The sequence below is a fragment of the Kitasatospora sp. NPDC088391 genome, from assembly GCF_044753345.1.
Taxonomy (GTDB): Bacteria; Actinomycetota; Actinomycetes; order Streptomycetales; family Streptomycetaceae; genus Kitasatospora.
The window spans coordinates 56,768-169,780 of the sequence record NZ_JBIVNB010000009.1 but is presented as its reverse complement, the minus strand read 5'-3'; the positions used below and the strand labels follow the sequence as shown (position 1 = coordinate 169,780).

Sequence of the window (113,013 nt, the reverse complement as noted above, 5' to 3'; positions counted from 1 at the left end):
CGCGGCCCTGCTGGAGTTCTTCGACCGGGTCGGCGGCCACGCCGGCCTCTACCGGGAACTGCTCGCCCCGGGCGGCGGCGGTCCGCTCGGGCCGGTGCTCCACCGCGAGCTGCGCGAACGCAGCCGCCGCGAACGCGAGTTGGCCGGTGCCCCGGACGCCGCGCTGATCGCCTCGGCGGTCGCCGGCACCTTCACCGGCGTCCTCGCCGACTGGCTGCACGGCCTGCTCGACGAACCCCCGGCCTCGGTCGCCGCCCGGGTCTGGCGCCTGCTGATCGGCCTGCACCGCACCCCGCTGGTCTGAGCCCGCGCCGAACGGCGGAGAGCGGACGGGCCCGGCTCCCTGTGTCGTGGGCCGGGCCGTGCGCCTCCGGCCGCGCGGCGACGGGCGGCCGGGTGGGGCCCGAGGTCAGAAGCCGCCCGTGATCCGACCGAGGTCGAGCCAGCCGCCGGTGCCGTCACCGCCGTTGTTGGCGTAGGCCCGGACCGGCCCGGTGCCGGTGAAGGCGCCGTACAGGTAGTCGGCGATGCCGTCGCCGGTGAAGTCGGTGAACTGGACGGCGTTCTGGTCGGTGGTCTGCCCGCTGGTGATCCGCCCCCGGTAGGCCCAGCCGCCGTGGCCGTCGCCGCCGCGGTTCAGGTAACTGCTCACGGAGCCGTCGGGGGCGACGGTGCTGTAGTCCGCGAGTCCGTCGCCGTCGATGTCCGCGAAGCGGACCCGGGAGCGGTCGGTGGTGGTGCCGGTGGCGATCCGGCCCTGAACGGCCCAGCCGCCGTGGCCGTCGCCGCCGCGGTTCAGGTAGCTGCTCACGGAGCCGTCGTCGGCCACGGCGAGGTAGTCGGTCCTGCCGTCGCCGTCGAAGTCGGCGAAGCGGACCTGGTCGGCGCTGCTCGCCGCGCCGGCCGCGACCTGGCCGAGGTCGGTCCAGCCGCCGTGGCCGTCGCCGCCGTCGTTCCGGAACACGCTGACCGCCCCGTTGGGTTGGAGCAGCAGGTAGTCGGCCTTGCCGTCGCCGTCGAAGTCGGCGAAGCGGACCCGGGAGCGGTCGGTGGTGAGGCCGGTCGCGACCTGGCCGAGGTCGGTCCAGCCGCCGTGGCCGTCGCCGCCGCGGTTGAGCTGGACCCGGACCGCCCCCGAGTCCTCCACGGTGAGGCAGTCGGCCCGGCCGTCGCCGTCCCAGTCCGCGAACCGCACCCGGCCGGTGCCCCCGGCCTCGGTGCCGGCGCGCCGCGCCGCGGGCCGGAGGACCGTGCCGTCCGCGACCGCCTGGTCGAGACCGGTGGCGAAGACCTGGCCCAGCTTGGCGTAGCCGGGGTCGGCGGGGTGCAGCGGGTCGAACCAGTCGGCTCCGGTGAGCGCGGGCGGGGTGAGGTAGCGGACCCGGCGGCCGGCGTCGCGGCGGGTCTGCACCGCGGCCTGGACCGCGGTGTTGAAGGTCCGGACCGCGTCCTCCAGTCCGCTGGTGGTGGGAACGAGTCCCTGGACCAGGACGGTGGCCGTCGGCCGGTCGGCGAGGATCCGGTCGACCAGGCCGGCCAGTCGGTCGGGCGCGCCCGCCGGGATGCCGTTGTTCAGGTCGTTGATGCCGAGGTGCAGCAGCACCACGTCGGGCTGGGCGCCGACCAGCCAGCCGTCGATGCCCTGGGTGATCCGGTCGATCGTGTAGGTGGAGTGGCCCTCGTTGTCCGGGTCGGCGAAGGTGCCCCCCGACAGGGAGCCGACCAGGTCGGCCCGGTACCGGGACTGGGCGCCGAGCAGGGTGTTCAGCGGTTTGCGGTAGCCGTTCCAGTCGGTGCTGCCGTATCCGGCGGTTATCGAGTCGCCGAGCGGCATGACGCGCAGGGGCGCGGCGGCGGGGGCGACGGTGGTGGGCTCGGCCGCGGCGGACGGGGCGGTGGCGGAGAGCAGGCCGGCAGCGGCGATGGCTGCGGCGGCGAGAGCGGCGGTGCGCTTCACGGCAGGCGTCTTTCGTTCGGGCGGAAGTGACGGACGGTCGGCACCGATGCGGTCGTTCGCGTACCGGGCCGATCGCCGATGAGATCACCGAACGGGCCCTCGGCGACAGGGGTCGCCGGTCGGACCGTGGAGCGGGAGGGCGGGCCGGCGCCGGGGCAGGAGGGGGAGCGGCCCGCGCGGGACGCAGCCGGGTGGAGGAGGCACACCGGTGAGCGGCTGCGGCGGCCCCGGACGCGGCCGGGGCGGGAATTGCAGGTAATCCGGGGAAACCGGAAAAAGGACGAAAGGGCAGGGGGCCCGCCGGTGGCGGGCCCCCTTGGAACTGCTACTCGTACGGACCCGAGGGGCCGTGAGCGATCAGTGAGAAGGTGTTTCTCAGACGGGGGTGACGTTCTCCGCCTGCGGGCCCTTCGGGCCCTGAGTGACGTCGAAGCTGACCGCCTGGTTCTCCTCCAGCGAGCGGAAGCCGCTCGCGTTGATGGCGGAGTAGTGGACGAAGACGTCGGGGCCGCCGCCCTCCTGGGCGATGAAGCCGAAGCCCTTCTCGGCGTTGAACCACTTGACGGTTCCGGTCGCCATACCGTTCTCCTTGCGAGGGACGTAGTGGACACCACACCTTGTGGCGCCCGGGTCCGCTGCGCTGATCGCCCCGCCTCCGGACGAGTCCGGAGTTTTTCGCACAGTGCTCAATCAAAGCTCAATTGATGCCTGATACTGCTGAAAAATTACAAAAAGCCTGCGGTTACATGCTCCGCAGGCTCCAAGTACTGCAAGGGGAATCAAACTGCAACTGAGGGAGACGGTAGCACGCGGTGGCTGCCCCGACCAGGGGTGAACCGGGGTGTCGGACGGTGTGTCGGAGGCCGGGTGCGAGGGGTTCCGAGCGGCGGGCATACCCTGCCGGGAGAGCACCAACGGCAAGGGAGCACACGGTGAGCAGTCGGGACTCCGAACGGCCCGTGACAGGACCGGCCGCACGGCCGGCGGCGGCGGTCAGGCCGCGGGTCGGGCACATTCAGTTCCTCAACTGCCTGCCCCTCTACTGGGGGCTGGCGCGGACCGGGAACCTGCTCGACCTCGACCTCAGCAAGGACACCCCGGAGAAGCTCAGCGACCGCCTGGTCGCCGGCGAACTGGACGTCGGCCCGATCACCTGCGTGGAGTACCTGCGCAACGCGGCCGACCTGGTGGTGCTGCCGGACATCGCGGTCGGCAGCGACGGGCCGGTGATGTCCTGCGTGATCGTCAGCAAGGTGCCGCTGGCCGAGCTGGACGGCCGCCGGGTCGCGCTCGGGTCGACCAGCCGGACCTCGGTGCGGCTGGCCCGGCTGCTGCTGGAGGAGCGCGAGGGCGTCCGGCCCGAGTACTTCTCCTGCCCGCCGGACCTGGACGCGATGCTGGCCGAGGCGGACGCCGCCGTGCTGATCGGCGACCCGGCGCTGCGGGCCTCGCTGGAGCAGGCCCCCCGGCAGGGGCTGGCCGTGCACGACCTCGGGGCGATGTGGAAGGAGTGGACCGGGCTGCCGTTCGTCTTCGCGGTCTGGGCCGCCCGCCGCGACTACGCCGAGCGGCACCCCGACCTGACGGCCGCCGTGCACCGGGCCTTCCTGGAGTCCCGCGACCTCTCGCTGGCCGAGGCCGCGCAGGTCGCCGAGCAGGCCGCCCGCTGGGAGGCGTTCGACGCCCCGCTGCTGGCGAAGTACTTCGGCGAGGCGCTGGACTTCTCGCTCGGGGAGCGGCAGTTGGCGGGCATCGCCGAGTTCGCCCGCCGGACCGCGCACGACAGCGGCTTCGCCCCCGACGTACCGGTCCGGCTGCTCGCGCCCGGGCCCGCGGCGGCCCGGTCGGACATGGCCCCGGTGGCCTGAGCGGACGATGCCCCGATCCGGTGCTGACCGGGCGGTCGGTTTGGGATGATCGGACCGCAGCGGACGGGCAGTGGAGGGGGACGGGCATGGAGCGGCTGACGGCCGAGGACCCGGCGTCGATCGGCGACTACCGGCTGCTGCGGCGGCTCGGCGCCGGCGGCATGGGCCGGGTCTACCTCGGGCGCACCGCCGGCGGGCGCACCGTCGCCGTCAAGGTGGTGCGCGGCGAACTGGCGGACGACCCCGAGTTCCGGGCCAGGTTCCGGCAGGAGGTGTCCGCGGCCCGCCGGGTCGGCGGCCGGTGGACCGCGCCCGTGCTGGACGCCGACACCGAGGGCCCCCGCCCCTGGGTCGCCACCGGCTTCGTCGCCGGGCCCTCGCTCGGCGAGGCCGTCCGCACCGCCGGGCCGCTGCCCGTCGCCTCGGTGCACGCCCTCGGCGCCCGGCTGGCCGAGGCGCTGGAGCAGGTGCACGCGCTCGGCCTGGTGCACCGGGACGTCAAGCCGTCCAACGTGCTGCTCACCCTGGACGGGCCCCGGCTGATCGACTTCGGGGTGGCCCGCGCGCTGGACGCCGCCGCGGCCCTCACCCACAGCGGCTACGTGGTCGGCTCGCCCGGCTTCATGTCGCCCGAGCAGGCCGCCGGTTCACCGGTCGGCCCGGCCGGCGACGTGTTCTCGCTCGGCACCCTGCTGGCCTTCGCCGCCACCGGCACCGCCCCGTTCGGCGAGGGCGTCAGCGCCGCCGTCCTGCTCTACCGGGTGCTGCACGAGGAGGCCGACCTCGGCGGCCTGGACGGCGAGTTGCGGGCCGTCGTGACCGCCTGCCTGGACAAGGACCCGGCCCGCCGCCCCACCCCCGCCGAACTCCGCGACCGGCTCGCCCCCGGCGCCGCCACCGGCCCCGACGGCTGGCTGCCCGCGCCGCTGGCCGCCGCCGTCGGCCGCACCGCCGTCGAACTGCTCGACCTGGAGGGCGACGGGGGCCCTCCGGTGTTCGCCGACCGGGTCCGCACCGCACTGGACAGCCCGCGCGGCGGCAGCGGCTCCGCGCCCGGGGCGGTGACGGGCCGCCGGGCCCCGCGCGGGCGGCGGGCCCTCACGGTGGCCGCCGCCGTCGCCGTGCTGCTCGGCGGCCTGTACGGCGGGCTCGCCGCGACCGGCCACCTGCCGTGGAGCACCGGGACCCCCGGGGCGGGCCGCACCCCCGGGCAGGACGGCCTCGTCCCCTCGCCGTCCGCCACCGACACCGACACCGGCACCGACGGCTCCGACCAGGGGGGCTCCGGGGGCACCGGGAGCACCGACAGCCCCGGGCCGGAGGACAGCCCCGATCCGACCCCCGCCGCCGCAGGCACGCTCAAGGAGCTGCCGTCGGCGTTCGCCGGCACCTTCAAGGGCACCATCACCACCAGGATCGTCCCGCTGCCGTCCACCTTCACCGTCACCCTCAAGGCGGGCAAGGTCGGCGAGGACGTCGGCCGCACCACCAACGCCTCCCAGCTCAGCAGCACCGTCTGCCACGGCATCCTCACCCTGCTGTCCGCCGGGGAGGACCGGGTCCAGCTCCAGGAGCGCCCCGACGGGCCGCAGGCCGGCTGCACCGGCGCCGCCGAGAAGCAGACCTACACGCTGGCCGACGGCGGCCTGCACCTCGCCGTCACCGAGGCGCCGCTCGGTTCCGACCCGGAGGGCGACCTGCACCGGCAGTGAGCGGCCGTCCGGGGCCGGGGAGTGGAAATACGCTGGCGTAGGCTGGGCCGGTCCGCCCTCTCGAAGACGAAAGCAGGACCGCCAGGTGTCCGAGAAGAACCTTTCCGCCGCCCAGCTGCAGGCCGTCCTGGACCGTGCGGCCGAGGGGGGCCGGATCACCGCCGACGAGGCGCTGGAGCTCTACCGCTCCGCCCCGCTGCACGCCCTCGGCGCGGCCGCCGACACCGTGCGCCGGCGGCGGTACGCGGGCGTCGAGCACATCGCCACGTACATCATCGAGCGGAACATCAACTACACCAACGTCTGCGTGACGGCGTGCAAGTTCTGCGCGTTCTACGTCCCGCCGAAGAGCGACAAGGGCTGGTCGCGCGACCTCGACGAGATCCTGCGGCGCTGCGCCGAGACGGTCGAACTCGGCGGCACCCAGATCATGTTCCAGGGCGGGCACCACCCCGACTACGGCGTCGAGTACTACGAGCGGAACTTCGCCGCGATCAAGGCCGAGTTCCCGCAGCTGGTGATCCACTCGCTGGGCGCCTCCGAGGTCGAGCACATGGCGAAGATCTCCGGCGTGTCGATCGAGGAGGCGATCACCCGGATCCACGCCGCGGGCCTCGACTCCTTCGCCGGTGCCGGCGCCGAACTGCTGCCCGAGCGGCCGCGGAAGGCGATCGCGCCGCTCAAGGAGTCCGGCGAGCGCTGGCTGGAGATCATGGAGACCGCGCACGGGCTCGGCGTCGAGTCCACCTCCACCATGCTGATGGGCACCGGCGAGACCAACGCCGAACGCATCGAGCACCTGCGGATGATCCGCGACGTGCAGGACCGCACCGGCGGCTTCCGCGCCTTCATCCCCTACACCTACCAGCCGCAGAACAACCACCTGAAGGGCTCGACCCAGGCCACGGTCTTCGAGTACCTCCGGATGATCGCGATCGCCCGGCTGTTCCTCGACAACGTCGCCCACATCCAGGGCTCCTGGCTCACCACCGGCAAGGAGGCCGGCCAGCTGTCGCTGCACTACGGCGCGGACGACCTCGGCTCGGTCATGCTGGAGGAGAACGTGGTCTCCGCCGCCGGCGCCAAGCACCGCTCCAACCTGCACGAGCTGATCCACCTGATCCGCACCGCCGGGCGGGTGCCCGCGCAGCGCTCCACCACCTACCAGCACCTGCGGGTCCTGGACGACCCGGCCAACGACCCGGTCGACCCGCGGGTCGCCTCGCACATCGCCTCCACCGCGATCGAGGGCGGCACCGCGCACCCCGAGCTGACCATCCTCGCCACCAGCTGACCCGTGCGCACCCTGCACCGGGCCGCGCTGCTGGTCGCCGACCCCGCCGAGGACGCGCCGCCCCTGACCGACGGGGCGGTGCTCGTCGACGGGGCCGTGATCGCGGCGGTCGGCCGCTACGCCGAACTCGCGGGCACCGCACGGGTCCGGGAGTGGCCCGGGCTGCTCCGGCCCGGCCTGGTGGAGCCGGAGGCCGGCCGGCTGCTCGACCGCGCCTACCACCCGGACCCGCGCGAGGAACGCGGCGAACTGCCGCTGGAGCCGCCGCCCGGCCTCACCGACGAGCAGTGGGGCGGCAGCGCGCGGCGCGGCCTGCAGCGGATGCTCGCCCGCGGCGCCACCGCCGTCGTCGGGCCGTTCACCCGGCCCGCCGTCCGCACCGCGGTCGCCCGCACCGGCCTGCGGGTGGTGCCCGCCCCCGCGGCGGGGGAGGCCCGCCGGGCGCTCACCGTCGGCGGGCCCGCCGACTTCGCGGTCTTCGCGGACGGCGCCTGCCTGGTGACCGTCCTGGACGGGCGGATCGTCTTCCGGCGGCGGACCGGGAGTTGAGCCCGCGGGGGCCGGAACCCGGCGGGAGCACTGCCTGCGGGTTCTGACTGGCCGTGACCTGAGGACCCGCCAGCGGTTACCATCCCGGTTCAGACCTTCGTCGAGCCCAGGAACAGGACGCAATGCGAGCCGCAAGCCCCGATCGTGCGCGGAGGAGACCCGCCCGGGGCTGGTACGTGGGGGCCGTGCTGAGCGCGGTCGTCGCGGTGGGGATGTGCCTGCTGGGGTGGCGGCAGGCCGACCAGGCGGACCGGATCGACGCGCACCCGGTGCGGGTCGAGGGCACGGTGACCCAACTGCCGGGCGGCAGCGGGTCGTACAGCCAGGTCGCGTACCTCGCGGACGGGCGCCGGCTGACCGCCGCCGACCTGTGGCTGCCGGAGGGCGCGCAGCTCGGCGACCCGGTGTGCCTGGAGCGGGCGGCGGACGACCCGGGGGCGGTCCGGGTGTGCGGGAAGACGTACCCGCAGCCGGTCGGCGTCGGACTGGCGCAGACCAGCGTGCCGACGGCGGCGCTGCTCTGCCTGCTCTGCCTGTACCGCATCCGCCGGTTCCGGCGGGCGCACCCGGCCGCGGAGGCGGAGGGCCGCTTCACGGTGGCGTTCGCCGCGGAGGGGATGCCCGCGCTGACCAACGGGAAGCGCTCGCGCCGCCGCCGCAAGGGGGGCCGCCGCGCCCTGCGGTGAGCCCTGGTGACGGCCGACCGGGTCGCAAGGTGAACAATGGGCACGTGACCCGAGCCCATCTGGACAAGCAGCCGCAGGACGTCGCCGCCATGTTCGACGATGTCGCGGCCAAGTACGACCGCACCAACGACGTGCTCTCGCTGGGCCAGGCCCGGCTGTGGCGCCGCGCGGTGGCCGACGCGGTGGGGGCGGTGGCGGGGCAGCGCATCCTGGACCTCGGCGCCGGGACCGGCACCTCCTCGCTGCCCTTCCTGGAGGCCGGCGCGGACGTCGTGCCGTGCGACTTCTCCCTCGGCATGCTGACCGAGGGCAAGAGCCGGCACCCCGAACTCGCCCTGACCGCCGGGGACGCGACCCGGCTGCCGTTCGCCGACGACTCCTTCGACGCGGTGACGATCTCCTTCGCGCTGCGCAACGTGCAGGAGCACGAGCAGGCGATGCGCGAGCTGCTCCGGGTGACCAAGCCCGGCGGCAAGCTGGTGATCTGCGAGTTCTCCACCCCGACCTGGACGCCGTTCCGGACGGTGTACACCGAGTACCTGATGCGGGCGCTGCCGCCGGTGGCGACCCGGGTCTCCTCCAACCCGGAGGCGTACGTGTACCTGGCCGAGTCGATCCGGGAGTGGCCGGACCAGCCCGAACTGGCCGCGCAGCTGCAGCGCGCGGGCTGGTCGAAGGTGGCCTGGCGCAACCTGACCGGCGGCATCGTGGCCCTCCACCGGGGCTTCAAGGCCCCGTAGACTGCGAGGGTTCGGCACCCCGTCCGCCGGAAAGGCGTCATGACGGGGCGTCGGCCCCGACTCCGTGACCCCGACGCGCTCAGGAGAGAGCCCCGTATGACCGAGATCGCCGTCGAGTCCACCGCCGACGTCATCGTGGTCGGTGCCGGTCCGGCCGGCTCCACCACCGCGTACTGGCTGGCCCAGGCGGGCCTGGACGTCCTGCTGCTGGAGAAGAGCGAGTTCCCGCGCGAGAAGGTGTGCGGCGACGGCCTGACCCCGCGCGCCGTCAAGCAGTTGGTGGACATGGGCATCGACGTGTCCGCCGAGAACGGCTGGCTGCCCAACAAGGGCCTGCGGATCATCGGCGGCGGCGTCCGGCTGGAGCTGGACTGGCCGGACCTCGCCGCGTACCCGGACTACGGGCTGGTGCGCAAGCGCGCCGACTTCGACGAACTGCTGGCCCGGCAGGCGCAGAAGGCGGGCGCCCGGCTGTACGAGGGCTGCAACGTGAGCGGGCCGGTGCAGGACCGGACCGGCCGGATCACCGGCGTGACGGCGAAGCTCGGCCCGGAGAAGCGCGAGGTCGAGTTCCACGCGCCGCTGGTGGTCGCCGCGGACGGCAACTCGACCCGGCTGTCGCTCGCCATGGGCCTGCACCGGATCGAGTCCCGGCCGATGGGCGTCGCCTACCGGACGTACTTCACCTCGCCCCGGCACGACGACGACTACCTGGAGTCCTGGCTGGAGCTGTGGGACACCCGGGGCGGGCAGAAGAAGCTGCTGCCCGGCTACGGCTGGATCTTCGGCATGGGCGACGGCACTTCCAACGTCGGCCTCGGCATCCTGAACTCCTCGCCCGCCTTCGGCGACCTCAACTGGCGCGAGGTGCTGAAGAGCTGGTGCGCCAGCATGCCCGAGGAGTGGGGCTACACGCCGGAGAACATGACCGAGCCGATCCGCGGCGCCGCGCTGCCGATGGCCTTCAACCGGCAGCCGCACTACACCAGGGGCCTGCTGCTGGTCGGCGACGCCGGCGGCATGGTCAACCCGTTCAACGGCGAGGGCATCGCCTATGCGATGGAATCCGGCCAACTCGCGGCGGGCGTCATCGTCCAGGCGATGGCCCGGATCACCCCCGAGGGCCGGGAGCGCGCGCTGGCCCGCTACCCGCAGATCCTCAAGGACACCTACGGCGGCTACTACACGCTCGGCCGGGCCTTCGTGAAGCTGATCGGCAACGACAAGGTGATGCGGATCGCCGCCGAACGCGGCCTGACCCACCCGGTCCTGATGAAGTTCGTCCTCAAGCTCCTCGCCAACCTGACCGACCCCACCGGCGGCGACGTCGCCGACCGCATCATCAACGGCCTCACCAAGGTGGCGCCCCGCGCCTGACGGGCGGCCGTGCCGGGGAGGCGGCGGGTGGGTGCGGAATGCGCTTGCCCGCCGCCTTTGCGGTGCGAGAGGGTGGCGGCTCCAGTCCGTTCGGTGATGCACGGGCCCGTGTCGTTCTTTCCGGGGGCCGTGTCGTGGCTGTCGTTTCCGTCGGTGTCCGTCCGCGGGTGGTGCGGGACCTGCCGTTGTTGGCGGTCGCGGTGGTGTGGGGGTCCAGCTTCCTGGTGGTGAAGGAGGTCGCGGAGCCGGGGACCGTGGTGGCGGTGCTGGTGCTGCGGTTCGCGCTGGTGCTGCCGGTGCTGGGGGCGGTGGCGTGGCGGCGGCTTCGGGGGCTGACGGCGGGGCAGTGGGGCGGCGGGGCGCTGCTGGGGCTGGTGCTGGGCGGGATCTTCCTGCTGGAGACGTACGGGGCGGTGCACACCTCGGCGACCAACGCGGGGCTGGTGATCAGCCTGACCATGGTGTTCACGCCGCTCGCGGAGGCGGCGCTGCGCCGGGTCGCGCCCTCGGCGGGGTTCCTGGCGGCGGCGGCCCTGTCGGTGCTGGGGGTGGCGCTGCTGACCGGGGACGGCGGCCTGCGGGCCCCGTCGGGGGGCGACCTGCTGGTGCTGGGCGCGGCGGTCGCCCGGACGGTGAACGTGCTGGCGACGGCCCGGCTGCGGTCGGTCCGGGGGGTGGACGCGCTGGCCCTGACCTGGGTCCAACTGGCTTTCGCCACCCTGGTGTTCGTGGTGGCGTCGCCGTTCGCCGGGCCGTCGCCGCTGAGCGTGGCGGGGTCCTTCGACGCGGCGGGCTGGGGCCTGCTGCTGTACCTGTCGCTGCTGTGCACGCTGTTCGCGTTCTTCGTGCAGCTGTGGGCGGTGCGGGCGAGTTCGCCGTCCCGGGTGAGCCTGCTGCTGGGGACGGAGCCGCTCTGGGCGGCGGTGTTCGGGATCGCGCTGGCCGGCGACCGGCCGGGCCCGCTCGCGCTGCTGGGCGCGCTGGCGGTGCTGGCGGGCACCGAGTGGGGACGCCGGACGACGCTGTAGCGCCGGGTCCTTGAGAGCTTGTGAACGAAGGGTCAAGCGCCCGGGGCCGTGGGTCCACCGGCCGGGTGAGATCCACTATCACGTAAACATGATCACCCGAAATTTGCCTTGAACGGCTGGAATTGCTAGAGGCCGTGGTCGAACGGCGGGCCTTTCGCGGTGAATTGCGACCTTGTGTGATCAAGCGCCTGCTGAGTGTGGATTGCTGGCGATCGGTACCGTTCCGACCGGCTTCGTCGGGTGGCGAAGATCACAAAGATCATCGGGAACTGCGTGTCGCAGATCACAAGCCGACAGGCATAGGATGCGCTCCAACCCGGCTTTGTGAACTGCCTCACATGGTGCCGGATCTCACGAAGTGGATCATCGGCTCACCCCTGGTGACCTGGTGGTTCCGATCTGCAGTCAAGGACGACTGGACGGAGGGAGCGGGGCTATGAATGCCTACGCGCCGATCCTCGTACTCGGTGCCATCGCGGCGGCGTTCGCGGTCGGCTCCGTCGTGATGGCCTCGCTCACCGGCCCGAAGCGCTACAACCGGGCCAAGTTGGAGGCGTACGAGTGCGGCATCGAACCGACCCCGCAGCCGGTGGGCGGCGGCCGGTTCCCGATCAAGTACTACCTGACGGCGATGCTGTTCATCGTCTTCGACATCGAGATCGTCTTCCTCTACCCGTGGGCGGTCACCTTCGACGCCCTGGGGATCTTCGGGCTGGTCGAGATGCTCCTGTTCATCGCCACCGTGTTCGTCGCCTACGCCTACGTCTGGCGTCGCGGCGGCCTGGAGTGGGACTGACAACACCCGGCCGCCGTTCGTCGGCGGGACGTTTGTGAACGGGCGGACGAGCCACCGGACTCGACGGCATTGAGAGGGAACTGATGGGTATCGAGGAGAAGCTGCCGAGCGGCTTTCTGCTCACCAGCGTGGAGGCCGCCGCGGGGTGGGTGCGGAAGGCTTCGGTCTTCCCGGCGACCTTCGGTCTGGCCTGCTGCGCGATCGAGATGATGACCACCGGCGCGGGCCGCTACGACCTGGCCCGGTTCGGCATGGAGGTCTTCCGCGGCTCGCCGCGGCAGGCCGACCTGATGATCGTGGCCGGCCGGGTCAGCCAGAAGATGGCGCCGGTGCTGCGGCAGGTCTACGACCAGATGCCGAACCCGAAGTGGGTCATCTCGATGGGGGTCTGCGCCTCCTCCGGCGGCATGTTCAACAACTACGCGATCGTCCAGGGCGTCGACCACATCGTGCCGGTGGACATCTACCTGCCGGGCTGCCCGCCCCGCCCGGAGATGCTGCTGGACGCGATCGTCAAGCTGCACGAGAAGATCCAGCACGAGAAGCTCGGCGTGAACAAGCGCCGGGCCGAGGAGGAGGCCGAGCGCCTCGCGCTGCAGGCCGTCCCGACCAGCGAGATGCGGGGGCTGCTGCGATGAGCGACTCCGAGAAGGCGGAGCGGCCCGAGGCCCCGGCCACCCGCAAGGAGATCCCGGTCGAGGTGGTCGGCGCCCGGCAGGGCATGTTCGGCGCCCGCGGCACCGGCGACACCTCCGGCTTCGGCGGCCTGACCAGCGCGATCGTGCTGCCCGGCCCGAGCGAGCGGCCCTACGGCGGGTACTTCGACGAGGTGGCCGACGAGTTCGAGGGCGCGCTGGAGGAGCAGGGCCTCGACCCGGCGGACGTGATCGAGAAGACCGTCGTCGACCGCGGCGAGCTGACCTTCCACGTCGACCGCGCGCACCTGCTCAAGGCGGTGCGCGTCCTGCGCGACGACCCGGCGCTCCGCTTCGAACTCTGCCTGGGCGTCAGCGGCGTGCACTACCCCGGCGACAAGGGCCGGGAACTGCACGCGGTCTACCACCTGCGCTCGATCACCCACACCCGGCTGATCCGGCTGGAGGTCACCGCGCCCGACGCCGACCCGCGCGTCCCGTCGGTGGTGAGCGTCTACCCGACCAACGACTGGCACGAGCGGGAGACCTACGACTTCTTCGGCCTGGTCTTCGAGGGCCACCCGGCGCTCACCCGGATCATGATGCCGGACGACTGGCTGGGCCACCCGCAGCGCAAGGACTACCCGCTCGGCGGCATCCCCGTCGAGTACAAGGGCGCCCAGATCCCGGCTCCCGACCAGCGGAGGGCGTACAGCTGATGAGCAGCACCCACTACGAAGCAGGCGCCCGGGAGACCACCGAGGGACGGGTGTTCACCGTCACCGGCGGCGACTGGGGCGAGGTCGCCGAGGCGGTGGCCGGCGCCGACGACGAGCGGATCATCGTCAACATGGGCCCGCAGCACCCGTCCACCCACGGCGTGCTGCGGCTGATCCTGGAGATCGACGGCGAGACGGTCACCGAGGCCCGCTGCGGCATCGGCTACCTGCACACCGGCATCGAGAAGAACATGGAGTTCCGCTCCTGGGTGCAGGGCACCACGTTCGTGACGCGGATGGACTACCTCACCCCGCTGTACAACGAGACCGCCTACTGCCTGGCCGTGGAGAAGCTCCTCGGGATCACCGCCGACGTGCCCGAACGGGCCACCGTGATCCGGGTGCTGATGATGGAGCTGAACCGGATCTCCTCGCACCTGGTGGCGCTCGCCACCGGCGGCATGGAGATCGGCTCCACCACCCTGATGATCTACGGCTTCCGGGACCGCGAGGTCGTCCTGGACATCTTCGAGCTGGTCACCGGCCTGCGGATGAACCACGCCTACGTCCGCCCCGGCGGCCTGGCCCAGGACCTGCCGCCCGGCGCGGTCGACAAGATCCGCGAGGGCGTCAAGCTGCTCCGCGGCCGGATGCACGAGTACGACAAGCTGGCCACCGACAACCCGGTGTTCAAGGCCCGGCTGGTCGACGTCGGCTTCCTCGACCTGCCCGGCTGCCTGGCGCTCGGCGCCACCGGCCCGATCCTGCGGGCCACCGGACTGCCGCACGACCTGCGCAAGTCCGACCCGTACTGCGGGTACGAGAACTACGAGTTCGACGTCGCGGTGGCCGACACCGCGGACTCCTACGGGCGGTTCCTGATCCGCCTGGAGGAGATGAGGCAGTCGCTGCGGATCGTCGAGCAGTGCCTGGACCGGCTGAAGCCCGGACCGGTGATGGTGGCCGACAAGAAGATCGCCTGGCCGTCCCAGCTCGCCGTCGGCCCCGACGGCATGGGCAACTCGCTGGACCACATCCGGAAGATCATGGGCACCTCGATGGAGGCCCTGATCCACCACTTCAAGCTGGTCACCGAGGGCTTCCACGTCCCGGTCGGGCAGGCCTACGCCGCGGTGGAGTCGCCCAAGGGCGAACTCGGCGTGCACGTGGTCAGCGACGGCGGCACCCGGCCCTACCGGGTGCACTTCCGCGACCCGTCGTTCACCAACCTGCAGACCATGGCCGCGATGTGCGAGGGCGCCCCGCTGGCCGACGTGATCGTGTCGGTGGCCGGGATCGACCCGGTGATGGGAGGCGTGGACCGGTGAGCAGCACAGAACTCGGCCTGCCGGCGCTGCCGGCCAAGCCCTACCCGCCGGAGGTGGAGTCCCGACTCGCCGCCGACGCACGGGAGTTGATCTCCCGTTACCCGCAGTCCCGGTCCGCGCTGCTGCCGCTGCTGCACCTGGTGCAGTCCGAGGAGGGCTGCGTCACCCCGACCGGGATCCGGTTCTGCGCCGAGCAGTTGGACCTCACCACCGCCGAGGTCACCGCGGTCGCCACCTTCTACACCATGTACCGGCGCCGCCCGGCCGGCGAGTACCACGTCGGCGTCTGCACCAACACGCTGTGCGCGGTGCTCGGCGGCGACCAGATCTTCGACGAGCTCTCCGAGCACCTCCAGATCGCCAACAACCGCACCACCGAGGACGGTTCGGTCTCGATCGAGCGGATCGAGTGCAACGCGGCCTGCGACTACGCCCCCGTGGTGATGGTCAACTGGGAGTTCTTCGACAACCAGACCCCGGAGAGCGCCAAGCAGCTGGTCGACAGCCTGCGCGCGGGCGAGGAAGTGCGCCCCACCCGCGGCGCCAAGCTCTGCTCGTTCAAGGACGCCTCCCGCATCCTGGCCGGGTTCCCCGACCCGCGACCCGGCGCCAACGACGAGTCCGGGGCCGGCGGCGTGCCCTCGCTGGCGGGCCTGCGGCTGGCCAAGGGCGAGGCGCTGCCCGGCGCCCCGGGCACCAAGGTGGTCTCCCCGCGGCACGAAGGGACGGAAGCGTGATGACCTCCGCCGAACCGGCCGAGAAGCTCCTCTCCCCGGTCCTGTCCGCCTCCTGGGACGACCACCGCCCCTGGAGCCTGGAAACCTACCGCCGACACGGCGGCTACGACGGCCTGACCGCCGCCCTCGCGATGGCCCCCGACGAGGTCATCGCGCTGGTCAAGGACTCCGGCCTGCGCGGCCGCGGCGGCGCCGGCTTCCCGACCGGCATGAAGTGGCAGTTCATCCCGCAGAACGACGGCAAGCCGCACTACCTGGTGGTCAACGCCGACGAGTCCGAGCCGGGCACCTGCAAGGACATCCCGCTGCTGTTCGCCAACCCGCACTCGCTGATCGAGGGCATGGTGATCGCCTCGTACGCGATCCGCTGCGAGCACGCCTTCGTCTACCTGCGCGGCGAGGTCGTCCCGGTGCTGCGCCGCCTGCAGGCGGCCGTCGCCGAGGCGTACGAGGCCGGGTACCTCGGCAAGGACATCCAGGGCTCCGGCATCAACCTGGACATCACCGTGCACGCCGGCGCCGGCGCGTACATCTGCGGCGAGGAGACGGCGCTGCTCGACTCGCTGGAGGGGCGCCGCGGCCAGCCCCGGCTGCGCCCGCCGTTCCCGGCGATCGCCGGCCTGTACGCCTGCCCGACCGTGGTGAACAACGTCGAGTCGATCGCCTCGGTGCCGCCGATCCTGGCCCGCGGCAAGGACTGGTTCAAGTCGCTGGGCACCGAGAAGTCGCCCGGCTTCACGCTGTACTCGCTGTCCGGGCACGTCACCAACCCCGGCCAGTACGAGGCCCCGCTCGGCATCACGCTCCGCCAGCTGCTGGAGATCACCGGCGGCGTCCGGGCCGGGCACCGGCTCAAGTTCTGGACCCCGGGCGGCTCGTCCACCCCGATGTTCACCGACGAGCACCTCGACGTCCCGCTGGACTACGAGGGCGTCGGCGCCGCCGGTTCGATGCTCGGCACCAAGGCGCTGCAGGTCTTCGACGAGACCACCTGCGTGGTGCGGGCCGTCACCCGGTGGACCGAGTTCTACGCCCACGAGTCCTGCGGCAAGTGCACCCCGTGCCGCGAGGGCACCTACTGGCTGGTCCAGCTGCTCAAGCGGATCGAGGCCGGCCAGGGCGTCCCCGGCGACCTGGAGAAGCTGCTCGACATCGCCGACAACATCAACGGCAAGTCGTTCTGCGCGCTCGGCGACGGCGCGGCCAGCCCGATCGTCTCCTCGCTCCAGCACTTCCGCGCCGAGTACGAGCAGCACCTCAACGAGCACCGCTGCCCGTTCGACCCGGCGGCCTCCACCGTCTGGGCCGGCCGGTCCCCCGTCCACGAGTCCGCCACCGAGAGGGAGGTGCACGCGTGACGGTCACGGAGCCTTCCACCCAGACCGAGCTGGTCACGCTCACCATCGACGGCGTAGAGGTCAGCGTCCCCAAGGGCACGCTGGTGATCCGCGCCGCCGAGCAGATCGGCACCCAGATCCCGCGCTTCTGCGACCACCCGCTGCTCGCCCCCGCCGGGGCCTGCCGCCAGTGCATCGTGGAGGTCGAGGGGCAGCGCAAGCCGGTCGCCTCCTGCACCGTCCCGGTCGCCGAGGGCATGGTGGTCCGCACCCAGGTCTCCTCGCCGGTCGCCGAGAAGGCGCAGCGCGGCGTGATGGAACTGCTGCTGATCAACCACCCGCTGGACTGCCCGGTCTGCGACAAGGGCGGCGAGTGCCCGCTGCAGAACCAGGCGATGTCCACCGGCGACACCGACTCCCGGTTCGAGGGCGTCAAGCGGACGTACGAGAAGCCGCTGCCGCTCTCCACCCAGGTGCTGCTGGACCGCGAGCGCTGCGTGCTGTGCGCGCGCTGCACCCGGTTCTCGCAGGAGATCGCCGGCGACCCGTTCATCGACCTGGTCGAGCGCGGCGCGCTCCAGCAGATCGGCACCGGCGTCGACCAGCCGCTGGACTCGTACTTCTCCGGCAACACCATCCAGATCTGCCCGGTCGGCGCGCTCACCTCCGCCGCCTACCGGTTCCGCTCCCGCCCGTTCGACCTGGTGTCCTCCCCGTCCGTGTGCGAGCACTGCTCGGCCGGCTGCGGGCAGCGCACCGACCACCGGCGCGGCAAGGTGCTGCGGCGGCTGGCCGGCAACGAGCCGGAGGTCAACGAGGAGTGGAACTGCGACAAGGGCCGGTTCGCGTTCCGCTACGCGCAGCAGCGCGACCGGTTCACCACCCCGCTGGTCCGCGGCGCGGACGGCGAACTCGCGCCCGCCTCCTGGCCGGAGGCGCTGGCGCGGGCCGCCGAGGGGCTGCGCGGCGCCCGGGCCGGCGTGCTCGCGGGCGGCCGGGCCACCGTCGAGGACGCCTACGCGTACGGCAAGTTCGCCCGGGTCGTGCTCGGCACCAACGACGTGGACTTCCGGTCCCGGCCGCACAGCGGCGAGGAGGCGGACTTCCTGGCCGCGGCCGTCGCCGGACACGGCACCGACCTGGACGGCGCCGGGGTGACGTACCGTCAGCTCGAAGCCGCCCCGGCGGTGCTGCTGGTCGGCCTGGAGGCCGAGGAGGAGGCGCCGATCGTCTTCCTGCGGCTGCGCAAGGCCAACCGGGCCAGTGGGCTGCGGGTCTTCTCGGTCGCCACGCACGCCTCCCGGGGCCTGGCCAAGCTGCGCGGCGCGCTGCTGCCCGCCGCCCCCGGCACCGAGGCCGAGTGGCTGGTCGCGCTGGCCGGCGAGGAGGTGCTCGCCGACGACGCCGGGCGCTGCGCGGACGCGCTGCGCTCGCCGGGCGCGGTGATCCTGGTCGGCGAGCGGCTGGCGCAGACCGCCGGCGGCCCGACCGCGGCGCTCCGGCTGGCGCACGCCACCGGCGCGAAGCTCGCCTGGGTGCCCCGCCGGGCCGGTGAGCGCGGCGCCGTCGAGGCGGGCGCGCTGCCCGGGCTGCTGCCCGGCGGCCGGGCCGTCGCGGTGCCCGCCGCCCGCGCCGAGGCCGCCGCGCACTGGGGCGTCGCCGAGCTCCCGGCCCGCCCGGGCCGCGACACCGGCCAGATCCTGGCCGGGGTGGTGCAGGGCGAACTGGACGCGCTGGTGGTCGGCGCCGTCGGCGTGGACGACCTGCCGGACCCGGCGCTCGCCGAGGAGGCGCTGGCCCGGGTCGGGTTCGTGCTCTCGCTGGAGCTGCGCCCGTCCGCCGTCACCGCGCACGCCGACGTGGTGCTGCCGGTGGCCGCGGTCGCCGAGAAGGCCGGCACCTTCCTGGACTGGGAGGGCCGGGTCCGGATGTTCGAACCCGCGCTCAAGGCCGACCAGATGATGGGGCGTCAGCTGCACTCCGACGTCCGGGTGCTGAGCATGGTCGCGGACGCGCTGGACCGGCCGATCGGCCTGCCCGACGTCCGGGCGGCCCGGCTGGAGCTGGACCGTTTCACCCCGTGGGCGGGCGACCGGCCGGCCGGGCCCGTCGCGCACCCCGACGCGCTGCCCCGGCCGGCCACCGGCCAGGCCGTGCTGGCCGGGCACCGGATGCTGCTGGACAACGGATCGCTGCAGGACGGCGACACCCACCTGGCGGGCACCCGGCACGCCGCGGTCGCCCGGCTGTCGGCCGGTACCGCCGCCGAGATCGGCGCCGGGAAGGCGCTGCGGATCACCGGCCCGGCCGGGTCGCTGACCCTGCCGCTGGAGATCACCGACGCGATGCCGGACCGCACGGTCTGGCTGCCGCTCAACTCGACGCCGGACGGCGGCGCGCACCGCACGCTCGGCACCACGGTCGGCCACCTGGTCACCATCGCCCCGGCGGAGGAATCATGAGTGTCGCCTCTTCGCTGGCCGCCGCCGACACCCTCGGGTTCTTCGGCCGCGACCCGTGGTGGCTGGTCCTGCTCAAGGCGGTGTTCTGCTTCGCCTTCCTGGTCCTGACGGTGCTGATCGCGATCGTCTGGGAGCGCAAGGTCGTCGCCTGGATGCAGCTGCGGATCGGCCCGAACCGGCACGGCCCGTGGGGCCTGCTGCAGTCGCTGGCCGACGGCGTCAAGCTGGCGCTGAAGGAGGACCTGGTCGTCAAGAACGCCGACAAGGCGGTCTACGTCCTGGCCCCGATCGTCGCGGCGATCCCCGCCTTCATGGCGTTCGCGGTGATCCCGTTCGGCCCGCCCGGCAACGAGGTGTCGATCTTCGGCACCCGGACGCCGCTGCAGCTCACCGACCTGCCGATCGCGCTGCTGTACATCCTGGCCACCGCCTCGGTGGGCATCTACGGCATCGTGCTGGCCGGCTGGTCCTCCGGCTCGACGTACCCGCTGCTCGGCGGCATCCGCTCCTCCGCCCAGATGATCAGCTACGAGATCGCGATGGGCCTGTCCTTCGCGGCGGTGTTCATCTACTCGGGCTCGATGTCGACCTCGGAGATCGTCGCCTCGCAGCAGCCGACCTGGTTCGCGGTGCTGCTGCCGGTGTCCTTCATCGTGTACGTCATCGCGATGGTCGGCGAGACCAACCGGGCCCCGTTCGACCTCCCGGAGGCCGAGGGCGAGCTGGTCGGCGGCTTCAACACCGAGTACTCCTCGCTGAAGTTCGCGATGTTCATGCTGGCCGAGTACGTCAACATGGTCACCGTCTCCGCGGTCGCCTCCACGCTGTTCCTCGGCGGCTGGCGCGCCCCGTGGCCGATCTCCACCTTCTGGGAGGGCGCCAACCACGGCTGGTGGCCGATGCTGTGGATCGTCCTGAAGATCCAGCTGCTGCTGTTCTTCTTCATCTGGCTCCGCGGCACCCTGCCCCGGCTCCGCTACGACCAGTTCATGAAGCTCGGCTGGAAGATCCTGATCCCGGTCTCGCTGGTCTGGCTGGTGATGGTCGCCACCGTGCGGGCGCTGCGCAACGAGGGCTACGACTTCGCCAACGTGGTGCTGTACGTCGGCGCCCCGCTGGCGGCGGTGCTGCTGGTCGCGCTGGTCGCCGACCTGGTCCGGAAGAAGCCCGCCGAGCAGCCGAAGGCCGAACCGGCCTTCGACCCGATGGCGGGCGGCTACCCGGTGCCGCCGCTGCCCGGCCAGGAACTGCCGCCCGTCCCGCGCCGCCGTCGCCGGACCCCGCAACTCCAGGACGCCCTCCACGGGGCCGACCATTCCGAAGGGAGCTGATCCGAGATGCCTGACGAGTCGTCAGAGAAGTCGATCCTCGGGCCGGCCGCCGGCTTCGGCGTGACCTTCAAGGCCATGTTCAAGAAGCGGCTCACCGAGCAGTACCCGGAGTACAAGAAGCCCACCGCTCCGCGCTTCCACGGCCGCCACCAGCTGAACCGGCACCCGGACGGCCTGGAGAAGTGCGTCGGCTGCGAGCTGTGCGCCTGGGCCTGCCCGGCCGACGCGATCTACGTCGAGGGCGCCGACAACCAGGACGAGGAGCGCTACTCGCCCGGCGAGCGCTACGGCGCGGTCTACCAGATCAACTACGCCCGCTGCATCCTGTGCGGCCTGTGCGTGGAGGCCTGTCCGACCCGGGCGCTCACCATGACCAACGAGTACGAGCTCGCGGACTCCTCCCGGCAGGACCTGATCTTCACCAAGGAGCAGCTGCTGGTCGGGCTGACCGAGGGCATGGTCGACTCCCCGCACGCGATCTTCCCGGGCACCGACGAGGGCGCCTACTACCGGGGCGAGATCACCGCGGCGGCGCCCGGCACCGTCCAGCAGGAGAAGCACGACCGCGAGAAGGAGGAGCAGTCATGACCTCCACCGGCGAGGCCGTGCAGTTCTGGGTGCTGGCCGTGCTCGCGGTCGGCGGCGCGCTCGGCATGCTGCTGATGAAGAAGGCGGTGCACTCGGCGCTCTGCCTGGCCGCCACCATGATCGCCCTGGCGATCTGCTACCTGGCGCAGGGCGCGGTCTTCCTCGGCGTGGTGCAGATCGTCGTCTACACCGGCGCGATCATGATGCTGTTCCTGTTCGTGGTGATGCTGGTCGGCGTCACCTCGGCGGACTCGCTGCAGGAGCAGCTGAAGGGCCAGCGGATCGCCGCCGTGCTCTGCGGCCTCGGCTTCGGCGTGCTGCTGATCGCCGGCCTGGCCAACGCGCACCTGCGGGACTTCACCGGCCTGGCCGCGGCCAACGCCGAGGGCAACGTGCAGGGCCTGGCCCGGCTGATCTTCACCAAGTACGTGTGGGCCTTCGAGGTGACCGGCGCGCTGCTGATCACCGCCGCGGTCGGCGCCACGGTGCTGACCCACCGCGAGAAGGTCCGCGCCCCGCTGACCCAGCGCCAGCTGGCCGCCCAGCGGGTCAAGGACAACATCCAGGTCCCGCCGCTGCCCGCGCCCGGCGTCTACGCCCGGCACAACGCGGTCGACATCCCGGCCCTGCTGCCGGACGGCACGATCGCCGAGGACTCGGTGATGGGCACCCTGCGCGAGCGCGGCCAGGTCCGCGACGTCAGCCAGGACATGCTGCGCCGGATGGCCGAACTGGAGGAGGCCACCGCCGACCGGCTGGGCCGGCCGTCCTCCGCCCGCCCGCAGGTCGCCGGGCCCCGCCGGGCGCTGGAGACCGTGCCGACCGAGGAGGGGGCGGAGTGAACCCCGTCAACTACCTGTACCTGGCCGCGCTGCTGTTCACCATCGGCGCCTCCGGCGTGCTGATCCGGCGCAACGCGATCGTCCTGTTCATGTGCGTGGAGCTGATGCTGAACGCCTCGAACCTGGCGCTGGTCACCTTCTCCCGGATGCACGGCAACCTGGACGGCCAGATCATCGCGTTCTTCACCATGGTGGTCGCGGCGGCCGAGGTCGTGGTCGGCCTCGCCGTCATCGTCTCCATCTTCCGGACCAGGCACTCCGCTTCGGTCGACGACAGCAACCTGATGAAGCTGTAAGGCGGAGGGCCCTCAGTGAACTCTCTCATTCCGCTGCTGGTCGCGGCGCCGCTGGCCGGCGCTGCCCTGCTGCTGCTCGGCGGACGGGCCCTGGACCGGTTCGGGCACTGGATCGCGACCGCGCTGGCCGCGCTCTCCTTCGCCTTCGGCCTGGCCCTGTTCGCGGACATGCTCGGCCGGGACGCCGAGCACCGCGCCGTCACGCAGCACCTGTTCAGCTGGATCCCGGTGAACGGCTTCCAGGCCGACATCTCCTTCCAGCTCGACCAACTCTCGGTCACCTTCGTCCTGTTGATCAGCGGCGTCGGCACCCTGATCCACCTCTACTCGGTCGGCTACATGGCGCACGACGAGCGCCGCCGCCGGTTCTTCGCCTACCTGAACCTGTTCCTGGCCGCCATGCTGGTCCTGGTACTGGCCGACAACTACCTGCTGCTGTACGTCGGTTGGGAAGGCGTGGGCCTCGCGTCCTACCTGCTGATCGGCTTCTGGCAGCACAAGCCGAGCGCCGCGACGGCCGCCAAGAAGGCGTTCATCGTCAACCGGGTCGGCGACATGGGCCTGTCGATCGCGATCATGCTGATGTTCGTCGAGTTCGGCTCCTTCGCGTTCCGCCCGGTGTTCGCCACCGCGGGCGACGCGAGCGAGGGCAAGCTCACCGCGATCGCCCTGATGCTGCTGCTCGCCGCCTGCGGCAAGTCCGCGCAGGTGCCGCTGCAGTCCTGGCTCGGCGACGCGATGGAGGGCCCGACCCCGGTCTCGGCCCTGATCCACGCGGCCACCATGGTCACCGCCGGCGTCTACCTGATCGTCCGCTCCGGGGCGATCTTCAACCTGGCGCCGGACGCGCAGACCGCCGTGGTGGTGGTCGGCACGGTGACGCTGCTGTTCGGTGCGGTCGTCGGTTGCGCCAAGGACGACATCAAGAAGGCGCTGGCCGGGTCGACCATGTCGCAGATCGGCTACATGATCATGGCGGCGGGCCTGGGCCCGATCGGCTACGCCTTCGCCATCATGCACCTGGTCACCCACGGCTTCTTCAAGGCCGGGATGTTCCTCGGCGCCGGATCGGTCATGCACGGCATGAACGACGAGGTGAACATGCGGCACTACGGCGGCCTGCGGAAGTACATGCCGGTCACCTTCGCCACCTTCGGCCTCGGCTACCTGGCGATCATCGGCTTCCCCGGCCTGTCCGGCTTCTTCTCCAAGGACAAGATCATCGAGGCGGCGTTCGCCAAGGGCGGCACCGAGGGCTGGATCCTCGGCCTGTGCGCCCTGCTCGGCGCCGCCGTCACCGCGTTCTACATGACCCGGCTGATGGTGCTGACCTTCTTCGGCGAGAAGCGCTGGCAGCCGGACGCGGAGACCGGCGAGCTGCCGCACCCGCACGAGTCCCCGAAGTCGATGACCGTCCCGATGATCGTGCTGGCCTTCGGCTCGGTCTTCGCCGGCGGCCTGTTCGTCTACGGCAGCTCCTTCCTGCACTGGCTGGAGCCGGTCACCGGCCACGCCGAGGGCGACTCCCCGCTGAACCAGTGGACCATCACCGGCCTCGCCACCGCCTGCATGCTCGCGGGCGCCGGCCTGGCCTGGCAGATGTACGGCCGCAGCCCCGTCCCGGTGCAGGCCCCCGTCGGCTCGCTGCTCACCCGGGCCGCCCGCCGCGACCTGCTCCAGGACGACCTCAACCACGCCGTCCTGGTCCGCCCCGGCACCGCGCTCGCCAACACCCTGGTCTGGTTCGACAGCCGCGGCCTGGACGGCTTCGTCAACGGCCTGGCCGCCGCCGTCGGCGGCGTCTCCAGCCGGCTGCGCCGGATCCAGACCGGCTACGTCCGCACGTACGCGCTCTCCATGTTCGGCGGCACGCTGGTGCTGGTCGCCTCCACTCTCCTGATGAGGTCGGTCTGATGAGCTACCTCCTCTCCGCCACCTGCGCGGTCCCGGCCGTCGGCGCGGTGCTCACCGCCGCGCTCCCGGCCGGCACCACCGAGGCCCGGCGGCGCACCACCAAGACCGTGGCGATCGCGGTCTCCGCCGTCACCCTCGGCCTGGCCGCCGCGGTCGCCGCCGCCTTCGAACCCGGCGGCGCCCGCTACCAGTTGACCGAGTCGTACTCCTGGATCAGGTCCTTCGGGATCAGCTTCTCGCTCGGCGCGGACGGCATCGGCACCGCCCTGGTGCTGCTCACCGCCGTCCTGGTCCCGCTGGTGATGCTGGCCGGCTGGCACGACGCCGACCCGGCCGTCCCCGAGGGCTCGTTCGAGTCCAAGCGGCGCACCCAGGCGTTCTTCGCGCTGATCCTGGCCGTCGAGGCGATGGTGCTGGTGTCCTTCCTGGCCACCGACGTCTTCGTGTTCTACGTGTTCTTCGAAGCCATGCTGATCCCGATGTACTTCCTGATCGGCGGCTTCGGCGACAAGGCCGGCGGCCCCGACTCGGCGAGCCAGCGCTCCTACGCGGCCGTCAAGTTCCTGCTGTACAACCTGCTCGGCGGTCTGGTCATGCTGGCCGCCGTGATCGGCCTGTACGTGGTGGCCGGGAACCAGGGGCAGGCGACGTTCGACCTGACCGCGCTGACCGACGCGATCTCCTCCGGCAAGCTGGTGATCGACCCGAACGCGCAGCGGGCGCTGTTCCTCGGCTTCTTCTTCGCCTTCGCGGTGAAGGCCCCGCTGTGGCCGCTGCACACCTGGCTGCCGAACGCGATGGGCGAGTCCACCGCCGGAACGGCCGTGCTGATCACCGCGGTGGTCGACAAGGTCGGCACCTTCGCGATGCTGCGGTTCTGCCTCGGCCTGTTCCCGGACGCGTCGAAGACCTTCGCCCCGGTGATCATGGTGCTGGCGCTGGTCGGCATCGTCTACGGCGCGCTGGTCGCGATCGGGCAGAAGGACATCAAGCGCCTCGTCGCCTACGCGTCCATCTCGCACTTCGGCTTCATCATCCTGGGCATCTTCGCGATGACCAGTCAGGGCCAGTCCGGCGCCACCCTCTACATGGTCAACCACGGCATCTCCACCGCCGCCTGGATGCTGGTCGCCGGCTTCCTGATCTCCCGCCGCGGCTCCCGCCTGATCGCCGACTACGGCGGCGTGCAGAAGGTCGCCCCGGTCCTGGCCGGCACCTTCCTGATCGGCGGCCTGGCCACCCTCTCGCTGCCCGGCCTGGCGCCGTTCGTCAGCGAGTTCCTGGTCCTGGTCGGCACCTTCAGCCGCTACCCGGTGATCGGGATCGTCGCCACCTTCGGCATCGTGCTGGCCGCGCTGTACGCCCTGCTGCTGTACCAGCGCACCATGACCGGCCCGGTGAAGGCCGGCGTCGAGGGCCTCAAGGACCTGAAGGTCCGTGAGATCGCCGTCGTCGCCCCGCTGGTGGCCCTGACCCTGCTGCTCGGCGTCTACCCGAAGCCGCTCGCCGACATGGTCAACCCGGCCGTCAACGACACCCTCGGCCAGGTCCACCGGACCGACCCCGCGCCGGCCCACCCGGTCGCCGCCACCAACGGAGGTGAGCAGAAGTGATCCCCGCCCACGCGCTGGCCGCCGCCGGCGGCAACAGTGCGAGCATCCCCGCCCCGCACATCGAGTACGGGCAGCTCTCGCCGATGCTGGTCGTCTTCGGCGCCGCGCTGCTCGGCGTCCTCGCCGAGGCGTTCCTGCCCCGGCGGCTGCGCGCCTCCGCCCAGACCGGGCTGTCGCTGCTCGGCCTCGGCGGCGCCTTCACCGCCGTCGTGGTGCTCGCCGCGCAGGGCCACGGCACCACCAAGGCCGGCCTGCTGGCGATGGGCGCCGTCGCCGTCGACGGCCCCGCGCTGTTCCTGCAGGGCGTGATCCTGCTGACCGCCGTCCTCGCCGTCCTCACCTTCGCCGAGGGCCGGCTGGAGCCGCGGATCAACGGCCACCGGGTCGACGCCTTCGCCGCCCAGGCCGCCGCCGTGCCCGGCGGCGAGCAGGAGCGCGACGCCACCCGCGAGGGCCTGCGCACCACCGAGATCTACCCGCTCACCCTGTTCGCGGTCGGCGGCATGCTGCTCTTCCCGGCCGCCAACGACCTGCTCACCATGTTCGTCGCGCTGGAGGTCTTCTCCCTCCCGCTGTACCTGATGTGCGCGCTCGCCCGCCGGCGCCGGCTGCTCTCCCAGGAGGCCGCCGTCAAGTACTTCCTGCTCGGCGCGTTCGCCTCGGCGTTCTTCCTGTTCGGCACCGCGCTGGTCTACGGCTACGCGGGCACCGTCCGGTTCGGCGGCATCGCCGACGTGATCTCCGGCACCGCCCCCGTCACCCCGGCGCTCGCCGTCACCACCCAGAACGACGCGCTGCTGCTGATCGGCCTGGCCATGCTCGCCGTCGGCCTGCTCTTCAAGGTCGGCGCGGTGCCGTTCCACTCCTGGACCCCGGACGTGTACCAGGGCGCCCCGACACCCGTCACCGGGTTCATGGCCGCCGCCACCAAGACCGCCGCGTTCGGCGCCTTCCTGCGGCTGTTCTACGTCGCCTTCCCCGGCCTGCGCTGGGACTGGCGGCCGGTGATGTGGGGTGTGGCGATCCTCACCATGGCGGTCGGCGCGATCCTCGCCGTCACCCAGCAGGACGTGAAGCGGCTGCTCGCCTACTCCTCGGTCGCGCACGCCGGCTTCATCCTGACCGGCCTGATCGCCACCGACCGGCGCGGCGTCTCCGCCGTCCTGTTCTACCTGCTGTCCTACTCCTTCGTGACGCTCGGCGCGTTCGCCGTCGTCACCCTGGTGCGGGACTCCAAGGGCGAGGCCACCCACCTGTCCAGCTGGGCCGGCCTGGGCCGGCGCTCCCCGCTGCTGGCCGCGGTGTTCGCGCTCTTCCTGCTGGCCTTCGCGGGCATCCCGCTGACCTCCGGCTTCACCGGAAAGTTCGCGGTCTTCCAGGCCGCCGCCGCGGGCGGCGCCACCCCGCTGGTGATCGTCGGCGTGCTCTCCTCCGCGGTCGCCGCGTTCTTCTACATCCGGGTCATCGTCCTGATGTTCTTCTCCGACCCGCAGCCCTCCGGCCCGGCCGTCGCCGTCCCCAGCCCGCTCACCGCCACCGCCATCGGCGTCGGCGTGCTGGTCACCCTCGGCCTCGGCCTGCTCCCGCAGTACTTCCTCGACCTGGCCACCAAGGCCTCGGTGTTCGTCCGCTGACGTTCTTCGCGCAGGTCCGGCCCCCGCCACCCCGGCGGGGGCCGGACGCGTACGGGGCACCTTCCGCCACCAGCGGAGAAGAGGCCCATGCCCGTGCAGTGATCCACTCCGGACCGGATACGCTGCCTTGTATGTGCATCGTCGGGGCCGAGGGACCGGCCCCGCCGGATCGACCAGGGACAGGAGTGGTCAGCGTGACCGTCGTGGGGCCCTTCGGGCTGAGCGTGCAGGACCGCGATCTGACCCGCGACGTCCAGGCGGGGATGGAGGCCGTGGAGGCCGCCCTGATCGAGGCCGTCAAGAGCGACGTGCCCTTCATCACGGTGACCGCCAGCCACCTGATCGAGGCCGGGGGGAAGCGGTTCAGGCCGCTGCTGGTGATGCTCGCCGCGCAGTTCGGCGACCCGGCCGCCTCCGGCGTGGTGCCGTCCGCGGTGGTGGTCGAGCTGACCCACCTGGCGACGCTCTACCACGACGACGTGATGGACGAGGCGCCGGTGCGCCGCGGCGCCCCCAGCGCCAACAGCCGCTGGGACAACTCGGTCGCCATCCTCACCGGCGACTTCCTGTTCTCGCGCGCCTCCCAGGTGCTCTCCGACCTCGGCCCCGAGGCCGTCCGGATCCAGTCCGACGCCTTCGAACGGCTCGTCACCGGCCAGATCCTGGAGACCGCCGGGCCGCGCCCCGAGGACGACCCGCTGCGCCACTACCTGGACGTGATCTCCGGCAAGACCGGCTCGCTGATCGCCGTCTCCTGCCGCTTCGGCTCGCTGATGGCCGGGGCCGAGCCGTGGATCGTCGACCTGCTCACCCAGTACGGCGAGCGGATCGGCACCGCCTTCCAACTCGCCGACGACGTCCTCGACATCGCCAGCGACGGCCACGAGTCCGGCAAGACCCCCGGCACCGACCTGCGCGAGGGTGTGCCCACCCTGCCGGTGCTGATGCTCCGCCAGATGCCCGTCGACCCGGCCGACCCCGAGGACGCCCGGCTGCGCGAACTCCTCGACACCGACCTGGCGGCCGACGACGGGGCGCACGCCGAGGCGCTGCGCCTGCTGCGCCGGCACCCGGCGCTGGAACGCGCCCGCCGCGAGACCCTGCGCTACGCCGAGGAGGCCCGGGCGCTGCTCGACACCCTGCCGGAGTGCTCGGCCAAGGCGGCGCTGCAGGAGCTGTGCGACACGGTGGCGATCCGCACGATGTGATGTTCGGTCCGACCGGGCGGCCGCCGCGCGCTAGGGTCGGTGCCATGTTGCGCGTGGTGATCGCCGAGGACTCCGTGCTGCTCCGGGAGGGGCTGACACGGTTGCTGACGGACCGGGGGATGGAGGTCGTGGCGGGCGTCGGGGACGGCGACGCGCTCGTCCGGACCATCGACGAACTGCACGGCGCGGCCGCGCTGCCCGACGTGGTGGTGGCCGACGTCCGGATGCCGCCGACGCACACCGACGAGGGCGTCCGGGCCTGCGTCGAACTGCGCGGCCGCTACCCGCAGTTGGGCGTCCTGGTGCTGTCGCAGCACGTCGAGGAGCAGTACGCGGGCGAGCTGCTGGCCGGCTCCACCCGGGGCGTGGGCTACCTGCTGAAGGACCGGGTCGCCGAGGTCCGCGAGTTCGCGGACGCGGTGCGCCGGGTCGCCGAGGGCGGCACCGCGCTCGACCCGGAGGTGGTGCAGCAGTTGCTGAGCCGCAGCCGGCAGGTCGACACGCTGGCGAACCTGACGCCCCGTGAGCGCGAGGTGCTGGGCCTGATGGCCGAGGGCCGGACCAACGCGGCGATCGCCAAGCAGCTGGTGGTGTCGGACGGCGCGGTGGAGAAGCACGTGTCGAACATCTTCCAGAAGCTGGGTTTGGGCCAGAGCCAGCAGGACCACCGGCGGGTTCTCGCCGTCCTCGCCTACCTGGAGTCCTGACCTCGGGGGACTTGCCGGGGCGGTCTGTGCGAGTTCCCTTCCAGCGGTGCTCTGCCCGCTTAGGATTCCCTTGGTGCGCCAGGCGGACGGGGCACACGGCTCACGCCCGCTGCTGGTTCCCCTTCGAGGAGGTCCGCGGCAGTGACCAGTCAGGTCGATCAGTCAGAGGCAGTGGACGGCTCGGACGGCGAGCGCCGGACGGGACCGGCCTCGCCCCGGTCGGGCCCGCAGGACGGGCCCGGGCGTCCGGCCAAGCCGATCCGGCGGCTGGACCGGGTGATCATCCGGTTCGCCGGCGACTCGGGCGACGGCATGCAGCTCACCGGCGACCGCTTCACCTCGGAGACGGCGGCGTTCGGCAACGACCTGTCCACGCTGCCGAACTTCCCGGCCGAGATCCGGGCCCCCGCAGGCACCCTGCCGGGCGTCTCCAGCTTCCAGCTGCACTTCGCCGACCACGACATCCTCACCCCGGGCGACGCCCCGGACGTGCTGGTCGCGATGAACCCGGCGGCGCTCAAGGCGAACCTGCCCGACCTGCCGGCCGGCGCCGAGATCATCGTCAACACCGACGAGTTCACCAAGCGCGCGCTCGCCAAGGTCGGCTGGTCGGCGGACCCGCTGGCCGACGGCTCGCTGGAGGCGTTCCGGCTGCACCCGGTGCCGCTGACCACGCTGACCCTGGAGGCGCTCAAGGAGAGCGGCCTGGCCCGCAAGGACGCCGAGCGGGCGAAGAACATGTTCGCGCTCGGCCTGCTGTCCTGGATGTACCACCGGCCCACCCACGGCACCGAACTGTTCCTCCGTCAGAAGTTCGCCAAGAAGCCGCAGATCGCCGAGGCCAACGTGGCCGCGTTCCGGGCCGGCTGGAACTTCGGCGAGACCACCGAGGACTTCGCGGTCTCCTACGAGATCCCGCCGGCCAAGCTCCCGGCCGGCACCTACCGCAACATCTCCGGCAACCTGGCGCTGGCGTACGGCCTGGTCGCGGCGGGGGAGCGGTCCGGGCTGCCGGTGTTCCTCGGCTCCTACCCGATCACCCCGGCCTCGGACATCCTGCACGAGCTGTCCAGGCACAAGAACTTCGGCATCCGCTCCTTCCAGGCCGAGGACGAGATCGCCGGCATCGGCGCGGCCCTCGGCGCGGCCTTCGGCGGCGCGCTCGGCGTCACCACCACCTCCGGCCCCGGCGTGGCGCTGAAGTCCGAGACCATCGGCCTCGCCGTGTCGCTCGAACTCCCGCTGCTGGTGGTCGACATCCAGCGCGGCGGCCCCTCCACCGGCCTGCCGACCAAGACCGAGCAGGCCGACCTGCTGCAGGCGATGTTCGGCCGCAACGGCGAGGCCCCGGTGCCGATCGTCGCCCCCGCGACGCCCGCCGAGTGCTTCGACGCCGCCCTCGACGCGGCCCGGATCGCGCTCACCTACCGCACCCCGGTGTTCCTGCTCTCGGACGGCTACCTGGCCAACGGCTCCGAGCCGTGGAAGATCCCGGACGTCGACGAACTCCCGGACCTGCGGGTCGAGTTCGCCACCGAGCCGAACGGCCCCGACGGCAGCTTCCGCCCCTACCAGCGCGACCCGCTGACGCTGGCCCGCCCGTGGGCCGTCCCCGGCACGCCCGGCCTGGAGCACCGGATCGGCGGCATCGAGAAGCAGGACGGCACCGGCAACATCTCCTACGACCCGGCGAACCACGACTTCATGGTCCGCACCCGGCAGGCCAAGATCGACGGCATCGAGGTGCCCGACGTCGAGGTCGACGACCCGAGCGGCGAGGCCGAGGTGCTGGTGCTCGGCTGGGGCTCCACCTACGGCCCGATCGCGGCCGCGGTGCGCCGGGTCCGGGCCGACGGCGGCCGGGTCGCCCAGGCCCACCTGCGCCACCTCAACCCGTTCCCGGCCAACCTCGGCGCCGTCCTGGGCCGCTACCGGCGGGTGATCGTCCCCGAGATGAACCTGGGCCAGCTCGCCCTGCTGCTGCGCGCCAAGTACCTTGTCGACGCCCAGTCCTACAACCAGGTGCGCGGCCTGCCGTTCAAGGCCGCCCAGCTCGCCGACGTGCTGCACGCGGCGATCGGCACCCTCGAAGCGGAGGAGAACCGATGACCGACTTCCCCGCGCTGCGGCTCGTCCCCAAGGCGGACGCCCCGCAGTCCGCGAAGGACTTCAAGACCGACCAGGAGGTCCGCTGGTGCCCCGGCTGCGGCGACTACGCCGTGCTGGCCGCCGTCCAGTCCTTCATGCCCGAGCTGGGCATCCGCCGTGAGAACACCGTCTTCGTCTCCGGCATCGGCTGCTCCTCGCGCTTCCCGTACTACATGAACACCTACGGGATGCACTCGATCCACGGCCGCGCCCCGGCGATCGCCACCGGCCTGGCCGCGTCCCGCCCCGACCTGTCGGTCTGGGTGGTGACGGGCGACGGCGACGCGCTGTCGATCGGCGGCAACCACCTGATCCACGCGCTGCGCCGGAACGTCAACCTGAAGATCCTGCTGTTCAACAACCGGATCTACGGCCTGACGAAGGGCCAGTACTCGCCCACCAGCGAGATCGGCAAGATCACCAAGTCGACGCCGATGGGCTCGCTGGACGCCCCGTTCAACCCGCTGTCGCTGGCGATCGGCGCGGAGGCGACCTTCGTCGCCCGCACCATCGACTCCGACCGGCAGCACCTGCAGTCCGTGCTGCGGGCCGCGGCGCAGCACGAGGGCACCGCGCTGGTCGAGATCTACCAGAACTGCAACATCTTCAACGACGGCGCGTTCGAGGTCCTCAAGGAGCCGGGCACCCGGGACGAGGCGCTGATCCGGCTGGAACACGGGCAGCCGGTGCTGGTCGGCGCGGACCGGCACGTCGTCCGGGACGCCGACGGCGAACTGCGGATCGTCCCGCGCACCGAGGGCACCGCGCTGGTCCACGACGCCCACGCGGCCGGGCCCGGCACCGCCTTCGCCCTCACCCGCCTCGCCGACGCCGACACCCTGCACCACACCCCCATCGGCGTGCTGCGGGACGTCGCCCGCCCGGTCTACGACACCCTGATGGGCGAGCAGCTCGCCCGGGCCGAGGAGCAGAAGGGCCGCGGCGACCTGGGCGCCCTGCTCGCCGGGTCGAGCACCTGGACGGTGAACGCCTGAATCCCCCGGCTGTCAGTAGCCATAGTTCGGAACGGGGATGACACCCGCACCCGCGGGCCGCTACCTTTCGGGGAAACGACGGCACGCGGGTGAGGGGCAGGCCATGGCGGAGACGGCGCGGGAGGCCAGGGTCGGGCTGTGGAACGGCTTCGCGGCGTACGGGATGTGGGGGCTGTTCCCGCTGTTCTGGCCGCTGCTGGAGCCCGCCGGCGCGCTCGACATCCTGGCGAACCGGATGGTGTGGTCGCTGCTCGCGGTCGCGCTGATGCTGCTGGTGCGGCGCCACTGGGGCTGGGTCCGCCCGCTGCTGCGGCAGCCGCGCCGGCTCGCGCTGCTGACCCTCGCCGCCGCCACCGTCTCGGTCAACTGGGGCGTGTACATCTGGGGCGTGAACTCCGGGCACGTGGTGGAGACCAGCCTCGGGTACTTCATCAACCCGCTGGTGACGATCGCCTTCGGCGTGCTGGTGCTGCGCGAGCGGCTGCGCACCGCGCAGTGGGCGGCGGTCGGGACCGGCGCCGCGGCCGTCGCGGTGCTCACCGTGGCGTACGGCCGCCCGCCGTGGATCGCGCTGGTGCTGGCGCTGTCCTTCGCCACCTACGGGCTGATCAAGAAGAAGGTCGGGCTGGGCGGCGCCGAGAGCCTCGCGGTGGAGAGCGCCGTGATGTTCCCGTTCGCGCTCGGCCTGCTGGTCTACCTGGGGGTCCGCGGCGAGGGCACCTTCGGGCACGGCGCCGGCCACACCGCGCTGCTGATGGTCAGCGGGGTGATCACCGCGGTGCCGCTGATGTGCTTCGGCGCGGCCGCGCTGCGGGTGCCGCTGACCACGCTCGGGCTGCTGCAGTACCTGGCGCCGGTGTTCCAGTTCTCGATCGGCGTGCTGGTCTTCCACGAGTCGATGCCGCCGGCCCGCTGGGCCGGCTTCGCCCTGGTCTGGGTCGCCCTGGTGGTGCTCAGCTGGGACGCGCTGCGCCGGGTCCGGGCCGAGCGGCGGCAGCGGCCCGCCCCGGTCCGCGACACCGTGCCGGACGCCGTCGCGGGCTGACGGCCGGTCAGACCAGGGCCAGCTCGCGGGCCAGCCGGGCACTGTCCCGGTGCCCGGTGAACGCGGTCGCGGCGCCCAGCGCGGCGGCCCGGCGGCGCGCCCCGAGCAGGCCGCCGTGGGTCAGCGAGTCGAGCGGGCGGCGGACCCGCCACTCGTCCAGCGACCAGCGGGCGTACGGGCCGAACAGGGCCCGGGTGGGCTCCGGCAGGTCGGTGCGGGCGGGGACGGCGGCCCGGGCCCCGTTCAGCGCCACCTGGCCGTCCAGGCTCGCGCAGACGTCCAGCCAGGCGAGCGCGGCCTGGCGGTGCCGGGCGCCGCGCGGCAGGACGAACACGTCGAGCCGGGACTGGAACACCTCGGCGGTGCCGGGCGCGGCCGCCCACCGGTAGTCGGTGCCCGGGCGCAGGCCGAGGCTGTCGCGCAGCCAGCCCTCCGCCCAGTCCCCGGTGAGCAGGTACGCGGCCTGGCCGGAGCCGAACCGGTGCGCCGCGTCGGTCCAGTCGTCGTCCGGGGCGGGCGGGGCGGCCAGGTCGAGCAGGGTGTCCAGGAGGCGCAGCGCGCTGTCGGTGGCGGCGTCCCGCCAGGGGCCGCCGGGCCGCCACAGCGCCTCGAAGGCGTCGGGGCCGTGCGCGGCCAGCAGCAGGGTCTCCAGCAGGTGCAGCACCTCGGCGGGGCCGCCGACGGCGAGCGGGGTGCGCAGGCCCGCCGCGGCCACCCGCCGCAGCTCGGCCACCAGCAGGCCGGGCCGGGACGGGGCGGACGAGGCCCCGGCCGCGGCGAGCAGCCGGGCGTCCGACCAGAGCAGGTTGGTCCGCCGCACCCCGGCCGGGACGGCCAGCGCCGCGCCGCCGGCCCGCAGCCGCGGCAGCAGCGAACCGGGCAGCCCCGCGGACCAGCCGCGGCTCCGGAACAGCCCGTCCAGCGGCTCCAAGTGGTCGGCCAGGTCGGCGAGTTCGGCGCCGCCGGAGCAGCGCAGGCTGTCCGGGGGCGACCCGGCGGCGAGCCGGGCCGTGAGGTCGCCGCCGGGCGGGGCGGAGCCGTCGCCGGCCACGAAGGTGACGTCCGGGGCGCGGCCCTTGAGGCTCGCCAGCAGCGCCTGCAGCCCGTTCTGCTCCGGCCCCGACGTCCAGCCCGTGGACACCTCCAGCAGCCCCGCCGGGCCGTCCGCCGAACTGGCCTCCGCCGGGCCGAACCGGGCCAGCACGGTCGCGCACGCGGCGGCCACCCCGCCCAGCAGGACTCCACGACGGGTGATCTGCACGGCACTCCAGCGGACGGTCGAACGGGCGGGCGGACGGACAACGGACGAGCGGTCCGGAGCGGCCCACCATCCCACCGTCCGACCCGAGTCCGCGTCAAGTGCCGGGCCGGGCCGGACGCTCCGGAAGAACGCCTTCGCGGGATCTCCTCAACCGGACTTCCGGACTGCTAACGTCCGTGCTGCGCGACCCGGCCGCAGCTGTCCCGGCGCGCGGGAGGAACTCCGATGGTCCACCTCGCCCGGCCCGTGCTCCACCACGTGCCCGCCCTGCGGCGGGAAGCCTGCGGGTCGCAGAGCGGGGAGCTGCGGATCACCCGGCCGCGCGGGGCCCCCGCGGCGATCCGCTGGCAGCCGCTGGACGGCGACCCCGTCGACCTGCTCCCGCCCTACCGCCTCGACCGGGTCGAACTCCGGCACTCGCACCGGGCCCGCCTGCACGGCCTCACCGCGGGCGTCCGCCTGCTCACCGCGGACTGGGCCCCGCTCTTCCTGGTCTCCCCCTCCCACCTGCCCGCGCTGGCCCTCGCCGCGGCCTCCACCCGGGAACAGACGGGGGCCCGAGGAGCGCCGGCCCCGAGGGAACTCCTCGGCCCCACCCGCTCCCCGGGCCCCCGGGAACCCCGCTAGCCCGCCTTCGCGGCCTTCGCGACCTTCGACAGGGTCTCCGGCGTCACCGCACCGACGAAGACCCGGCCGTCCGGGGTGACGAGGGTGTTGACGATCCGGGTGGAGACCAGCGTCCCGCCGTCGACGGGGCGGCCGGTGAACTTGGCCAGGCCCTTCGCGGCGTCCGCGCCCGCGTTGCCGTACGCGACCGCCGTCCAGCCCTCGCCGATCACGCCGCCGTCCTTGCCGTCGAACTGCGGGCCGTCACCGGGCTTGCCGTCGCCGGGCTTGCCGTCGTTCTTGCCGTCGTTCCTGCCGTGCTCCGGCAGGGCGGGCAGCACCGAGGAGAGCGGGTTCCCGGCGTGCTCGGACGCGGACCGCTCGACCACCTTGGCGCCCTTGGGGACGTCGAACCGGAAGGTCTTGGCGTCCGGCTTCGCGTAGGAGAGCGAGCCGAAGCGGACGTCGAACGCGGTCGCGCCGTCGACCGTGCGGAGCTGGACGGCCAGCGGCATGCCCTTCTCGGCGTCCACCGAGATCCGGATCTCGGCGACCGTCGAGCCCTCCTGGGTGGGCTTGACGCTCAGCCGGTACGCGGCGTGGCCGGCCACCCGCTCGGTGCCGGAGACGGTGACCGAGGTGGTCTTCGCGGAGACCGCGAGCAGCTGCTTGGCGACCTCCTGCGGGGTGACCGAGCCGGGGCCGGCCGTGCCGTCGGGGCGGTGCCCGTCGGCGCCCGGCGCGCCCGTCAGGTGCAGGGCCTGCTGGGAGGCGCGGTCGAAGGCCCACACCTGGTCGCCGTCGTGGACCAGCTCGTAGCCGGTCTGCTGGCCGGACAGCGTGACCCGCTGGCGGTCCGGGCCGTCGGCGGCGACCGTCAGGGTGTGCGAGCCGCCGAGCAGTTCGACGGCCTTGAGCTGCGGGTCGGCGCCGCCGGTGGACGCGCCGGCGCTGCGGGCCAGCCCGCCCAGCGGGCCGCCGCCGCTCGCGAGGTCGGTCAGCGCGGTCGGCAGGCCGAGGTCGGCGCTGACCCGGACGGTGCCGCTGAAGGTGTCGGTGTTGCTCGAGAGCACCTTGGCCACCAGCTCCTGGGCACTGACCGCCGGCAGGTTCGGTGCCTCGTCGCTGGCGAGCGCCGGCACCAGGCCGATGCCGGTGGCGACCACTGCGGCCACCGCGACCGGCACCCCGATCCGGACGGCGGCGCGCCGCCGACCGGCCGTCGGCGCCGTCATGTCCTGTGCTGCCGTGGCTTCCTGCTCCATTGCGGCCCCCTTCCGAGCTCTCTGCGCTGTCACTCTCCATTAGAGCCGCCGGGCGCCCCGGAAACGTCGCCCGCCGGCACCACATCGCGGTACGTCTCGCGTCGCATCCGGCCGACCCCGACCCTGAGGCGCCGTCAGGGTCGCCGTAGTCCTGGAGGCGGAGCACTGTCGTAGGGTCGGGCCCATGAGCCCTCAGACGCCCCCGGCCGCCGACTACCCCACCCCGACGGCGATGCGGCGCGCGCTGCGCCGGGCCCGGGACGGCGTGGCGCTGGACACCGCCGAGGCGGCGGTGCTGCTGCGGGCCCGCGGCACGGACCTGGCCGAGCTGTGCGCCGTCGCCGCCCGGCTCCGGGACGCCGGCCTGGAGCAGGCCGGCCGCCCCGGCGTCATCACGTACTCGCGCAAGGTGTTCGTCCCGCTCACCCGGCTCTGCCGGGACCGCTGCCACTACTGCACCTTCGTGACCGTGCCCGGGAAGCTCCGCAAGGACGGGCACGGCCTGTACCTGTCCCCGGACGAGGTGCTGGACATCGCCCGCAAGGGAGCCGAACTCGGCTGCAAGGAAGCCCTGTTCACGCTCGGCGACCGCCCCGAGGAGCGCTGGCCGGAGGCCCGCGAGTGGCTGGACGCGCACGGCTACGACGACACCCTGGCGTACGTCCGGGCGATGGCCGTCCGGGTGCTGGAGGAGACCGGCCTGCTGCCGCACCTCAACCCCGGCGTGCTGAGCTGGACGGACTTCCAGCGACTCAAGCCGGTCGCCCCGTCGATGGGCATGATGCTGGAGACCACCGCCACCCGGCTCTGGTCGGAGCCCGGCGGCCCGCACCACGGCTCGCCCGACAAGGAACCGGCCGTCCGGCTGCGGGTGCTGGAGGACGCCGGGCGCAGCGCGGTGCCGTTCACCACCGGGGTGCTGATCGGCATCGGCGAGACCCACGAGGAGCGGGCCGACGCGCTGCTGGCGATCCGCAAGGTCTCCCGCGCCTACCAGGGCGTGCAGGAGGTGATCGTGCAGAACTTCCGGGCCAAGCCGGACACCGCGATGCGGGCCATGCCGGACGCCGAACTCTCCGAGCTGGCCGCGACGGTGGCGGTGGCCCGGCTGGTGCTCGGCCCGGCCGCCCGGATCCAGGCCCCGCCGAACCTGGTGGACGCCGAGTACGCGCTGCTGATCGGCGCGGGCATCGACGACTGGGGCGGCGTCTCCCCGCTGACGCCCGACCACGTCAACCCGGAGCGCCCCTGGCCGCACGTCGAGGAGCTGGCCGAGCGCACCGCCGCCGCCGGGTACGAGCTGCGCGAACGCCTGACCGTCTACCCCGAGTACCTCAAGCGCGGCGAGCCCTGGCTCGACCCGCGGCTGCTGCCGCACGTCCGCGCGCTCGCCGACCCGGCCACCGGCCTCGCCGCCGAGGGCGTCCGCCCGGTCGGCCTGCCCTGGCAGGAGCCGGACGAGCCGATGACCGGCGGCGGCCGCACCGACCTGTTCCGCACCGTCGACACCGAGGGCCGCACCGGCGACCGCCGCTCCGACTTCGACGAGGTGTACGGCGACTGGGAGTCGCTGCGCGAGCAGGTCGGCGTCCCCGTGCCGCGCCGGCTCGACGGCGAGCTGCGCACCGCGCTGTCCGTCGCCGCCGACGACCCGCGGAAACTGACGGACGACCAGGCGCTGGCCCTGTTCCAGGCCGACGGGGACGCGCTGGACGCGCTCACCCGGATCGCCGACGAACTGCGCCGCGCCACCGTCGGCGAGGACGTCACCTACTGCGTCACCCGGAACGTCAACTTCACCAATGTCTGCTACACCGGCTGCCGGTTCTGCGCCTTCGCGCAGCGCCGCACCGACGCCGACGCCTACACCCTGTCGCTGGAGCAGGTCGCCGACCGGGCCGAGCAGGCCTGGCAGGTCGGCGCGACCGAGGTCTGCATGCAGGGCGGCATCCACCCCGACCTGCCGGGCACCGCCTACTTCGACATCGCCCGGGCCGTGAAGGAACGGGTGCCGGGCATCCACGTGCACGCCTTCTCGCCGATGGAGGTGGTCAACGGCGCCACCCGGACCGGCCTGCCGATCCGCGAGTGGCTGCTCCGGGCGAAGGAGGCCGGACTGGACTCGATCCCCGGCACGGCGGCGGAGATCCTCGACGACGAGGTCCGCTGGGTGCTCACCAAGGGCAAGCTGCCCGCCGCGACCTGGGTCGAGGTGGTGACCACCGCGCACGAGCTGGGCATCCGCTCCTCGTCCACGATGATGTACGGCCACGTCGACACCCCGCAGCACTGGCTGGGCCACCTGCGGCTGCTCGCCGGGATCCAGCAACGCACCGGCGGCTTCACCGAGTTCGTCACCCTGCCGTTCGTCCACACCAACGCCCCGGTGTACCTGGCCGGCATCGCCCGGCCCGGCCCGACCGCCCGCGACAACCGGGCGGTCACCGCGATGGCCCGGCTGCTGCTGCACCCGCACATCCCCAACATCCAGACCAGCTGGGTGAAGCTCGGCGCGGAGGGCGCCGCCGAGATGCTCCGCTCCGGCGCCAACGACCTCGGCGGGACGCTGATGGAGGAGACCATCTCCCGGATGGCGGGCTCCTCCTGGGGCTCCTACAAGTCGGTCCGCGACCTGGAGGCGACCGCCGCGCTGGCCGGCCGCCCGGCCCGGCAGCGCACCACCCTGTACGGCGAGGTGCCCGCCGAGCGCCGGGCCGCCGCGCTGGCCTCCGACGGGCACCTCCCGCAACTGCTGCCGCTGGCGGACTGAACCGGGCCCGGCGGGGCGGGCCGGACGACGGGGTCGGACGGCCGGGCGGCGGATCGCGCAACCGACCGACCCTTCGCTCGGATCTTCGAATACAGTGCGTCTGCTGTCCGAGACCCCGACCGAAAGGTTCCGCCCCGTGATGCCCCTGTGGTCGCGCGCCCAGCAGCAGGACTTCCGCAGCCGGGTCCGCGGCTGCCTGCTCGGCGGCGCGCTCGGCGACGCGCTCGGCGGCGGCATCGAGTTCGAGCAGCTGGAGCAGATCCGCGAGGCCCACGGCCCGCAGGGCGTCACCGGCTACGTCCCCGCCTACGGGCGGCGCGGCGCGATCACCGACGACACCCAGATGACGCTGTTCACCGTCGACGGCCTGATCCGCTCGCACATCGCCCGGGAGAGCGGCGCCTGGCACCCGCCCACCGACGTGCACCGCGCCTACCTGCGCTGGTACGCCACCCAGCAGGACTGGGGCCCCGACGAGCGCCGCACGGACCTCGGCTGGCTCGGCCGCGAGGAGTGGCTGTACGCCCGCCGCGCCCCCGGCCAGGCCTGCCTGTCCGGCCTGGCCGGCACCGCGGACGGCCCGCTGCCGACCGTCGAGGAGCCGCGCAACCCCGGCTCCAAGGGCTGCGGCACCGTCATGCGGGCCGCCCCGTTCGGACTGCTCACCGCCTGGGACCCGGCCCTGGTCTTCCAACTCGCCGTCGAGTGCTCGGTGCTGACCCACGGCCACCCCACCGGCTACCTGTCGGCCGGCGCCTTCGCGGTGATCGTCCACGCGGTGGCCCGCGGCGGCACCCTGGAGGAGGGCGTGCACCTGGCCCTGGCCCTGCTCTCCGAACGCCCCGGCCACGAGGAGACCACCACCGCGCTGCGCGCCGCGCTGGACGCCGTCCGGGTCGGCGCGCCGTCCCCCGAGCGGGTCGAGGAACTGGGGGAGGGCTGGGTCGCCGAGGAGGCGCTCGCCATCGGCCTGTACTGCGCGCTGGTCTCCGAGGACGTCCGCACCGGCCTGCTGCTGGCCGTCAACCACTCCGGGGACAGCGACTCCACCGGCTCGATCTGCGGCAACCTGCTGGGCGCCCTGCACGGCGAGACCGCGCTCCCGCCGGAGCTGGTCGCCGAGGTCGAGGGCCGCGGGGCGATCCTGGAACTCGCCGACGACCTGGTGCTGGAACTGCTGCACGGCCCCGAACTGCACGGCACCGGCGCCTGGAACGAGCGCTACCCCACCGTCGGCGCCTGACGGCGTCCGAGCCCCTCCGGAACGCCGCGGGCCGGAACGGCACGGGGCCCGCCGCGCGGGAAGCGGCGGGCCCCGTGGCCGTGGAACGGACGGCGGATCAGACCTCGCCGAAGGCACCCGCGCCGGCGGCGGTCGCGAAGGCCGCCCAGGCCTCGCGGGAGAAGCGCAGCTGCGGGCCCTGCGGGTCCTTGGAGTCACGGACCGCGATCGAGGACGCGCTCGGCACGGCGATCTCGACGCAGGCGCCGTTGCCGCCGCTGTAGCTGCTCTTGCGCCAGGTCAGGGTGTCGGTGGCCTTGCTCATTTCATGAACTCCTCTGCGATTTCGGTGATCATCGACCGGCTGTCCGTGACGCTCAGCGCCGCGGCCCGCAGGTGGTCGTACAGATTGGTATATCGGCGCACGTCGGCTTCCTTCTCCAGGTAGAGATCGCTCGTCACTCCTTCGAAGTAGACGACCGTGGAATCCGCGGACTCGGGAAACTCCATCAGGGAAAATGTCCCGGTCATGCCGGGATGGGCCCCGTGAATGAATGGGATGACCTGGAGGTTGATGTTCGGGCGCTCGCCGAGGGCGATCAGTTGGTACAACTGCTCCGCCATCACGCGTGGCCCGCCGACCTGACGGCGCAGCACCGCCTCGTCTATGACCACCCACAGGCTGCCCAGCTGGTCCTCGCCGTGTATCCGGTGCTGCCGCTTGAGCCGCACGTCGACCCGGCGGCGGATCGCGGCCGGGTCCGTGTCGGGCTGGGTGCCGGCCACCACGGCCTCGGCGTACTCCCTGGTCTGCAGCAGGCCCGGCACGAACGAGGACTCGTAGGCCCGGATCGAGGAGGCCTCCGCCTCCAGGCCGATGTAGACGCTGTACGGGATGTCCCCGAACTCGTGCCACCAGCCGCGCTGGCGCGACTCCTTGGCCATCTCCATCAGCCCGGCGCGGACCCGCTCGTCCTCCACCTCGTAGACGTCGCACAGGTCGCGCACGTCCCGCTGGCTGATCGAGCGGCGGCCGTTCTCCAGGCGGCTGATCTTCGACTGGGAGACCATCAGGCGGCCGGCCACCTCCTCGGCGGTCATCCCCCTCTGTTCGCGGAGCCGACGGAGCTCGGCACCGAGACGGCGGCGGCGGACCGTCGGGTTCACGCTGGCGGACACATCGACCTCCGGCCGTACCTCTGGCAACAGTGCGGTAATTGGTACCAACCCCCCTGACGCTTCGCAGCATGCCACCTCAACTGCGGTCCGTGCCTGGAAATCGAAGTACCGCAGTAGAACAGATCATCGGAAAATAGCTCAATAGGGATCGCCGTACTTGCGCGCGGCCGGTCCGGCACGCTAAGGGGAGTCCCGGCCCCGACAAGCCCCCTGACGGCCCGTCACACCGGGCCGGGAACGGCGAAGGGCGGCCGACCCGGTGACTCGCACCGGGCCGACCGCCCTTCCTCCGAACCGACCGCTAACGGCGCGCGCCGCTCATCGGGCGCCCACCCGGCTGGCCACGCTCCGCCCGGCAGCGGCGGGCCGCCCGGCCGGACCCCGTGGACCCACGGGCGCCGACGGCCGGCCCTGCTGCTGCGACGGCAGACCGTTCTGCACGTCCATCACCGCGTGGGCCACCATGCCGCCCAGCGGGTCGTACCTGATCAGGTCCCGGAGTCGAGAGCGCGAGGACCGCCCCTCGTTCCCCGGGTACAGGTGCTTGCCCAGCCCCACCGCGTGCGCCAGCGCCGCCAGCGCCGCCGTCCGCGGGTCCGGCGGCACGCCGGTGCGGATCGCGGTGTCCAGCCGCTGCTTGATCGCCGCGTTGGTGCAGTCGTCCGACGCCTGGTACCGCGTCGTCGGCAGCACCCCGCACACCTGGCCGGCCACCGCCGTCACCATGCCGCACCGTTCCAGGTGCGCCAGGTACGTCTGCCGCAGGCCCAGGCGCGGGCCGCCGATCCAGTGAGCGGCGCGCACCGGGCTGCCGCGCCGGCGCAACAGCTCCAGTGCATGGTCAAGGGTCGGGTCACCGGTCGGCCGTGGCACCACCACGGCGATCCGGTCCCCGTCCGGGGCTATCCTTCCGGCCAGGGCCAGCTCGACGAGCTGCGCCCCGGCAAGTCCGAGATCGAGGGTCTGCGGCTGCGCGGTGGTACCCGTGGCCGGGTCCAGCGCGAGCAACAACAGCTCCTCGGGAATGGTTCGACGGCCTCTGCCCATCCAAGCCTCCCCGCGTGGATGAATGACAGGGTGACGCCTCTCACACGGGCTTGTCGAGTACGCCTCCGAATCGTGACCTTGCCCGGGCAGGCGGGAACCACGGTCCGACGGGCCCGCGTCTGACCGGGAAACGGCTCGTCGAGCCGTGAAAAACCGCCGGTCGGGCGGGGTGAGGCGGGCCATCGCGGCCTCGGTGCCGGAGACTGTACAGGTGCCGGGCCGGGTCGAGAACCCACCCGAAAAAAACCAGCTTGTGTGATCGGACCGGCGGTGCCGGGCGGACGAGGAGGAGTGGGTTACGTGGGCGAGTCCCCGCAGAGCGAGCGGCGAGACGGCGAGACGCGACGGGGCGGAGCCGCGCAGGACCCGCGCGAGCCCGGCGAGGGCGGCTCCACCGTCCACCTCCGTGTCCGCGATACGGACAGCCCCACCACCGCCCTCCGCCTGCCCGTCGACCGCGACACCACCACCCTCCGCACCGACGACCTCGACCTCCCCGAGTCCGCCGACGCCCTCGCCGGCCCCCGTCCCACCCCTCGGGACGAGAAGGCCACCCCGCCCGAGACGCCTGCGGAAGCCGCGTCCGCGGAACCGGACGAGGAAGAAACGGCCGACGACCCCTCGGACACCACCGAGCAGCCCGCGAAGGACGGCACGGAGGACGCCGAGCCCGCCGAGGACGACGCGCCCGCGGCGGAGAACGACGACGAACCTGCCGAGGCCGCCGAGGACGAACCGGTCGCTGCCGGGCCGGAGCCGACCATGACGCTGCGGCTGGGGGCCTTGCCCCCGGCGGAGGAGGACGAGCCCGCCGAGGACGCCGAGCCTGTGGCGGAGAAGGACGAACCGGTCGCTGCCGCACCGGAGCCGACCATGACGCTGCGGCTGGGTGCGTTGCCTCCGGCCGAGCCTGCCGAGGACGACGCGCCCGCGGCGGAGAAGGACGACGAGCCTGCCGAGGCCGCCGAGGACGAGGACGAACCGGTTGTTGCCGCGCCGGGACCGACGATGACGCTGCGGCTGGGCGCCTTGCCCCCGGCCGAGAAGGACGACGACGAGCCTGCGGCAGCGGAGGAGGCGGACGAGGACGATGAGCCGGTCGTCGCCGGGCCGGAGCCGACGATGACGCTGCGGCTGGGGGCCTTGCCCCCGGCCGAGAAGGACGAGGACGCCGAGGGCGGTGAGCCGGTCGGGCCCGAGCCGACGATGACGTTGCGGGTCGACAAGGACCGTCCCGAGCGGACCGTCAGGCTGCGGGCGCCCGAGGCCGCCGGTCCGGCCGAGGCGAAGACGGTGAAGACCGTCAAGCCCGCCCCCGCGCCGCAGGCTCCCGTTCCCGCCCCCGCACCCGCCCCGGCGGCGGCCGTCGTCGTGCCGCAGGAGGCCGCTCCGCCGGGGCCGGACAGCACCATCGAGGCGCTGGAGGTGCTGAAGGCGCTCAGCGCGCGGCCGATGACGCCGTTCCGGCGGGCGATGAAGCGGGTCGTGGTCTGGGGCGTCTTCCTGTCCGTGGTGCTGGGGGTGCTGGTCGCCGCGCAGCTGCTGCGCCCGCTGCCGCAGCCGAAGGCCAAGCTGGGCCTGGCGGACTCGTACACCTTCGGCGGGGAGCCGCTGAACATCCCGTGGCCGGCCAAGGGCCAGGCCGCCGCCGCGGTGGTGGGGGTGGGCGACCTGGGCTCCTCGGGGGAGGAGAAGGCCGTCCCGATCGCCTCCGTCACGAAGGTGATGAACGCCTACCTGATCCTGCAGGCGCACCCGCTGAAGAAGGGCCAGACCGGCCCGGTGATCACGGTGGACAAGCAGGCCGCGCAGGAGTCGGCCAACGCCGACGAGTCGAAGGTGACGCTGACGGAGGGCCAGCAGATCAGCCAGTACGAGGCGCTGGAGATGCTGATGCTGCCGTCCGCGAACAACGTGGCCCGGCTGCTGGCCCGTTGGGACTCCGGCAGCGAGGACGCCTTCGTCAAGAAGATGAACGACACCGCCGCGAAGCTGGGCATGGCCAACACGGTCTACGCCGACCCGGCCGGGTACAACGCCGACACCAAGTCGACGGCCAAGGACCAGCTGAAGCTGGCCGCGCAGGTGATGAAGGACGACATCTTCCGGCAGGTGGTCGCCGAGCCGGACACCCGGTTCAACGGCCAGCGGGTGTTCAACACCAACGGGCTGCTCGGCAAGAACGGCAACATCGGCGTGAAGACCGGCTCGTCCACGCCCGCCCAGTCCGCCTTCATGTGGGCCGCGGTCAAGGACATCGGCGGCGTCAAGCGCACCCTGATCGGCGTCACGCTGTCCCAGCCCGCGACCAAGGAGGAGCCCAGCCTGGTGCGGGCCGCCCAGCCGGTCAGCCAGAAGATCAACGTGGCCGCGCAGGAGGCGCTGACCGGGCAGACCCTGGCCAAGCAGGGCCAGGTGGTCGGCCGGGTGGACGACGGTCTCGGCGGCAGCGTCCCGCTGATCGCCACCAAGGACCTCACGGTGGCCGGCTGGTCCGGCATCACCGCGCGGCTGACCATGACCCCGATCGGCACCCTCGCCCACACCCTCCCGGCCGGCACCCAGGTCGGCACCCTCTCCGCGGGCGACGGCGAGGACCGCGTCGAGGTCCCGGTGACCCTGCAGACCGACCTCGCCCCGCCGTCCATCGGCTCCCGCCTGCTGCGCCTCGGCTAGCGGCGGCACCGGCACGCACGGCGAAGGGCCCCCGACCGGGGGCCTTCGCCGTGCGCGGGGGAGGTCTCACCAGCTGCCGGGCGCGGTGGGGGTGCCGAGGCGGCGGGCCAGCACCGGCTCCTCGGCGAGCACCCGGCCCAGCACCAGGGCCAGGGTGACGGCGGTGAACAGCGCGATCAGCCAGGACAGCGCGGTGAACACCACCCCGTACGGGCCGAACTTCTCGACCGAGACGGACATCGCGTGCGGGAGGTACACCTTCGCGGCGACGCCCAGCGCCACCTCGCCGACCCCGCACAGCACCGCGCCCGGCAGCAACGGGTACCAGCGGACCCGGCCGCCGAGCAGCAGGTGCTGGGTCCACCACCAGACCGCGGTGGAGACGGTGAAGGTCAGCGGGACGCCCAGCCACGGGCCGGCCCCGAAACCGTCCCGCAGCGGCACCTGGACCACCAGGAACACCAGCCAGCCCAGCAGCCACACCACCCAGCGCCACAGCGCCAGCCGGGCGCTGTTCTTCGGCATCTCCCAGGCCCGTTCGCAGACCCGCTGCAGGGCCCGGCTCAGCGCCGTCGCGGAGGCCAGCGTGACCAGCACGCCGACCACGCCGAAGCTCTGGCTGCCGCCGTCGTCGTGCGGGGTGTTCATCAGCTGCCGGACCTGCTCCTGGGCGGCCCCCTGCAGGCCGAGCTGCTCGCGCAGCGCGTTCGTGACGCCGTGCTTGATCGACGCGGGGGCGAACACCGCGAGCACGAACAGGGCGGGCAGCGCCGACAGGAAGGCCTGCGCGGCCAGCCGGGTCGCGTTGTCCAGCAGGTTGACCCGGATCAGGCTGCCGACCGCGCGGCCCACCAGCGGGATGCGCTCGGGCGCGGCCTTGGCGGACTCGCCGAGCCGGGCCGCCCGGGCCTTCGCCGCGCCCCACCGCCCGCCGTCCCGCTGCGGGGCCGGGGCCGGGTTCTCGTCCGGTTCCCGGTCCGCTCCTCGCCGTGGCTCTGTCACGCCGCAACCTCCGCATGCTCCGCCGGGCCGGGAACACCCATCGTCACCCGGCCCGCGGAGGCGCGGCGCTGCCGCCTACTTCTTCCGGGTGAGCTTCGCGACCCGGGCGGAGAGGCCCCAGGAGGTGACCCGCCACAGCGCCTCGACGACGATGTCGCGGCTCATCTTCGACGCGCCGTGCTCGCGCTCCACGAAGGTGATCGGCACCTCGGCGACCTTGTACCCGGCCTTCACGGCCCGCCACGCCAGGTCGACCTGGAAGCAGTAGCCCTGCGAGGCGACCTCGTCCATGCCGAGCCCGAGCAGGGTCTCCTTGCGGAAGGCCCGGTAGCCGCCGGTGACGTCGCGGATCGGGACGTCCAGCATCAGCCGGGAGTACGTGGAGCCGCCCTTCGACAGCAGCAGCCGGGACTTCGGCCAGTTCACCACCGCGCCGCCGGGCACCCAGCGGGAGCCCAGCACCAGGTCGGCGCTGTGCAGCGCGGTCAGCAGCCGGGGCAGCTCCTCGGGCTGGTGGGAGCCGTCGGCGTCCATCTCCACCAGGACGTCGTAGCCGTTGTCGATGCCCCAGTGGAACCCGGCCAGGTAGGCCGCGCCGAGGCCCTCCTTGCCCTTGCGGTGCAGCACCTGGACGTGCGCGTCCCCGGCGGCCAGCGCGTCCGCGAGCTTGCCGGTGCCGTCGGGGCTGTTGTCGTCGGCGACCAGCACGTGGGCCTCCGGGACGGCGGCGCGGACGCGGGAGACGATCCGCTCGACGTTCTCGGCCTCGTTGTAGGTCGGGATGATCACCAGAATCCTGCCGAGACCGGCGAACGGGGTCGGCGGGTTCTCCGGGGAGGGAGTCACAGGCGGCTGCCTTTCGAGTGCGACGAACCGGGGCGCCACGAGCGCGCAGCACCCACCGTAGGCCACCGCGGGCACCACCCCGCCCGCCACGGCCCCGGCACAGGGCAGCTGCGGCATCGGAGCAGCATGCCGCCGGTCCTCGGGGAACCGTGCGACTGCCGGACCCTGCGTCCCGGAAAGGTCGCCGGTGTTCTTCTTGATTGTTGCGGAGCGGCTCTCGGCGCATCGTGCCGGGGGCGAATTCCTGGGGGCCGTCACCACGCGTGCCCGGTGCCCATCGGATCGAATGGGCGGATACGAATTCCCCGGGTTCGGGGGAGGATGCCGTCGCCTCGGCCCGTGACGAAGTCCGGCCCGTGCCCAGGAGCGGGGAGGCTGCGGGCGACCCATAACGATCCGCCTACGGCAGCGGGCGTGCGCACCGGAGTGTGGAACAGTGATCGCCACGCACGTCACCGTGCGTATGCATGCCGACACACTTGCGCGCCCGGGGCCGCATATCTGGCGCGGACAGAATTCCTGGATGGGTGAACATGCCGATGACCAGCACCCCCGCCGCGACCGGCCCGGGGGACCCGGGGCGGGACAGGCTACTGCGAGTGCTGGGGGACTGGCGCGAGTCACTGCTGGACCTGAGCGGCCGCAACAAGTTGCTCAACTTTCGGCACACGCGAACCGCCACCCTGGAGATACAGTCCCCGGACGCCTCCATGCTGTTGGCCGGGCTGGCACGCGGCTGGGACTTCGTCTCTCCCGCGGAGGCCTCCGAGGGTGACCGCGTCGTGCTCTCCAAGGAGTCGGGTCGGCCCGCAGGTCTGGTGACGCAGAAGACGACCGAGGCCGGTCTGCTCGTCGCGGTCAACCGGCTGCGCAACCAGTCGGGCCAGATGTACAACGACTTCGGTCTGTGGGTGCTCTGGCTCGGGGTGGGCATCCTCGACTGGCGCGAATCGGACACTCAGGAGAATCCGTCCTCGGCACCTCTCCTCCTGGTTCCCGTCGAGCTCCGTCGGGACCGCGGCGGTCGGTCACGCCTGTACGCGGCCGAGGACCAGGACGCCGTCCACAATCCTGCGCTCGCCGTCAAGCTGGCCCGCATGGGCGTGGACTGGACCTCGGTCGGAAAGGCCGATGTCTCCGACCTCGCCGCGGTGCTCGCGGCAGCACGGAAGATCGCTGCCGGCCGACAGGGCTGGGCGGTCAACGAGCGGGTCGTGCTGAGCCTGTTCGCCTCCCACAAGGAGGCGATGTACCACGACCTGCAGCAGAACGAGGAGCAGATTCTCGCCCACCCCCTGGTCCGGGCGGTCGCGCTGGGCCCGGACGCCGGGCTCCCCGGTGATCTGGTCGGCTTCGACCCGCCGGGTCCGGAGCGGATCGACGATGTCCAGCCACCCGAGCGCACTCCCCTCGTGCTGGATGCGGACGCTTCGCAACGGCAGTGCGTCGCAGCCGCCCTGGACGGCCGCTCCTTCGTCGTGAGCGGACCCCCGGGAACGGGCAAGAGCCAGACGATCACCAACTTGATCGCTGCTCTGATGCACGCCGGCCGCACCGTCCTGTTCGTCAGTGAGAAGGCGGCCGCGCTCGATGTCGTGCGCAATCGTCTGGGAGACGTCGGCCTCGCGGACTTCGTCCTCGCCCTGCACAGCGGTGACACGTCGAAGAAGGCCGTGGCGACCGAGCTGGGCCGGGTGCTCAGGACCGAGGTGCGGGTCAACGGGGCTGCCGCACACGAGCTCGAGCGGGCCCGCGAGCTCCGGGAGGCCCTGTCCGCGTACGCAGCAGCGATGAATGAACGCCGCGAACCCCTGGGGCGCACGCTGCACGACGTCCTCGGCCGCCTCGTCCAGCTGGAGCCGGGAGACGGCGACCGGCCCGGCATGCGTCTCGACGGGGCCCGAATCGGTCGGGAGCTCTCCGCCTCCGCGCTGCAGCGGACGCTCGGTGCGGCCGAGTCGATCGGCCGTGCCTGGCGTCCGGCCGTCGAGGGTGAGAACTTCCTCTGGCGGCAACTGGTCGGCGCGTCCCCGCTCGATGCACTGGCCCGGGCGGACGATGCGCTGGAGCAGGTCGAAGCGGTGTGTCGAAGGCGCCCCCTCGCCGAGCTCGGGAACGAGCCGGGCAACGCCCAGGAACTCACCGCACTGGTGCGTGCCCTGCGCGCAAAACTGCCCACGACCGCGGTTCCCACGGGGGCTTCGCTGCCGGACGACCCCTCCGCCCTGCTCGCCGAACTGGCCGATGTCTTCGGCATGTCCAAACCCGCGTCCGTATCGGCCGCCTTCGACGTGCTGGAACTCGCCGACCTCGCCGGGGCCGCCCACCGCCCGCCTGCCGCCTGGCTGGACGCGGAAACGCTGGCACGCGCAGCGGCGGCTGCGATCGAGCTGGCCGATGCCATCGGTGCGGAGCGGGCGGCGGCGGAACGTGCGGCCGACGTGTTCGGCGACCAGGTGCTCCGGGCCGAGGGCCTGGCCGCAGTGGTGCAGCGGTTCACCGAACAGCACCACGGACTGATGGCCCGCTTCTCCGCCCAGTACAAGGCCGACCGGGCCGAGGCAACTGCCCTGACCAGGAACGGAACCTGGCACAAGAACCTGCCCCGCCGCCTCGACGATGCGCTCGCGTGGCAGCGGGCCGCAGCCAGGACCGCGGCGCTGCTCGGTGAGCACAGCTCCCTGTTCGGCCGCTACACCCCGCGGGACGCACCCGGTTTCGACCGGCTCCAGCAGGCCCTGGCCACCGCCCGGCGTATCGTCGAGCTCTCCGCCGCGGCCGAACGGCGCGACCTGGTGGCGGCCCAGGTCGCGGACGACGCTGTCATCGGCCACCAGGTCCCGCTGCTGGCCCGTGCGGTGCGTGATGCCCTGGCCGGCTGGTGCGACCACGCGGACCGGCGGCTCCGTCGATGGACCGAACAAGTCGCCGTGCTGATCGGGCTCTTCGCCGATTCCCGCGCCATTGGGCTGTCACTGCAACTGTCGGGCTCCTTCGCGCAGGCGCGCACCTTGGTCGACCGCTTTGTCGAGGACGGACAGGGCGCGGAGGAGTGGCGCGCGTTCAGTGGTGGCCTGGAGCAGTTGCGTCCCCTGGGCGTCGACGAACTGGTGCCGCGCAGTGTGGAGAGGGGTGTCGCCGCGGCGGACTTCCCCGCAGTCGTCGAAGGCGTGTTGCTGCGGGCCTGGGCCGATGCCGTGCTCGACGCGGACCCGCGGCTGCGAGTCGGCCGCTCGGCCGATCTGGACGCGCGGGTCGAGGACTTCCGGGAGGCGGACCGCAGATTGGTCACCGCCGCCAGGGGCGCGGTGATCGGCGCGATCAACAGTCGCCGGCCGCGCAGTTTCGCCGGCGGTTCCGCAGCGGTGATCGCGCGGGAGGCCGAGAAGAAGACCCGCCACATGCCCGTCCGGGATCTGCTGTCGCGGACGGGTGAGGTGGTCCGGCTGGTGAAGCCCTGTTTCATGATGAGTCCGCTGACGGTCAGTCAGTTCGTTCCGGCGGACTACCGGTTCGACGTCGTCATCTTCGACGAGGCGTCCCAGGTGCGGCCCGGCGACGCGGCCAACTGCATCTACCGCGGCAAGACCCTGATCGTCGCGGGGGACGAGAAGCAGCTTCCGCCGACGTCGTTCTTCGACTCCGCGGTCGGGGACGACTCCGACGAGTGGGACGAGGACACCCCCGACAGTTTCGAGTCGCTGCTCCACGCCTGCCGGGCCGGGGCGATGCGCACACTGGACCTCCGCTGGCACTACCGCAGTCGTCACGAGAATCTGATCACCTTCAGCAACCGGTCGTTCTACGGCAACTCGATGATCACCTTCCCCGGAGCCCACGAGACCGGCAACCACGTCGGCGTCGAGTTCTTCCGGGCCGACGGTGTCTACGACCGTGGCGGGAGGGCGGACAACATGGTCGAGGCGGAACTGGTCGCCCGGCGTGTGCTGCACCACTTCGACACCCGCCCCGGTCGGAGCCTGGGCATCGTCGCCCTCTCGCAGGCGCAGGCGTCCGCCATCGAGCTCGCGGTCGAGCAGGCTCGCCGGACGCGGCCGGACCTGGACCGCTTCTTCACCGAGGACCGGCTCGGCGGGTTCTTCGTCAAGAACCTGGAGTCGGTCCAGGGCGACGAGCGCGACGTCATGATCATGTCGGTCGGCTACGGGCGGGACCAGTTCGGCAGGATGTCGCTCAACTTCGGCCCCATCAACCGGCCGGGCGGTTGGCGTCGTCTCAACGTCGCCGTCACCCGTGCCCGTTACCGCATGGAACTCGTCGCCTCCTTCGCGGGGGACGAACTCGGTGACAGCGACAACGAGAGCGTCCAGCACCTCAAGCGCTACCTCCAGTACGCCCAGCACGGTCCCGCGGTGCTCGCCCAGCAGGTCGTGCAGGACGAGGCAGCACCGGAGAGCCCGTTCGAGGAGTCGGTCCTGGAAGTCCTCCAGGGTTGGGGGTACCAGGTCCAGCCGCAGGTGGGCGTGGCCGGGTACCGCATCGACCTCGGCCTGAGGCATCCGGAAGCGCTCGGCTCCTACGCCCTCGGCATCGAGTGCGACGGTGCCATGTACCACTCCTCGAAGGTCGCACGTGACCGCGACCGCCTCCGCGAGGAGGTCCTGGCCGGGCTCGGGTGGAAGCTGTACCGGATCTGGGGGACGGACTGGTACCGCGACCGGGTCGGAGCGCAGAACCGGCTGCGAGCCGCCGTCGAGGCGGCTGTTGCCGAGGCACCCGGAGCGATGGCTCCTGCCCCGGTGCCCGTTCCGGCAGTGGATCCCGGGGTGGAGGAACGGTCGGAACAGCACGCGAAGGGCCCGTCCGGCGAGCCGGAGCGAGTGGCCGTCGACGCCGACCGCGTACGGGCGTGGTCGGCACCGTACCGGACGGCCCGGGTCCAGGCCTTCTCCCGCCACGAGATGCACACCGTGGACGCCAGGCCCGAACTGGGCCGACTGCTCTCCGCCGTGCTGGGGACGGAAGGCCCCGTCCACGAGGACCTGTTGATGCTCCGCGCACGTGAAGCCTGGGGCGTGGCCCGTTCCGGCAAGCGGATTCGCGACAACATCAAGGTCGTACTGGTCGGTCTCGTGCGGGCCGGTACGGTCGAGGAGATCGAGCCGGGGGTCTACGGCCCGGCGGAGGGAGTCTCCCTGCTGGCCCGCACGCCTGATGCGCAAGGGCCTCGCAAGGTGCTGCACGTGCCGTCGGCCGAACGCCGCCTCGCCCTGTACGAACTCGCTTCGGAGTGCCCGGGCATGAGCCGGGAGGAACTCGTCAGGGCGGCATCCGACTTCTTCGGCTGGGGGCGCCTGGGAACCGACATCCGTTCCGCCCTGGAGTCGGACATCGAGCAGCTGTTCAAGGAGACGCGGCTGGCCGGTACCGACGACCGCATCACAGCACGGGCGCCGTCGCGGCCGTGAGCACCAGGCCGTCGCCCGCCAGCCACCGGCCGGTGAAGCCGCGGAGTTCGCGGCCGGCGACCGTCGGCCCCGGGACGAGCAGGCGCGCGGCGAAGGTGCCGTTGTCGGGGTCGAAGGTGAGGTGGGCGTCGTGGAAGCCGAGCGGGCCGCGGGCGAGCGGGTACCAGGCCTTGTAGACCGCTTCCTTGGCGGAGAACAGCAGGGTGTCCCACGGCACGGGGACGGGGGCGGGGCGGCGCGCGAGGGCGGCCAGCTCCGCCCGCTCCTGCGGGAGCGAGACCAGTGCCAGCACGCCGCGGGGCAGGGCCCCGGCGACCTCCGCGTCGATGCCGATCGCGGGGGTGTCGGCGGTCCGCGCGACCGCGGCGGCGCGGTAGCCGGGGCAGTGGGTGATGCTGCCGACGACGCCGGCCGGCCACAGCGGTGCGCCGCCCTCGGCGGAGAGGATCGGCGCGGGCGGCACGCCGAGCCGCCCCAGCGCGACCCGGGCGCAGTGCCGGGCGGTCGTGAACTCCCGCACGCCGGCGGCGGGGGCGCCGCGCACGATCCGCTCCTCGCCGGGGTACAGCTCGACGCCGTCCGGGTCGGAGGTCGTCTCGGCGACCCGGACGAAGTCCGGCAGCAGCGCCGCGAACGACGCGTCCGGCCGCGGGGCGGCCGGACGCGTCGTCGCGGGAGCGGGTCCGTGCGCGGTGCCCGCCGTCAGCATTCGCCGTCGGCGAGCAGCTGCACCTTGTCGCCGGGCCGGACGGTGCCCTCGGTGACGACGCGGGCGCTCATGCCGCGCAGGCGCAGCTCCCGGCCGACCCGCGAGTTGACGAACAGCACCGCGTCCCAGCCGAACCGGGTCTGGAACTTGCTGCAGCCCAGGTGCAGTTCGCGGGTCGCCTCGATGACCGTCGACCCGATCCGCAGCCGGGTGCCCGGCGGGACGTTGGCGATGCTCAGGTCGAGGTCGACGTAGAGCTGGTCGCCGGCGAGCTGCCAGCGGTCCCGGTCCTGCGCCGACACCAGGTCGGCGCAGCGCGAGTTCATCACCGTGAGCTGGCGGTTGACGTCGGGGTCGCCGACCACCTTGTCGCGGCTGCCGCGGCTGCGCCACACGTCGCCCGCCAGGCCCTCCGCGAAGGTGAGCAGGCCCTCGTCGAGGACCTCCCGCTCGCCGATGTCGGGCCGCCGGACGATCATCTCCAGGGTGCCGTTGTCCGCGGGCGAGGAGCGGATGTGCTCCAGGGCCGCCTCCAGGGCGGGACGTTTGACGAACGTGGCCATCGCGGCGTCAGCCTCCCTGCTCGGCGGTGCCCGGGTCGAGCAGGGCGCCGACCGACCCGACCAGCGCGCGCTGGAAGTCCGGGTCGAAGGGCCCGTAGGTGCGCAGGCCGTCGGCGGTGCGCGGCGACATCAGGTGCCCGAGCCGCGGGTGCACCGTCAGGTCCGACCGCAGGCCCTGCCCGACGGCGGCGCGGTGCACCGACCACGCGTGCCGCGGCGGCGTCGTCCAGTCCTCGGCGCCCACGTGGATCGTCATCGCGCCGCTCGTCCCGGACAGCCGGCGCAGCGGGGCGGGCTGCGCGAACCAGTCGCTCCAGAACGAGGCGGGCGCCGACTCGTCGCCGTGCCCGGTCGCCCGGAGCTCCCAGGCGTCGTACGCGGCGGCGAGTTCGGCGCGCAGCTGTTCGATCTCGATGCCGGAACCGAGGCGCTCGTCCAGGTCGAAGTCGTCCCACCAGCCGTGCCGCCCGAGGTGGTCGGCCTTCGCGGCCTTGAGGTCGACGGTGCCGTCGGCGTCGACGAACCCGGACCCGACCAGCCACTCCAGCTGCCGGCCCAGGCCCTTCCAGCGGTGGAACACGGCGCACTGCTCGGCGATCGGCGCCACCAGCGCGAGGCGGGTCCCGTCGGCGAGGCGCTCGGCGGCGGCCAGCGCCACCTCGGTGCCCATCGAGACGCCGAGCAGCGCGACCCGGGAGGCGTCCACGTCGGCGTGGGCCCGGGCCTGCTCGACCGCCCGCACGGCGTCGTCGACCATGCCGGTGAAGGTGAGCCGGGGCGTGCCCGCCCCGCCGGCGAAGTCCTCGGTCACGAAGCGGGTGTCGAAGGAGACCGCGGCGATGCCGGCCCCGACCAGGGCGGCGCCCAGGTCGGCGAACAGGCCGACGGGGCCGTTCCCGGAGACCTCGGCGGGCATGAAGGCGTCCCGGTTCCAGGCCCCGAACGGCTGCAGCAGCACGACCGCGGGCACGGGCCGGTCCGGCGGGCCGCCGGCCGGCAGGCGGAGCACCGCGGTGCCGCCCCCGTCCAGCGGCAGTTCCACCCGGCGGTCCGGTGTGAGTGCGTCAGTCATCTCGGTCCCCTCCCTCAGACCCGCACCAAAGTACAGAACCAGTGCATGCCCAGGGACAGTCCGGCGAGCGCGACGAGGTCGCCGGGGGCCAGCTCGCCCCGCGCCTCGTACAGGCTCAGGCAGGTCAGCTGGTCGGCGCAGCCCAGGTGGCCGAGTTCGGCGGCGAGGGCCGCGTTCGTCCGTTCGAGGGGTATGCCGGTCGCCTCGGACACGCCCACCATCGAGTGCTGGTTGTCGTTCAGGTAGATCAGTTTCCGGATGTCCTCGCTCCGCACGCCGGCCCGCTCGCAGGCGCGCTCCAGGACGACGGCCACGTTGTGGTCGACGTCCTTGACGAACTGGTCGAGCTTCCCGGGCTCGCGCTGGAAGTGCTTGTGGACCAGGCCCATCAGGTCCACCGTGAGGTTGCCGCCGCCCTCCGGGGCCTCCGGCGCGGCGCTGCCGCCGTACTCGATCCGGAAGAAGTCCACGTACTGCGGGTCGGTGGTCTGCTCGGTCGCCAGCCACTGCAGGCGGTCGTGCCCGCGCTGGACCACCGCGGCGGCGGCGCCGTCGCTGAACAGGCAGGCGTTGGTGCGCATCCGGTTGACGTGGGTCTCGCTGACCTGGTGGGTCGCGACGAGCAGCACGTTGCGGATGTCGTCGCGGACCGCCATCAGGCCGGCGATCAGCTGGAACGCGGTCACCGCGGCGGCGCAGCCCTGGGTGGTCAGCAGGGTCGGGGTGTCGCCGAGCCCGAGTTCGCGCGCGACGGCGGTGGAGACGTCCCACTGGAGGTACTCCGGCACCCCGCTGTCCGCGACGATCATGTAGTCGACGTCCGCGGCCGTCAGGCCGGCCTCGGCCAGCGCCTTGCGGGCGGCCTGCGCCGCGACCTTGGTCGGGCTGGTGCCCGGGGTGGCCCGGTGGTAGGTGCGGTACCCCCAGCGGATCACCCGCTCCGGGTCCCTGACGTACTCGCCCGCCGTTTCGGCGACGTCCTGGGGCTCGCCGAGGACGTGGGCGACGGACTTGATCCCGAGTGCCACCGGAGCGGTCATGCCGCGGCCTCCTTGGTCTTGAGAATCTGGCGTGCCGAGAGCACGAGGAGCACCGAGGTCTGCGTCCCGGCGTTGATGATCATGGCGATCCAGGCCCCGTCCAGGCCCAGCGGCGTCATCGCGAGCAGCGGCGCCAGGCACAGCTGCAGGACGGCGCCGACGGTGGCGGAGGTCGCCGCCACCTTGCCCTGGCCGCCGCCCATGAAGATGCCGCTCAGGGTGACGTTGCACAGCAGCAGGGTGATGTACACCGAGATCCACGGGATCTGGCCGTGGGCGGCGCTGCGGACCGCCGCGTCGTCGGTGACCGCGTCCACCACGAACCCGCTGAGCAGCAGCACCACGAGCCCGCCGAGCACGGACCAGCCGATGCCGAGCCGCACCGACGACGAGCGGCTCGCCGCGAGCAGCTCGTCGTCCTCGGCGCCCCTGGCCCGGGCCGCGATGATCGTCCCGGCCTGCCGCACCGCGTACGCGGCCATGGTCAGGACCAGCAGCGTGCGGGTGACGGTCCCGTACGCGGCGACCTCGTCGGTACCGAACCGGGCGATCACCCCGACGATGAGCGCGCCCGCCGTCATCCGGACCAGGAAGTCCACGCCCAGCGGCATGCCCGCCTTCAGGATCTCCCGGGCCGGGCCCGGCTCGCCCTCGACGGGCTCCGGTGCGGCCGGCGCGGCGGCCGCGGCCTCGTCGGCCTTGCGCAGCAGACCGGAGCGGCGGTACAGCCAGTAGGTCACGGCCAGGGTGACCGCCCGGGCCAGCACCAGCGCGATCGCCGAACCCCGGACGCCGAGCCGCGGGGCGCCCAGCCAGCCGTAGATCAGGACGGGGTCGAGGACGATCAGGAACGCGTTCGACAGCAGGGCCATCCGCATCGGCGTGCGGGTGTTCCCGTCCGCCTTGAACGTGGCGTCCACCAGGTACTGGCCGTAGAACAGCGCGACGCCCGGCACCGAGACGGTCAGGTAGTCGACGGCGAGCCGGACGCCCTCGGCGTCCTCCGTGCCGAGCACCAGCTCCGCCAGCGGCCTCCGCGCCACGAACAGGACGACGACGGTCACCACCGTGATCAGGGCGGTGATCCGGAACGAGGCCCGCAGCTGGGGCCGGATCCGGCCGTACTCGCTCGCGCCGACGGCGCGCGAGAGCACGATGGTCGCGCCGCCGCTGACCGTCAAGGCGATGCTCAGGAGCACGTTCTCGAGCGAGCCGGCCATCGTCACCGCGGCCAGCGCGGGCGCGCCGAGCCTGGCGATCCAGACCACCGTGATGATGCCGGCGATGACGCCCGACATCAGCTCGATGTAGACCGGCCAGGCGACGGGCAGCAGGCGGGCCGGGTCCATCCGTCCGAAGACGGACCGGCGGTTCGTCGGTGGTGTGGCGAGCGCTGGTGGAGCGGTCATCGCTACTCCCTTTCTTCCTCGTGCGCTGTTCGGAACCGGTGGGGTGCGAACGCCGGCGGTGTCCCGTCGGCGCCGGTGGTGATCAAGGAGGTCATCAGGTCCGCGGCGACCGGCGCGAGCAGGACGCCGTGCCGGTAGTGGCCGGTGCAGACGTAGGTGTCGGGGGCGCCCGGGACGCGCCCCATGATCGGCAGGTGGTCGGGGGTGTCCGGGCGCAGGCCGACCCGGGCCGCCACCACCTGGTGGCCGGCCAGCGACGGCACCAGCGCGACCGCCTTGCGCAGCAGCGCCTCGGTGGCCCGCTCGGAGGGCCGCGCGTCGAAGCCCGCGTGGTCCAGGGTCGCGGCGACCACCGTCTCGCCGCCGTGCCGCCCGGCCAGGTAGACCGGCTCGCCCCCGACCACGCCGCGGATGCCGTGCCGCAGCCCGGGGCCGTCGGACGGGCCGCGCAGCAGCACGACCTGCCCGCGCACCGGGGTGACCGGCCACGCCTGCACCTCGGGCGACCACGAGCCGCCGGCGACGAGCACCTTGCCCGCCGACACCTCGTCCAGGGACTTCACCCGCCGGTCGACGTACCGGACGCCGGCCGCCTCCCCGGCCGCGCGCAGCGCCGCCCGCACCCGCTGCGCGTCGACGTGGTGGTCCCGGGTGGCGAAGCCCCCGCCGCTGCTCGCGGCCGACAGCAGCGGCTCCCGGGCCCGCAACCGGTCGGCGTCCAGGGGCTCGCAGGGCTCGTCGAAGCCCTCGCGGAAGCCGTACATGGCGGCCACCCGGGGATGGTCCCCGGGGGCGTGCGCGACCAGCAGCAGGCCCGCGGTCGAGTAGCCGAGGTCGGTCCCGCTCGCGGCCGCGAGTTCCGCGGCGAACGCGGGCCACCGGCGCCGGGCGTCGTGGGCGAACTCCAGCAGGGCCGGGTCCGGGAAGTCCTCCCGGCTCACCGGCGCCAGCATGCCGGGCGCGACCGCCGAGGCGGTGCCGGGGGACTCGTCGTGGTGCACCTCCACGTCGAGGCCCTGCTCGGCGCAGCGCCAGGCCACGGCGAGGCCGATCACTCCGCCGCCGATCACGGCGAGGTCGGGCCGCCGGGTCATGCGCCGGCCCCGACCGGCTCGGCCGCGGGCACGGTCAGGTTCCGGCCCAGGCTGGCGAGGACGCCGCTCAGCGTGCCGGTGAGGTCGAGCCAGCTGTCCCGGTCGAGCGCCTGCTTGCCGTCGCACAGCGCGGCGGTGGGTTCGGGGTGGATGTCGACGAGCAGCCCGTCGGCGCCGACCGCGGCGGCGGCCAGGGCGAGCGGCTTGACCAGGTGGCGGTGCCCGGTCCCGTGGCTGGGGTCGACGATCACGGGCAGGTGGCTGAGGTGCTTGACCACGGCCACCGCGCTCAGGTCCAGGGTGAAGCGGGTGGCCGGCTCGAAGCTGCGGATGCCCCGCTCGCAGAGCACGACGTCGGGGTTCCCGGCGGCCAGCACGTACTCGGCGGCCTGCAGCCACTCGCCCACCGTGCAGCCGAAGCCGCGCTTGAGCACCACCGGCTTGCCGATCTCGCCGACCGCCTGGAGGAGGGTGAAGTTCTGGGCGTTGCGGGTGCCGATCTGGAGCACGTCGGCGTGCTCCGCGACCAGCTCGACCGTCGCCGCGTCGACGACCTCGGTCACGACCGGCAGGCCGGACTCCGCGCCGATCTTGCTCAGGATGCGAAGGCCCTCGTCCTTCAGACCCTGGAAGCTGTAGGGGGAACTGCGCGGCTTGAAGGCGCCGCCGCGCAGCGCCACGCCGCCGCCGGCCTTCACCAGCGACGCCGAGGCGGACATCTGTTCGTAGCTCTCGACCGCGCACGGTCCCGCGATCAGGCCGAAGTCGACGCCGCCGACCGTCACCGCACCACCGAGGGTGACGATCGATCCGAGCGGAGCGGCCTCGCGGTCGGTCAGCGGCGCGTCCGAGTGGTCCGTCACCGTCCGCTGCACCAGCCCGGAGGCGTGCAGCGCCTCGACCAGGTCGGGCCGGTCGTCGGGCACGTGCACCAGCAGCCGGTCACCGAGCCGGCAGAGGGTTGTTCCGTGGGGGGTCGGGACGAGAGCGTGGATCCGCTCGCGCACCGACTGCTCATCGACTGCCCTGCAGTAAAGCAGCACCGAAGCTCCTTAAGGACGTGAGGCGCGGGACATGGGTGGTCACGGAAGAACGGAAGAGCGGGAAACGGTCAGTGCAGGAAGCGGCCGCCGTCGACGACCAGGGTCTGGCCGGTGACGGCGGTGGCGGAGGCGAGCGCGAACACGGTGTCGGCCACCTCCTCGGGGGTGACGACGCGCCCCAGCGCGGTGGTCGCCAGCAGGCCGGCGAGCACCTCCGCGGGCAGCGCGTCGGTCATCGCCGACGCCACCGGCCCGGGGGCGACGCAGTTGACCCGGATGCCGCGGGCGCCGAGCTCCCGGGCGGCGGACCGGGTCAGGCCGACCACGGCGGCCTTCCCGGCGGCGTAGTGCGGTCCGAAGGCGCCGCCGGTGAACGCGGCGACGCTGGAGAGGTTGACGACCGCGCCGGCCGCGGCGGCCAGCGGCTCCAGCAGCTCCCGGGTCACCGTGAACGGCACCTCGACGTTGAGCCGCATGCTGTCGCGCCAGGCGTCGGTGCCGAGCTCGGCGAACGGTGTCGGCCGGGCCCCGCCGATGCAGTTGACCAGCAGGTCCACGCTCGGCCAGGGCAGCGCCGCGAACAGCTCGGCGGCGCCGTCGTCCGCGGTCAGGTCCAGCCGGACCGGGGTGAGCGCGGGATGCTCCAGGGCGGGCGGACGGGTGTGGTACTGGGCGAGGACCCGGGCGCCCGAGGCGACCGCGCGGGCCACGACCGCGGTGCCGAGGTCCCCGGACGCGCCGGTGACGACCACGTGCTTCATTCGACGGGCTCCTTGTCCCACAGCAGCGCCTTGGGCTCCGTCAGGAAGCCGGTCAGGCTGCCGTCGTGCGGCAGTTGGGGACCGCTCGTCCAGGGCGCGGCCCCGCCGACGACGACCCGGCGGATGCCGGGCTCGGCCAGGGCGGCGAGCGGCAGGTCGGCGTCCTCGCTGTGGATCGACAGGACCAGGGTCCGGCCGAACGACGCGAAGCCGTCGGCGGGCGACCACGGCGCGACCACGACGAACGGGAAGGGCAGTTCGGTGCCGAGGGCCGGGTGCCGCGGGTCGTCCGTGCTGAGCACGACCGGGCGCGCGACGAACGACCCGTCGGGCAGCGGGACCGGACCGTCGCCGGCGGAGTGGCGGCGCAGGCCGTCCCGCTCCAGCTCCGCGACGGTCCGCCGCAGCCCGGCGGACTGCTCCGCGGTGAAGCAGGGCAGTTCGGCGTCGGGGTGCGCGGCCGGGAGGCCGGGCACGGTGTCCAGCCGCGCCGCGAGGGCGTCGGCCACCGGGGCCGGGTCGCCGCCGGTGCGGATCACGGAGGTGTTGGTGCACCGGACGCCGCCGTCGGCGGCGACGGAGCGGACCAGCGCCTCCAGGACCTCCGGCGTCAGCGGCCGGTCCAGCAGGACCGCGCTGCGGCCGGGCCCGCGGGTGAGCACCCGGGGGCGGTCCGTCCACCGGGCGACGGCGGTCGGGCCGCCGTAGACGATGCCCAGGTCGGCCTGGTCCAGCAGCCGCTCGCCGAGGTCGTGCCCGCCGGGCAGGACCGCCAGGGCGGTCGGCGGCAGGCCCGCGGCCAGCAGCGCCGACGCGAGGCGGAACGCGGTGAACGGGTCGCGGGTGCCCGGCCGCACGATCACGCCGTACCCGAGGGCCAGCGCGCGGGCCCAGGTCAGGTGCGGGTCGACGTGGTTGGAGGGCGCCACCACGCCGAGCGTGCGGCCGCGCGGCACGAAGCGGACCCCGGGCGCCGGCGCCGGCAGCTGCAGCGCGTTGCTCTCCGCCAGGCGGGCCAGCCCGTCCCGGACGCTGCCCAGACCGGCCCGGACGAACCGGTCCGGCAGGCCGGTGGCGGCCACCACCCGGCGGCGGTACTCCTCGGGGGTCTCGCCGGCGAGCCCGGCCTCGGCGAAGAGCGCGCCGGCCCGCTCGAAGACCGCCGCCGGGACGGCCGCGCCGCGGGTGCGCCGCAGCGCGAGGCGCAGCAGCAGCGTCGGCGAGACGCCGACCCGGGCCACCGGCGCGCCGTCGACGCCGGCGAGGTCGACGGTCTCGTCGCACGCGACGGTGTCGCCGCCGAGCAGCGGCTGGAGGTTCGCGGTCGTCATCTAGTACACGCCCTCGATCACCTGACCGCCGGACGGCGGCCGGTAGGGCTGCACGTCGGCGAGGTCGTCGCCCGCGTCGGCGGGGCCGGCGGGGACCCGGACCGCGGTGTCGCGCTCCAGGACGTTGGGCAGGAACAGGTCCTTGGTCAGCAGGTGCACCAGGACCCGGCCGCGCTCGCCCGGCCCGACCCGCACCCCGGTGTCGGGGTCGACCACCTCGACGACGGAGCGGGGCTGGAAGGTGCGGAAGACGCAGGCGTGGGTGTCGCCCGGCTCGGACGGCCGCTGCGGGGCGATGCCCATCAGGCTGTTGCCGTAGATGCCGCGGACCTCGGCCTTGGGGAAGAACTCGGTCTGCAGCAGCCGCAGGGCGGTGCCGCTGATGCTGGTGCCGCTCCAGATGATGCCGGTGACCCGGTCGGCCAGCAGGTCGTAGAGCTTCTCGCGCCCGCACAGCGCCTCCAGCACCGGCGGCGTGATGAACAGGACGCGGACGTCCTGGGTCTCGGCGATCAGCTCGACCTGGTCGAGGACATGCTGGACGTACTCGTCGGCCAGCGCCCGCCGGTCGGTGCGGATCAGCAGCTTCACCCAGCGCGGGTCGAAGTCGACGGTGAAGAACTTGGACCGCCGCAGGTGCGCCAGCCGGCGCACCGAGCGGCCGACGATGTGCGGGCCGGTCGGTCCGACGTGCAGCCAGTGCCCGCCGCCGCCGAAGGAGGGCAGCACGGTCTCCACCCAGTCCACGCCCTCGGTCCGGGACAGGTGCTCGACGACGCGCTTGGGCGCGCCGAGCGTGCCGCCGGACTCGTAGACCTCGAACGGGTGCTCGGCCGAACCGGCCGGCACCAGGAGGTCGACCGGGACGGTGCGCAGCTCGTCGCTCACGTCGGGGAACCGGCGCAGGTCGGCGAAGGAGGTGATGTCGCGCAGCGGGTCGAAGCCGAGGCTGTCCCGGCGCCGGAGCCAGAACGGCGACCCGGTCTCCGGGCCGAAGTGCCACCGCAGGGTCTCCTGCAGGTGCTGGGCCGGGTCGACGGCGGAGGCGGTGGTGCGGCTCATGCCGACACCTGCTCGGCTGCCCGAAGTGCGTTGGCCACCATGTCGAGACCCTTCTCGGTGAACAGGGATTCCGGATGGAACTGCACGCCCTCGATGGGGAGTTCACGGTGCCTCAGGCCCATGATCTCGCCGCTCGCGGTCCACGCCGTCACCTCGAGCTCGTCCGGCAGCGACTCGGGGTCGACGGTGAGCGAGTGGTAGCGGGTGACCTCCAGCGGGCTCGGCAGCCCGGCGAAGGCGCCGACGCCCCGGTGGGTGACCGGGCTGAGCTTGCCGTGCATCGGCACGGCGGCGCGCACCACGCGGGCGCCGAACGCCTCGGCGATGCACTGGTGCCCGAGGCAGACCCCGAGGATCGGCACCCGGAGGCCGCGCTCCCGGATCAGGTCGAGCGAGATGCCCGCGTCCCGGGGCCCGCCGGGGCCGGGGGAGACGAGGACCAGGCTCGGTTCGAGGGCGGCGACCTGCTCGACCGTCAGCTCGTTGTTCCGCACGACCCGGCACTCGTGGCCGAGCTGACCGGCGTACTGCGCCAGGTTGTAGACGAAGGAGTCGTAGTTGTCGATGACGACGATCACGGTCGGGCCTCCGGTCCGAGGCTGACACCGGCGGCGCGGGCGGCGGCGCGCAGCTTCGCCACGCACTCCTCCCGTTCGGCGGCGGGGTCGGAGTCGTGGACGATCCCCCCGCCGGCCTGCAGGTGCAGCACGCCCTCGTGCCGGACGAGCGCGCGGATGGTCAGGTAGAGGTCGGCGTGGTCCACGCCGAACGAGCCGACGGCGCCCGAGTAGAGGCCGCGGCCGACCGGTTCGAGCTCGTCGATGATCTCGATCGCCCGGACCTTCGGCGCGCCGGTCATGGTGCCGGCCGGGAAGCTCGCCCGGATCAGGTCGTCGGTGCGGCAGCCGGGGCGGAGCCGCCCGCGGACGTCCGAGGTCAGGTGCATGACGTGGGAGTAGCGCTCGACCTCCATCAGCCGCGGCACTCGCACGGTCCCGGCCTCGCAGACCCGTCCGAGGTCGTTGCGCGCCAGGTCGACGAGCATCCGGTGCTCGGCCAGCTCCTTCTCCGAGGAGACCAGGTCCTGCTCGGCCGCCCGGTCCGCGGGGCCGTCGGCGCCGCGCGGCCGGGTGCCGGCCAGCGGCCGGATGAGCACGTCGCCGTCGAGGAGCGTGACGCACGGCTCCGGGGACGCGCCGACCACCTCGAACTCCCCGGTCAGGTACCAGAAGTGGTACGGCGAGCGGTTGAACTCGGTCAGCCGCCGGTACACCGTCAGGCCGTCCGCCTCGCCGGGCGCCGAGTACCGGAGGGAGAGCACGACCTGGAAGATGTCGCCGGCCAGGATGTACTCCTTGGCCCGGCGCACGGCGTCCAGGTACTCCTCGGCGGTCTGCCCGAAGGCGCCCGCGCCGATCCGGGCCCCGGCCGCCGGGAACCGCTCCGCCCGCCGCAGCACCCGCTCGGCGCGCTCGGCGGCATCCCGGGCCGCCGACGCCGTGGCGCCCCGGCCGACCACGGTGGTCCCGGCCCGGTCGAAGCGGATCAGCACCTCCGGCAGGAACAGGTCGTAGGCCGGCATGTTCGAGGGCTGCAGCGAGAGCCGCTCGAAGTCGGTGACCGCGTCGAACCCGACGCAGCCGTACCAGCTGCGCTCGTCGGGTCCGGCGCCGGGCGCGAACTCGAGGCCCGCCAGGAAGTCGACCGCCGCCGTGACCGGGCCGGGCCCCGGGAGTCCGGGCCCCGGCCCGGTCCGGCGGACCACGGCCAGCTCGCCGAGCGCCAGCACCGCGGCGTCCGGCTCCCCGGCGCGGCTGCTGAGCATGATCCGGTCCGCGCCGCGCAGCGCCGCCGCCGCCTCGACCGCGTCGACGGCGGGCCCGCGCAGCTCGTGCCGGTGCACGACGTCGCCGGCGTACAGCCCGCTGTGCGGGAACGCGGGCGACTCGATGGTCGTCGACACGTCAGCGGCCCGTCGGGAGGACGTCCGTGTCGGAGTACTCGATCGCCACCACGCGCGCGGGAGCGGCCTCCACCCCGGACACCTTGATCGGCAGGGCGAACAGCTGCACCACCGGCTGCTCCAGCTCGTGCAGGTTGGTGACGTACTCCAGGATCGGGATGCCGGCCGCGAGCAGCGCGTGGTGCACCGGGGACTCGGCGTCCCCGGGGCGCTCGGTCAGGCAGTCGAAGCCGACCAGGGCGGCGCCGTGCTCGATCGCCCACTGCGCGGCCGACGGGGTCATGAACGGCGGGCGGTCCCAGTAGTCCTCGGCGCCCCAGTTGCGGCGCAGGTAGTCGGTGCGGATCAGCAGGCGGTCCCCGGGCGTCCAGCGGTCGCCGACCGCCTTGTCCAGGTCCTCGCCGGTCACCGGCTCCAGGTCCCCCTTGTCCGACAGGTCCGCCACGCAGGCGCGCCCGATCAGGGTCTCCAGCGGGACGTCCTCGATGCCCTCGGTGTCCGGGTAGAAGTGCAGCTTGTACTCCACGTGCGTCCCGTTGTGCGGGAAGATGTGCAGCGTCGAGAAGGTGCGGTTGGTGCCGTACGGGTCCGTCTCCGGCGTCATCGCCCGGTCGTACGTGAAGCGCGGGAACCAGTCCGCCGGGTAGGACGGCATCCCCTCGTAGAACCCGTGGGTGAGGTCGACAATGCGCATGGGCCAGCCGTTCTATTCGGTGGGGGCGACGTCGTAAAAACCGGCTCCGTCGAGGTACCTGATGGTGTTCAGGTCCCGTCGCAGGACACCCTCGGACTCGTGGTGCAGCGTGACGGTGAGCGGGTAGGTCATGTCGTTCACGGTGCGCCGGAGGGTCCCGCCCGGCGGCACGAAGGTCCGCAGCGCGCGGAAGCTCTCCAGGGCCTCGATCCGCTCGACCCCGCGGTAGGCCGCGAGCGTGCCCTCCAGCGGGGAGGCCAGCGCGGACCAGGCGAAGTGGCGCCCGATCCGGTACGGCGTGCCGCACCGCGCGTCGAAGCGCTCCGGCCGGACGAAACAGTCGACGGTCCAGTCCAGCTGCGACTCGCCGATCGCCTCGGCCGCGAAGTACGGCAGTTCGCCGCCCGAGATGCGCGCGCCGACCTCGACCAGGCAGGGACCGCCCGGGGTCAGCTTGATCTCCAGGTGGGACGGCCCGAACCGGATGCCGAGGGCGTCCAGGACGGCGAACGCGTACGCGGTCATCGCCGCGACGCCGGGCGCGTCCTGGTCCACCAGGAAGCTCTCCACCAGCAGGTCGGTGATCCCGTTGACCTGGAGCCGGCCCGATCCCCAGACGTCGGTGACGTGGTGCCGCCCGGCCCGGCTCACCGTGTTGACGATGTACTCCGCGCCCTGCAGGTACTCCTGCGCCACCACGCCGAGGTTCGGCAGCGAGAAGATGTTCTCCCGCCCCATGATCGCGGCGAGCGCGGCCGCCGACTCCTCGGGGGTGTCGCAGAACGCGACGCCGTCCCCGGCGGCGCTGCGCAGCGGCTTGACCACGATCCGGCCGCCGACCTCCCGGTGCCACGCGCGCAGTTCCGCCTCGTCGGCGGTGTGCACCTGGCGGGGCGTGCGCAGCCCGGCCGACGCCACCTGCTCGATCATCTGGAACTTGTCGCGCCGGGCCGCGCTCAGCTTGGCGCCGTTGCTGTCCAGACCCATCAACTCGCTGAGTTCGTCGGCGAGTTCGACGCCCAGCTCGCTGCCGGTGAGGACCGCCTCGGGCCGGTAGGCGGCCAGCAGCCGGGCGGTCTCCTCGACGTCGCCGCGGTGCACCACGTTGGTGACGTAGCCGCTCAGGTCGAGCGGGCCGCGGTACACCTCCGGGATCTCGGCGGTGCTCTGCAGGCGGACGCAGGAGTACCCGGCCTCCAGGAACGCCGGCGGCAGTCCCCGGGCCGGTGCGTACGGATCGACCAGCACGACGTGCTTCATGCGATGTCCCCCACGGGCTCGGCGCCGACCCGGAAGTCGGCGGCGGTGGTCCGGATGGCCTCCTCGACCGTCCGGCTCGTGCTGCCGCGGAACCGGAACCGGCCGCCCACGTGCTCGTAGTAGGCGTCGGCGAGCGGCAGCACCTCGCCGCTGCTCAGCAGGGCCTCGGCGTACAGGCCGGGCACCCGCCCCAGCATCGGCGTGACCTCCGTGATGCGGCAGGGCCGCTCGGCGGGCGAGGGCACCAGCAGCCAGCCGGCGACCTCGCCGTCCGTCGGCCCCGGCGGGTCCGGCGGTTCGCCCAGCTGCAGCTTGAGCGCCGCGGCCATCAGGTCGTAGCCGTGCACCTCCCGCCACAGGAAGGGGATCTCGCTGCCGCCGACCCGCGCCCCGACCTCCAGGAAGGTGCACCCGGGCGGCTCGGCGCCGTGCCCCGGTGCGACGAAGAGCTCCAGGTGGAACACCAGCGGATCGGTGTCGAAGGCGGCGACGAAGCGCTCGGTGGCGGCCCCGATCGCCGCCACGGTCGCCGGGTCGTCCTCCTCGACCGATCCCAGGTACTCGCCGGTCCGGAAGTCGAGGCAGCTGTTGACGTAGCGGGAGGCGCGGAACGCGGCCAGGCGCCCGTCCAGGTACAGGCCGTCGACGTGGTGGATCGGGTGCGGGTTGTAGACCTGGGCGAGCATCGGCCGGGCGGTGTAGTCGATCCCGTCGGCGTCGGCCGGACCGCGCAGGCACGCGACGCCGTCGCTGGAGCTGCCGATCCGCGGCTTCACGATCACCGGCCAGCCGTGCTCCGCGGCGAAGGCCCGCACCGCTCCGGCGCTGTCGACCGCCGCGAGGGGCGGCACCGGGAGGCCGCGGCCGGCCACCACCTCGGCCATCAGGAGCTTGTCGAGGAACCGCAGGGCCCGGTCGGGCCGGGTGCCCGCGCAGCCCCACTCGTCCCGCAGCACCGCCGCGGTCAGCAGGTCGTCCTCCTTCAGCGCGACGATCCGCCGGGGCGCCCCGAACCGCTCGGCGAGTGCCGAGACCGCCTTGCGCACCGCGGCCAGGTCGTCGGTGCGCGCCACGATCTCGACGGCGGCCGCCGATTCCGGAACCCGGTCCCGGCCGACCTCGGTCGTGACGTAGCTGACGCGGTCGGCGGCGTGGTCCAGCACGGCCGCGTAGTCGACGTACTCCGCCCGCCACCGGTGGATGACCACCACATGGCGCTCGGCCGACGCGCTCATGCCATGCCCTCCGTCGTCGTCGGATCTGACCAGCCGCCCACAGAGACCCCTTTTTATCTTCTTCTGTTTCCTTGCAGGATTCATCGCAGATTCACACGGAAAAGGGCACGCTGCCGCCCGGGACGGCGCGGCGATTCAACGACGGAAATTTTGAATACAACCCAACACGCCCCCTTGCGAAAGACGGGCTTTCGCAGCACTCCCCCGGCGGTAGCGGTAGTCGTGATCGTGGACTTTATGGCATCGGGACCCGGCGGACAAGAGGTTTTGGCCAGTTCGCGTCATCTCCCGTCGGCCGCCCCGGAGCCCTATGGGTCCCCCCGCCGATAAACGCGCAGGCCAGGCGGCCGGACGGGCCGCCGAAGATCCGGAAGAGGGGATCGGCGCCGCTCCGGGGGCGGCGGCCGGCGTGGCCTGAAGGCGACTCACAACCCTTCAGAGGCAAGGCAGTTGTCCGCTATCGTCGGCGCAGGTCCGCACCTCGCCAACCTGTGGGAACACCTGCCGGATCGTGGACTTCACCTGCTGTACATAGGCGTGCTGATTATGTAAAGACCAATGGTCGCAAACTGGACGCACAGGATTTCTCGGTACTGGGGTTCACCTTGGGAAGTCGTTCATGTATGGTGCCGTGCGGGTCCACCGTGATTCTTGCGCCGGCCGTTCCAGCACGGAATAGAGCGGCCGAGTCAAGCTGTGCACGTCTGCTCCGTAGGCGAAGGATGACGCAGGTGGCGACCTATTTCCCATGCCGCTTTCTGTGATCACGCGCGTCGCCACGCAGGTGATCGCTCCAAGTTCTCCCGTCGCCCACGAGGCGCCCTAGGCAAGGATCTGTGTCGATGAGTAATGACCAGGGGGAATCCCAGGTTCGCAAGCTCCTGTCCGCTGTCCACGAGGACCTGCTCACCGTTCCGGCCGACGTGGACCTGGCCGAGTCCCGGCTGGTCAACTCGCTCAAGTTCATGTCGATCATCCAGGACCTGATCGACATCTCGGGCCGTGCGCCGGACCTCGACGCGATCCCGATGACGAAGCTGCGGACCATCGCCGGGCTCACCGAGGTCTTCTTCGGCCCGGAGCCGGCGGCCGCGCAGTGAGCGCCGGGGCCGGGGCCGGGCGGGGCCTGACGTCGCTGTCCGCCGAGCAGTTCGCGATCGCGGAGGCGGTGGACGCGCAGGTGCTGGACTGGGCCGCGGCCATGGGCGCGCCCGCGGAGCGGCACGCCGAGCTGCTGACCGTCGAGGACCTGACCCGCATCGACTACTTCGACAGCTTCCCGCAGCTCGTGCACCGCGTCACGCCCTGGCTCGACGGCGCCGAGGACGACCAGCTCGTGCTCACCTCGGCGGCCTGCTACGGCGCCTACTTCTCCCGGATCGGCACGACCGTCGAGAACCGCACGCTGCTGACCGTGCGGCAGACCTGCCGGCGCCGGGAGGTCGCGTACACGCCGCTGCGCAGGCAGCGCGAGTTCCAGATGCGCGAGGTCGTGATGATCGGCGCCCAGGCCGAGGTCCAGGAGTTCCTGGACGAGGGCCGGAAGGCGATCCGCGCCATCGCCGAGTCGTTCGGCGTCGCCGGGGACTTCGAGATCGCCGCGGACCCGTTCTTCCGGAAGGACGACGAGCGGCTGCTGCACCAGAAGCTGTTCCCCACGAAGCAGGAGTTCACCGACGAGACCGGCCTCGCCGTCGCGTCCGTGAACTCGCACCGCAACTTCTTCGGCGAGCGCTGCGACATCAGGCTCTCGGACGGTACCCACGCCTTCACCGGCTGCGTCGCTTTCGGCCTCGAGCGCTGGATCGACGCGCGAACCCGCAAGGAGAACCAGGCATGACCCCTCCGACCAAGTCGCAGGACCGCTTCACCGAGATCCTCGACCGGCTCAGCGAGAAGTCCGTCGCCGACCACTACAACCCGTACACCCACTTCGCCTGGCCCGACTCCCTGCCGGACGACGCCTACTGGATGTCGCCGTCGCTGCTGAGCATCGCCGGCACCGAGTTCGAGAACGAGCTCACCGAGCAGCAGAAGATGGCGCTCAGCAAGTGGGAGAGCATCAACTTCTACAGCATGAACGTGCACGGCATCCGGGAACTGCTCAACGAGGTGATCGACCGGGTCCACACGCGCGGCTTCGAGGCGGCCTCCGAGTTCTTCCACCACTTCATCGGTGAGGAGAACGAGCACATGTGGTTCTTCGCCGAGTTCTGCCTGCGCTACGGCGGCAAGCTGTACTCGACCCTGCGCCTGGAGGGCGAGTCCGAGAAGGACCCGGACATCGCCAACCTGCTCGTGTTCAGCCGCATCCTGCTGTTCGAGGAGCTGGTGGACCACTTCAACACCACGATGGCGAACGACGAGCTGCTGCACGAGACCATCCGCGAGATCAACCGGATGCACCACCGCGACGAGTCCCGGCACATCGCGTTCGGCCGCGAACTCGTCAGCATGCTCTTCGACCGCGTCCGCCCGGCGCTGTCGGACGAGCAGCTCGCCGAGATCGAGGCGTACCTCAAGGGCTACGTGGCGATGATCCTGGACTCGTTCTGCAGCCCCGTGGTCTACCGCGACGCCGGCCTCGGCGACATCGTGGGCCTGCGCGGCAAGGTGGTCAACCACCCCGGCCGCCTCGCCGCGGCGAAGCGCGCGGTGCGCAAGCCGATGTCCTTCTTCGTCAAGCAGGGCATCTTCAGCGACGACACGATCCCCGCGATCTAGTTCGCGGCTCCGGCCCGCCCCGGACCGGCCCGCCCGCCGGCCCGGGCCGGTCCGGGGCGGGCCGGAGCCGCGGGCGGTATCCGCCAGGCTGTCGGAGGTTCTACCGGCATGCTGTGGGTGCAGGGTCGGCAACCCGTCCAGGGAAGCCGCAGTGCCCGCCGACGTGCAGGTCGACCAGGTGGCCTGCCCTCGTCGTCAGAGACCGCTGTACCGGTTTCCGACGACGCTCCCGGCAGGCTCCGGCCTCAGTGGGGTTTGTGGAAAACCGGATCACCGCAGCTCAGCGGACAGGAAGTCAGCAGCCTCGGAACGCGTATCGCTCGAAGCTGGAACGGTGACTTTATCGGCGCAGGTCGTATGACCGTCTCCGACGGCGAGTCCTTCGGGGTTTTCGATGGCTCCCGGTTCAGCGATCTGACTCTCGTGCAGCTCATCACCTGTAGGGCGGGCCTGCGCTGCGATCTGACTGGCTGCTGGGCTGACCGTGGCCTCATGGACGTACTTCCATCGCTTCGATCCGTCCTGCTGTCATGCGATAGGCAGGTTCTTCTGCAACGTACCGATGGCGGTGCGCGGTGGTGGCCGGTGCTGCTGCGGGTTCCCTCGGGGGGTTCGTTCCGGGCCGTCCTGGAGTGCTGGCAGACGGAGAATCTGCCCTCCGACGGTGCGCGCAGGACTCTGGTCACAGGCCGCCTGCACACGGAGTCGACGGTGTCCGGGGTCCTCGTGCGGCAGGATTTGCGCCTGTTCGTCCTGCAAGCTCAACACCCCCCGGTATGCGGTGAGAAGCATCACGTCAATGCGCCGGTGGTCGATCGCCGGGGTGCGCAAGGGGGCGGTGCCGCTCTACCCGCGGGGCCTCGGCGTCCTGATGGAGGGCTACGTCGACGGCTGGGTCTCCGACGGCCCCATCACACTCCAGGTGTGAGAGTCGCCCCTGGAGCGGCTGCAACTGCTGTCAGGTGGTGGTGCGCCCGTGCTGGGCGGCTTCGGCGCGCAAGGCTTTCGGGCCGGGCCAGAGCTGGTGGTCGAGTGCGTCCTCCAGGCGGGCGAGAGTGCCGATGTCGGGGAGGACCTCCCCGCCCAGGATGCGGGCGATCGTGGAGTGGGCGACGCCGGCGCGCTCGCCCAGGGTGCGCAGGGAATGCCCGGTGGTGGTCATCATCGTGGCCAGGTCGCGGGCCAGGACGAGTCCGCAATACGCGCTCACCGGGGCGTCGGAGGCCAGCTGCACGTGGGGCCAAGTGCCTGAGCGGATGTAGGACAGCGGGTTCTTGTCGTTGCTGCTGCGAGGCATAGCGCGATCGTGCCATGGGCGGGCCGGCCGGTGTCCGGCTCGCCCTGCCTGTTCGCAGGCGGGTTCTGCATGGTGTGCCACTACTGCGGTGTCGGCGTGAGCCTGGTGGGCGGGTGGCCTGCACGCTCGCGGCTTGTCGTTTCGTCAACTGTGACGAACAGGTGACACGTTGGGGCGTCGAAGCGGGCTCGTCGTGTGCGGAGTGCTCCTGTCTGTGGAATCATGAGCCTGCTCACCAAGCGTGCAGACATGCATACACTGAGTCGACATCTTGGTGGTGGATGCGCGGGCCGGTGCGGTGTGCGCGATACGCGGGAGGGTGAGAGGCGCGATGACCAGCACGACGGCGGGCCATCTGCTCATCGAGCGGTTGCGGCTGATCGTCACCGTCGAGCAGGACGGGCACGCGGCCACGGGTGAGCGCGTTGCCGAGGTCGAGCGCATCCTCGCTCAGGCCCGCCAAGCCCACCGCGGCACCGGTCAGAGGGTGGAGGCGGCGCTGGCGGCGCTGGCCGCCATCGAGGGCTACCTCGGCGGCTGTCCACAACCCGCCGCCTCCGAAGGCCAGCGGCCCGCTGAGGGTCGCCGCGCCGGGCGTCGGGGCACCAACCCGGGGCCGAACACCATCGGCTGGCTCGTCATGAAGGCGCTGGAGCGCGACCGCGTGACCAGTCTTGACGACGTCGTCGCCTCCGTTCAGCGCGCACGGCCGGGAACCGGTGCGAATCGTGTGCGAACCGCACTGACAAACCTGGTCCGTGCGGGCGTCGTCGAGAACACCGGGCGGGCCCGCTACCGCCTGCTCGACAAGCCGGGGGGTAACCGGGCAGGCAGCTGAGGATCCAGGGGATCCATCGCACCCGCGCGCCATCACCCACATGCAGGGGTGGGTGCCACCGGAGTCACTTAGCAGGTACCTCCGGTGGCGCCCGATGGCACGCCAGCTGAGGGCCCACGCGCCGCGTCCAGGGTATCGTCCGCGCTGCGCCGGTTTTGGTCGCTCAGTGAAAAGCCGTGGCAGCAACGACATCTGAGGGCCCCATCATGTTCTTGTCCTTCCATATGACATACCTGGGCGCGTGGCAGTGCCCGCCCGCCCGACCCGCTGTCGGAGGCGTCCGGTGAGCCTCTCCGGTACCGCGCATCCGCGGATCATGCCGACTGAGCGGATGGGTCCGCGTCGGCAGCTCGACCTGATCGGGGTGACCGCCGAACTCGGTGGCCCCGAGCGCAAGGCCGTGCGGGTGGAGGACATCGCCCGCCAGCTGAACCTGTCCGTGAGCACCATCGCCGGCGCGCCGGGCTTCCTCACCCAGGCCGGCCTCCTGGCGCCCGGCCGCGGGGCCTGGGCGGTGACCGAGGCCGGTGCCACCCTGGCCGCGCTGCGCCGCCAGGAGTCCATCCGTGCCCGCCTGTTCCTGCACGGGCACTGGCAGGGCACCTGGTTCCAGCAGGACGCCGCCCGCCTGCTCGCGGGCGGCCCGATGGAGGAGGGCGACTTGGCCGGCGGGCTCGGCAAGGGTTCTCCCGGCGTCCCGGAGCGCGGCCTGTACCTGGTCGAATGGCTCTGCTACGCGCTGATCGTCCACCGCGATAACCACGGCCGTATCGCCCTGTTCGTCGGCACCACCCCCTCCTTCAGCGACGCCGGGCCCGGCCCGTCCACCCGCCGGCCGGGCAGCGACACATGCCCCGGGCCCACCGGGAAGGGCCCCACCGTCCCGCGCGCGCGGACCGAGAACCCCAGCACCAGCGACACCGCCTGCAGCACCCTCGGCGGACCCGTCTTCGCAGACACGGACCCATTCGCCGCCCGTGCGATGCCCGGCCCCGACCTGGCCCCGAGTGCCCAGGTGGTCCTCGACCCGCTGATGGCCGGCTCCGTCGAGGAGATCTCCGCGCTGCCCGGCGACCGCTTCGTCGCTCTCATGAAGGCCTACCAGGCCTTCTACACCTCCCTGCCGCCCGCCATCAGGCCCGTCGGCACCTGACCCGCGTCCCCGTCCGCCCCCTGCGCCCCGGCCCCGAGGGCCGGGTACGGGCGGCGGCCGGGCCGGTCCGCGTCAACCTCCGCGGGGCCGAATTCACCCGTCAACCGCTGCGCCAGCGCATTCACCCCCCGCTCGGCGGCACGGTGCTGACGTCCCGTCATGCCGAAGCGATCCAGCCGCTCCGTAGCCGCCCGCGCGTCGCTCACCCGTTCGCTCGCTCCTGTTGCCCCGGAGATCCCCCATGCCCAAGCTGTCGCATGTATGGAACACTCGTGAGGCTGCCTGCCTCACCAGCCCCTCACCGCAGCACCCTGCGGCCAGCACCGCAGGACGCAGACGAACTGAGCCCCGAGCGGCCGCCGTTGCACTGAACCTGCCCGCAGGAAGGGGCATCGTCGCGGGCAGCGACCTCTCCCTCACCCACGCCCTGGACCGCGTCAAGGACACCTGGCAGGCCATGGCCGCACAGGGCGAACTCACCGAGCAGACCCTCGACAAGTTCGCCCTCCTCCTGGCCCGCCTCGAGCGCTACAGCCACCTTCGCGGCGCGATCCTGCTGGAGGATGTCACCGCCCAACTCGCGGAGGACTTCGTCACCGCCCCGGGCCGCAGCCGCTACGGCCACGCCGGCGAGGCCACCCTCGCCACCCAGATCCTGCGCAGATCCGTCATCCGATCTGCCTGGCGCACCCTGCGCGAACTCACCCTCACCGACCAGGACCCCGCTCGTGACATCCACCTACCCGCCCACACCCACGCCGCCGTCCGGGCGCTGACCGAGATCGAGGCGGCGGACCTGCGCCACCAGACCTCCTTCACCGACCGGCCCACCCGCCACGCCGCAGTCGCGGCCCTGGCCTTGGCCGGCGGCCACAGCGGCGAGATCGGCCACGTCCGTATCAAGGACCTCGACCCGGACGGCCGGCGGGTGTGGATGCACGGCTCCACCAAGACCGACCCCCGCTGGTGCCCCCTGGACGACTGGGCCCTGCAAGTCCTCACCACCAGAGCCCAGTTCGTCGCTGCACGCCAACTGCGCCCGGCTACTGCACCCGGTGCGCGCCTGGCCGTCTCCGACCGCCACGCCGACGATGCCGCACTGCAGGCCCGCGCCTGCGTCGCACTCGCCGACCTCCTGCGCCGCATCGGCCTGGGCGGCGAGGCGGACGTGAAGCCCTCCTCCATCAGTGCCCGAGCCGCGGTGGAGGCTTTCGAGGCCACCCGGCACATCGAGGACGCCGCCCGCCGCCTGGGCCTGCGATCACTGGACCGGGCCGCCGCCGTCATCGGTCTGGCCTGGCACCCCGGCCACGCTGACAGTCCCGACGCCGCCAATGGTCGCCAGCCGGTGGAGCACTGCGATGCCTGATGACGTCTTCGGGAACCCCGTGCCACCCGAGCAACCCCGAAGCCGCAAGCTCCAGCTCGCCGACTGCGACCGGCGCGCCATCCTGCAACGCATCGAGGACTGCCTCGACTACCCCGTTCTGTATGAGATGGCCGAACACCTGCCCGCTGCGAGCGCGGTCGGCTGCTCGCCCCGGTGCCCGCCTCTCGTTCACCTCCCGCTCGCCACCCTCATGCCCGTCACCGGCTCCAAGCGCTCCGCCGTCGCCCACCTGGATAACGACCTGCTGTGGTGCCGCCTGCACGGCGTGGTACGCCGCAACGCCGTCGCTGCCCGCTGCCACCCCAAGCCGCAGCCAGTACCTCTACGCCGAACACCGTCTCCTCGCCAGCAGCAGCGACCTGTTGACCGAGGCACTTGGGCACCAAGCCGTGTCCAGGTCCTCGACCTGTGACTCTTTCCACCCAACGCCACCCGCAACTGGGCCCGCCCTCATCGCCGCCAGCTCATCGTCGGGGACGCCACCGTGCCCAAGACCCCCTCCAAGGCCGCACAGCCCACCACCCCGGACCCCGCCACCGGGCAACTGCGCCGCTGCCATGTGGACCGGGCCGCCCGCCTCTACTTCGAGAACGGCGAAACCAGCCCGCGGCACCAAGCAGTTCTTCGCCTCTGGCCGCGACGACGGCTACTGGAGCCGCGTCATCCTTGACCTCGCCCACGTCGCGGGAGGCGCCTACGAGGACGAGGCCGCCATCGCCGTGCGCTCGTTCACCGGCCTGGCCACCCGGCTGCACGGGCACTGGCTACGACGGAGCATTTCGCGGCGTGCACCGGGACACTCTCGCCCGCGCAGGCCTGCTCGCCATCAACAAACAGCACGGCTCGGTGCACCCGCTGGCCTACGAACTTCCGCGGTTCGGCACCGGCCGCCACGACCTGTGGTGTGACCAAGGGCGCATCGCGGAGCGCCTCCTGCTCGACGACGGCACCAGCATCCTGCATCCGGTCTCCGTCGCCATTACCACCACCTCCGACGACCGCACCGCGCGCGACACGGCCACCGGACGACGCCACACCAGCGATGCCGAACGCGGCTTCCATCACGCCGAACACCTCCAGCAGATCCCCGAATCTACCTGCGCCCACGAACTCGCCTACCCCTGGCGGGCCGACTCCGAATCCGACCGAAGCCTGTGGAGCCGCCGCATGGTCTCCTACGGCCTCGCGACCTGCAGAAGGTCTTCGTCCCCGCATTCGCCTTCTCTCAGAACGCCACCAGCCGCCGTATCCGCCTCGAACACGCAAGTTCGGGCAACGGGCAGCGGCCACTTCGGACAGCACGCCCGGACGCCGGGTCCGTGCCGGCCACAAACCCGGTGCGGACAACCCGAGCGGACGCGATGCTGCACGCGTCCGGGACCTCAGCGTGGCTGTGGGCAACGCAACCGATGAACGGCCAGGTCGGGCAGGCAGTACCCGGCGGCGCAAGGCGCTGACGACAGGAGGGGACATCTCCGGCAGAGCGATCCGCTAGTCTGTCATCGGTCAGTCGGCTATCCCGCCGTGGGCTCAGTTCGGTGCACCCGCCAGGTGCCACCCGGATGCGCTCATATGCCTCCTGACCTGGGTGTTTGTACTGCCAGACTGGATACCCGTCGCTGGGTTTCTGGCAAGGTTTCAGACAAGCCCCGCCTCAGTAGCTCAGGGGATAGAGCACAGCTCTCCTAAAGCTGGTGTCGCAGGTTCGAATCCTGCCTGGGGCACAGTGCGCACGGCAGCAGCCCCCGCCCGGGTCGGGCGGGGGCTGCTGTGTTTCCGGGGCCGGGGCGGAGGGATGTGCCTCTGAGGCAAGAGGATTCTTGAAACGTCAACGTTCTGTTTAGGCTGCCGGGACCGATTCCGTCCGACCCGGGAGCCCGCAGATGCCCTTGACCTCGAACCTTGCCGCCCTGGGGAGCCGGGCCCGGCATGCCGTCCGGGCCGGGGGGTTTGCCACGGGGGCACTGCTGGTGCTGGTCGGGGTGGGGGTGCTGCTGCACCAGCCGGTGCTGATCCCGCCGCTGGCGGCCAGCGCCGCGCTGGTGCACGGCGCGCCCGGGCTGCCGATCTCGCAGCCGCGGAACCTGATCGGCGGGCAGCTGCTGTCGGCGGCGGTCGGGTTCGGGGTGCTGGTGGCGGCCGGGCCGGGCCCGTGGGCGGCGGCGGTGGCCGGCGGGCTGGCCCTGGTGGCGATGATGCTGGCGCACGTGCCGCACTCGCCGGCCGCGGCGACGGCGGTGATCGTGGTGCTGCAGGCCCCGGCGCCGGTGCCGTTCCTGCCGCTGCTTGCGCTGGCCACGACGGTGCTGGTGCTGGTCGGACTGCTGCCGCACCGGGTCGGCGGGCACCCGGTGCGCTACCCCGCCACCCGGTGACGGGACGTCAGGCCGCGGGGAGGGCCGTCGAAGGCGCGGCCGGGGCTGCGGCCGGGGGTGAGATCGGCAGCGGCGGCAGGGCGCGTCCCCCGGCGGGGAGCCGGGCCCAGACCACCTTGCCCGCGGGCGCGGTCGGGTAGTAGCCCCAGCCCGCGGAGAGCGCGTCGACCAGCTGCAGGCCGCGTCCGCCGGTGGCGTCCGGCCCGGCGGCGCGGGGCCGGGGCGGGTTCGGGTCCCGGTCGCCGACCTGCACCAGCAGGGTGCCGTCGGCCAGGGCCAGCGAGAGCGTGAAGCCGTCGGGGGTCCGGGACCGGACCGCGTTGGTGGCCAGTTCGGAGACCACCAGCCGGGCGGCGTCGGACAGTTCGACCCGGGCCTGCCAGCAGTGCAGCACCTGCGCGGTGTGGCGGCGGGCCCCGGCCACCGACTCCGGGGTGCTGGCGAGCGTCAACAGGCTGAGCTGCGAAGGGGGTTCGGTCATCAAGATCCTCCCGCGGGCATCCGCGCGGGCCCCGGTGGCGGCGGCCGGGGGACGACCCGCGCCTTCCAGCATCCGCCGGACCCCGGACGGCCCGCCACGGGCGGAAGTCCCCGGCGGGAAGGCACTTCGCACCGGGGCGGCCGGGACGGGCCTGCCGTCGGCGGGGCCCGTCCACCGCCCGGAAGCGGAACGTCGTCGCAGGTCGGAGCAGGTGCCGAATGTCATCCCGGGCGATGACTTCTGCGCCCCCGGGAAGCTGACATCTCCTACTGCCCGGTCCCTCCCGGCGCGGCCATAGTGGACACGCCGCGGAGGAGCGGAACCGGCGGGCCGCCGGACCGGCCGGGCGGGCGGGCCTGCCGCGAACTGCTCGGCGCCGAAACGCTGTTCACCCGCTTCGCTCGCTCCCGGGAGATGTGATGTCGTTCGGCCTGCAGTCCTGGCTCGGCGCCGCCGGAGGCACCGGGCCCGACGCCCCGGAGAACGCCCTGCTGCCCGGCCTGCCCGGTGCCGACGGGCGGCTGCGGGCCGTGATCGCCGCCGCCGCGGACTTCGAGGAGCGCGCCGCCGCCCGGGACGACGGGCGGGCCCTGTTCGCCCCCGACCCCGCCGAGGACCGCCGCGGCCGCGCCGCCGCCGTCGAGGGCTGGCTGCGCCGGGCCGCCGACGACCCCGGGGCCGCCGGGGTGCTGCTCGACCACCTGGCCCGGACCGGCCGCCCGCTCGGCGCGGGCCTGCGCCGGGTCCGCCTCGCCGACCCGGCGCGGCTCCCCGCCTGGGCCTACCCGCTCGCGGTGTTCCTGCGGGCGCAGGCCGCCGCCCCGGCCACCGGCCCCGGCGCGATCACGGCCGGGTTCCGGGCCGCCGCCGACGCGCTGCTGCCCGCCGGACCCGGCACCGTCCTCGGCGTCGAGGTCACCGGGCGGGGCCGCGCCGACGTGCTCGGCACCCTCGCCGGCCGGCTGACCGAGGCCGCCGACCTGACGCTCCGCCAGGAAGCACCGCCCGCCAACGACCGTGCCCGGGAGCCGGGTTGGGACGCCGCGGGCGGCCCGGACGCCTCCACCGCGGGCTGGCTGGCCCGGCTGGAGCGGCTGCCCGCGCTCGCCCGCCTGATCGGCACCCTCTGCGGGCAGTGGCAGGAGGCCTACACCGAGCTGTTCGCCCGCCTCGCCGCCGACCGGGCCGGCCTGGTCGAGCAGCTCTGGCACGGCACCGACCCCGGCCCGCTCGACGCGGTGCACGGCGACGCCGGCACCCGGTACGCCCGGGGCCGCGCGGTGGCGCTGCTGCGCTTCGCCGACGGGCGCGGCGCGGTCTACAAGCCCAAGGACCTGCGGCACGCCACCGCCTTCCTCGGCCTGGTCGAACGGCTCAACCGGGAGCTGTCGCTCGACCTGCCGCTGCGCACCGTGCTGCCGCGCTCCGACCGGGGCGACGACGGCCTCGCCGCCTCGCTGCACGCCGACGGCGCCGGCGACTACGGCTGGGAGGAGCTGGTCCCGTCCCGGCCGTGCGCCGACCGCGCGGGCCTCGCCCGGTTCCACCGCCGCCTCGGCATGACGATCCGCCTGGTGCAGCTGCTCGAAGGCCGCGCCCCGTGGGCCGACAACCTGCTCGCCGACGGCGAGCACCCCGTGCTGATCGGCCTGGAGTGCCTGCTCCCGCCCTCGGTGCCGGCGCCGGTGCCGAGGGCGTCGGGGGTGCCGAGGGCGTCGGGGGCGTCGGGGGTGCCGGTCGCCGACCCCTGGCCGTACACCGGGGAGCTGGTCGAGGGCTACCGCGAGATGCAGGCCGTCCTCCACCGGGTCCGTGGTGAACTCGCCGACCCCGCAGGCCCGTTGAGCGGATTCCGGGGCATCTGGGTGCGTTCCGTCCGGCGGAGCGACCGGGACGGCCGCACGCTCCTGCGGGACTCCACCGGCCCGCTCGCGCTGGCCGACGGCGCGACCCGGGAGACCGTCCTCGCCGGTGCCCTGCGCGGCGGCCCGCCGGAGGCGGTGCTCGCCGAACTGGACTCCCACCGCACCCTGGACCTCCCGTTCTTCCGCTCGCTGACCACCTCCGCCGCGGTGTTCACCGCCGACGGCCGGGAGGTCCCCGGGCCCGTCCGGTCCACCGGCTGGCAGCGCCTGCGGCAGCGGGTCGCCGCACTCGACGGCTTCGACCTGGAGGCCCACGTCGCGGCCCTGACCGGATGCGCGGACGCCGCCCGGCCCGGCCGGGGGCTGCCGGGCTGAGGGCGGCCGGGCCGGGCGGCACACGCACGCACGCCGACGGCCCGCCGGCGGGAACCTGACGGTCCGTCGGCGGGCCGGTGTGCTCCCGGTCCTGTCGCGGGGCCCTACAGCCAGCCGGACTCGCGGGCGATCCGGATCGCGTCGCAGCGGTTGCGGGCCCGGGTCTTGGCGATCGCCGCCGAGACGTAGTTGCGCACCGTGCCGGGCGAGAGCGACAGCGCGGCGGCGGCCTCCCGCACCGTGGCGCCCCCGGCGATCTCGCCGAGCACCGCCAGTTCGCGCCGGCTGAGCGGTCCGCCCCGATCCGCCCGCACCACGTCCAGCACCAGCCGCGGGTCGTACACCCGCCCGCCGCGGGCGAGTTCGCGCACCGCCGCGATCAGGGCCGCCGCCTGGACGTCCTTCAGCAGCACCCCGGCCGCGCCCTCCACCAGCGCCCGCCGGGACTCCGCGGTCCGCGGCAGGGCCGGGACCAGCAGCAGCACCGCGGTGCCCGGCGCGACCCGCCGCAGCAGCCGCGCCGCCGACGCCCCGTCCGACTGCTCCGGGTCCAGCCCGAGCACCGCCACCGCGGGCCGCACCCGCGGGGCCGCCGCCGCGGCCTCCTCGGGGCCGGCCGCCTCGGCGATCACCGTGAGGTCCTCCTCCCGGTCCAGCAGGGCGCCCAGGCCCGAGCGGAACAGGTGGTGGCTGTCCGCCAGCAGGACCCTGGCCGGGTCCGTCGCCACCGGCGCGGCCGGCGGCGGGAGCAGGGCCCGCCGCACGGGCGGGTGTTCCAGTGCGGTGGTCATGCGCGCACCTCCCCGGTTCGCTTCTCGGACGGCGTGGTGTCGGACCGGTCAGCCCCAGCCCCAGGTGTCGGAGTGCGGGGGAGCGGTCGGGCTCGGGCCGTCCGCGGGAGCCCCGTCGGCGGTCACGACCGCGCCCGGCCGGGCCGGAGCGGCCAGGTCGGCGGCGGTGGCGACACCGCCGACCGCCAGCGCGCCGATGACCGCGATCGTGACGAAACGGGTGTTCAGCGCCATGGGAGTGCCCGGTCCTCTCAAGCTTCGGCTGCGCCCCGGGCTGCCACCGGGGCGGGTGGTGATCCGCGGTCAGGGGCCGATCCGGTCCGCGTCCCCCGCCGGGGGCCGCTGCCGAGGTGCCGATCCGCCGTCCTGCCGACACCGACGAGCCTGCCCCTCCCGGCACCTTCCTGTCAGCACCCGGAGCTGGCACCAGGGTGCCGTGACACTCAGCGGCCAGCTCCGCACACCCCGTTGCCCCGGCCCCTCCGCCCCGGCGGGGCGTCAGCTCCTGGCCCGGTCCTGCCACAGGCCGAGCGCGATCCACGGGTCCGCCTCGCAGCGCGCCACCGTCCAGTCCGCCAACGGGCCCTCCTCGCCCACCAGTTCGCCCGCCCCGGCCCGCAGCGCCCGCTCGGCCGCCAGCAGCGAGGGGGCCGCCAGGAAGCACACCGCGGCCAGCCCGTCCGGCGCCGCCAGCACCCGGGCGCGGCAGATCCGGGCCCCGGCCAGCGGCAGCCGCAGCAGGGCCGCCCGCACCGGCCCGGCCCCGGCCGACTCCACGGGGCCGCCCGGCCCGGACGGCGCCCTCAGCTCCAGGCGGATCGCGTACATCCGTCCAGCGTGGCAAATCCGATGGCCCCACGGGTGGCTGAGCAGGTGTCAGATCGATGCATGGCACCAAGATGACAGTTCCCCGACACCCTTCACGCCTCGCCCACCAGTGCGACAGAATCTCCGCAAGCCAGTTCTGCGGGTTGCCCGGCGGGCGTCGGTCCGACACCCGGTCGGAACGGAGCCGGGAGGCACACGGGCCACCGCGCGGGGCGTTGTTGGAGGTCGAGAATGGGCAGAACGGCGCACAGCGGCACCCGGCGGCCCGCGCCCGGGACCGGCAGATGACCACCGGGGGCCCGATCGGGCTCGACGCCTTCGGCGAGGCCGTCTACCGCGCCATGCTGCTGCACCCCGACCTCGACACCGCGGGCCTCGCCACCCACCTCGACAGCACCGAACCCGAGGTGGGCGCCGCCCTCGACCGGCTCGCCGACCTCGCCCTCACCCGCCCCGCCACCTGCGGCACCCGCTGGCGGGCCGTCAACCCGGAGCGCGGACTCGCCGCCCTGCTCGCCCACCAGGAGGCCGAGGAGCTCCGCCGGCAGCGCGAGGCCGAACGCAGCCGCGCCGCGATGGCCGGCCTGATCGCCGAGTACGCCAGCCTGCACACCCCCGGCGGGCAGCGCGGCATCGAGATGCTCACCAGCCTCGACCTGGTCCGCGACCGGCTGGTCCAGCTCGCCTCCGACGCCACCGCCGAGGTGCTCTCCTTCGCCCCCGGCGGCCCGCAGCCCGCCCCCGTGATGGCGGCCAGCCGGGTCCTCGACCAGGAGACCCTGGAACGCGGCGTCCGGATGCGCACCGTCTACCAGGACAGCGTCCGCAACGACCCCGCCACCGTCCAGTACGCCCGCTGGCTGCACGGCCTCGGCGGCACCGTCCGGACCTCGCCCACCCTGCCGCTGCGGATGATCGTGGTCGACAACGCCACCGCGCTCGTCCCGATCGACCCCGAGGACCCGCGCAAGGGCGCCGTCCTGCTGCAGAGCCCCGGCGTGGTCGCCGCCCTGCGCGCCCTGTTCGACCAGGTCTGGGAGCAGGCCCGCCCGCTCGGCGCGACCCCCCGGCGCGACCCCCGCGGCCTCACCGGCCAGGAGCGCGAACTGCTCCGCCTGCTCGCCGAGGGCCTCACCGACGAACGCGCCGCCCAGCGCCTGGGCGTCTCCCTGCGCACCGTCCGCCGGATGATGGCCGACCTGATGGTCCGGATGGACGCCCGCAGCCGCTTCCAGGCCGGCATCCAGTGCGCCGCCCTCGGCTGGCTGGAGACCGCCGAGGACGCCCCCGCCTGACCCCCGGCACCGGGCCGCTCAGCGGCGGTGCTTGCCGACCACGGTCGGGGACGGGTACGGGATGCGCAGGCGGCGGGCGAACGGGGAGACCGCGCCGCCGACACCCAGCGGGAGGGCCAGGACGAACAGGGAGACCAGCACCAGGAGGGAGCCGACGACCAGGCCCGCGGCGCTGCCCAGCAGGGTCGGGCCGAAGCGGCCCGCCAGCCAGTGCGCGGCCAGCGCGCCCGGCAGGCAGGCCAGCGCGATGCCCAGGTGCAGTGTCACCAGCCGGCCGCCCGCCAGCCCGCTGCGGCCCTTGCCGCCGCGCAGCACGCCGAAGTCCACGGTGGCGTTGGCGCCCGCCGCGACCGCGTCCTTGCGCAGCACCAGGGTGGCGTCCGGCGCGGCCGGTGCGGCGGCGGGGGCGGGGGCGGTGGGCCCCTTGCGCAGCCGGCGGCCCAGCGCCCCGCCGGTCGCCACCACCGACACCAGCGCGGCCAGGCTGTGCGCCACCGCCATGCCGACCACGATGTAGCGCGGCGACAGCACCTGGTACGCCACCAGGCAGAGCGCCGCGTTCGAGGCGGTGGTGATCAGCGTCATCCAGAACGGCGTCCGGGCGTCGTTGATCGCGTAGAAGCCGCGGGCCAGCGCGTACTGCGCGCAGAACGCCGGCAGGCCGACCGCGAAGGCCGTCAGCAGGGTGGCCACCACCATGGCGTCGGCCCGCACCGTGCTGCCCGAGCCGTAGCCGTACGCCGCCATCGCGACCTGCGGGGCCAGCGCGACGAACAGCACCGAGGCGGTGACGATCATCGCCGCCGAGGAGCGCAGCATCCCCGACAGGTCCTCGCCGATCTTCCGGTAGTCGCCCGCCGCGGCCGCCCGGGACAGGCCCGGCAGCAGTGCCGTCACCATCGAGATGGTGATCACGCCCTGCGGGACCATGAACAGCTGGTACGCGTTCGTGTAGGCCGAGAAGCCGTGGCCGCCCGCGATGCCCTCCTTCGCGGCGGCCGCGCCCGCGCCGGTGCTCAGCGAGGTCACCACCGCGAAGGACAGCTGGGTCGCCACCACCAGCAGCAGCGCCCAGCCCGCCGAGCGCAGCGGCCGGGTCAGGCCCGCGCCCTTCCAGTCGAAGCGCGGCCGGTAGCGGAAACCGGAGCTGCGCAGCGAGGGCAGCAGCGCCGCGGCCTGCACCACGATGCCCAGGGTCGAGCCGATGCCCAGCAGCGCGGTGTCACCGGCGGTGATGCCGCCGACCTTCGTGGCGTCGTGCCCGACCCACAGGAAGGCGCCGAACACGCCGATCGCGACCACGTTGTTCAGCACCGGCGTCCACATCATCGCGCCGAACCGGTCCCGGGCGTTGAGCACCTGGCCGAGCAGCGTGAACACGCCGTAGAAGAAGATCTGCGGCAGGCAGTACCGGGCGAAGGCGATCGCCAGGTCGCGCTGTGCGCCCTCGAACTCCGAGTACATGTCGACGATCTGCGGGGCGAACAGCCAGGCGCCGACCGTCAGCACCACCAGGATCACCGTGCACAGGGTGAGCAGCCGGTCGATGTACGCCTGGCCGCCGTCCCGGTGGGTCTGCATCGCGTGCACCAGCTCCGGCACGAACACCGAGGCCAGCGCGCCGCCGATGAGCATCATGTAGACGATGTTCGGCAGCGAGTTCGCCACGTTGAACGCCTCGCCGACCGGGCCGGTGGTCAGCGCCGCCACCAGCACCGCGCTGCGCACGAAGCCCAGGGCGCGCGAGGCCAGCGAGCCCAGCGCCATGATCATCCCGTTCCGCGCGGTGGACGCGGCGGCCTTCGCGGCGGGCTCGGCGGGCTGCTCGGCCCCGGCGTCCGGCTCGACCCGCTGCGGCGGGACGGCGGGCGGCGGCGGGGCCTGCGGCGGGACGGCCGGGGCGGCCGGTACGGGGGCCGGTCCGGCGACCCGGCCGAGCTGCACGGTCGGCGGGTCGTACGGCGGGGTGCGCGCCGGGTCGTGCGGCGGCAGCGCGGGACCGCCCGGCCGGCCGTAGGGGTCGTTGGCGCCGTCCGTGGTGTGCAAGGTCGTCGGACCCCCCGTAGCTCGGTGCCCGTCCGGCGCCCTGTGGGATGTGTGCGCGGAGACCGGGCCTGGCCGGGGCTCCACCTGCCGGTTGCAGGCTGCATCCAGCCGCAGAAGTCTGCCGCAACTCGGCACCTGATGGGGAGTCGGGTGCCGCCCGGGGCCCTCCGGGGGGTGACGGCCGGGGCGGCGGGGCGGGGCGGGGGCGCCGGGAAACCGGCGATTTGCCGGGCCTGCCCGTTCCCTCCGCCGGAGGAACCGCCCCGGCGTGTGACGTTGATCACGAATCGTCAGGAGCGCCCCGGATCGCGCTCCGGCGCGGACCCCGGCAGCGGCGGCGCGAGCACCCGCTGCACCCGGGGGCGGGTCCGCCGGCGCAGCAGTAGGGCGTCCCGGCCCAGCCGACCGGGCAGCCAGAGCTCCACCGCCAGCGTCACCCCGGTCGGCACCGCGACCGCCGCCAGCCAGGCCGCCAGCACGTCGCTCGGCCAGTGCGTGCCCAGCGCGATCCCGCTCCAGCCCACGCCCAGCACCGTCACCGCCGCCGCCGTGCCCGCGACCGCCCGCACCGCCCGGTCGGCCCGCGGCCACACCAGGGCCAGCAGCGCCCCGCAGGCCACCGCCGAGGCGAGCGCGGGCCCGGACGGGAAGGTGCCGCCGGGGCCGAGCGCCACCGGGTCGGCGAACCGCGGCCCGGCCCGGTCGATCAGCTCCCGGCCCGCCCCCGCGGCCAGCCAGGCCACCAGGGCCTGCGCCGCCGTCCAGGCCGCCAGCACCCGGGCGCCCAGCACCCACTGCCACAGCGCGACCGCCCCGAGCAGGGTCCGCAGCACCCAGGGCGCGCCCAGGTCGGCCAGGGTCTGCACGGCCGCCGTCCACACCGGGTGCCGCACCGCGTACCGGTGCAGCCCGGCCGTCCAGCCCGAGTCCAGCCGGGCCAGCGGGGTCCAGCCGGTCCGCACCAGCACCAGCAGCACCGCGCACAGCGCCGCGCCCGCCAGCGCCGCCCCGGCACAACGGAGCACCCTGCGGCGTTGGAACGGGTGGCGGTGCGTTTCCCGGCGCCCGCCCGGTGCGGCCGCCGCCCCGGAGTCACTGGGCTGGTGCATGACAGACACCTTCCCAGCGGCGGGAGGCGAACGGGCCGTGGAGCGATAGCGATTCGGCATCGGTTGTGCGGACGCGCCGCGAAGGCCGCGCGCCGATCCGGTGGCGGTGGTGGAGGCGCGGTGTGCGCACCCCGTGTCGACCGGATCACGCTCCGTCCATCACGGAAGTGAAATTCGGCAGGATACTGCATGCCCGGGGAAAAACTGAGTCACTTGGGAATGTTGTCCGATTTCTGTGCGTTGGATCGTTACGTGTGGGCCGCTACCGGCCCGCACACCCGTGCCGAGCGGCGGAACGGAGCGCCCCCGGCAGCGTCAGTGAGGGAGCAAGCATGGCCACCCGTGCCGTCGTTCGCGACAGGGCCGATCGGACTCGCACCGCCCGCCCGACCAACCTCGAAGCCGACCGCGACCTGGTCGGCATGTACCTCGACGAGATCGCCAGGACGCCCCTGCTCGACGCCGCCGAGGAGGTCGAGCTGTCCCTGCGGATCGAGTCCGGGGTCTTCGCCCAGCACCTGCTCGACGAGGGCGAGCTGCCCGCCGGTGCGACGGTCGAGGAGCTGCGGTTCCTGGCGCGGGACGCCGAGCGTGCCAAGGACGTCTTCATCCGTTCCAACCTGCGCCTGGTGGTCGCGGTCGCCCGCCGCTACCCGCGCAGCGGCCTGCCGCTGCTCGACCTGATCCAGGAGGGCAACGCCGGCCTGGTCCGCGCGGTGGAGAAGTTCGACTACTCCAAGGGCTTCAAGTTCTCCACCTACGCGACGTGGTGGATCCGGCAGGCGATCACCCGCTCGATCGCCGACCAGTCCCGCACCATCCGGCTGCCCGTGCACCTGGTCGAGGAGCTGGGCCGGATCCGCCGGGTGCAGCGCGAGAAGGCCAAGGAGCTGGGCCGCGAGCCCGAGCCGGCCGAGATCGCCGCCGAGCTGGACAGCACCGAGCAGCGGGTGAAGGACGTGCTGGACTGGTCCCGCGACCCGGTCAGCCTCAACATGGCGGTCGACGACGAGGGCGAGACCCAGTTCGGCGACCTGGTGGAGGACACCGGCGCGGTCTCCCCGGAGGACGCGGTGATGGTGATGATGCGCCGCGAGGAGCTGGACGGCCTGATCGGCCGGCTGGACGACCGCACTGCCTCGATCATCCGCAGCCGCTACGGCATGGAGGACGGCCGCGAGCGGACCCTGACCGAGGTCGGCAAGCAGCACGGCCTGACCCGCGAGCGGATCCGCCAGATCGAGAAGCACGCCCTGGCGGAGCTGAAGAAGATCGCCGACCACGCGGGCTTCGAGGCCGCGTGACCGGCGGGCCGGGCGCCCCGGGGCGGGGCGCCCGCCGGTCCTACAGTGGGGGGATGAGCGAACCCACCGAACCCGCCGGGCCCACCGAACCCGCCGACCGGCCCGCGCCCCGCCTGGTCTTCCGGGACCCGTTCGACCAGCAGAGCTCCGACGACACCGACCGCGGCTGGGGCGAGGACCGCGGCGGCGGCGGCGAGCGCGGACTGGACTGGTACCGCAGCCAGCGCCCGCCGCACCACGGCGAGAAGTAGCCGCGGCCGTCAGCGGCGCACCAGCGCGTCGCGGATCTCGGTGAGCAGTTCGACCTCCTTCGCCTCGGCCTCCAGCGCCTCCTCCTCCACGCTCTTGCGCTTCCGCATGAAGTGGTTCATCGGCAGGATCAGCAGGAAGTAGACGACGGCGGCGGTGATCAGGAAGCTGAGCGCGGCGCTGAGCACCGAGCCCCAGAGGATGAAGATGCCGGACGTGACGTTCCCGGCGGCGTCCACCTCGCAGGGGCCCTTGAGGCAGGAGCTGTAGGCGGCCAGGTCCTTGGTGCCGAACAGGCCGACCAGCGGATTGATCACGCCCTTGACGAACGCGTTGACGACGCTGGTGAAGGCAGCGCCGATGACGACGGCGACGGCCAGGTCCACCACGTTGCCGCGGAGCAGGAATTCCTTGAAGCCTTTCATGCCGCGTCGAACGGCGGGCCGCGGAGAAGGTCACGGGTGAATTCACGGGCTCCCGGTTGACGATCGGGGGCATCCGGCGGCCGGCGGCCGGTCGGCGCCCCCCGGGTGCGCCGGGCCGGACGCCAGGGCCGCCGCCAGCGCGAGGGCACCCGCCGCGAACAGTCCCGGACACCGCCGCAGGGCGTGCCGCCAGCGGTGGCGGCCCCGCGCGGTGCCGCGGATCGGCGGGAAATCGGGCACTTCGCGGCGCGGCGGGACGAGCGCGGCGGGCAGCGGGGGGAACACGGCGGCGGTCACGGCGGCGGGTCCTTCCGGGGCGGACGGGGGAGGCGCCGGCCATCCTGCGCCCCGTCGGCCCCGCCCCGCCCGCCGCTTCCGCACCCTGTGGACAACCCCGCCCTGTGGACGACCGCCCTCACCCGTCCGGGTGGCGGCGCTGCGCCGTTCGGAGCACCGCCCGTGACCGCCCGGCCCCGGGCGTGCCGGAGCCCCGGTCCGCGGTGCGGACCGGGGCTCGGCGGAGCGGGCTCAGCTCGCGCCGGAGGCGGAGCTGCTCGTCGACGACGAGGACGACGAGGACGACGTCGAGGACGTCGAAGAAGAAGAGGACGCCGTCGAGGACGAAGAGGTCGACGGGGTCGAGGAGGAGCCCACCGAGCTGCTGGAGCTGGAGCGGCTGTCGGTGCGGTAGAAGCCGGAGCCCTTGAACACCACACCCACCGCCGAGAAGACCTTGCGGAGCTTCCCCTGGCAGTCGGGGCACGTGGTCAGCGCGTCGTCGCTGAACTTCTGCACCGCCTCGAGGCCGTTGCCGCACTCGGTGCACTGGTACTGGTACGTGGGCACTTTCCGCTTCCTCCTGTCACTCCCCCTGGCACTCTCACGCCATGAGTGCTAACGACGGTCCATGATGCGGCATTCCGCTGGTGGAGTCCAGCGGCTCAGCCGCGCCGGGCGGCGCCGGCCAGCTGTTCGCGAACGACTCCTCCCCGGGCCACGGTACGTGCGGCGGGGGCCGGAACGGCCAGCAGACGGCGCATCGTGACGAGCGCCACCAGGCCGAGGCCGGAGCCGGCCAGTGCGACGGTGAAGCCGAGCGAGGGCCCGGAGCGGTCGATCAGCTGCCCGGCGGCGGTCGAGCCGAGGGCCAGGCCGAGGCCGATCGCGCCGGTCAGCCAGGTGAACGCCTCGGTCTTGGCGCCGTCCGCGACCAGCGATTCCACCAGGGTGTAGCCGGTGATCAGGGTGGGCGCGATGGCCAGGCCGCAGAACAGGCAGGCCGCGGTCAGCGCGGCCAGGTTCGGCATCGCCCACAGGGTCGAGCAGCCGAGCACCAGCAGCGCGTAGCAGGCGACCATCCGCTGCCGGGCGCCGGAGCGCCACGGGACCAGGCCGTAGAGCACGCCGGCCGCCATCGAGCCGGTGGCGAACAGGCCGTAGACCAGGCCGCTGAGCCCGGCGGAGCCGGCGTCCTCGGCGAAGGCGGTGATGGAGACCTGCAGGGTGCCGAAGACGGTGCCCAGGCCCAGGAAGGCGCCGGCCAGCAGCCGGACGCCGGGGGAGGCGAGCGCGGAGGCGCGCCGGTGGCCGGGGGCGGCCGGGCCGGTGGGCACCGGGGCGGTGTCCCGGCGGGCGGCGAAGGCCAGGCCGCCGAGCAGGGTGAGGGCGGCCTCGGCGGCGAGGCCGACGGACGGGTCGGCCAGGGTGGCGACGCCGGTGGCCAGCATCGGGCCGACCACGAAGGTGAACTCGTCGGTGACCGACTCGAAGGCGAAGGCGGTGTTCAGCAGGCCCGGGCGGGCGTCCAGCCGGTGCACCCAGCGGGCCCGGACCATCGCGCCGACCTGCGGCACGGCGGCGCCGGCCGGGGCGGCGGCCAGGAACAGCGTCCAGTCGGGGGCGCCGCCGCGGGCCAGCAGGACCAGCGCGGCCACCGCGAGGGCGTGCACCACCACGCTGGGGACCAGCACGGCGGCCTGGCCGTACCGGTCGGCGAGCCGGCCGGTCTGCGGGCCGACCAGCGCCTGGGCGACGGCGGCGACCGCGGCGACCGCGCCGGCCAGGCCGTAGGAGCCGGTGGTGTCGTGCACCAGCAGCACGATGCCCAGGCTGAGCATGGCGTACGGCAGGCGGGCCGCCAGGGCGGGGAGCAGGAAGGTCCAGGAACCGGGGGTGCGCAGCAGCGCCCCGTAGCCGGTGCCGCTGGTGGTGCTGGGGTCGTCGACCGGTCGGCGGGCCGCCACGGTCGGTCCTCTCTGCCGCCTGGTAGCGCGGGAGGTCGCGGTGGACCGGTCCGGCGCCGAGAGTCGTCCTCTCGCGCGTCGACCGGGGTTGTTGCCGGGCCGCGGACGGTGTGCCGCGGGGCCGGCCGCCGAGCGGTCGCGCCGACTCTGCATCAGGCAGATACGGAAAGATCTAGGGGTTACTGCCTTCAGCTTAGCGGCTCAGCGCGGCTTCCTCCTGGAATCGGAAGGCGGACCCTCGGCGTTGTGCAGCCATCCGGCGAGCTTGCCGCCCCGGTCGACGGCCCGCAGTCGGTGCTCGGCGGCCTCGGAGACCTCGTCGGTGGTGACCACCAGCAGTTCGTCGCCCTCGCGCAGCACCGTCATCCGGTCCGGGACGAAGCTGGAGCCCTCGCGCACCACCAGGGTGACCGCCGCGCCCTTGGGCAGGCGCAGTTCGGAGACCTCGACGCCGGACATCCGGGAGCCGGGGGAGAGCTGCACGGACAGCAGGTGGCCGTGCAGCTTCTCCAGCGGGGCGGACTCGATGCCGAGGTCCTGGCCGAGGTCGCCCTCGCCGATCCGCAGCCACCCGGCGACCATCGGCAGGGTCGGGCCCTGGAGCAGGGTGAAGACCACGACCAGGATGAACACCACGTTGAACAGCTGCCGGGCGTCGGCCGCGCCGGAGACGAGCGGGATGGTGGCGAGCACGATCGGCACCGCGCCGCGCAGGCCGGCCCAGGACAGCAGGGCCTGCTCCCGCCAGGGCACCCGGAACGGCGTCATGGTGACCAGCACCGACAGCGGCCGGGCGACGAACACCAGCACCGCGCCCGCGACCAGGCCCGGCACCAGCGCGGAGCCCATGGTGGCGGGGGTGACCAGCAGGCCGAGCACCACGAACATGCCGATCTGGCCGATCCAGGCCAGGCCGTCGGCGAAGCCGCGCACCGCGGGGCCGTGCGGCAGCTTGGAGTTCCCGAGGATCACCGAGGCGAGGTAGGCGGCCAGGAAGCCGGAGGCGTGCAGCAGCGCGCCGCCCGCGTAGGCCAGCACGATCAGCGCCAGCACCGCGATCGGGTACAGGCCGGAGGAGGGCAGCGCGATCCGGCGCACCGCGTAGGCGCCGAGCCGGCCGACCGCGTACCCGACCGCCGCGCCGACCGCCAGCTCGACCACGATGGTGCCGACCAGCACGTACCAGGGGTCGAGTTCGCCGGTGGTGGCGAAGGCCACCACCAGGATCACCACGGGCGCGTCGTTGAAGCCGGACTCGGCCTCCAGCAGGCCGGTGAGGCGCTTGGGCAGCGGGACCAGCCGGAGCACCGAGAAGACCGCGGCGGCGTCGGTGGAGGAGACGATCGCGCCGAGCAGCAGCGCGGTGCGCCACTCCAGGCCGACCAGCCAGTGCGCGCCGGCGGCCGTGACGAACACCGAGACCGCGACGCCGACGGTGGCCAGCACGGCCGCGGCCGGGACCACCGGTCTGATCGACCGCCAGCTGGTCTTCAGACCGCCCTCGGCGAGGATGACCACCAGGGCCGCGTAGCCCAGGACCTGGGTGAGCTCGGCGTTGTCGAAGTTCACGCCGATGCCGTTCTGGCCGAGCGCGACGCCGATCCCGAGGTAGATCAGCAGCGAGGGCAGTCCGGACCGGGTGGAGATCCGCACCGCCACCACGGCGAACAGCAGGATCACGGCCGATTCGAGGAGCAGGGTGTTCAGGCGGTCAACGGTCACGCAGGGGCACCTCTGGCAGGGAAGGGCGGCTGACGGATCGTTACTCAGTCTAACATTTTACTTGATCTTTACGCCAGGACCGCTTCCCGCCCCGGGCCGAGTAAGGTCCCAACGACACCGTCGACCCACCGCCGGTGTCCCCCGTGCACGGCCGTCCGGGCCGCCGCCCTAATGTGGTGACCTGTCACGGCCGCACCCTCAAACAAGGACTGGGATGCCCCGCTCGAAGAAGTTCCGGCGCGCACGTCTGATCGTGATCCTGCTGGCCGTTCTGCTGGTGGCGGGTCTGGCGGGCGGCGGCTGGTGGGCGGTGGACACCGTCCGCTCCTCCTTCCCGCAGGTCGGCGGCACCGTCAAGGTGCCCGGCATGTCCGCCCCGGTGGACGTGGTCCGCGACGACAAGGGCATCCCGCAGCTGTACGCCGACACCGACGCCGACCTGTTCCGCGCCCAGGGCTACGTGCAGGCCCAGGACCGGTTCTGGGAGATGGACGTCCGCCGGCACGTCACCTCCGGCCGGCTCGCCGAGATGTTCGGCTCCTCCGCCGTCGAGAACGACTCCTTCCTGCGCACCATGGGCTGGCGCCAGGTCGCCCGGAAGGAGTGGGACACCGTCCTGTCCGAGGACACCAAGCGCAACCTGACCGCCTACACCGAGGGCGTCAACGCCTGGCTCGCCGAGCACCCCGGCGGGGCCGGCGCCTCGCTGGAGTACGCGCTGCTCGGCGCCGTCAACTCCGACTACACGCCGGAGAAGTGGGACCCGGTCGACTCGGTCGCCTGGCTCAAGGCGATGGCCTGGAGCCTGTCCGGCAACCTCCAGGAGGAGATCGACCGCTCGCTGCTCACCCAGGACTTCGGGACCGAGCAGATCGAGCAGCTCTACCCGGCGTACCCGTACGACCGCAACGGCACCATCGTGAAGACCGGCAAGCTGGCCGCCGACGGCACCTACACCCCCGGGGCCGGCACCACCGTGCCCGCCGTGCCCGGGGCCGCCCCCGCGGGCGGGGCGCAGGCCCGGGCCGCCGCGCAGGCGCTGCTCGGCGACCTGTCCGGCAAGGTCGGCGCGCTGCCGCAGCTGCTCGGCCCGCAGGGCCAGGGCATCGGCTCCAACTCCTGGGTGGTGTCCGGCGCCAACACCACCACCGGCAGCCCGCTGCTGGCCAACGACCCGCACCTCGGCCCCGGCATGCCGTCCATCTGGTACCAGATGGGCCTGCACTGCCGCAGCACCTCGCCGAGCTGCGGCTACGACGTGGCCGGCTACACCTTCGCCGGGATGCCGGGCGTGGTCATCGGCCACAACAAGGACGTCGCCTGGGGCTTCACCAACCTCGGCGCCGACGTCACCGACCTCTACCTGGAGAAGGTCACCGGCCCCGACACCTACCTGCTCGACGGCAAGGACGTCCCGTTCGCCGTCCGCAAGGAGACCATCAAGGTGGCCGGCGGCGAGGACCGCACCATCACCGTCCGCACCACCCAGGACGGCATGCCGCTGATCTCCGACCAGTCCTCCGAGGAGCAGCGGGTCGGCCGCAACGCCCCCGCCGGCCTCACCGCCCCCGACCGGGCGGCCGGCTACGGCGTCGCGCTGCGCTGGACCGCGCTGGTGCCCGGGAAGACCATGGACGCCGTCTTCAAGCTCGACCGGGCCGCCGACTTCGCCGGGTTCCGGGCCGCCGCCCAGGACTTCGCCGTCCCCGCGCAGAACCTGATCTACGCCGACACCAAGGGCAACATCGGCTACCAGGCCCCCGGCCTGATCCCGGTCCGCGGCAAGGGCGACGGCCGCTACCCCGCCCCCGGCTGGGACTCCGGCTACGCCTGGAACGCGAGCTTCCTGCCGTTCAAGTCGCTGCCCTACGCCTACAACCCGCCCGAGGGCTACATCGTGACGGCCAACCAGGCCGTCGTCGACCAGACCTACAAGCCGATGCTCACCACCGACTGGGAGTACGGCACCCGGGCCAAGGAGATCACCGACCAGATCCAGGAGAAGCTGAAGAACGGCGGCAAGATCTCGCCGGACGACATGCAGGCCATGCAGCTCGACAACACCAGCGTGCTGGCCAAGGAACTCGTCCCGCTGCTGCTCAAGGTCAAGATCGACGACCCCTACGTGCGCGAGGCCCAGGACCTGCTGAAGGACTGGAACTACCACCAGGACGCCGACTCGGCCGCCGCCGCGTACTACAACGGCGTCTGGCGGGCGCTGCTCACCCTCGCCTTCGGGCAGAAGTTCCCCGCCGACCTCCGGGTCGAGGGCGACTGCCTGCTGGTCCGGCAGAAGCGCGACAACACCCTGCCCGACGACGCCCTCGGCGGCGCCGCGCAGGCCGTCACCGAGTGCGGCACCCGCAAGCCCTCGCAGGCCCAGCCGGACGGCGGCGACCGCTGGACGGAGGTGGTCCGCCAGCAGCTCGCCAACCCCAGGTCGCCGTGGTGGGACTACATCGACTCCAACCACCAGCAGCAGCACGGCCTCGACAACCTGCTCGCCGAGGCGCTCAAGGACGCCCGCCAGGACCTCACCTCGCGCCTCAGCAAGGACATCTCCACCTGGAGCTGGGGCCGCCTGCACCAGCTCACCCTGAAGGAGCCCACGCTCGGCAGCGACGACTCCTCGCTCGCCTCCGGCGTCGTCCGCCGGCTCCTCGACCGCGGCCCCTACAAGCTCTCCGGCGGCAGCGCCGCGGTCGACGCCACCGGCTGGAACGCCGCGGCCGGCTACGAGGTGGACTGGATCCCCTCGATGCGGATGGTCGTCGACCTGAGCAACTTCGACGCCTCCCGCTGGATCAACGTCGGCGGCGCGTCCGGGCACGCCTTCCACGCCAACTACAACGACCAGACCGAACTCTGGGCCAAGGGCGAACTGCTGCCCTGGGCCTACGGCAAGGACGCCGTCGCCAAGGCCGGCCGGAACACCCTGCGACTCACCGGCTGACCCGGCGCACTTCCTGACGGGGCCTCAACTTCCGCTTGGGGCCCCGTTCTTCGTCCCGACACCTGTTCGGCAGGCCCGGTTTCCCGTTGAACCGGCCCGGCGTGCAAGGCCGTTGAGCGGATCGAGGGGCACGAGAGCCCCCCGTCGCACTACGACCTCGGAGGACCCATGTCCATCACTTCGCGCTCCGTCCGGGCCACCGGCCTGCTGCTGGCCGCCGGTCTGGTCTCCGGCGTGGCCATGGCCGCCCCGGCCGCCGCCTCCGACAGCTCCAACCTCCAGCCCGCCCCGAACATCAGCATCTGCGCGAAGGGCAACTACCCCGCGTACCTCGTCTTCACCGACCGCGGCGGCCTCGCCACCCGGGTCGCCGCCGCCAACGGCGGCTGCGCCTCCCTCTCCCTGAGCGGGCGCAGCAAGGAGCACGTCACCATCAAGGGCATCCGCCCCAACGGCAGCAGCTTCACGGTCGGCACCGACACCTTCGACGACGCCGAGGGCGAGCACATCAACGTCTACGGCACCCCGGACACCAACGACTGGTACGCCGTCTGACCGTCCGCGCCGCGGGGCCGGGGCCGGGAGCGATCCGTCGCTCCCGGCCCCGCTGCGTGCTCGGCGGTCCCGGCGGTCCCGGCGTTCCCGTGGTTCTGTGCGTTCCCCGGCGGCCTCAGAACCGGGTGACCCCCGCCGGGGTGACCGCCGCGTGCACCGGCAGGTCGTGCGGCTCGGCGGGGACGGCGGGCCGCAGCTCGTGGGCGTACAGCAGGGTGGCCAGCAGCGGCGTCGCGCCGGCCGCCCGGAGCCGGGCCAGCACCCGGTCGTAGGAGCCGCCGCCGCGGCCCAGCCGGGTGCCCCGGGCGTCGACCGCGAGACCGGGCAGCAGGACGACGTCGGCGCCGGTCACCGCGTCGGGGCCGAGCCGGGGCCCGACCGGTTCGAGCAGGCCCCGGGCGGCCGGGGCGAGGCCGTCCTCGCCGGTGTAGCGGGCCCAGTCGAGGTCGTTGTCCGGCAGCAGCACCGGCAGCAGCACCGTCGCCCCGGCGGCGGCCAGCGCCGCCAGCAGCGGACGGGTGCCGGGCTCGGCGCCGACCGAGACGTACGCGGCGACCGTGCCGCCCGGCGGGACCAGCCCGGCCGCGTGGCCGGCCAGGGCGGCGGCCGCCGCGGCCCGCTCCGGCGCGCCCAGCGCCCGCCGTTCGGCGAGCAGCCGTGTCCTGAGCGCCGCCTTGTCGTTGGACAACTGATCCGCAGTCACCGTCCACATCCCTTCAGCTCCGTCGTCCGCCCGATGCGGTGACACGAGCCTGACACGTCGAGGGAGCCGCATGTCCACCCCGCTCCTGCTCCAGGCCCTGGCCGCGCTCGGTGCCGCCGCCCCGGTGGCGGCCGGTGCCGCCGTGCTGCGCTGCCGCCGGGAGCGGGCCGGGCGGGGCACCAGGGAGGCCGAACTCCTGGCGAAGATCACGGAACTGGCCGGGGAACGGGACGAGCTGCGCCGCACCGCCTCCTGCGATCCGCTCACCGGAGTGTGGAACTACCGTCACCTGCAGCTCACCTTGGACCGGGAGATCGAGCGGGCCCGCCGCGCCGAGGCGACCGCCGTCGACCCCCGTCCGCTGGCCGTGCTGATGGTCGAACTGGCCGGCTTCGACGCCCTGGTCGCCGAGCACGGCCGGGCCCGCGCCAACACCATGCTCCGCGACCTCGCCCAGCGCCTCGCGGTGGAGATCCGCAGCTGCGACACCCTGGGACGGTACGGGGGCGAAGAGTTCCTGGTGCTGCTGCCCGACACCGGCGCGGAGGGGGCCGCCCAGGTCGCCGAGCGGCTCTGCTGGTCGGTCCGGCGGCACCGGTTGACGGACCGTCACCCCGGCGAGGCCGCCGCCCCCGACGCCCGCAGCGGACTGACCGCCGCGATCGGCCTGGCCGTGCTGCCCAGGGACGGTGCGCACGCCGCGGTCCTGCTGCGCTCCGCCGACCGCGCGCTCGCCGCGGCCAGGGTCGCGGGCGGCGACTGCTGGCGCTCGGCCGATCCGGTGCCCGGCGGGCCCGCAGGGCCGAACGCCTCGACGACGCCCGGTAAGGTGTCTTCCGGCCCCGGCGAGGCTCCCCTCACCCCGCACGCGACCACCACCGGACACCGTGCCGCAGGTGACAGGCCTTAACAATCGATTCACCTTGCTCCCAGCAGGGTGGAATGCCCGCCTCAGTAAGGTCGACGCATGACGAACACGCACGCCCGTACGCCGGTCACCAAGGCAGTTGTCCCGGCCGCCGGACTCGGCACCCGGTTCCTCCCCGCGACCAAGGCCACTCCCAAGGAGATGCTGCCGGTCGTCGACAAGCCCGCCATCCAGTACGTCGTCGAGGAGGCCTCCGCCGCGGGCCTGTCCGACATACTGATGGTCACCGGCCGCAACAAGCGCGCCCTGGAGGACCACTTCGACCGGGCCTACGAGCTGGAGGAGCTGCTCGCCCGCAAGGGCGACCACGACCGGCTGCGCCGCGTGCAGGAGTCCGTGCAGCTCGCCAGCATGCACTACGTCCGGCAGGGCGACCCCAAGGGCCTCGGCCACGCCGTCTCGGTCGCCGAACAGCACGTCGCCGGACAGCCGTTCGCCGTCCTGCTCGGCGACGACCTGATCGACCCGCGCGACCCGCTGCTGGCCCGGATGATCGAGGTCCAGCAGGAGCTCGGCGGCTCCGTCGTCGCCCTGATGGAGGTCGACCCCGCGCAGATCCACCTCTACGGCTGCGCCGCCGTCAAGCCCAACGGCTTCGGCGAGGACGTCTTCCGGGTGACCGACCTGGTCGAGAAGCCCGACACCGCCGACGCGCCGTCCAACTACGCCGTCATCGGCCGCTACGTGCTCGACCCGGCCGTCTTCGACGTGCTGCGCGAGACCCCACCCGGCCGCGGCGGCGAGATCCAGCTGACCGACGCGCTGCGCGAACTCGCCACCCGCGACGAGGACAACGGCGGCCCGGTGCACGGCGTGCTGTTCAAGGGCCGCCGCTACGACACCGGCGACCGCGCCGACTACCTGCGCGCGATCGTCCGGCTGGCCTGCGAGCGCGACGACCTCGGCCCCGAATTCCGCACCTGGCTGCGGCAGTTCGTGGCCGCCGAGCTGCAGGGCTGAGAACCGGCCCGGCCGGCTGCCGGGCCGCGGGACACGTGGACGGCGAGCACGAAGGCGAGCGTGAGGCGATGACCGGGAAGCCCGACCCCTGCTGCGCGGAGGAGGCCGGCACCCCGGCCCCGCCGCGCCTGTGGACCGTCGACGAGCACCTCGCCGACGTGCTCGCCGACGTCGTCCCGCTGCCGCCCATCGAGCTGCACCTGCTGGACGCCCAGGGGTGCCGGCTCGCCGAGGACGTGCTCGCCGACGGCGACCTGCCGCCCTTCGACAACAGCTCGATGGACGGCTACGCCCTGCGCACCGCCGACACCGTCCGGGCCACCGGACCGTACCCGTCGGTGCTCGCCGTCGTCGGCGACATCGCCGCCGGGGCCGGCGAACTCCCCGCGGTCGGCCCCGGCCAGGCCGTCCGGATCATGACCGGCGCGCCCGTCCCGCCCGGCGCCGAGGCCGTCGCCCCGGTCGAGTGGACCGACGGCGGCACCGGCACCGGCCGGGCCGCCGACAGCATGGGCCCCGCCGCCGAGGGCGAGGAGGTCCGGGTGCTGCGCCCGGTCGCCGAGGGCGCGCACATCCGGCGGCGCGGCAGCGACGTCACCGCCGGGGACACCGTGCTGCGGGCCGGCACCGTGCTCGGACCCACCCAGCTCGGGCTGCTCGCCGCGATCGGCCGCGGCACCGTCGCGGTCCGCCCGCGGCCCCGGGTCGTGGTGCTCTCCACCGGCAGCGAACTCGTCCCGCCCGGCGAGGCGGCCGGGCCCGGGCAGATCCACGACTCCAACTCCTACACCCTGGCCGCCGCCGCGATCGCGGCCGGCGCGGTCGCCTTCCGGGTCGGCGGCGTCCCCGACGACGCCGACACGCTGCGCGCCGTGCTGGAGGACCAGCTCGGCCGGGCCGACCTGATCGTCACCAGCGGCGGCGTCTCGGTCGGCGCGTACGACGTGGTCAAGGAGGTCTTCGCGGACTACGGCGGCGTCGACTTCCGCAGGTTGCGGATGCAGCCGGGCAAGCCGCAGGGCTTCGGCCGGATCGGCGCGGGCCCCGGGGTGCCGCTGCTCGCGCTGCCCGGCAACCCGGTCAGCGCGTACATCTCCTTCGAGCTGTTCGTCCGCCCGGTGATCCGCACCATGCTCGGCGCCCCCGACGCGCACCGCCCCGTGGTGCGGGCCGCCACCACCGCCGCGCTGCGCTCCCCGGCCGGACGGCGGCAGTTCCTGCGCGGCCGGTACGACCCGGCGGCCGGCACCGTGGCACCGGTTGGCGGCCAGGGATCGCACCTGGTCGGGGCGCTGGCGCTGGCCGACTGCCTGATCACGGTGCCCGAGGACGACACCGCGCTGCCCGCCGGCAGCACCGTCGATGTGGTCCTTCTCACGGACTGACCGCGGCGGGGCTGTACGGTAGCGCGAGATTCGCAGCGCGCACTGGAGCCCCACGTGACCGACACACCACCCGGCGACCGCCTCACCCACGTCGATGCCACCGGCGCGGCCCGGATGGTCGACGTCTCCGAGAAGGCCGCCACCACCCGGGTCGCGGTGGCGGCCGGCCGGGTCCGGATCGCCCCCCGGGTGGTCGAACTGCTGCGCGGCGAGGGCGTCCCCAAGGGCGACGCGCTCGCGGTGGCCCGGATCGCCGGGATCATGGGCGCCAAGCGGACGCCCGACCTGATCCCGCTCTGCCACCCGATCGCGCTCACCGGCACCACCGTCGACCTGGCCGTCACCGACACCGCCGTCGAGATCACCGCCACCGTCCGCACCGCCGACCGCACCGGCGTCGAGATGGAGGCGCTCACCGCCGTCGCCACCGCCGCGCTCACCGTCATCGACATGGTCAAGGCGGTCGACAAGGCCGCCGCCATCGAGGACGTCCGGGTGCTCAGCAAGACCGGCGGCAAGAGCGGCGACTGGCACCGCGAGGAGGAGGCCAAGTGAGGGCGCTCGCCGTCACCGTCTCCAACCGGGCCGCCGCCGGGGTGTACGAGGACCGGGGCGGCCCGCTGCTGGTCGCCGGGCTGCGCGGGATGGGCTTCGAGACCGACGGGCCGGTGGTCGTCCCCGACGGCGAACCGGTCGAGGCGGCGCTGCGCGCGGCCGTCGCCGCCCGGTACGACGTGGTGCTGACCACCGGCGGCACCGGCATCTCCCCGCAGGACCTCACCCCCGAGATGACCGCCCGGGTGATCGACCGTCAGCTGCCCGGCATCCCCGAGGCGATCCGCGCCCGCGGCCGGGAGAAGGTGCCCACCGCGGCGCTCTCCCGCGGCCTGGCCGGGCTGGCCGGGAACACCCTGGTGGTCAACCTGCCCGGCTCCACCGGCGGGGTCCGGGACGGGCTGGCGGTGCTCGCCGAGCTGCTGCCGCACGCCGTCGACCAGCTGGCGGGCGGCGACCACCCGCGGACCGACGGGCCCGCGGACGCCGCGGGTGCTCCCGGTTCCTCCGGTACTGCCGGTGCTCCCGGTACTGCCGGTACTGCCGGTTCCTCCGGGAGCGGGCGCTGAACGCGGGCTGGCCGGTCGAACTGGCCGAGGGGGACGTCCTGCTGCGGCCGATCCGGCGCCGCGACGAGGCCGAGTGGCAGGAGGTCAGCCGCCGCAACCGGGAGTGGCTGCGCCGCTGGGAGGCCACCGTGCCGCCCGCGCCGCCCGGCCGCGCCCCGCTGCCCCGGCCGACCTACCGGCAGATGGTCCGCTACCTGCGCGGCGAGGCCGCGGCCGGCCGGATGCTGCCCTTCGTGGTGGTCCACCGGGGCCGCCTGGTCGGCCAGTTGACGGTGGGCGGGATCACCTGGGGCTCGATGTGCTCGGCGAACGTCGGCTACTGGGTGGACGAGGGGGTCGCCGGCCGCGGCATCATGCCCACCGCCGTCGCGCTCGCCGTCGACCACTGCTTCCGCGACCTCGGCCTGCACCGGATCGAGGTGTGCATCCGCCCCGAGAACCGGCCCAGCCGCCGGGTGGTGGAGAAACTCGGCTTCCGCGCGGAGGGAATGCGCCCCCGCTATCTGCACATCGACGGCGACTGGCGCGACCACCTGGTGTACGCGCTCACCGTGGACGAGGCCGCCGACGGATTGCTGGAACGCCTTCGGCGACTCAGAAACCGGCCGCCGGAGGATAATTGAATACCTGTTCGAATGCAGGTATCGATATGGCATCGACCGGTGCTCCGGGGTGGGGCGAGCCACCACAAATACCGGCAAAATAGTCTGAGAATCAGCTTGATCGCACGACACGCCGTGCCAAATTGCTGCAGCGCCTCAGCCCGCGCCCTTACCGTGTGAAACGTGAGCAGTAGCGGCCTTATCTACGCGGTCATCGTAGGGGCCTGGGCTGCCTATCTGGTGCCGATGTGGCTCCGCAGGCAGGACGAGCTCAACGAGTCGCGTCCGACGGAACGCTTCAGTACCGCGATCCGCCTGCTGGCCGGTCGATCGGCCATGGAGCGGCGCGCGGCCCGAGCCCTCGGCGACCAGACCGCCGACCAGCAGCACCCCGACGGCGCGCCGGACGGGGACCTCGCCGAGCCCGGCTCCGGGCCCGCGCCCGGGCCCCTGCCGGTGTCCGGGCCCGCACCCGTGGCCCAGTCCGTGCCCGTGTCCGCGGCCCCGCCCGGGCCGGCGGCGGACCTCGCCGCGGACCGGCCGGTCCGCGCGGCCCGGGAGGACCGCGACCGCGCGGCCCGGGACGAGCGCGACCCGGACGGGCGGCGCTCCGCCGAGCGCCGGGCCCGGCTGCTCGCCCGGCGGCGGCGCATGGTCACCCTGCTCTTCCTCGCCTTCGCGCTCGGCGCCGTCGCCGCCGCGGTGGCGGGATTCGCCTTCCTCTGGGTGCCCGCCGTCCCCGGCGTGCTGCTCACCCTCTACATCGGCCACCTGCGTCGGCTCGAACGGCAGCGCTACGAGGTCAAGTTCGACCGCGGCCGGGCCGCGCAGGCCGCCGAGCGGCTGCGCGAGCGCGAGCGGGTCCGGACGGACGGGGCGCCCGCGGCCGAGGCCGAGCCCGCGGACCCGAGCGCGACCCGGGCCAGCGAACTCGCCGAGGCCACCGAGCACGAGGAGTGGGTCGACGGCGTCCGCGAGCGGGCCGCCGCCGGGCCGGACTCCTGGGAGCCCGTCCCCGTGCCGCTGCCCACCTACGTGACCGCCCCGGTCGCCCCCCGCACCACCCGGGGCCTCGACCTGTCGGCCCCCCGCACCTGGGACTCCGGCCGTCCGGCCACCCCGCTCTTCGACCAGTACGGCGAGTCCGGCCCGCAGGCCGCCGCCGCGGACTGGTCGAACCGGCCCCGGGCCGCCAACGAATGACCCGGCGGGGCGCCCGCGTCGACCATGGTCACGGGTGCCCCGGCAGGGGTGATAGAGTTTCTTCTTGTTGGGGCTGTGGCGCAGTCCGGTAGCGCACCTCGTTCGCATCGAGGGGGTCAGGGGTTCGAATCCCCTCAGCTCCACCAATGACTGTTCACGAGTCTGGCTCGTGAGTGGTCACGAGATCCCGTCCGATCCTTGTGATCGGACGGGATCTTTGCGTTGTGTGGGCTTGTTCGAGTGCTGTGCGATCTCGGTGGGCCTTCGTGGGCGTGGTCCGGGGGTCTGCTGCGGTGGTTCGGGGGTGGTTCGGGGTGCGGTGGGCATGCCGGGGCCACCGTCGGGCTGCGGGCCAACGGTGGCTGGGGGTCGGGCGCTTCGGGGCGCGGGCGGACTGTTCGTCAGTCGGGCGGTGGGGGAAGGCCGTTGGCGGTGAGCGGCATCGGGGTAAGCCCGTCGTAGTCCTGGCCGTGGTCGGCCTCGGCCGAATCTGGGGTGCTGGTGCCGATCCAGTCGTTGATGATCTGCAGGTTGATCATGAGGATCATCAGGGCGAGCAGGATTGTCTGGGCGACGCGGCCGTGGGCGAGCCGGGCCTTGGGGTCGGCGATGTCGATGCGGTGACCCTTTGCACGGCCGTTGAGGCCCTCGTTGTGCGCGCGGATGGGCTTGTAGGCGTCGTGCCAGGCGGGGCTGAGGTAGGGGCGGTCCTGGCGGAACTTGTCGATCATGCCGAGGTCGCCGGGGCGGACGGTGATCGTCGGCTTGCGGCAGATCCTCGGCAGTTCGGCCCTGTCCGGTGGCCGCAGGCGCTCGGCGGGGCTGATCTGGATGCTCGGTTTCGCGGATGGGTGGGCCGCGGTGGAGCGCATGTTGGTGAGGTCGACGACGGCGGGGGCGCCGGCCTGGGGGCGGTGCAGGCGGTTGAAGCGAGCGCAGGTCACCGAGGGGGAGGGGCCGGCGGCCGGGCACTGGAAGCGGATGGTCCCGTTGGGGGCAGGGCCCTGCCTGAGTTTGACGAAGTAGGGCCCGCGCTTGGCGAGGCGATCTTCCAGCTGCTGGTCGAGGTCGCGGACGGTCTTGTCGTCCAGGCCGGTGGTCGCGTTGGCGAGCGTGTCCGGGATGCCGGGGCAGGTGAGGGTGCCGTCGATGAGGAGGGCGCCGAGGTGGGTGCCCTGGACGCCGCGCTGATTCTTTCTGTAGTCGAGGACGAGTTGGTAGCCGAGCTGACGGGCGGGTTGCTGGAAGTGCTCGGACTTCTGGTCGGTGTAGGCGCGGTCGGCGGCCAACAGTCCGACGGGCAGGCCGAGCGGGACCAGGACGGTGAGCGCATGGACGGTATTGGGGCCGATGCGCTTGCCAGGAGAGTCCAGGACGGCGCCGAGGGCGAGTTGGGGGTGCTGGCTGACCCGCTTCCCGGCGCGGGGGTGGCCGGTGGGATGGCGTCGGCTGGCGGCAACCAAAAGGGTCGCGCTGTGACCGAAGGTTCCTTCTTCACTGCCGCCGCTGAAGTGCCAGCCGGCGGTCAGCTCGACGGAGGCGAGGTCGCGTCGGTCGCTGGGCTCGTGGTGCCAGGCGGGGACGGCTGTGGTGTCGGCGCCGATGTCGCCGCGCCAGCCCTTGAAGAGCCCGCGACGCTGGGCGAGTCGGACGGTGACCAGCACCAAGCGGTCGCTGACCTCCTGCAGCAGGGTCCGGCGCCGCAGGCGCTCGGCGTCGTTGTCCTCCCAGGCGGCGGCGTGAGCGGCGGCCTCGGCGAGCGGAAGCCTTCGCCTGCGGTCGGCGCGGGAGGGGTCCAGAGCCGTGGTCAGGCGGTCGAACGAGCGGTAGACGCGGCGGCTGAACGCGTGCCGAGCCCACACGTCGTCCTGGGCGACTTCGGGGATGGCGAGCCAGCTTCGAGCTGGCGGTCGAAGTTGGTCAAGGAGGATTCGACAGGTGTCCGCCAAACTCGCGCTCTGGTTGTAGTGCAGCGACAGCAACAGGCCCACCAGTACGGTGCGCACGGGAAGGCCGCCCGGTCCCGGGCGGCCTGCCAGCTCGCCCTCGATGAGGTCGAGGACTCCGGAGCGGTGGAGCAGGAAGTCGAGCTGGCCAACTTTGGAGTCGGGGATCAGGGTGGGTGCGTCGGTGACCGGCCGGGGCCAGCAGCGCCTGATCTTCTCCGGGTTTCGCCAGGCGTGCGGGACGGTCATGCCGGGCGGCCCCGCAGGAGCCGCATCGCGGTCGTGTCGTCGAGCGGAGGCACGAGGTGCTGGTAGCGGGCCAAGGAAGAGGCGGAGGCAAGTCCGGCCGCCCTGGCGATCAGGGCATGGTCGATGCGATCGGTCATCAACTCGACGATCCACGTCGCCCGAAGCCGCCCCGCCGACAACGCCGGGAGACCGGAGGGCGGCTGGTGGGTGAGGGACCAGCCGGCGATGAGGTTCTTGGCGTAAGGAGTGCTCCGGCCGGGTCGGAACAGGTAGCCGCCGCCGGCCGAGCCGACGAGCTCGGCCAGGACGTCCTCCCAGCCCTTGCGTGCGACAAGAGGGGAGCGCTCCACACCGGTGTGGACCAGCGGATGCCCTGGGCCGACCCTGCGCAAGTGCCGGCCACGAGCGGCAGCGATCTCCCTGGGCATCAGCCCGAGCCCCGCCCCGAGCGCCATCAAGGCCAGCGCATCGCTTCGCTGCTGCCCCCGCAGGTGCGATGCCCAGTGCCGAAGTCCCGCCAACTCGTCCGGCTCGTACGGGTCATGCGGATTCGCGGGTGCGTGGAGCTTCGGCGGGACGGGCTCGCCCCGGTCGGTCCAGGCGAGCGCATCACGGACCCGTCGAAGCCAGGTGCGGTAGGTCTGCACCGAGGTCGGCTCGACGCTGCCCGCGCGGGACAGGACGTAGGCGTCGATTACCTCTCCTCGCAGCCAGGTGTCCGGATCGCGGGGCAGGCCATTCGCCTCGGCCCACAGCGCCAGCGAGGCCGTGACGTGCAGGAGCCGCTCGGCGTCGTAGGGCACCGCGGTGACCGTGGCGGCGACGATCGAGCGCACGAGCGGCGCCACGGTGTCCCAGGCGGGCGGTGCCTGGCGGGGCCGGTAGCGGGCGATCTTCGCGGACGTTTCTGGATCAAGGACCACGATCCACGAATACCGGCTGGTCAAGCAGCCGACAGGGGATTGATCCACTTCAACGGACAGGATGGTGCGAGCATGGTCGGCGGAAGCGCCCGCGTGCGCCCCCCGCGGGATCTGACCGAAGATCCGGAAGCCTGGCCCCGTCTGGTCGCTGGGGATGTCGGGGCGGAGGTGGTGCGGAACATCTCCGGCCGTCTCGCCGAAGCGCTCACCGGGCAGGAACTGAGCTTGCGTCAGGTCGCCGCCGGAGCCGGCGTGAACCGCCAGGCGATCGCGGACCTGCTCGCCGGGCGGTCCTGGCCGGACGTCGCCACCGTCGCCCGCCTGGAGCACTTCCTCAACGTGCCGCTGTATCCGCATCGTGCGGGAGCGCGCATCGCGCATGGTGAACAGCCTTCCCGTCCCCGGCGACAGCGCTCCGGGAACGACGAAATAGGCCACGCGCCCCCCGAGGCCAGCGTGCTTGCTCTAACCTCGGGGGTGCGTGAACCAGTTGATATGGGGCCACGTGAAGGTTCCGAAGCGCCTGCAGCGTCGACGGAACCGGTTCCCTCCTCCCTGCCAGGGGAGGAGGGAACATCTCGATGAGGGCGCGTTGTCAGGCGGCCCCTCTCGCGTGCGACTCGGTCTGAGCGATGGCGAACACCCCGGCCGGGCCCTCGACCGCCTTGCCGTTCTTCACCAGCCGCTTGCACATCGACCGGGTGGTCTCCATCGGAGCGCGGCCCTCAGGACCGTTCGTCGGCCGCCCCAGCGCGCCGGTGATGTCCCGCACCCGCATCGGCCGCCCGGAGGTCACGAGGATCTGCAGGATCGCCTGCATCACTTCCCCCGACTTCGCCCGGCCAGGGGCACGGCCGTCTTCAGGCGTTGGCGGTGCCGGGACCGCCTGGGCGGAGCTGACTGCGGCATCATGCTCGCCCAGAACCTGATCCGCCTCCGGCGCGGCCGGCGTCCCAGTCACGTCCCTGGTGAGCTCGACAAGCACCTCAGTCAACTGATCCCGGGTGTCGCAGGCTTTGGACAACTCGGCTGCCACAGCCGCGAGTTTGGCCTCAAGGTCCGCCTGCTGTGATCGCAGCTGCTCTGCCTTGGCGCTGTAGAAGTCCACAGCGATCCGAAGCCCCGGAGCCGCCGCAGCACCGTCCGCCGCCACAGACTCCATGCGCCCTCCCGAACTCCCAGGCATGCCAGTGCGATCGCAGCCATCGTAGGGAATGCCAGCCACGCCAGACAGGCAAACGGCCAACCACATCAGGCAGTTGGCATTGATGCGCCTCCGCAGGCTGACCCCTGACAAGACAAAGATTGCCAGGGAAAAGACATCCGACTGGCTGTGGACGACGGTCAGCTGGCAGTCAATGGTGCCGCTGCGACTGAGTTGATCAGTGTTCTCCGGTCACGCGCTCCCGGAAGCGCTGGAAGGAATGCCAGCCTGCGGCAGCATCGGTGGAGAGGAAGACGCCCTCGGAGACGTCGAGGGCCCGGCAGCTGACGGCGTCAGTGATCCGGAACACGAGTTGCAGAACGTCGCCGCCACCGCGGATATGGAGCATGAGCGATTCGATGGGGTCGTCGGAGCCGATGTTCAGCTCGACGGACCAGGTCGGGCCGGAGAGGTGGCCCCAAGTCGGATCAGTGAGATCGATGCCAGGGATCCGGGCCGCCAGGGCAGTTGTGACCTGCTCGCGAGAGCCCAGCGGTTGGGCAGTGAAGTCATCCGGGAGCTCGTCGAGCGAGGTGATGTCGGCGGGAACGGGAAGCAGAAGTAGGTCCCAGCTCATGAAGTCCTCCAGACGGTGCAGCCGCGGTGGTGACCGTGCAGACGAAACCGCCGGCCGACAAGCGGGCGCCCGTTGCTGGAAGAGAGCTGGAAGGACCCCTCTCGCATTGGGCAGCGGCTGAAGCCACGTGGGTCGCGAGCAGGTGCCTGACCAGGACAACGGTCCGGCAGACGGCGCTGGCACTTCACGGCAGTTGCGGTTCGTCCCCGATGCCGATCGAGCGGAACTCCAGGTTCAGCTTCTGCCGACACGAGGTGACCCTCTCGACCACCCAGCCCCGTAGGGCCTCGGTGTCGTCGGCCTGATCGCGGAGTTGGAGTGCAGTTTCATGGGCTTGGACCATCCAGGGGATGTCCGTACTGGACAGTTGCTGCAGGGCCCGGCCGAATCGGTCCCGAGCGGTGGGTGCGTCGCCGACGAGAGCTGCAGTGGCCCCGGCGTGGAAGTTGTCCCACGGGTTCCCTCGCCGGGCGGGCTGGGCAGCAAGGTACTCGGCGGTGCTCTTCAGAGCGGTGAACCGGTCGCGGTACGCGGTGATCCGATCTGCCGCGGTCCTCGCGAGGTCCATCGCGAGTGGCGCGAACTGGGCCTCGTCCCTGAACGACTCGTGGCCGACTTCCCGACCGCCGAGGTTGAACTCCAGGTGGCCGACGTCCTGCCACAGCCACATCACACCGACGTTGAGATACGAGCCCTGACTCCAACTCGACGGCTGGAACTCGACCACGCCAAGCCACCAGCCGTGATCGTCGATCCAAGTCCGGGACCGTCCACGCTGCCGGAGCCCAAGCGGGCGGAGAATCTCACAAGCCGCCGCTGTGACCAGGTGCGACGCCGGGGAGATGGCTGCCATGCCGTACAACTCTCTCTTGGAACTGCCACTGACCGACGGCCCTCGCCGCCTGCTTCCGGACGCGGCTCAGGGCCTGAGTCGCCGTACTTGGGGGTCGAAGCAGACGAGCCCCAGTGATGCCGCCACGCCCGCCGCGAACGTCGAAGCCTCCTCGGCCATGCTCCACCGGAGTGGGAAGTAGATCAACGGACCACTGGCCTCGCCGATCAGCGGTCCGGTGGACCACGGGGAGATGTCGTCCTCGTCCTCGGTCAGGTCAGGCCACCGCTCCAGGAGGAGCGCGACGTACTTCGAGATGGTCGAGGTCGGTGGGTGGTCCGTATCGGTGTCGATGTACCGCTGATAGAGGTCACTGAAGCGCTCACCGGCTGCCGCATCGTCCGCCGGCTGCTTACCCTCCCAGACCGCAAGGTCGTAACTCATGGCCGCACGATGACATAGCGCACCGACAGGACGACGCGACCCAGCCTCTGGAAACGATCACCCGCAGTATGCGCGGTTGGGGTCAGCTCTACCGGAGGATCCGACACGGAGGGCCCGCCATGTCACAGCCAGGCGGCATGCTCAGCGGCCATGGACATCCAGCAGTTTTGGCAGCTGATCGGCGAGGCCCGCATGCGGGTGCCCGCCCCGGACAACGGCAGTGCGGTCGCCGAGCAGGCGACCGCACTGCTTGCACTTCTCCCGGCTGAGGAGATCGTCGTTGCCGAGCGGATCCTGTGGGGTCTGATGGCCGACTCCTACCGGGCCCCTCTCTGGGGCGCCGCCTACATGATCAACGGAGGATGCTCCGACGACGGTTTCGACTACTTCCGGGGCTGGCTGATCACTCAGGGCCGCGAGACGTTCGAGCGCGTCATCGCCGACCCCGACGCGCTCGCCGACCTTCCCGCTGTACGCGCCTTTGCGGCAGGCGGAATCGACATCGAGTGTGAAGAAGCTCTGGTCATTGCCTGGGACGCTCACCAGGCAGTCACCGGTGAGGAGCTCCCCGTCGATGGCCTTGTCATCAACTATCCGACGCTTGACCCGGATTGGAACTTCGACTTCGGAGACCGTGACGAGCTGAGCAGTCGCCTTCCTCGCCTGGCGACGCTGTACCGGCACTGATCAACCCAGGGTCTACAGCCTGCGCGGGAAGCGATCTCTCGCGGCAGCCTCGGGCCAGCCGTCCTTGTTCGAGCAGGACTCGTAGTCGTACCGGGTGAGGCGGTCCCACTCTGTGCCGGTCACCTGCTCGAACGCCTCCTCGTGGACGTAGAGCAAGAGCTCGCACTGCCGTGCCGTGAACGGTGCGAACCGCTCGGGATCGTAGAACACGCCCTCGTATACGTCGCGGCCTGCAGCAACCACCGCGGCGCGCGTGTACAGGAAATGGTCGTCCGACTGAGGGAAGGGAGAGCCGTCGGCCAGCACCCTTCCGAAGATCGGCAGAGTTCCGAACTGCTCCTGGTCCAGGCGGTACAGAGCCTCCGCGAGGCGCTCGCCGAAGCCGATGATCTGGCCCACCGGTTCGCGCGCGAGAGTCTCGGTCAGGCGCGTACAGGCTTCCTCGAAGCCCTGACAGGTCTCGATGGCGGCCTCACCGCCGAGAACCTCGACGAGCTGCCAGAACCGCTCCCAGGTCATGATCGGAAGTCCGGGGTCGACGCCGTTGTTCAGAGGTATCCTCGAATCGTTCACGACGTGATCACCGTCCTCGTCATCCCCCTCGTCGAACGGCTCGTCGCTCCACCGGAACCAGGAACGACCGTCCTGGATATGGAGCAGAAACTCGGCGGCCGGGCCCGACGGCGAGACCAGCGACAGGGTCTTCCCGATCTCCTCATAGACGTTGTCGAAGCCTTCCCAGTCCTCGGCGTCGGCCAGCGCCCGCGTCCGGGCGAACAGTGGCTTGAATGTGGCGAAGGCCGAGCCTGCAATGAAGCGTCCGCGAAGCCAGGGAAAGTCGGTTTCCTCGACCACGATCTCGCCCACCAGCTCATCCTGGCATACCAGTCGCCAGACCTGGCCCTCGAAACCCATCGCGCTCAACCCTTGCTTCCCGTTGCCGTCGTCCGTTGCTCGGCAGCATGACAGACGGCGCTGACGGCCGAATCGGGAAACGATCACCACGCGAATGGGAAGCGATCTTCAATGACCCTCGCGCGCTCCTGGTCAGCCGTACTCGTGAACAGCCCACCAACGGGCCGTTCACGACTTAGGTCGTGGAAGGTTTACGAGATCCCGTCCAGATGTCAAATCTGGACGGGATCTTCTGTTTTGTGGGCCTGTGTACATGCGTTCGGGGCTCGTGGGAGGTCTCGGGCGGACCCTTGGGGCCGGAGAGCGGGGCTGGCGGTGTCTGTGCGGGCATGCCGAAGTGGCCGCGGGACCGGTGTGCTGCTGGTCCCACGGCCTGGCTTCGTGTGCTGTCGGGTTGTTCTGACGGACTGTCGATCAGGTTCTTGTCGGCGGGCTTCCGCTGCTCGGGGTGTTGTTCTCCGCGAGGCCGTTGTCGGCTGCGGGGGTGTCCTCTGTGGGGATGAGCGGGTCGGCGGGGCCGTAGATGTCGGTCAGGGTGTAGTCCCGGTCCGCCCACAGGTGGTGCCTGCGCAGGTAGGACTCGATGGTTCGGAGGTTTTCGACCATCAGTTGGACCGCGCTGAGCAGGGCTTGGGCGGCGCGGCCGCGGCTCTGGCGGAGTTCGCGGGCGTGCAGGAACGTGCTGACGTTCTTGGCCCGGCCGTTGAGGCCTTCGATGTGGCTGCGCAGGGCGCTGTAGGCGCTCTGCCAGACGGCGCGTCCCCAGGAGAGCTCCTGGTGGAGCTTGGGCATGAGGTCGGCGGGTGCGCCGATGGTGCTCTGCTGGCAGATCTCGGGTCGGCGGCGCATCGGCAGGTCGCCGACCGGGACGATCGGTTTGGCGGCTGTATGGGCCCGGCGGGAGTGGCGGTTGTCGAGGTCGACGACCGCGGAGGGCCGGGTGGCCGGCCTGGGGGGAGTGCCGGTACGGGTCCTGCGGTGGGCGTCGCGTTCGGTGGCCCAGGGGCACTGGACCTTGGGGCTGGCGCCTGCGGCGGGGCACTGGTGGCGTTCGTTGCCCCTGGCGGCGGCGCGCTGTTTGAGCGACAGGACGTAGGGGTCGGCTTCCTCGGTCCTCGGCAGGAGGTCCCTGCGGGCCTTGGCGGACTTGGCGGAGGCCATCAGCCGGTAGGCGTTCTTGACCCGCTGCGGGGTATGGGGGCACAGCAGGTCGCCGCCGAGGGCGAGGGCTCCGCGCCAGGTCTCCTTCTTCTTGGACTGCAGCATGTCGAGGCGGTAGTCCAGGACAGGTTCGTACCCGAGTGCCCTGACGGGGCGGTGGAAGCTGTCGGGGTCGGCGTGGGCGTAGGCGAGGTCGCCGGCGATGAACCCGGTGCGGGGGAAGAGCTGCTTGACGGTCTTGAGCAGTGCGACGGCCTGGTTGCCGATGTCCCGGCTGGTGGCGTGGGACATGCCCATGCACAGCTGGGGGTAGGTGCCGGCGAGTCGGGGGTCGGCGTGGCCGGTGACCAGCAGGGTCGCGCTGTATCTGACGGAAAGTGCACCTGCCGTTCCTGCCGCCCGGCAGCCGGCGGATCCCCAACGACCGGTTCGTCGCCTCGACCCGCGCCCTGCCCGATAGCCCCGAGGCCCCCCGGCGGTTCTCGGCGGGCTCGCCGACACCGACCTGGCGATCGCCGACATCAACGGGGACGGCCTGATCGGCCCGGCCGAGTTCCTGGCGTTCCAACGCGGTCACTTCCCGCAGTTCGCCGAGGAGGCCACCGAGGAGTTTCTCCGCCTCGACACCGACAGCAATGGCATGTCGTCGCCCGAGGAGCTCACCAATGCGGTCGTCGAGTTCTGGTCCAGCACGGCCCTGGACGCCGTTGGCAACTGGTGGATGGGCTGCCCTTCCTTCTCGGCCGACCGTCCTGCGGGCATGGGGCGTGCTCCGGGCTGACGTCGGCTGGACGGCCGGACTTGGCGCAGGCGGGCCGACTGCTCCCACTCGACGAGACCGAGGAAGCCTCCGTTGGACACGCGTCGGCTGTCCCAGCGGCATCGAGGATTATTTCTGCCGTCCCAGAACCACTGAGCCGCTCAGCACGACGAGAACGAACGGCTACGACGACAAGCTCCCTCAACCGGGAACATCCGCCTCCCGACGCAGACAGGCGGTTTGTCATCAGTCCTTGCTGATGACAGTGCATGACGATCTGTCCCAGTCTCCACGGACCTTGATCGCC

Annotated in this window: 100 protein-coding genes and 2 tRNA genes (1 of these 102 running past the window's edge); 58 read left to right on the top strand and 44 right to left on the bottom strand. The window is 72.8% G+C overall.

The window, feature by feature from the left end:
- Positions 1-304, top strand: partial view of a TetR/AcrR family transcriptional regulator gene (locus ACIQBJ_RS25610; protein ID WP_400715003.1) — the 3' portion only. Its footprint begins 260 nt before the window's first position; 304 of the gene's 564 nt are visible here — the last part of the coding sequence; the start codon falls outside the window, past its left edge; the stop codon is at positions 302-304.
- 105 nt (positions 305-409) lie between these two features.
- On the opposite strand, the gene ACIQBJ_RS25605 is transcribed toward ACIQBJ_RS25610, so the two are convergent.
- Positions 410-1,957 (bottom strand): FG-GAP-like repeat-containing protein, encoded by a 1,548-nt coding sequence (locus ACIQBJ_RS25605; RefSeq protein WP_400715001.1) that lies wholly within the window; start codon positions 1,955-1,957, stop codon positions 410-412.
- A 375-nt stretch (positions 1,958-2,332) separates the two neighbouring features.
- Complete coding sequence (locus tag ACIQBJ_RS25600) at positions 2,333-2,536, bottom strand: cold-shock protein (protein ID WP_003998944.1); 204 nt, start codon at positions 2,534-2,536, stop codon at positions 2,333-2,335.
- 380 nt (positions 2,537-2,916) lie between these two features.
- Here ACIQBJ_RS25600 and ACIQBJ_RS25595 point away from each other — a divergent pair, with 380 nt between their 5' ends.
- The 27 genes from ACIQBJ_RS25595 to rarD all read left to right on the top strand — a co-directional run bounded on the left by ACIQBJ_RS25595 (position 2,917) and on the right by rarD (position 33,546).
- Positions 2,917-3,825, top strand: a complete 909-nt coding sequence (locus ACIQBJ_RS25595; RefSeq protein ID WP_400715314.1) for a menaquinone biosynthetic enzyme MqnA/MqnD family protein — start codon at positions 2,917-2,919, stop codon at positions 3,823-3,825.
- An 86-nt stretch (positions 3,826-3,911) separates the two neighbouring features.
- Positions 3,912-5,537, top strand: coding sequence for a serine/threonine-protein kinase (locus ACIQBJ_RS25590; RefSeq protein WP_400714997.1), 1,626 nt, complete (start codon positions 3,912-3,914; stop codon positions 5,535-5,537).
- A gap of 85 nt (positions 5,538-5,622) precedes the next feature.
- Positions 5,623-6,831, top strand: a complete 1,209-nt coding sequence (mqnC, locus tag ACIQBJ_RS25585; protein WP_400714995.1) for a cyclic dehypoxanthinyl futalosine synthase — start codon at positions 5,623-5,625, stop codon at positions 6,829-6,831.
- A gap of 3 nt (positions 6,832-6,834) precedes the next feature.
- Entirely contained in the window at positions 6,835-7,380 is a 546-nt protein-coding gene (locus ACIQBJ_RS25580) for a hypothetical protein (protein WP_400714993.1), read from the top strand.
- A 185-nt stretch (positions 7,381-7,565) separates the two neighbouring features.
- Positions 7,566-8,066, top strand: a complete 501-nt coding sequence (locus ACIQBJ_RS25575) for a hypothetical protein (protein WP_400714991.1) — start codon at positions 7,566-7,568, stop codon at positions 8,064-8,066.
- A 44-nt stretch (positions 8,067-8,110) separates the two neighbouring features.
- Positions 8,111-8,806 (top strand): demethylmenaquinone methyltransferase, encoded by a 696-nt coding sequence (locus ACIQBJ_RS25570; protein ID WP_400714989.1) that lies wholly within the window; start codon positions 8,111-8,113, stop codon positions 8,804-8,806.
- Positions 8,807-8,902: 96 nt separating this feature from the next.
- Positions 8,903-10,183 carry a geranylgeranyl reductase family protein gene (locus tag ACIQBJ_RS25565; protein WP_400714987.1) on the top strand — a complete coding sequence of 427 codons (1,281 nt, stop codon included), beginning with the start codon at positions 8,903-8,905 and terminating at the stop codon, positions 10,181-10,183.
- 134 nt (positions 10,184-10,317) lie between these two features.
- A complete protein-coding gene (locus ACIQBJ_RS25560; protein WP_400714985.1) occupies positions 10,318-11,211 on the top strand; it encodes a DMT family transporter in 894 nt (297 codons plus the stop codon).
- A gap of 436 nt (positions 11,212-11,647) precedes the next feature.
- A complete protein-coding gene (locus ACIQBJ_RS25555) occupies positions 11,648-12,007 on the top strand; it encodes an NADH-quinone oxidoreductase subunit A (RefSeq protein ID WP_030060100.1) in 360 nt (119 codons plus the stop codon).
- Between the two features lie 83 nt (positions 12,008-12,090).
- Entirely contained in the window at positions 12,091-12,645 is a 555-nt protein-coding gene (locus tag ACIQBJ_RS25550) for a NuoB/complex I 20 kDa subunit family protein (protein ID WP_400714983.1), read from the top strand.
- Positions 12,642-13,361 (top strand): NADH-quinone oxidoreductase subunit C, encoded by a 720-nt coding sequence (locus tag ACIQBJ_RS25545; protein ID WP_400714981.1) that lies wholly within the window; start codon positions 12,642-12,644, stop codon positions 13,359-13,361. The genes ACIQBJ_RS25550 and ACIQBJ_RS25545 overlap by 4 nt, the downstream gene beginning before the upstream one ends.
- Positions 13,361-14,689: an NADH-quinone oxidoreductase subunit D gene (locus tag ACIQBJ_RS25540; RefSeq protein WP_400714979.1), complete on the top strand. Its 1,329-nt coding sequence runs from the start codon at positions 13,361-13,363 to the stop codon at positions 14,687-14,689. The genes ACIQBJ_RS25545 and ACIQBJ_RS25540 overlap by 1 nt, the downstream gene beginning before the upstream one ends.
- Before the next feature lie 17 nt (positions 14,690-14,706).
- A complete protein-coding gene (nuoE, locus tag ACIQBJ_RS25535; RefSeq protein ID WP_400715312.1) occupies positions 14,707-15,426 on the top strand; it encodes an NADH-quinone oxidoreductase subunit NuoE in 720 nt (239 codons plus the stop codon).
- Positions 15,426-16,784: an NADH-quinone oxidoreductase subunit NuoF gene (nuoF, locus tag ACIQBJ_RS25530; RefSeq protein WP_400714977.1), complete on the top strand. Its 1,359-nt coding sequence runs from the start codon at positions 15,426-15,428 to the stop codon at positions 16,782-16,784. Before nuoE ends, nuoF begins: the two co-directional genes overlap by 1 nt.
- Complete coding sequence (locus ACIQBJ_RS25525) at positions 16,781-19,225, top strand: NADH-quinone oxidoreductase subunit G (protein ID WP_400714975.1); 2,445 nt, start codon at positions 16,781-16,783, stop codon at positions 19,223-19,225. Before nuoF ends, ACIQBJ_RS25525 begins: the two co-directional genes overlap by 4 nt.
- Positions 19,222-20,556: an NADH-quinone oxidoreductase subunit NuoH gene (gene nuoH / locus ACIQBJ_RS25520; protein ID WP_400714973.1), complete on the top strand. Its 1,335-nt coding sequence runs from the start codon at positions 19,222-19,224 to the stop codon at positions 20,554-20,556. The genes ACIQBJ_RS25525 and nuoH overlap by 4 nt, the downstream gene beginning before the upstream one ends.
- Positions 20,557-20,562: 6 nt before the next feature.
- A complete protein-coding gene (nuoI, locus tag ACIQBJ_RS25515) occupies positions 20,563-21,144 on the top strand; it encodes an NADH-quinone oxidoreductase subunit NuoI (RefSeq protein WP_400714971.1) in 582 nt (193 codons plus the stop codon).
- Positions 21,141-21,986 carry an NADH-quinone oxidoreductase subunit J gene (locus ACIQBJ_RS25510; RefSeq protein WP_400714969.1) on the top strand — a complete coding sequence of 282 codons (846 nt, stop codon included), beginning with the start codon at positions 21,141-21,143 and terminating at the stop codon, positions 21,984-21,986. The genes nuoI and ACIQBJ_RS25510 overlap by 4 nt, the downstream gene beginning before the upstream one ends.
- The gene (gene nuoK, locus ACIQBJ_RS25505) at positions 21,983-22,282 is read left to right on the top strand and encodes an NADH-quinone oxidoreductase subunit NuoK (protein ID WP_400714967.1); all 300 of its coding nucleotides are present in this window, start codon (positions 21,983-21,985) and stop codon (positions 22,280-22,282) included. Before ACIQBJ_RS25510 ends, nuoK begins: the two co-directional genes overlap by 4 nt.
- Before the next feature lie 15 nt (positions 22,283-22,297).
- Positions 22,298-24,196: an NADH-quinone oxidoreductase subunit L gene (gene nuoL / locus ACIQBJ_RS25500; protein WP_400714965.1), complete on the top strand. Its 1,899-nt coding sequence runs from the start codon at positions 22,298-22,300 to the stop codon at positions 24,194-24,196.
- Positions 24,196-25,809, top strand: a complete 1,614-nt coding sequence (locus ACIQBJ_RS25495; RefSeq protein WP_400714963.1) for an NADH-quinone oxidoreductase subunit M — start codon at positions 24,196-24,198, stop codon at positions 25,807-25,809. The genes nuoL and ACIQBJ_RS25495 overlap by 1 nt, the downstream gene beginning before the upstream one ends.
- A complete protein-coding gene (nuoN, locus tag ACIQBJ_RS25490; protein WP_400714961.1) occupies positions 25,806-27,443 on the top strand; it encodes an NADH-quinone oxidoreductase subunit NuoN in 1,638 nt (545 codons plus the stop codon). Before ACIQBJ_RS25495 ends, nuoN begins: the two co-directional genes overlap by 4 nt.
- Before the next feature lie 194 nt (positions 27,444-27,637).
- Positions 27,638-28,651 (top strand): polyprenyl synthetase family protein, encoded by a 1,014-nt coding sequence (locus ACIQBJ_RS25485; RefSeq protein ID WP_400714959.1) that lies wholly within the window; start codon positions 27,638-27,640, stop codon positions 28,649-28,651.
- Between the two features lie 44 nt (positions 28,652-28,695).
- Positions 28,696-29,358, top strand: a complete 663-nt coding sequence (locus ACIQBJ_RS25480; RefSeq protein WP_400714956.1) for a LuxR C-terminal-related transcriptional regulator — start codon at positions 28,696-28,698, stop codon at positions 29,356-29,358.
- 141 nt (positions 29,359-29,499) lie between these two features.
- The gene (locus ACIQBJ_RS25475) at positions 29,500-31,467 is read left to right on the top strand and encodes a 2-oxoacid:acceptor oxidoreductase subunit alpha (RefSeq protein ID WP_400714953.1); all 1,968 of its coding nucleotides are present in this window, start codon (positions 29,500-29,502) and stop codon (positions 31,465-31,467) included.
- Positions 31,464-32,501: a 2-oxoacid:ferredoxin oxidoreductase subunit beta gene (locus ACIQBJ_RS25470; RefSeq protein ID WP_400714950.1), complete on the top strand. Its 1,038-nt coding sequence runs from the start codon at positions 31,464-31,466 to the stop codon at positions 32,499-32,501. Before ACIQBJ_RS25475 ends, ACIQBJ_RS25470 begins: the two co-directional genes overlap by 4 nt.
- A gap of 103 nt (positions 32,502-32,604) precedes the next feature.
- Positions 32,605-33,546 (top strand): EamA family transporter RarD, encoded by a 942-nt coding sequence (rarD, locus tag ACIQBJ_RS25465; RefSeq protein WP_400714947.1) that lies wholly within the window; start codon positions 32,605-32,607, stop codon positions 33,544-33,546.
- Positions 33,547-33,553: 7 nt separating this feature from the next.
- Here rarD and ACIQBJ_RS25460 read toward each other — a convergent pair whose 3' ends face one another.
- Positions 33,554-34,807: an extracellular solute-binding protein gene (locus tag ACIQBJ_RS25460; RefSeq protein WP_400714944.1), complete on the bottom strand. Its 1,254-nt coding sequence runs from the start codon at positions 34,805-34,807 to the stop codon at positions 33,554-33,556.
- 225 nt (positions 34,808-35,032) lie between these two features.
- Here ACIQBJ_RS25460 and ACIQBJ_RS25455 point away from each other — a divergent pair, with 225 nt between their 5' ends.
- Positions 35,033-35,434, top strand: a complete 402-nt coding sequence (locus tag ACIQBJ_RS25455; protein WP_400714941.1) for a hypothetical protein — start codon at positions 35,033-35,035, stop codon at positions 35,432-35,434.
- On the opposite strand, the gene ACIQBJ_RS25450 is transcribed toward ACIQBJ_RS25455, so the two are convergent.
- Positions 35,431-36,678, bottom strand: a complete 1,248-nt coding sequence (locus ACIQBJ_RS25450) for an outer membrane lipoprotein carrier protein LolA (protein ID WP_400714938.1) — start codon at positions 36,676-36,678, stop codon at positions 35,431-35,433. The genes ACIQBJ_RS25455 and ACIQBJ_RS25450 overlap by 4 nt on opposite strands.
- 184 nt (positions 36,679-36,862) lie before the next feature.
- Here ACIQBJ_RS25450 and ACIQBJ_RS25445 point away from each other — a divergent pair, with 184 nt between their 5' ends.
- Positions 36,863-39,448 carry a bifunctional FO biosynthesis protein CofGH gene (locus ACIQBJ_RS25445; protein WP_400714935.1) on the top strand — a complete coding sequence of 862 codons (2,586 nt, stop codon included), beginning with the start codon at positions 36,863-36,865 and terminating at the stop codon, positions 39,446-39,448.
- A gap of 139 nt (positions 39,449-39,587) precedes the next feature.
- Positions 39,588-40,691, top strand: coding sequence for an ADP-ribosylglycohydrolase family protein (locus ACIQBJ_RS25440; protein ID WP_400714932.1), 1,104 nt, complete (start codon positions 39,588-39,590; stop codon positions 40,689-40,691).
- A 97-nt stretch (positions 40,692-40,788) separates the two neighbouring features.
- Here ACIQBJ_RS25440 and ACIQBJ_RS25435 read toward each other — a convergent pair whose 3' ends face one another.
- From ACIQBJ_RS25435 to ACIQBJ_RS25425, 3 genes are all read right to left on the bottom strand, one after another.
- Positions 40,789-40,995 (bottom strand): DUF397 domain-containing protein, encoded by a 207-nt coding sequence (locus ACIQBJ_RS25435; protein ID WP_400714929.1) that lies wholly within the window; start codon positions 40,993-40,995, stop codon positions 40,789-40,791.
- Positions 40,992-41,849, bottom strand: coding sequence for a helix-turn-helix domain-containing protein (locus tag ACIQBJ_RS25430; protein ID WP_400714926.1), 858 nt, complete (start codon positions 41,847-41,849; stop codon positions 40,992-40,994). The genes ACIQBJ_RS25435 and ACIQBJ_RS25430 overlap by 4 nt, the downstream gene beginning before the upstream one ends.
- Before the next feature lie 318 nt (positions 41,850-42,167).
- The gene (locus tag ACIQBJ_RS25425) at positions 42,168-42,896 is read right to left on the bottom strand and encodes a GPP34 family phosphoprotein (RefSeq protein WP_400714923.1); all 729 of its coding nucleotides are present in this window, start codon (positions 42,894-42,896) and stop codon (positions 42,168-42,170) included.
- 300 nt (positions 42,897-43,196) lie between these two features.
- Between ACIQBJ_RS25425 and ACIQBJ_RS25420 the strand changes: the two genes are divergently transcribed.
- Positions 43,197-45,572, top strand: a complete 2,376-nt coding sequence (locus ACIQBJ_RS25420; protein WP_400714920.1) for a hypothetical protein — start codon at positions 43,197-43,199, stop codon at positions 45,570-45,572.
- Positions 45,573-45,638: 66 nt separating this feature from the next.
- Here ACIQBJ_RS25420 and ACIQBJ_RS25415 read toward each other — a convergent pair whose 3' ends face one another.
- Together ACIQBJ_RS25415 and ACIQBJ_RS25410 are read right to left on the bottom strand one after the other, a co-directional pair.
- Positions 45,639-46,574: a YhjD/YihY/BrkB family envelope integrity protein gene (locus tag ACIQBJ_RS25415; RefSeq protein WP_400714917.1), complete on the bottom strand. Its 936-nt coding sequence runs from the start codon at positions 46,572-46,574 to the stop codon at positions 45,639-45,641.
- 75 nt (positions 46,575-46,649) lie between these two features.
- Entirely contained in the window at positions 46,650-47,420 is a 771-nt protein-coding gene (locus tag ACIQBJ_RS25410) for a polyprenol monophosphomannose synthase (protein ID WP_400714914.1), read from the bottom strand.
- A gap of 599 nt (positions 47,421-48,019) precedes the next feature.
- Here ACIQBJ_RS25410 and ACIQBJ_RS25405 point away from each other — a divergent pair.
- Positions 48,020-52,849: a DUF3320 domain-containing protein gene (locus ACIQBJ_RS25405; protein ID WP_400714912.1), complete on the top strand. Its 4,830-nt coding sequence runs from the start codon at positions 48,020-48,022 to the stop codon at positions 52,847-52,849.
- Here ACIQBJ_RS25405 and ACIQBJ_RS25400 read toward each other — a convergent pair.
- The 15 genes from ACIQBJ_RS25400 to ACIQBJ_RS25330 form a co-directional block, all read right to left on the bottom strand.
- On the bottom strand, positions 52,821-53,558 hold the full coding sequence (locus ACIQBJ_RS25400) for a 4'-phosphopantetheinyl transferase (RefSeq protein WP_400714909.1): 738 nt from the start codon (positions 53,556-53,558) through the stop codon (positions 52,821-52,823). The two genes, ACIQBJ_RS25405 and ACIQBJ_RS25400, sit on opposite strands and share 29 nt — an antisense overlap.
- A complete protein-coding gene (locus ACIQBJ_RS25395) occupies positions 53,552-54,121 on the bottom strand; it encodes an MOSC domain-containing protein (RefSeq protein ID WP_400714906.1) in 570 nt (189 codons plus the stop codon). The genes ACIQBJ_RS25400 and ACIQBJ_RS25395 overlap by 7 nt, the downstream gene beginning before the upstream one ends.
- A gap of 7 nt (positions 54,122-54,128) precedes the next feature.
- Positions 54,129-55,193 (bottom strand): alpha/beta hydrolase family protein, encoded by a 1,065-nt coding sequence (locus ACIQBJ_RS25390; protein WP_400714903.1) that lies wholly within the window; start codon positions 55,191-55,193, stop codon positions 54,129-54,131.
- 14 nt (positions 55,194-55,207) lie between these two features.
- On the bottom strand, positions 55,208-56,233 hold the full coding sequence (locus tag ACIQBJ_RS25385) for a 3-oxoacyl-ACP synthase III family protein (protein WP_400714900.1): 1,026 nt from the start codon (positions 56,231-56,233) through the stop codon (positions 55,208-55,210).
- The gene (locus ACIQBJ_RS25380) at positions 56,230-57,642 is read right to left on the bottom strand and encodes an MATE family efflux transporter (protein ID WP_400714897.1); all 1,413 of its coding nucleotides are present in this window, start codon (positions 57,640-57,642) and stop codon (positions 56,230-56,232) included. Before ACIQBJ_RS25380 ends, ACIQBJ_RS25385 begins: the two co-directional genes overlap by 4 nt.
- Positions 57,643-57,644: 2 nt before the next feature.
- Positions 57,645-58,736 carry a glycine oxidase ThiO gene (gene thiO / locus ACIQBJ_RS25375; RefSeq protein WP_400714894.1) on the bottom strand — a complete coding sequence of 364 codons (1,092 nt, stop codon included), beginning with the start codon at positions 58,734-58,736 and terminating at the stop codon, positions 57,645-57,647.
- Positions 58,733-59,662, bottom strand: coding sequence for a 3-deoxy-7-phosphoheptulonate synthase (gene aroF / locus ACIQBJ_RS25370; protein WP_400714891.1), 930 nt, complete (start codon positions 59,660-59,662; stop codon positions 58,733-58,735). Before aroF ends, thiO begins: the two co-directional genes overlap by 4 nt.
- Before the next feature lie 185 nt (positions 59,663-59,847).
- Positions 59,848-60,540 carry an SDR family NAD(P)-dependent oxidoreductase gene (locus ACIQBJ_RS25365; protein ID WP_400714888.1) on the bottom strand — a complete coding sequence of 231 codons (693 nt, stop codon included), beginning with the start codon at positions 60,538-60,540 and terminating at the stop codon, positions 59,848-59,850.
- Positions 60,537-61,871 carry an aldehyde dehydrogenase family protein gene (locus tag ACIQBJ_RS25360; RefSeq protein WP_400714885.1) on the bottom strand — a complete coding sequence of 445 codons (1,335 nt, stop codon included), beginning with the start codon at positions 61,869-61,871 and terminating at the stop codon, positions 60,537-60,539. The genes ACIQBJ_RS25365 and ACIQBJ_RS25360 overlap by 4 nt, the downstream gene beginning before the upstream one ends.
- On the bottom strand, positions 61,872-62,933 hold the full coding sequence (locus ACIQBJ_RS25355; protein ID WP_400714882.1) for a phenazine biosynthesis protein: 1,062 nt from the start codon (positions 62,931-62,933) through the stop codon (positions 61,872-61,874). It lies immediately after the preceding gene.
- Positions 62,930-63,511, bottom strand: coding sequence for an anthranilate synthase component II (locus ACIQBJ_RS25350; protein WP_400714879.1), 582 nt, complete (start codon positions 63,509-63,511; stop codon positions 62,930-62,932). Before ACIQBJ_RS25350 ends, ACIQBJ_RS25355 begins: the two co-directional genes overlap by 4 nt.
- A complete protein-coding gene (locus ACIQBJ_RS25345) occupies positions 63,508-64,896 on the bottom strand; it encodes an anthranilate synthase component I family protein (protein WP_400714876.1) in 1,389 nt (462 codons plus the stop codon). Before ACIQBJ_RS25345 ends, ACIQBJ_RS25350 begins: the two co-directional genes overlap by 4 nt.
- Position 64,897: 1 nt before the next feature.
- Positions 64,898-65,590, bottom strand: coding sequence for a cyclase family protein (locus ACIQBJ_RS25340; protein WP_400714873.1), 693 nt, complete (start codon positions 65,588-65,590; stop codon positions 64,898-64,900).
- Positions 65,591-65,602: 12 nt separating this feature from the next.
- Entirely contained in the window at positions 65,603-66,850 is a 1,248-nt protein-coding gene (locus ACIQBJ_RS25335) for an ATP-grasp domain-containing protein (protein WP_400714870.1), read from the bottom strand.
- A complete protein-coding gene (locus ACIQBJ_RS25330) occupies positions 66,847-68,085 on the bottom strand; it encodes an acetyl-CoA carboxylase biotin carboxylase subunit family protein (RefSeq protein WP_400714867.1) in 1,239 nt (412 codons plus the stop codon). Before ACIQBJ_RS25330 ends, ACIQBJ_RS25335 begins: the two co-directional genes overlap by 4 nt.
- A gap of 842 nt (positions 68,086-68,927) precedes the next feature.
- Between ACIQBJ_RS25330 and ACIQBJ_RS25325 the strand changes: the two genes are divergently transcribed.
- The 4 genes from ACIQBJ_RS25325 (at position 68,928) to ACIQBJ_RS25310 (ending at position 71,737) form a co-directional block, all read left to right on the top strand.
- Positions 68,928-69,185, top strand: a complete 258-nt coding sequence (locus ACIQBJ_RS25325) for a hypothetical protein (RefSeq protein WP_400714864.1) — start codon at positions 68,928-68,930, stop codon at positions 69,183-69,185.
- The gene (locus ACIQBJ_RS25320; protein ID WP_400714862.1) at positions 69,182-69,925 is read left to right on the top strand and encodes a hypothetical protein; all 744 of its coding nucleotides are present in this window, start codon (positions 69,182-69,184) and stop codon (positions 69,923-69,925) included. The genes ACIQBJ_RS25325 and ACIQBJ_RS25320 overlap by 4 nt, the downstream gene beginning before the upstream one ends.
- Positions 69,922-70,809, top strand: coding sequence for a diiron oxygenase (locus ACIQBJ_RS25315; protein ID WP_400714859.1), 888 nt, complete (start codon positions 69,922-69,924; stop codon positions 70,807-70,809). Before ACIQBJ_RS25320 ends, ACIQBJ_RS25315 begins: the two co-directional genes overlap by 4 nt.
- A 799-nt stretch (positions 70,810-71,608) precedes the next feature.
- Positions 71,609-71,737, top strand: coding sequence for a hypothetical protein (locus ACIQBJ_RS25310; protein WP_400714856.1), 129 nt, complete (start codon positions 71,609-71,611; stop codon positions 71,735-71,737).
- Between the two features lie 30 nt (positions 71,738-71,767).
- Here the strand turns inward: ACIQBJ_RS25310 and ACIQBJ_RS25305 are convergent, their stop codons facing one another.
- Positions 71,768-72,106 (bottom strand): helix-turn-helix domain-containing protein, encoded by a 339-nt coding sequence (locus ACIQBJ_RS25305; RefSeq protein WP_400714854.1) that lies wholly within the window; start codon positions 72,104-72,106, stop codon positions 71,768-71,770.
- 331 nt (positions 72,107-72,437) lie between these two features.
- Between ACIQBJ_RS25305 and ACIQBJ_RS25300 the strand changes: the two genes are divergently transcribed.
- From ACIQBJ_RS25300 to ACIQBJ_RS25290, 3 genes are all read left to right on the top strand, one after another.
- On the top strand, positions 72,438-72,944 hold the full coding sequence (locus tag ACIQBJ_RS25300; RefSeq protein ID WP_400714851.1) for a hypothetical protein: 507 nt from the start codon (positions 72,438-72,440) through the stop codon (positions 72,942-72,944).
- Positions 72,945-73,275: 331 nt separating this feature from the next.
- Positions 73,276-74,097 carry a hypothetical protein gene (locus ACIQBJ_RS25295; RefSeq protein ID WP_400714848.1) on the top strand — a complete coding sequence of 274 codons (822 nt, stop codon included), beginning with the start codon at positions 73,276-73,278 and terminating at the stop codon, positions 74,095-74,097.
- A 457-nt stretch (positions 74,098-74,554) separates the two neighbouring features.
- Positions 74,555-75,466, top strand: coding sequence for a hypothetical protein (locus ACIQBJ_RS25290; RefSeq protein ID WP_400714845.1), 912 nt, complete (start codon positions 74,555-74,557; stop codon positions 75,464-75,466).
- 750 nt (positions 75,467-76,216) lie between these two features.
- On the opposite strand, the gene ACIQBJ_RS25285 is transcribed toward ACIQBJ_RS25290, so the two are convergent.
- Positions 76,217-76,561, bottom strand: coding sequence for a hypothetical protein (locus tag ACIQBJ_RS25285; protein WP_400714842.1), 345 nt, complete (start codon positions 76,559-76,561; stop codon positions 76,217-76,219).
- 577 nt (positions 76,562-77,138) lie between these two features.
- Between ACIQBJ_RS25285 and ACIQBJ_RS25280 the strand changes: the two genes are divergently transcribed.
- Both ACIQBJ_RS25280 and ACIQBJ_RS25275 read left to right on the top strand, forming a co-directional pair.
- A tRNA-Arg gene (locus ACIQBJ_RS25280) sits at positions 77,139-77,211 on the top strand.
- Positions 77,212-77,370: 159 nt separating this feature from the next.
- Positions 77,371-77,862, top strand: coding sequence for an HPP family protein (locus ACIQBJ_RS25275; RefSeq protein WP_400714839.1), 492 nt, complete (start codon positions 77,371-77,373; stop codon positions 77,860-77,862).
- A gap of 7 nt (positions 77,863-77,869) precedes the next feature.
- Here ACIQBJ_RS25275 and ACIQBJ_RS25270 read toward each other — a convergent pair whose 3' ends face one another.
- The gene (locus tag ACIQBJ_RS25270; protein WP_400714836.1) at positions 77,870-78,343 is read right to left on the bottom strand and encodes an ATP-binding protein; all 474 of its coding nucleotides are present in this window, start codon (positions 78,341-78,343) and stop codon (positions 77,870-77,872) included.
- Between the two features lie 419 nt (positions 78,344-78,762).
- Here ACIQBJ_RS25270 and ACIQBJ_RS25265 point away from each other — a divergent pair, with 419 nt between their 5' ends.
- Entirely contained in the window at positions 78,763-80,583 is a 1,821-nt protein-coding gene (locus tag ACIQBJ_RS25265; RefSeq protein WP_400714833.1) for a type 2 lanthipeptide synthetase LanM, read from the top strand.
- A 104-nt stretch (positions 80,584-80,687) separates the two neighbouring features.
- Here ACIQBJ_RS25265 and ACIQBJ_RS25260 read toward each other — a convergent pair whose 3' ends face one another.
- From ACIQBJ_RS25260 to ACIQBJ_RS25250, 3 genes are all read right to left on the bottom strand, one after another.
- Positions 80,688-81,374 (bottom strand): response regulator transcription factor, encoded by a 687-nt coding sequence (locus ACIQBJ_RS25260; RefSeq protein ID WP_400714831.1) that lies wholly within the window; start codon positions 81,372-81,374, stop codon positions 80,688-80,690.
- A gap of 48 nt (positions 81,375-81,422) precedes the next feature.
- On the bottom strand, positions 81,423-81,608 hold the full coding sequence (locus ACIQBJ_RS25255; protein WP_400714828.1) for a hypothetical protein: 186 nt from the start codon (positions 81,606-81,608) through the stop codon (positions 81,423-81,425).
- 264 nt (positions 81,609-81,872) lie between these two features.
- Positions 81,873-82,202, bottom strand: coding sequence for a hypothetical protein (locus tag ACIQBJ_RS25250; protein ID WP_400714825.1), 330 nt, complete (start codon positions 82,200-82,202; stop codon positions 81,873-81,875).
- A 284-nt stretch (positions 82,203-82,486) separates the two neighbouring features.
- On the opposite strand from ACIQBJ_RS25250, the gene ACIQBJ_RS25245 reads away from it, so the two are divergent.
- A complete protein-coding gene (locus ACIQBJ_RS25245; RefSeq protein ID WP_400714822.1) occupies positions 82,487-83,497 on the top strand; it encodes a LuxR C-terminal-related transcriptional regulator in 1,011 nt (336 codons plus the stop codon).
- An 18-nt stretch (positions 83,498-83,515) separates the two neighbouring features.
- Here ACIQBJ_RS25245 and murJ read toward each other — a convergent pair whose 3' ends face one another.
- Positions 83,516-85,543, bottom strand: a complete 2,028-nt coding sequence (gene murJ / locus ACIQBJ_RS25240) for a murein biosynthesis integral membrane protein MurJ (RefSeq protein ID WP_400714819.1) — start codon at positions 85,541-85,543, stop codon at positions 83,516-83,518.
- A gap of 290 nt (positions 85,544-85,833) precedes the next feature.
- Positions 85,834-86,652, bottom strand: coding sequence for a phosphatase PAP2 family protein (locus ACIQBJ_RS25235; RefSeq protein ID WP_400714816.1), 819 nt, complete (start codon positions 86,650-86,652; stop codon positions 85,834-85,836).
- Between the two features lie 332 nt (positions 86,653-86,984).
- On the opposite strand from ACIQBJ_RS25235, the gene ACIQBJ_RS25230 reads away from it, so the two are divergent.
- Positions 86,985-87,956: an RNA polymerase sigma factor RpoD/SigA gene (locus ACIQBJ_RS25230; RefSeq protein ID WP_400714813.1), complete on the top strand. Its 972-nt coding sequence runs from the start codon at positions 86,985-86,987 to the stop codon at positions 87,954-87,956.
- Positions 87,957-88,009: 53 nt separating this feature from the next.
- A complete protein-coding gene (locus tag ACIQBJ_RS25225; RefSeq protein ID WP_400714810.1) occupies positions 88,010-88,207 on the top strand; it encodes a hypothetical protein in 198 nt (65 codons plus the stop codon).
- Between the two features lie 9 nt (positions 88,208-88,216).
- On the opposite strand, the gene mscL is transcribed toward ACIQBJ_RS25225, so the two are convergent.
- From mscL to ACIQBJ_RS25205, 4 genes are all read right to left on the bottom strand, one after another.
- Positions 88,217-88,630, bottom strand: coding sequence for a large conductance mechanosensitive channel protein MscL (mscL, locus tag ACIQBJ_RS25220; RefSeq protein WP_400714807.1), 414 nt, complete (start codon positions 88,628-88,630; stop codon positions 88,217-88,219).
- 528 nt (positions 88,631-89,158) lie between these two features.
- Positions 89,159-89,476 (bottom strand): FmdB family zinc ribbon protein, encoded by a 318-nt coding sequence (locus ACIQBJ_RS25215; RefSeq protein ID WP_400714804.1) that lies wholly within the window; start codon positions 89,474-89,476, stop codon positions 89,159-89,161.
- A gap of 95 nt (positions 89,477-89,571) precedes the next feature.
- Positions 89,572-90,873, bottom strand: coding sequence for an MFS transporter (locus ACIQBJ_RS25210; protein ID WP_400714801.1), 1,302 nt, complete (start codon positions 90,871-90,873; stop codon positions 89,572-89,574).
- 201 nt (positions 90,874-91,074) lie between these two features.
- Entirely contained in the window at positions 91,075-92,595 is a 1,521-nt protein-coding gene (locus ACIQBJ_RS25205; protein WP_400714798.1) for a potassium/proton antiporter, read from the bottom strand.
- Positions 92,596-92,809: 214 nt separating this feature from the next.
- Here ACIQBJ_RS25205 and ACIQBJ_RS25200 point away from each other — a divergent pair, with 214 nt between their 5' ends.
- Both ACIQBJ_RS25200 and ACIQBJ_RS25195 read left to right on the top strand, forming a co-directional pair.
- Positions 92,810-95,548 (top strand): penicillin acylase family protein, encoded by a 2,739-nt coding sequence (locus ACIQBJ_RS25200; protein WP_400714795.1) that lies wholly within the window; start codon positions 92,810-92,812, stop codon positions 95,546-95,548.
- A gap of 168 nt (positions 95,549-95,716) precedes the next feature.
- On the top strand, positions 95,717-96,103 hold the full coding sequence (locus tag ACIQBJ_RS25195) for a hypothetical protein (protein WP_400714792.1): 387 nt from the start codon (positions 95,717-95,719) through the stop codon (positions 96,101-96,103).
- Positions 96,104-96,218: 115 nt separating this feature from the next.
- Here ACIQBJ_RS25195 and ACIQBJ_RS25190 read toward each other — a convergent pair whose 3' ends face one another.
- Complete coding sequence (locus ACIQBJ_RS25190) at positions 96,219-96,815, bottom strand: 5-formyltetrahydrofolate cyclo-ligase (protein ID WP_400714789.1); 597 nt, start codon at positions 96,813-96,815, stop codon at positions 96,219-96,221.
- A 61-nt stretch (positions 96,816-96,876) separates the two neighbouring features.
- Here ACIQBJ_RS25190 and ACIQBJ_RS25185 point away from each other — a divergent pair, with 61 nt between their 5' ends.
- The 8 genes from ACIQBJ_RS25185 (at position 96,877) to ACIQBJ_RS25150 (ending at position 103,154) form a co-directional block, all read left to right on the top strand.
- Positions 96,877-97,716: a GGDEF domain-containing protein gene (locus tag ACIQBJ_RS25185; protein ID WP_400714786.1), complete on the top strand. Its 840-nt coding sequence runs from the start codon at positions 96,877-96,879 to the stop codon at positions 97,714-97,716.
- 57 nt (positions 97,717-97,773) lie between these two features.
- The gene (gene galU, locus ACIQBJ_RS25180) at positions 97,774-98,694 is read left to right on the top strand and encodes a UTP--glucose-1-phosphate uridylyltransferase GalU (protein ID WP_400714783.1); all 921 of its coding nucleotides are present in this window, start codon (positions 97,774-97,776) and stop codon (positions 98,692-98,694) included.
- A gap of 68 nt (positions 98,695-98,762) precedes the next feature.
- Entirely contained in the window at positions 98,763-100,079 is a 1,317-nt protein-coding gene (gene glp, locus ACIQBJ_RS25175) for a gephyrin-like molybdotransferase Glp (protein ID WP_400714780.1), read from the top strand.
- A 114-nt stretch (positions 100,080-100,193) separates the two neighbouring features.
- Positions 100,194-100,634 (top strand): cyclic pyranopterin monophosphate synthase MoaC, encoded by a 441-nt coding sequence (gene moaC, locus ACIQBJ_RS25170; RefSeq protein ID WP_400715310.1) that lies wholly within the window; start codon positions 100,194-100,196, stop codon positions 100,632-100,634.
- On the top strand, positions 100,631-101,203 hold the full coding sequence (locus tag ACIQBJ_RS25165) for a molybdenum cofactor biosynthesis protein B (RefSeq protein ID WP_400714777.1): 573 nt from the start codon (positions 100,631-100,633) through the stop codon (positions 101,201-101,203). The genes moaC and ACIQBJ_RS25165 overlap by 4 nt, the downstream gene beginning before the upstream one ends.
- A complete protein-coding gene (locus tag ACIQBJ_RS25160; protein WP_400715308.1) occupies positions 101,200-101,826 on the top strand; it encodes a GNAT family N-acetyltransferase in 627 nt (208 codons plus the stop codon). Before ACIQBJ_RS25165 ends, ACIQBJ_RS25160 begins: the two co-directional genes overlap by 4 nt.
- 162 nt (positions 101,827-101,988) lie before the next feature.
- Entirely contained in the window at positions 101,989-103,008 is a 1,020-nt protein-coding gene (gene glpR, locus ACIQBJ_RS25155; protein WP_400714774.1) for a gephyrin-like molybdotransferase receptor GlpR, read from the top strand.
- A 69-nt stretch (positions 103,009-103,077) separates the two neighbouring features.
- Positions 103,078-103,154: transfer RNA gene (locus tag ACIQBJ_RS25150), tRNA-Ala, on the top strand.
- A 255-nt stretch (positions 103,155-103,409) separates the two neighbouring features.
- On the opposite strand, the gene ACIQBJ_RS25145 is transcribed toward ACIQBJ_RS25150, so the two are convergent.
- A complete protein-coding gene (locus ACIQBJ_RS25145; RefSeq protein ID WP_400714771.1) occupies positions 103,410-105,203 on the bottom strand; it encodes a hypothetical protein in 1,794 nt (597 codons plus the stop codon).
- A 116-nt stretch (positions 105,204-105,319) separates the two neighbouring features.
- Between ACIQBJ_RS25145 and ACIQBJ_RS25140 the strand changes: the two genes are divergently transcribed.
- A complete protein-coding gene (locus tag ACIQBJ_RS25140; protein ID WP_400714768.1) occupies positions 105,320-106,711 on the top strand; it encodes a helix-turn-helix domain-containing protein in 1,392 nt (463 codons plus the stop codon).
- A 10-nt stretch (positions 106,712-106,721) separates the two neighbouring features.
- Here ACIQBJ_RS25140 and ACIQBJ_RS25135 read toward each other — a convergent pair whose 3' ends face one another.
- From ACIQBJ_RS25135 to ACIQBJ_RS25120, 4 genes are all read right to left on the bottom strand, one after another.
- On the bottom strand, positions 106,722-107,288 hold the full coding sequence (locus ACIQBJ_RS25135) for a hypothetical protein (protein ID WP_400714765.1): 567 nt from the start codon (positions 107,286-107,288) through the stop codon (positions 106,722-106,724).
- A 220-nt stretch (positions 107,289-107,508) separates the two neighbouring features.
- A complete protein-coding gene (locus ACIQBJ_RS25130) occupies positions 107,509-107,907 on the bottom strand; it encodes a hypothetical protein (protein ID WP_400714762.1) in 399 nt (132 codons plus the stop codon).
- A gap of 184 nt (positions 107,908-108,091) precedes the next feature.
- A complete protein-coding gene (locus ACIQBJ_RS25125) occupies positions 108,092-108,760 on the bottom strand; it encodes a hypothetical protein (protein WP_400714759.1) in 669 nt (222 codons plus the stop codon).
- A 66-nt stretch (positions 108,761-108,826) separates the two neighbouring features.
- Positions 108,827-109,183, bottom strand: a complete 357-nt coding sequence (locus tag ACIQBJ_RS25120; RefSeq protein ID WP_400714756.1) for a hypothetical protein — start codon at positions 109,181-109,183, stop codon at positions 108,827-108,829.
- Positions 109,184-109,333: 150 nt separating this feature from the next.
- Here ACIQBJ_RS25120 and ACIQBJ_RS25115 point away from each other — a divergent pair, with 150 nt between their 5' ends.
- Positions 109,334-109,870 (top strand): DUF4240 domain-containing protein, encoded by a 537-nt coding sequence (locus ACIQBJ_RS25115; RefSeq protein ID WP_400714753.1) that lies wholly within the window; start codon positions 109,334-109,336, stop codon positions 109,868-109,870.
- Positions 109,871-109,882: 12 nt separating this feature from the next.
- On the opposite strand, the gene ACIQBJ_RS25110 is transcribed toward ACIQBJ_RS25115, so the two are convergent.
- Together ACIQBJ_RS25110 and ACIQBJ_RS25105 are read right to left on the bottom strand one after the other, a co-directional pair.
- Entirely contained in the window at positions 109,883-110,737 is an 855-nt protein-coding gene (locus ACIQBJ_RS25110; protein ID WP_400714751.1) for a DUF4240 domain-containing protein, read from the bottom strand.
- Between the two features lie 462 nt (positions 110,738-111,199).
- A complete protein-coding gene (locus tag ACIQBJ_RS25105) occupies positions 111,200-112,243 on the bottom strand; it encodes a hypothetical protein (protein ID WP_400714748.1) in 1,044 nt (347 codons plus the stop codon).
- Between the last annotated feature and the right edge of the window lie 770 nt (positions 112,244-113,013).

Bases quoted from the DNA above. Each gene is read 5' to 3' on its own strand.
- ACIQBJ_RS25540 (WP_400714979.1), top strand. From the start codon at position 13,361: ATGAGCAGCACCCACTACGAAGCAGGCGCCCGGGAGACCACCGAGGGA.
- ACIQBJ_RS25295 (WP_400714848.1), top strand. From the start codon at position 73,276: ATGGGTCCGCGTCGGCAGCTCGACCTGATCGGGGTGACCGCCGAACTC.
- ACIQBJ_RS25435 (WP_400714929.1), bottom strand. From the start codon at position 40,995: ATGAGCAAGGCCACCGACACCCTGACCTGGCGCAAGAGCAGCTACAGC.
- ACIQBJ_RS25140 (WP_400714768.1), top strand. From the start codon at position 105,320: ATGGTCGATGCGATCGGTCATCAACTCGACGATCCACGTCGCCCGAAG.
- ACIQBJ_RS25260 (WP_400714831.1), bottom strand. From the start codon at position 81,374: ATGACCACCGCACTGGAACACCCGCCCGTGCGGCGGGCCCTGCTCCCG.
- ACIQBJ_RS25225 (WP_400714810.1), top strand. From the start codon at position 88,010: ATGAGCGAACCCACCGAACCCGCCGGGCCCACCGAACCCGCCGACCGG.
- ACIQBJ_RS25440 (WP_400714932.1), top strand. From the start codon at position 39,588: ATGCCCCTGTGGTCGCGCGCCCAGCAGCAGGACTTCCGCAGCCGGGTC.
- ACIQBJ_RS25330 (WP_400714867.1), bottom strand. From the start codon at position 68,085: ATGAGCGCGTCGGCCGAGCGCCATGTGGTGGTCATCCACCGGTGGCGG.
- nuoF (WP_400714977.1), top strand. From the start codon at position 15,426: ATGACCTCCGCCGAACCGGCCGAGAAGCTCCTCTCCCCGGTCCTGTCC.
- thiO (WP_400714894.1), bottom strand. From the start codon at position 58,736: ATGACCCGGCGGCCCGACCTCGCCGTGATCGGCGGCGGAGTGATCGGC.
- ACIQBJ_RS25455 (WP_400714941.1), top strand. From the start codon at position 35,033: ATGGTCCACCTCGCCCGGCCCGTGCTCCACCACGTGCCCGCCCTGCGG.
- ACIQBJ_RS25395 (WP_400714906.1), bottom strand. From the start codon at position 54,121: ATGGCCACGTTCGTCAAACGTCCCGCCCTGGAGGCGGCCCTGGAGCAC.
- ACIQBJ_RS25190 (WP_400714789.1), bottom strand. From the start codon at position 96,815: ATGTGGACGGTGACTGCGGATCAGTTGTCCAACGACAAGGCGGCGCTC.
- ACIQBJ_RS25550 (WP_400714983.1), top strand. From the start codon at position 12,091: ATGGGTATCGAGGAGAAGCTGCCGAGCGGCTTTCTGCTCACCAGCGTG.
- ACIQBJ_RS25555 (WP_030060100.1), top strand. From the start codon at position 11,648: ATGAATGCCTACGCGCCGATCCTCGTACTCGGTGCCATCGCGGCGGCG.
- ACIQBJ_RS25130 (WP_400714762.1), bottom strand. From the start codon at position 107,907: ATGAGCTGGGACCTACTTCTGCTTCCCGTTCCCGCCGACATCACCTCG.
- ACIQBJ_RS25425 (WP_400714923.1), bottom strand. From the start codon at position 42,896: ATGGGCAGAGGCCGTCGAACCATTCCCGAGGAGCTGTTGTTGCTCGCG.
- ACIQBJ_RS25250 (WP_400714825.1), bottom strand. From the start codon at position 82,202: ATGTACGCGATCCGCCTGGAGCTGAGGGCGCCGTCCGGGCCGGGCGGC.
- ACIQBJ_RS25135 (WP_400714765.1), bottom strand. From the start codon at position 107,288: ATGGAGTCTGTGGCGGCGGACGGTGCTGCGGCGGCTCCGGGGCTTCGG.
- ACIQBJ_RS25495 (WP_400714963.1), top strand. From the start codon at position 24,196: ATGAGCTACCTCCTCTCCGCCACCTGCGCGGTCCCGGCCGTCGGCGCG.
- ACIQBJ_RS25565 (WP_400714987.1), top strand. From the start codon at position 8,903: ATGACCGAGATCGCCGTCGAGTCCACCGCCGACGTCATCGTGGTCGGT.
- ACIQBJ_RS25290 (WP_400714845.1), top strand. From the start codon at position 74,555: ATGGCCGCACAGGGCGAACTCACCGAGCAGACCCTCGACAAGTTCGCC.
- ACIQBJ_RS25365 (WP_400714888.1), bottom strand. From the start codon at position 60,540: ATGAAGCACGTGGTCGTCACCGGCGCGTCCGGGGACCTCGGCACCGCG.
- ACIQBJ_RS25315 (WP_400714859.1), top strand. From the start codon at position 69,922: ATGACCCCTCCGACCAAGTCGCAGGACCGCTTCACCGAGATCCTCGAC.
- ACIQBJ_RS25275 (WP_400714839.1), top strand. From the start codon at position 77,371: ATGCCCTTGACCTCGAACCTTGCCGCCCTGGGGAGCCGGGCCCGGCAT.
- ACIQBJ_RS25310 (WP_400714856.1), top strand. From the start codon at position 71,609: ATGCGCCGGTGGTCGATCGCCGGGGTGCGCAAGGGGGCGGTGCCGCTC.
- ACIQBJ_RS25590 (WP_400714997.1), top strand. From the start codon at position 3,912: ATGGAGCGGCTGACGGCCGAGGACCCGGCGTCGATCGGCGACTACCGG.
- ACIQBJ_RS25245 (WP_400714822.1), top strand. From the start codon at position 82,487: ATGACCACCGGGGGCCCGATCGGGCTCGACGCCTTCGGCGAGGCCGTC.
- ACIQBJ_RS25235 (WP_400714816.1), bottom strand. From the start codon at position 86,652: ATGCACCAGCCCAGTGACTCCGGGGCGGCGGCCGCACCGGGCGGGCGC.
- ACIQBJ_RS25105 (WP_400714748.1), bottom strand. From the start codon at position 112,243: ATGGGCATGTCCCACGCCACCAGCCGGGACATCGGCAACCAGGCCGTC.
- mscL (WP_400714807.1), bottom strand. From the start codon at position 88,630: ATGAAAGGCTTCAAGGAATTCCTGCTCCGCGGCAACGTGGTGGACCTG.
- ACIQBJ_RS25265 (WP_400714833.1), top strand. From the start codon at position 78,763: ATGTCGTTCGGCCTGCAGTCCTGGCTCGGCGCCGCCGGAGGCACCGGG.
- glp (WP_400714780.1), top strand. From the start codon at position 98,763: ATGACCGGGAAGCCCGACCCCTGCTGCGCGGAGGAGGCCGGCACCCCG.
- ACIQBJ_RS25120 (WP_400714756.1), bottom strand. From the start codon at position 109,183: ATGAGTTACGACCTTGCGGTCTGGGAGGGTAAGCAGCCGGCGGACGAT.
- nuoI (WP_400714971.1), top strand. From the start codon at position 20,563: ATGCCTGACGAGTCGTCAGAGAAGTCGATCCTCGGGCCGGCCGCCGGC.
- ACIQBJ_RS25195 (WP_400714792.1), top strand. From the start codon at position 95,717: ATGTCCATCACTTCGCGCTCCGTCCGGGCCACCGGCCTGCTGCTGGCC.
- galU (WP_400714783.1), top strand. From the start codon at position 97,774: ATGACGAACACGCACGCCCGTACGCCGGTCACCAAGGCAGTTGTCCCG.
- ACIQBJ_RS25385 (WP_400714900.1), bottom strand. From the start codon at position 56,233: ATGACCGCTCCGGTGGCACTCGGGATCAAGTCCGTCGCCCACGTCCTC.
- ACIQBJ_RS25325 (WP_400714864.1), top strand. From the start codon at position 68,928: ATGAGTAATGACCAGGGGGAATCCCAGGTTCGCAAGCTCCTGTCCGCT.
- ACIQBJ_RS25200 (WP_400714795.1), top strand. From the start codon at position 92,810: ATGCCCCGCTCGAAGAAGTTCCGGCGCGCACGTCTGATCGTGATCCTG.
- moaC (WP_400715310.1), top strand. From the start codon at position 100,194: ATGGTCGACGTCTCCGAGAAGGCCGCCACCACCCGGGTCGCGGTGGCG.
- ACIQBJ_RS25545 (WP_400714981.1), top strand. From the start codon at position 12,642: ATGAGCGACTCCGAGAAGGCGGAGCGGCCCGAGGCCCCGGCCACCCGC.
- ACIQBJ_RS25270 (WP_400714836.1), bottom strand. From the start codon at position 78,343: ATGACCGAACCCCCTTCGCAGCTCAGCCTGTTGACGCTCGCCAGCACC.
- ACIQBJ_RS25125 (WP_400714759.1), bottom strand. From the start codon at position 108,760: ATGGCAGCCATCTCCCCGGCGTCGCACCTGGTCACAGCGGCGGCTTGT.
- ACIQBJ_RS25390 (WP_400714903.1), bottom strand. From the start codon at position 55,193: ATGACTGACGCACTCACACCGGACCGCCGGGTGGAACTGCCGCTGGAC.
- ACIQBJ_RS25255 (WP_400714828.1), bottom strand. From the start codon at position 81,608: ATGGCGCTGAACACCCGTTTCGTCACGATCGCGGTCATCGGCGCGCTG.
- nuoH (WP_400714973.1), top strand. From the start codon at position 19,222: ATGAGTGTCGCCTCTTCGCTGGCCGCCGCCGACACCCTCGGGTTCTTC.
- ACIQBJ_RS25230 (WP_400714813.1), top strand. From the start codon at position 86,985: ATGGCCACCCGTGCCGTCGTTCGCGACAGGGCCGATCGGACTCGCACC.
- ACIQBJ_RS25300 (WP_400714851.1), top strand. From the start codon at position 72,438: ATGACCAGCACGACGGCGGGCCATCTGCTCATCGAGCGGTTGCGGCTG.
- ACIQBJ_RS25305 (WP_400714854.1), bottom strand. From the start codon at position 72,106: ATGCCTCGCAGCAGCAACGACAAGAACCCGCTGTCCTACATCCGCTCA.
- ACIQBJ_RS25340 (WP_400714873.1), bottom strand. From the start codon at position 65,590: ATGCGCATTGTCGACCTCACCCACGGGTTCTACGAGGGGATGCCGTCC.
- ACIQBJ_RS25335 (WP_400714870.1), bottom strand. From the start codon at position 66,850: ATGAAGCACGTCGTGCTGGTCGATCCGTACGCACCGGCCCGGGGACTG.
- ACIQBJ_RS25470 (WP_400714950.1), top strand. From the start codon at position 31,464: ATGACCGACTTCCCCGCGCTGCGGCTCGTCCCCAAGGCGGACGCCCCG.
- ACIQBJ_RS25445 (WP_400714935.1), top strand. From the start codon at position 36,863: ATGAGCCCTCAGACGCCCCCGGCCGCCGACTACCCCACCCCGACGGCG.
- rarD (WP_400714947.1), top strand. From the start codon at position 32,605: ATGGCGGAGACGGCGCGGGAGGCCAGGGTCGGGCTGTGGAACGGCTTC.
- ACIQBJ_RS25360 (WP_400714885.1), bottom strand. From the start codon at position 61,871: ATGACGACCGCGAACCTCCAGCCGCTGCTCGGCGGCGACACCGTCGCG.
- ACIQBJ_RS25355 (WP_400714882.1), bottom strand. From the start codon at position 62,933: ATGAGCCGCACCACCGCCTCCGCCGTCGACCCGGCCCAGCACCTGCAG.
- ACIQBJ_RS25115 (WP_400714753.1), top strand. From the start codon at position 109,334: ATGGACATCCAGCAGTTTTGGCAGCTGATCGGCGAGGCCCGCATGCGG.
- ACIQBJ_RS25480 (WP_400714956.1), top strand. From the start codon at position 28,696: ATGTTGCGCGTGGTGATCGCCGAGGACTCCGTGCTGCTCCGGGAGGGG.
- ACIQBJ_RS25600 (WP_003998944.1), bottom strand. From the start codon at position 2,536: ATGGCGACCGGAACCGTCAAGTGGTTCAACGCCGAGAAGGGCTTCGGC.
- ACIQBJ_RS25380 (WP_400714897.1), bottom strand. From the start codon at position 57,642: ATGACCGCTCCACCAGCGCTCGCCACACCACCGACGAACCGCCGGTCC.
- ACIQBJ_RS25185 (WP_400714786.1), top strand. From the start codon at position 96,877: ATGTCCACCCCGCTCCTGCTCCAGGCCCTGGCCGCGCTCGGTGCCGCC.
- ACIQBJ_RS25400 (WP_400714909.1), bottom strand. From the start codon at position 53,558: ATGCTGACGGCGGGCACCGCGCACGGACCCGCTCCCGCGACGACGCGT.
- ACIQBJ_RS25510 (WP_400714969.1), top strand. From the start codon at position 21,141: ATGACCTCCACCGGCGAGGCCGTGCAGTTCTGGGTGCTGGCCGTGCTC.
- ACIQBJ_RS25145 (WP_400714771.1), bottom strand. From the start codon at position 105,203: ATGACCGTCCCGCACGCCTGGCGAAACCCGGAGAAGATCAGGCGCTGC.
- ACIQBJ_RS25450 (WP_400714938.1), bottom strand. From the start codon at position 36,678: ATGGAGCAGGAAGCCACGGCAGCACAGGACATGACGGCGCCGACGGCC.